The 104,117-nt window shown below is 71.8% G+C and carries 93 protein-coding genes, 1 tRNA gene and 3 pseudogenes; 39 read left to right on the top strand and 58 right to left on the bottom strand.

Annotation, left to right across the window (positions count from 1 at the left end):
- The coding region (locus AB0F18_RS07240) for a hypothetical protein (RefSeq protein ID WP_362055888.1) at positions 1-977 on the bottom strand (977 nt) is incomplete at its 3' end.
- A gap of 457 nt (positions 978-1,434) precedes the next feature.
- Here AB0F18_RS07240 and AB0F18_RS07245 point away from each other — a divergent pair.
- Entirely contained in the window at positions 1,435-2,688 is a 1,254-nt protein-coding gene (locus AB0F18_RS07245) for a helix-turn-helix domain-containing protein (protein ID WP_362055890.1), read from the top strand.
- Positions 2,689-2,769: 81 nt separating this feature from the next.
- On the opposite strand, the gene AB0F18_RS07250 is transcribed toward AB0F18_RS07245, so the two are convergent.
- The 4 genes from AB0F18_RS07250 to AB0F18_RS07265 form a co-directional block, all read right to left on the bottom strand.
- The gene (locus AB0F18_RS07250) at positions 2,770-4,158 is read right to left on the bottom strand and encodes a DUF1996 domain-containing protein (protein ID WP_362055892.1); all 1,389 of its coding nucleotides are present in this window, start codon (positions 4,156-4,158) and stop codon (positions 2,770-2,772) included.
- Positions 4,159-4,167: 9 nt separating this feature from the next.
- Positions 4,168-4,881: a DUF4142 domain-containing protein gene (locus tag AB0F18_RS07255; RefSeq protein ID WP_362055894.1), complete on the bottom strand. Its 714-nt coding sequence runs from the start codon at positions 4,879-4,881 to the stop codon at positions 4,168-4,170.
- Between the two features lie 256 nt (positions 4,882-5,137).
- Positions 5,138-6,496, bottom strand: a complete 1,359-nt coding sequence (locus AB0F18_RS07260) for a radical SAM protein (RefSeq protein WP_362055896.1) — start codon at positions 6,494-6,496, stop codon at positions 5,138-5,140.
- Between the two features lie 88 nt (positions 6,497-6,584).
- Complete coding sequence (locus AB0F18_RS07265; RefSeq protein ID WP_362055898.1) at positions 6,585-7,502, bottom strand: AraC family transcriptional regulator; 918 nt, start codon at positions 7,500-7,502, stop codon at positions 6,585-6,587.
- 104 nt (positions 7,503-7,606) lie between these two features.
- On the opposite strand from AB0F18_RS07265, the gene AB0F18_RS07270 reads away from it, so the two are divergent.
- The 3 genes from AB0F18_RS07270 (at position 7,607) to AB0F18_RS07280 (ending at position 10,699) form a co-directional block, all read left to right on the top strand.
- Positions 7,607-8,515 (top strand): MBL fold metallo-hydrolase, encoded by a 909-nt coding sequence (locus AB0F18_RS07270; RefSeq protein WP_362055900.1) that lies wholly within the window; start codon positions 7,607-7,609, stop codon positions 8,513-8,515.
- Between the two features lie 154 nt (positions 8,516-8,669).
- Complete coding sequence (locus tag AB0F18_RS07275) at positions 8,670-9,584, top strand: methyltransferase domain-containing protein (protein ID WP_362055902.1); 915 nt, start codon at positions 8,670-8,672, stop codon at positions 9,582-9,584.
- Between the two features lie 11 nt (positions 9,585-9,595).
- Entirely contained in the window at positions 9,596-10,699 is a 1,104-nt protein-coding gene (locus AB0F18_RS07280; RefSeq protein WP_362055904.1) for a terpene synthase family protein, read from the top strand.
- Positions 10,700-10,711: 12 nt separating this feature from the next.
- Here AB0F18_RS07280 and AB0F18_RS07285 read toward each other — a convergent pair whose 3' ends face one another.
- Genes AB0F18_RS07285 through AB0F18_RS07305 form a run of 5 tightly spaced genes read right to left on the bottom strand, consistent with a single transcriptional unit; the run spans position 10,712 to position 14,969 of the window.
- Complete coding sequence (locus AB0F18_RS07285) at positions 10,712-12,064, bottom strand: cytochrome P450 (RefSeq protein WP_362055906.1); 1,353 nt, start codon at positions 12,062-12,064, stop codon at positions 10,712-10,714.
- The gene (locus AB0F18_RS07290; protein WP_362055908.1) at positions 12,061-12,681 is read right to left on the bottom strand and encodes an ATP/GTP-binding protein; all 621 of its coding nucleotides are present in this window, start codon (positions 12,679-12,681) and stop codon (positions 12,061-12,063) included. The genes AB0F18_RS07285 and AB0F18_RS07290 overlap by 4 nt, the downstream gene beginning before the upstream one ends.
- A complete protein-coding gene (locus tag AB0F18_RS07295) occupies positions 12,662-13,024 on the bottom strand; it encodes a DUF742 domain-containing protein (protein WP_362055910.1) in 363 nt (120 codons plus the stop codon). The genes AB0F18_RS07290 and AB0F18_RS07295 overlap by 20 nt, the downstream gene beginning before the upstream one ends.
- Positions 13,021-13,407: a roadblock/LC7 domain-containing protein gene (locus AB0F18_RS07300; RefSeq protein ID WP_362056051.1), complete on the bottom strand. Its 387-nt coding sequence runs from the start codon at positions 13,405-13,407 to the stop codon at positions 13,021-13,023. Before AB0F18_RS07300 ends, AB0F18_RS07295 begins: the two co-directional genes overlap by 4 nt.
- Before the next feature lie 17 nt (positions 13,408-13,424).
- Positions 13,425-14,969 carry an ATP-binding protein gene (locus tag AB0F18_RS07305; RefSeq protein WP_362055912.1) on the bottom strand — a complete coding sequence of 515 codons (1,545 nt, stop codon included), beginning with the start codon at positions 14,967-14,969 and terminating at the stop codon, positions 13,425-13,427.
- 212 nt (positions 14,970-15,181) lie between these two features.
- Here AB0F18_RS07305 and AB0F18_RS07310 point away from each other — a divergent pair, with 212 nt between their 5' ends.
- Both AB0F18_RS07310 and AB0F18_RS07315 read left to right on the top strand, forming a co-directional pair.
- Entirely contained in the window at positions 15,182-15,922 is a 741-nt protein-coding gene (locus AB0F18_RS07310) for a PP2C family serine/threonine-protein phosphatase (protein WP_362055914.1), read from the top strand.
- 21 nt (positions 15,923-15,943) lie between these two features.
- Complete coding sequence (locus AB0F18_RS07315; RefSeq protein ID WP_362055916.1) at positions 15,944-16,723, top strand: DUF72 domain-containing protein; 780 nt, start codon at positions 15,944-15,946, stop codon at positions 16,721-16,723.
- A gap of 12 nt (positions 16,724-16,735) precedes the next feature.
- Here the strand turns inward: AB0F18_RS07315 and cutA are convergent, their stop codons facing one another.
- Both cutA and AB0F18_RS07325 read right to left on the bottom strand, forming a co-directional pair.
- Entirely contained in the window at positions 16,736-17,068 is a 333-nt protein-coding gene (gene cutA, locus AB0F18_RS07320; RefSeq protein WP_362055917.1) for a divalent-cation tolerance protein CutA, read from the bottom strand.
- Positions 17,069-17,173: 105 nt separating this feature from the next.
- Positions 17,174-18,097, bottom strand: a complete 924-nt coding sequence (locus AB0F18_RS07325) for a serine hydrolase (RefSeq protein WP_362055919.1) — start codon at positions 18,095-18,097, stop codon at positions 17,174-17,176.
- A gap of 1,030 nt (positions 18,098-19,127) precedes the next feature.
- On the opposite strand from AB0F18_RS07325, the gene AB0F18_RS07330 reads away from it, so the two are divergent.
- Positions 19,128-20,240, top strand: a complete 1,113-nt coding sequence (locus tag AB0F18_RS07330; RefSeq protein ID WP_362055921.1) for a hypothetical protein — start codon at positions 19,128-19,130, stop codon at positions 20,238-20,240.
- A gap of 165 nt (positions 20,241-20,405) precedes the next feature.
- On the opposite strand, the gene AB0F18_RS07335 is transcribed toward AB0F18_RS07330, so the two are convergent.
- The 8 genes from AB0F18_RS07335 to AB0F18_RS07370 all read right to left on the bottom strand — a co-directional run bounded on the left by AB0F18_RS07335 (position 20,406) and on the right by AB0F18_RS07370 (position 27,267).
- Entirely contained in the window at positions 20,406-21,851 is a 1,446-nt protein-coding gene (locus AB0F18_RS07335; protein ID WP_362055923.1) for a cytochrome P450, read from the bottom strand.
- Positions 21,848-22,471, bottom strand: a complete 624-nt coding sequence (locus tag AB0F18_RS07340; protein ID WP_362055925.1) for an ATP/GTP-binding protein — start codon at positions 22,469-22,471, stop codon at positions 21,848-21,850. Before AB0F18_RS07340 ends, AB0F18_RS07335 begins: the two co-directional genes overlap by 4 nt.
- On the bottom strand, positions 22,452-22,766 hold the full coding sequence (locus AB0F18_RS07345) for a DUF742 domain-containing protein (RefSeq protein ID WP_362055927.1): 315 nt from the start codon (positions 22,764-22,766) through the stop codon (positions 22,452-22,454). The genes AB0F18_RS07340 and AB0F18_RS07345 overlap by 20 nt, the downstream gene beginning before the upstream one ends.
- Positions 22,767-22,804: 38 nt before the next feature.
- Complete coding sequence (locus AB0F18_RS07350; protein WP_053788756.1) at positions 22,805-23,194, bottom strand: roadblock/LC7 domain-containing protein; 390 nt, start codon at positions 23,192-23,194, stop codon at positions 22,805-22,807.
- Between the two features lie 20 nt (positions 23,195-23,214).
- The gene (locus AB0F18_RS07355; protein ID WP_362055929.1) at positions 23,215-24,618 is read right to left on the bottom strand and encodes an ATP-binding protein; all 1,404 of its coding nucleotides are present in this window, start codon (positions 24,616-24,618) and stop codon (positions 23,215-23,217) included.
- 518 nt (positions 24,619-25,136) lie between these two features.
- The gene (locus tag AB0F18_RS07360) at positions 25,137-25,523 is read right to left on the bottom strand and encodes a hypothetical protein (RefSeq protein ID WP_362056059.1); all 387 of its coding nucleotides are present in this window, start codon (positions 25,521-25,523) and stop codon (positions 25,137-25,139) included.
- A gap of 188 nt (positions 25,524-25,711) precedes the next feature.
- Positions 25,712-25,894: a hypothetical protein gene (locus AB0F18_RS07365; protein WP_362056061.1), complete on the bottom strand. Its 183-nt coding sequence runs from the start codon at positions 25,892-25,894 to the stop codon at positions 25,712-25,714.
- A 92-nt stretch (positions 25,895-25,986) separates the two neighbouring features.
- Positions 25,987-27,267, bottom strand: a complete 1,281-nt coding sequence (locus AB0F18_RS07370) for a nucleotide sugar dehydrogenase (RefSeq protein ID WP_362055931.1) — start codon at positions 27,265-27,267, stop codon at positions 25,987-25,989.
- Positions 27,268-27,421: 154 nt separating this feature from the next.
- Here AB0F18_RS07370 and AB0F18_RS07375 point away from each other — a divergent pair, with 154 nt between their 5' ends.
- The 8 genes from AB0F18_RS07375 to AB0F18_RS07410 all read left to right on the top strand — a co-directional run bounded on the left by AB0F18_RS07375 (position 27,422) and on the right by AB0F18_RS07410 (position 35,750).
- On the top strand, positions 27,422-28,393 hold the full coding sequence (locus tag AB0F18_RS07375) for an NAD-dependent epimerase/dehydratase family protein (RefSeq protein ID WP_362055933.1): 972 nt from the start codon (positions 27,422-27,424) through the stop codon (positions 28,391-28,393).
- Positions 28,394-28,416: 23 nt separating this feature from the next.
- Positions 28,417-29,520: an MraY family glycosyltransferase gene (locus tag AB0F18_RS07380; RefSeq protein WP_362055935.1), complete on the top strand. Its 1,104-nt coding sequence runs from the start codon at positions 28,417-28,419 to the stop codon at positions 29,518-29,520.
- A 41-nt stretch (positions 29,521-29,561) separates the two neighbouring features.
- A complete protein-coding gene (locus AB0F18_RS07385) occupies positions 29,562-30,320 on the top strand; it encodes a WecB/TagA/CpsF family glycosyltransferase (RefSeq protein ID WP_362055937.1) in 759 nt (252 codons plus the stop codon).
- Positions 30,317-31,093 (top strand): FkbM family methyltransferase, encoded by a 777-nt coding sequence (locus AB0F18_RS07390; protein WP_362055939.1) that lies wholly within the window; start codon positions 30,317-30,319, stop codon positions 31,091-31,093. Before AB0F18_RS07385 ends, AB0F18_RS07390 begins: the two co-directional genes overlap by 4 nt.
- The gene (locus tag AB0F18_RS07395; protein WP_362055941.1) at positions 31,090-32,214 is read left to right on the top strand and encodes a glycosyltransferase family 4 protein; all 1,125 of its coding nucleotides are present in this window, start codon (positions 31,090-31,092) and stop codon (positions 32,212-32,214) included. Before AB0F18_RS07390 ends, AB0F18_RS07395 begins: the two co-directional genes overlap by 4 nt.
- Positions 32,201-33,250, top strand: a complete 1,050-nt coding sequence (locus AB0F18_RS07400) for an LCP family protein (RefSeq protein WP_362055943.1) — start codon at positions 32,201-32,203, stop codon at positions 33,248-33,250. Before AB0F18_RS07395 ends, AB0F18_RS07400 begins: the two co-directional genes overlap by 14 nt.
- Positions 33,251-33,525: 275 nt before the next feature.
- Positions 33,526-34,137: a hypothetical protein gene (locus AB0F18_RS07405; RefSeq protein WP_362055945.1), complete on the top strand. Its 612-nt coding sequence runs from the start codon at positions 33,526-33,528 to the stop codon at positions 34,135-34,137.
- Positions 34,116-35,750, top strand: coding sequence for a family 20 glycosylhydrolase (locus AB0F18_RS07410; RefSeq protein ID WP_362055947.1), 1,635 nt, complete (start codon positions 34,116-34,118; stop codon positions 35,748-35,750). The genes AB0F18_RS07405 and AB0F18_RS07410 overlap by 22 nt, the downstream gene beginning before the upstream one ends.
- A gap of 41 nt (positions 35,751-35,791) precedes the next feature.
- Here AB0F18_RS07410 and AB0F18_RS07415 read toward each other — a convergent pair whose 3' ends face one another.
- The 7 genes from AB0F18_RS07415 to AB0F18_RS07445 are packed head-to-tail and all read right to left on the bottom strand — an operon-like array spanning position 35,792 to position 43,749.
- A complete protein-coding gene (locus AB0F18_RS07415; RefSeq protein WP_362055948.1) occupies positions 35,792-36,817 on the bottom strand; it encodes a hypothetical protein in 1,026 nt (341 codons plus the stop codon).
- Positions 36,814-37,971 carry a glycosyltransferase family 4 protein gene (locus tag AB0F18_RS07420; RefSeq protein WP_362055950.1) on the bottom strand — a complete coding sequence of 386 codons (1,158 nt, stop codon included), beginning with the start codon at positions 37,969-37,971 and terminating at the stop codon, positions 36,814-36,816. The genes AB0F18_RS07415 and AB0F18_RS07420 overlap by 4 nt, the downstream gene beginning before the upstream one ends.
- Positions 37,938-39,521, bottom strand: a complete 1,584-nt coding sequence (locus tag AB0F18_RS07425) for an oligosaccharide flippase family protein (RefSeq protein ID WP_362055952.1) — start codon at positions 39,519-39,521, stop codon at positions 37,938-37,940. The genes AB0F18_RS07420 and AB0F18_RS07425 overlap by 34 nt, the downstream gene beginning before the upstream one ends.
- Positions 39,518-40,597 carry a hypothetical protein gene (locus AB0F18_RS07430; protein WP_362055953.1) on the bottom strand — a complete coding sequence of 360 codons (1,080 nt, stop codon included), beginning with the start codon at positions 40,595-40,597 and terminating at the stop codon, positions 39,518-39,520. The genes AB0F18_RS07425 and AB0F18_RS07430 overlap by 4 nt, the downstream gene beginning before the upstream one ends.
- Positions 40,594-41,595: a GDP-mannose 4,6-dehydratase gene (gene gmd / locus AB0F18_RS07435; protein WP_362055955.1), complete on the bottom strand. Its 1,002-nt coding sequence runs from the start codon at positions 41,593-41,595 to the stop codon at positions 40,594-40,596. Before gmd ends, AB0F18_RS07430 begins: the two co-directional genes overlap by 4 nt.
- On the bottom strand, positions 41,585-42,886 hold the full coding sequence (locus tag AB0F18_RS07440; RefSeq protein ID WP_362055957.1) for an O-antigen ligase family protein: 1,302 nt from the start codon (positions 42,884-42,886) through the stop codon (positions 41,585-41,587). The genes gmd and AB0F18_RS07440 overlap by 11 nt, the downstream gene beginning before the upstream one ends.
- Entirely contained in the window at positions 42,883-43,749 is an 867-nt protein-coding gene (locus AB0F18_RS07445; protein ID WP_362055959.1) for a glycosyltransferase, read from the bottom strand. The genes AB0F18_RS07440 and AB0F18_RS07445 overlap by 4 nt, the downstream gene beginning before the upstream one ends.
- A 103-nt stretch (positions 43,750-43,852) precedes the next feature.
- Here AB0F18_RS07445 and AB0F18_RS07450 point away from each other — a divergent pair, with 103 nt between their 5' ends.
- Together AB0F18_RS07450 and AB0F18_RS07455 are read left to right on the top strand one after the other, a co-directional pair.
- Positions 43,853-45,292 (top strand): polysaccharide biosynthesis tyrosine autokinase, encoded by a 1,440-nt coding sequence (locus AB0F18_RS07450; protein WP_362055961.1) that lies wholly within the window; start codon positions 43,853-43,855, stop codon positions 45,290-45,292.
- Positions 45,293-45,333: 41 nt separating this feature from the next.
- Positions 45,334-45,882, top strand: coding sequence for a low molecular weight phosphatase family protein (locus AB0F18_RS07455; RefSeq protein ID WP_362055963.1), 549 nt, complete (start codon positions 45,334-45,336; stop codon positions 45,880-45,882).
- Positions 45,883-46,184: 302 nt separating this feature from the next.
- On the opposite strand, the gene AB0F18_RS07460 is transcribed toward AB0F18_RS07455, so the two are convergent.
- Complete coding sequence (locus tag AB0F18_RS07460) at positions 46,185-47,162, bottom strand: LysR substrate-binding domain-containing protein (RefSeq protein ID WP_362055965.1); 978 nt, start codon at positions 47,160-47,162, stop codon at positions 46,185-46,187.
- Between the two features lie 181 nt (positions 47,163-47,343).
- Between AB0F18_RS07460 and AB0F18_RS07465 the strand changes: the two genes are divergently transcribed.
- Positions 47,344-47,604, top strand: a complete 261-nt coding sequence (locus AB0F18_RS07465) for a hypothetical protein (protein WP_362055967.1) — start codon at positions 47,344-47,346, stop codon at positions 47,602-47,604.
- Positions 47,605-47,776: 172 nt separating this feature from the next.
- Positions 47,777-48,187: a hypothetical protein gene (locus AB0F18_RS07470; protein ID WP_362055969.1), complete on the top strand. Its 411-nt coding sequence runs from the start codon at positions 47,777-47,779 to the stop codon at positions 48,185-48,187.
- 111 nt (positions 48,188-48,298) lie between these two features.
- Here the strand turns inward: AB0F18_RS07470 and AB0F18_RS07475 are convergent.
- Positions 48,299-48,403 (bottom strand): annotated as a pseudogene (locus tag AB0F18_RS07475) (IS5/IS1182 family transposase); the annotation flags it as partial.
- A 239-nt stretch (positions 48,404-48,642) separates the two neighbouring features.
- Between AB0F18_RS07475 and panD the strand changes: the two are divergent.
- The 4 genes from panD (at position 48,643) to AB0F18_RS07495 (ending at position 51,697) form a co-directional block, all read left to right on the top strand.
- Positions 48,643-49,062, top strand: coding sequence for an aspartate 1-decarboxylase (gene panD, locus AB0F18_RS07480; RefSeq protein ID WP_362055971.1), 420 nt, complete (start codon positions 48,643-48,645; stop codon positions 49,060-49,062).
- A gap of 15 nt (positions 49,063-49,077) precedes the next feature.
- The gene (locus tag AB0F18_RS07485) at positions 49,078-49,419 is read left to right on the top strand and encodes a GNAT family N-acetyltransferase (RefSeq protein WP_362055972.1); all 342 of its coding nucleotides are present in this window, start codon (positions 49,078-49,080) and stop codon (positions 49,417-49,419) included.
- Positions 49,413-50,042, top strand: coding sequence for an aspartate/glutamate racemase family protein (locus AB0F18_RS07490; RefSeq protein ID WP_362055974.1), 630 nt, complete (start codon positions 49,413-49,415; stop codon positions 50,040-50,042). The genes AB0F18_RS07485 and AB0F18_RS07490 overlap by 7 nt, the downstream gene beginning before the upstream one ends.
- A 314-nt stretch (positions 50,043-50,356) precedes the next feature.
- A complete protein-coding gene (locus AB0F18_RS07495) occupies positions 50,357-51,697 on the top strand; it encodes a transglycosylase family protein (protein WP_362055976.1) in 1,341 nt (446 codons plus the stop codon).
- A gap of 24 nt (positions 51,698-51,721) precedes the next feature.
- Here AB0F18_RS07495 and AB0F18_RS07500 read toward each other — a convergent pair.
- Positions 51,722-52,546: pseudogene (locus AB0F18_RS07500) on the bottom strand (DMT family transporter); the annotation flags it as partial.
- Between the two features lie 280 nt (positions 52,547-52,826).
- On the opposite strand from AB0F18_RS07500, the gene AB0F18_RS07505 reads away from it, so the two are divergent.
- On the top strand, positions 52,827-54,308 hold the full coding sequence (locus AB0F18_RS07505; RefSeq protein ID WP_362055978.1) for an SDR family NAD(P)-dependent oxidoreductase: 1,482 nt from the start codon (positions 52,827-52,829) through the stop codon (positions 54,306-54,308).
- Between the two features lie 78 nt (positions 54,309-54,386).
- Positions 54,387-54,770: pseudogene (locus AB0F18_RS07510) on the top strand (LytR C-terminal domain-containing protein); the annotation flags it as partial.
- 4 nt (positions 54,771-54,774) lie between these two features.
- On the opposite strand, the gene AB0F18_RS07515 reads toward AB0F18_RS07510, so the two are convergent.
- The 3 genes from AB0F18_RS07515 to AB0F18_RS07525 all read right to left on the bottom strand — a co-directional run bounded on the left by AB0F18_RS07515 (position 54,775) and on the right by AB0F18_RS07525 (position 58,164).
- Entirely contained in the window at positions 54,775-56,301 is a 1,527-nt protein-coding gene (locus AB0F18_RS07515; protein ID WP_362055980.1) for a glycosyltransferase family 39 protein, read from the bottom strand.
- Positions 56,298-57,509, bottom strand: coding sequence for an acyltransferase (locus tag AB0F18_RS07520; RefSeq protein WP_362055982.1), 1,212 nt, complete (start codon positions 57,507-57,509; stop codon positions 56,298-56,300). Before AB0F18_RS07520 ends, AB0F18_RS07515 begins: the two co-directional genes overlap by 4 nt.
- 115 nt (positions 57,510-57,624) lie before the next feature.
- On the bottom strand, positions 57,625-58,164 hold the full coding sequence (locus tag AB0F18_RS07525; protein ID WP_362055984.1) for an acyl-CoA thioesterase: 540 nt from the start codon (positions 58,162-58,164) through the stop codon (positions 57,625-57,627).
- Between the two features lie 106 nt (positions 58,165-58,270).
- On the opposite strand from AB0F18_RS07525, the gene AB0F18_RS07530 reads away from it, so the two are divergent.
- Both AB0F18_RS07530 and AB0F18_RS07535 read left to right on the top strand, forming a co-directional pair.
- On the top strand, positions 58,271-59,653 hold the full coding sequence (locus AB0F18_RS07530) for an LCP family protein (RefSeq protein ID WP_362055986.1): 1,383 nt from the start codon (positions 58,271-58,273) through the stop codon (positions 59,651-59,653).
- A gap of 176 nt (positions 59,654-59,829) precedes the next feature.
- A complete protein-coding gene (locus AB0F18_RS07535) occupies positions 59,830-60,978 on the top strand; it encodes an acyltransferase (protein ID WP_362055987.1) in 1,149 nt (382 codons plus the stop codon).
- 78 nt (positions 60,979-61,056) lie between these two features.
- Here the strand turns inward: AB0F18_RS07535 and AB0F18_RS07540 are convergent, their stop codons facing one another.
- The 3 genes from AB0F18_RS07540 to AB0F18_RS07550 form a co-directional block, all read right to left on the bottom strand.
- A complete protein-coding gene (locus AB0F18_RS07540; protein ID WP_362055989.1) occupies positions 61,057-61,866 on the bottom strand; it encodes a polyprenol monophosphomannose synthase in 810 nt (269 codons plus the stop codon).
- Positions 61,867-61,890: 24 nt separating this feature from the next.
- Entirely contained in the window at positions 61,891-62,973 is a 1,083-nt protein-coding gene (locus tag AB0F18_RS07545; protein WP_362055991.1) for an NDP-sugar synthase, read from the bottom strand.
- A gap of 467 nt (positions 62,974-63,440) precedes the next feature.
- Complete coding sequence (locus AB0F18_RS07550; RefSeq protein WP_362055993.1) at positions 63,441-64,613, bottom strand: acyl-CoA dehydrogenase family protein; 1,173 nt, start codon at positions 64,611-64,613, stop codon at positions 63,441-63,443.
- A 241-nt stretch (positions 64,614-64,854) separates the two neighbouring features.
- Here AB0F18_RS07550 and AB0F18_RS07555 point away from each other — a divergent pair, with 241 nt between their 5' ends.
- Together AB0F18_RS07555 and AB0F18_RS07560 are read left to right on the top strand one after the other, a co-directional pair.
- Positions 64,855-66,198 carry a UDP-glucose/GDP-mannose dehydrogenase family protein gene (locus AB0F18_RS07555; protein WP_362055995.1) on the top strand — a complete coding sequence of 448 codons (1,344 nt, stop codon included), beginning with the start codon at positions 64,855-64,857 and terminating at the stop codon, positions 66,196-66,198.
- A gap of 104 nt (positions 66,199-66,302) precedes the next feature.
- Positions 66,303-67,634: a glycosyltransferase family 87 protein gene (locus AB0F18_RS07560; protein WP_362055997.1), complete on the top strand. Its 1,332-nt coding sequence runs from the start codon at positions 66,303-66,305 to the stop codon at positions 67,632-67,634.
- Here the strand turns inward: AB0F18_RS07560 and AB0F18_RS07565 are convergent.
- The 4 genes from AB0F18_RS07565 to AB0F18_RS07580 form a co-directional block, all read right to left on the bottom strand.
- Positions 67,631-68,704: a membrane dipeptidase gene (locus tag AB0F18_RS07565; RefSeq protein ID WP_362055999.1), complete on the bottom strand. Its 1,074-nt coding sequence runs from the start codon at positions 68,702-68,704 to the stop codon at positions 67,631-67,633. The two genes, AB0F18_RS07560 and AB0F18_RS07565, sit on opposite strands and share 4 nt — an antisense overlap.
- A gap of 198 nt (positions 68,705-68,902) precedes the next feature.
- Complete coding sequence (locus tag AB0F18_RS07570) at positions 68,903-70,081, bottom strand: dipeptidase (protein WP_362056001.1); 1,179 nt, start codon at positions 70,079-70,081, stop codon at positions 68,903-68,905.
- Positions 70,078-70,605: a 5-(carboxyamino)imidazole ribonucleotide mutase gene (gene purE / locus AB0F18_RS07575; RefSeq protein WP_362056003.1), complete on the bottom strand. Its 528-nt coding sequence runs from the start codon at positions 70,603-70,605 to the stop codon at positions 70,078-70,080. The genes AB0F18_RS07570 and purE overlap by 4 nt, the downstream gene beginning before the upstream one ends.
- Positions 70,602-71,741, bottom strand: a complete 1,140-nt coding sequence (locus AB0F18_RS07580; protein WP_362056006.1) for a 5-(carboxyamino)imidazole ribonucleotide synthase — start codon at positions 71,739-71,741, stop codon at positions 70,602-70,604. The genes purE and AB0F18_RS07580 overlap by 4 nt, the downstream gene beginning before the upstream one ends.
- Before the next feature lie 242 nt (positions 71,742-71,983).
- Here AB0F18_RS07580 and AB0F18_RS07585 point away from each other — a divergent pair, with 242 nt between their 5' ends.
- Complete coding sequence (locus AB0F18_RS07585) at positions 71,984-72,517, top strand: GtrA family protein (protein WP_362056008.1); 534 nt, start codon at positions 71,984-71,986, stop codon at positions 72,515-72,517.
- Between the two features lie 3 nt (positions 72,518-72,520).
- On the opposite strand, the gene AB0F18_RS07590 is transcribed toward AB0F18_RS07585, so the two are convergent.
- On the bottom strand, positions 72,521-73,786 hold the full coding sequence (locus AB0F18_RS07590; protein ID WP_362056009.1) for an ATP-binding protein: 1,266 nt from the start codon (positions 73,784-73,786) through the stop codon (positions 72,521-72,523).
- A 42-nt stretch (positions 73,787-73,828) separates the two neighbouring features.
- Complete coding sequence (locus AB0F18_RS07595; protein ID WP_042812873.1) at positions 73,829-74,506, bottom strand: response regulator transcription factor; 678 nt, start codon at positions 74,504-74,506, stop codon at positions 73,829-73,831.
- A gap of 471 nt (positions 74,507-74,977) precedes the next feature.
- Between AB0F18_RS07595 and AB0F18_RS07600 the strand changes: the two genes are divergently transcribed.
- The gene (locus tag AB0F18_RS07600) at positions 74,978-76,498 is read left to right on the top strand and encodes an oligopeptide:H+ symporter (protein ID WP_362056011.1); all 1,521 of its coding nucleotides are present in this window, start codon (positions 74,978-74,980) and stop codon (positions 76,496-76,498) included.
- Positions 76,499-76,560: 62 nt separating this feature from the next.
- Here AB0F18_RS07600 and AB0F18_RS07605 read toward each other — a convergent pair whose 3' ends face one another.
- The 8 genes from AB0F18_RS07605 to hutU form a co-directional block, all read right to left on the bottom strand.
- Positions 76,561-77,922 carry a hypothetical protein gene (locus AB0F18_RS07605; protein ID WP_362056013.1) on the bottom strand — a complete coding sequence of 454 codons (1,362 nt, stop codon included), beginning with the start codon at positions 77,920-77,922 and terminating at the stop codon, positions 76,561-76,563.
- Entirely contained in the window at positions 77,919-79,070 is a 1,152-nt protein-coding gene (locus AB0F18_RS07610) for a hypothetical protein (RefSeq protein WP_362056015.1), read from the bottom strand. The genes AB0F18_RS07605 and AB0F18_RS07610 overlap by 4 nt, the downstream gene beginning before the upstream one ends.
- The gene (locus AB0F18_RS07615; RefSeq protein ID WP_362056017.1) at positions 79,067-80,056 is read right to left on the bottom strand and encodes a hypothetical protein; all 990 of its coding nucleotides are present in this window, start codon (positions 80,054-80,056) and stop codon (positions 79,067-79,069) included. Before AB0F18_RS07615 ends, AB0F18_RS07610 begins: the two co-directional genes overlap by 4 nt.
- A 15-nt stretch (positions 80,057-80,071) precedes the next feature.
- On the bottom strand, positions 80,072-80,758 hold the full coding sequence (locus tag AB0F18_RS07620) for an LPXTG cell wall anchor domain-containing protein (protein WP_362056019.1): 687 nt from the start codon (positions 80,756-80,758) through the stop codon (positions 80,072-80,074).
- A gap of 174 nt (positions 80,759-80,932) precedes the next feature.
- Positions 80,933-82,111 (bottom strand): imidazolonepropionase, encoded by a 1,179-nt coding sequence (gene hutI / locus AB0F18_RS07625; protein ID WP_362056021.1) that lies wholly within the window; start codon positions 82,109-82,111, stop codon positions 80,933-80,935.
- A gap of 249 nt (positions 82,112-82,360) precedes the next feature.
- Positions 82,361-83,725: a formimidoylglutamate deiminase gene (locus AB0F18_RS07630; protein ID WP_362056023.1), complete on the bottom strand. Its 1,365-nt coding sequence runs from the start codon at positions 83,723-83,725 to the stop codon at positions 82,361-82,363.
- Entirely contained in the window at positions 83,716-84,906 is a 1,191-nt protein-coding gene (locus AB0F18_RS07635; protein ID WP_362056053.1) for an allantoate amidohydrolase, read from the bottom strand. The genes AB0F18_RS07630 and AB0F18_RS07635 overlap by 10 nt, the downstream gene beginning before the upstream one ends.
- An 86-nt stretch (positions 84,907-84,992) precedes the next feature.
- Entirely contained in the window at positions 84,993-86,678 is a 1,686-nt protein-coding gene (gene hutU / locus AB0F18_RS07640) for a urocanate hydratase (RefSeq protein ID WP_362056025.1), read from the bottom strand.
- A gap of 106 nt (positions 86,679-86,784) precedes the next feature.
- On the opposite strand from hutU, the gene AB0F18_RS07645 reads away from it, so the two are divergent.
- Positions 86,785-88,149 carry a diaminopimelate decarboxylase gene (locus AB0F18_RS07645; protein ID WP_362056027.1) on the top strand — a complete coding sequence of 455 codons (1,365 nt, stop codon included), beginning with the start codon at positions 86,785-86,787 and terminating at the stop codon, positions 88,147-88,149.
- 16 nt (positions 88,150-88,165) lie between these two features.
- On the opposite strand, the gene AB0F18_RS07650 is transcribed toward AB0F18_RS07645, so the two are convergent.
- Entirely contained in the window at positions 88,166-88,726 is a 561-nt protein-coding gene (locus tag AB0F18_RS07650) for a TetR family transcriptional regulator (RefSeq protein WP_362056029.1), read from the bottom strand.
- Positions 88,727-88,845: 119 nt separating this feature from the next.
- Here AB0F18_RS07650 and AB0F18_RS07655 point away from each other — a divergent pair, with 119 nt between their 5' ends.
- Positions 88,846-90,009, top strand: a complete 1,164-nt coding sequence (locus AB0F18_RS07655) for an FAD-dependent oxidoreductase (protein WP_362056031.1) — start codon at positions 88,846-88,848, stop codon at positions 90,007-90,009.
- Between the two features lie 24 nt (positions 90,010-90,033).
- Here the strand turns inward: AB0F18_RS07655 and AB0F18_RS07660 are convergent, their stop codons facing one another.
- Entirely contained in the window at positions 90,034-90,876 is an 843-nt protein-coding gene (locus AB0F18_RS07660) for a MurR/RpiR family transcriptional regulator (RefSeq protein ID WP_362056033.1), read from the bottom strand.
- A 452-nt stretch (positions 90,877-91,328) separates the two neighbouring features.
- Positions 91,329-92,714, bottom strand: a complete 1,386-nt coding sequence (locus tag AB0F18_RS07665) for a cystathionine beta-synthase (protein WP_362056055.1) — start codon at positions 92,712-92,714, stop codon at positions 91,329-91,331.
- Between the two features lie 125 nt (positions 92,715-92,839).
- Here AB0F18_RS07665 and AB0F18_RS07670 point away from each other — a divergent pair, with 125 nt between their 5' ends.
- Complete coding sequence (locus AB0F18_RS07670; protein ID WP_362056035.1) at positions 92,840-93,847, top strand: SGNH/GDSL hydrolase family protein; 1,008 nt, start codon at positions 92,840-92,842, stop codon at positions 93,845-93,847.
- 129 nt (positions 93,848-93,976) lie between these two features.
- Here the strand turns inward: AB0F18_RS07670 and AB0F18_RS07675 are convergent, their stop codons facing one another.
- Entirely contained in the window at positions 93,977-94,561 is a 585-nt protein-coding gene (locus tag AB0F18_RS07675; RefSeq protein WP_362056037.1) for a hypothetical protein, read from the bottom strand.
- A 400-nt stretch (positions 94,562-94,961) separates the two neighbouring features.
- Here AB0F18_RS07675 and AB0F18_RS07680 point away from each other — a divergent pair, with 400 nt between their 5' ends.
- The gene (locus AB0F18_RS07680) at positions 94,962-96,182 is read left to right on the top strand and encodes an acetyl-CoA C-acetyltransferase (protein ID WP_362056039.1); all 1,221 of its coding nucleotides are present in this window, start codon (positions 94,962-94,964) and stop codon (positions 96,180-96,182) included.
- Between the two features lie 328 nt (positions 96,183-96,510).
- A complete protein-coding gene (locus AB0F18_RS07685; protein WP_362056057.1) occupies positions 96,511-97,314 on the top strand; it encodes a hypothetical protein in 804 nt (267 codons plus the stop codon).
- Here AB0F18_RS07685 and AB0F18_RS07690 read toward each other — a convergent pair.
- Positions 97,298-97,654, bottom strand: coding sequence for a hypothetical protein (locus tag AB0F18_RS07690; RefSeq protein ID WP_362056041.1), 357 nt, complete (start codon positions 97,652-97,654; stop codon positions 97,298-97,300). The two genes, AB0F18_RS07685 and AB0F18_RS07690, sit on opposite strands and share 17 nt — an antisense overlap.
- A 101-nt stretch (positions 97,655-97,755) precedes the next feature.
- On the opposite strand from AB0F18_RS07690, the gene AB0F18_RS07695 reads away from it, so the two are divergent.
- Entirely contained in the window at positions 97,756-97,986 is a 231-nt protein-coding gene (locus tag AB0F18_RS07695) for a DUF4287 domain-containing protein (RefSeq protein ID WP_362056043.1), read from the top strand.
- A 101-nt stretch (positions 97,987-98,087) separates the two neighbouring features.
- On the opposite strand, the gene AB0F18_RS07700 is transcribed toward AB0F18_RS07695, so the two are convergent.
- A complete protein-coding gene (locus AB0F18_RS07700) occupies positions 98,088-98,942 on the bottom strand; it encodes a Bax inhibitor-1/YccA family protein (RefSeq protein ID WP_362056045.1) in 855 nt (284 codons plus the stop codon).
- Between the two features lie 179 nt (positions 98,943-99,121).
- A tRNA-Leu gene (locus tag AB0F18_RS07705) sits at positions 99,122-99,203 on the bottom strand.
- Between the two features lie 418 nt (positions 99,204-99,621).
- Between AB0F18_RS07705 and AB0F18_RS07710 the strand changes: the two genes are divergently transcribed.
- Both AB0F18_RS07710 and AB0F18_RS07715 read left to right on the top strand, forming a co-directional pair.
- Entirely contained in the window at positions 99,622-100,389 is a 768-nt protein-coding gene (locus AB0F18_RS07710; protein WP_042809101.1) for an ABC transporter ATP-binding protein, read from the top strand.
- A 56-nt stretch (positions 100,390-100,445) separates the two neighbouring features.
- On the top strand, positions 100,446-102,995 hold the full coding sequence (locus tag AB0F18_RS07715; RefSeq protein WP_362056047.1) for an ABC transporter permease: 2,550 nt from the start codon (positions 100,446-100,448) through the stop codon (positions 102,993-102,995).
- An 86-nt stretch (positions 102,996-103,081) separates the two neighbouring features.
- On the opposite strand, the gene AB0F18_RS07720 is transcribed toward AB0F18_RS07715, so the two are convergent.
- Positions 103,082-104,117 (bottom strand): cyclopropane-fatty-acyl-phospholipid synthase family protein (locus tag AB0F18_RS07720; RefSeq protein WP_362056049.1); only part of this gene is annotated, 1,036 nt, incomplete at its 5' end.

Genomic DNA, 104,117 nt, shown 5'->3' on the forward strand with positions numbered 1-104,117 from the left:
ATGAGACTGACGGGAAAGCCCCAACCCTTCTCTGAGGCCGCCCCACCGGAACCCGGAGCGGCCCCGGGCCGGGGCGGCGGCGGGGCCGGGCGGGCGGAGGCGGCCGGGCTCCTGGCGGGCCGCTGCGCGGGGGAGGCGAGGACGTCGGTGAGGGGTACGTCCTGGACGAAGTACGTACGCCCGCGCGCCCCCTGCCCGGCCGGCGGCTCGGCGGCGGCCTGCGGGGCGGCCGGACGCGGCGCCGCGGCGAGCCTCCTGGCGCGCAGGCGCAGCACGATGACGCCGGCGACCCCGGCCAGGCACAGGGCGTACGAGGCCGTCACCCAGGCATCGGCGGCGCGGCCGGCCTTCAGCCCGTGCACCAGCGAGGCCCCCCACGCCGGGTAGGCGCCGATGTGCAGCGCCCGCCACCACGCGGAGCGGTTCTTGACGGCGAACACACTACGCACGGCCCCGGAGACCGCGACGGAGACGAAGAGATATCCGGCCAGGGTGCCGAGGCCGATCAGGACGGGCCGGTCCGCGTCGGCGAACGGCAGGAACGCGCCCGCCGCGGTGGTGTGCCCCTGGGCCACCTTGACCCAGATGTGCAGGGCGAGGAAGCCCAGCCCGGCCACGGCCAGGCCGCGGTGCACCCCTTGGGCCAGCAGCCGGTGGCCGGAGCCGAGGACCGCCCGGTCGGTGGCCGCCAGGCCCCACAGGACGGTGGCGGTGAGGCTGACGAGCGAGAGCACGCCCACCCCGAAGTCGAGGAACTCCCACAGGTGGGACAGGGCCCCCGCGCGGACCGCCGCGAGGAGCGAGACGAGGGCGGCGCCGGCGGCGGCGCAGAGCGCGCCGGGGCGCAGCCTGCCGGAGGCGGGCAGGAGCGAGGGCCGCCGGACGGCCCGCCGTCCCGCGGCCGGGGCCGCCGCCGCATGGCGGCTCCGGCGGCGCGACCGGTGGGAACGGGGTATGTGCGGCTGGGGCAGGGGCATCCAGTTCTCCTGTGCACCTGGGCTCCGAGCACAGTCCACCTGGCGCTCGGCACCCGGGGGTCGTGGTGATGACGGCCGGCAGCGCTGTGGAATTCCCGCGCCGGCCGAAGGGGCTCGGGGTCGGAGTGCAGCAGCATCGTGGAGCTGCGCAGCATCTCCACAGGATTTATCGAAACGTGATAATTTCTCGCCGCCCGTCTCCGGCGCATCGAACAACGCCGGAAGATTCCCCTCCAGTGGAGGTCGTGACAGGCCGCCGCACCGCGCGCCATCCATGCGTCCCCGGGGGCAAAATCAAGGCAAACCCGAGGGGAGCAAAAGTGGCCGGATCCCTCCAGAAGGGCGCGTGGGGGCTGCAACTCTCTTGACAGGAAGGGTTGTTGGCGAGGCAGACAACCCTGACGGGCTTGTCGCTCCTCCACCGGACAGGCCTCATCCCGGCAAGAACGAGGAAACGATGTGCGAACTTCTGAACCGCATCTGGTCCCGCCCGCGAGGAGAGTGGACGCGTGTCGTGCGCAGGGAACTCCCCGCGCTGGCCGCGGAGATAGTGGAGGAGCTTGTGCAGGGAATTCCCGGATTTTCCACACTTGTCGACGGTCTTGACGCCATCGACGACGATCTGATCCGGCAGCGGGTGGAAGAGGCCCTCCTCACCGCCCTCGGCTACCGCGACGAAACCCACCGCGACGAGGGCGCGGACGAGGGCGCGGACGAGGAGGCGGACGTCCTCGACGTCCGGCACGACGGCCGCCAGGAGGACCCCCGGGACGGCGCCCGCGAGGCGGTGCGCGGCCACGGCCACGGACACGGACACGGCCACGGCCCCGGCCACGGCCCCGGACACGACCAGCCGAGCGCCCACGCCCCCGCCCACCCCCACGCGATCCGCCCCGAGGCCGCCGCCACCGCGCCCGACCGGGTCCGCCAGGAACTGTTCAGGGCCCTCACCGACGACCGGGCCGCCTCCCAGAACTCCCTCGACGACCTCGCCCGCGCCGCCGGCTGGCCGCTCCCCGCCGCCGTCCGGGCCATCGCGCTCGCCACCCCCGGCGAGGCCCAGCAACTGGCGGCCGTCCTCGACGACTCCCTCGCCGGCATGTTCGCCGGCCGCCCCTGCCTGCTGCTCCCGAGCTCCGACCCGGACGCCCGCGCGGCCCTGGAACCCCCGCTGCGCGGCCGCGTCGCCGCCGTCGGCCACGCCGTCCCCCTCCGCGACACCGCCTCCTCCCTCCGCTGGGCCCTGCGGCTGCTCACCCTCGCCCCCGCCCGCGGCGGCATCGACGCCCGGGCCGTCTTCGTGGACGACCACCTCTCCACCCTCCTGCTGCTCCAGGACGAGCCCCTGGCCCACGCCCTGGCCGCCCGCTGGCTGCGCCCCCTCGCCGATCTGACCCCCCGCCAGAGCGAGCGGCTGGAGGTGACCCTGCTCGCCTGGCTGGAGGGCGGCGGCGCCCCCGAGGCGGCCAAGGCCCTCAACGTGCACCCGCAGACCGTCCGTTACCGGATGCGCCAGCTGGAGAAGCTCTTCGGGCCCGGGCTGCGCGACCCCCGCACCCGCTTCGAACTGGAGATGGCCCTGCGCAGCCGCCGGCTGATGGCCCAGGTGCGCCGCCAGCACTCCCGGGTGGGCCGCAGGGCCGCCCGGGTGGTCACCGCCGACTTCACCCCCCTGGTCGTCGGACGCATGGCCCGCGTCAACGGCCTGTGACCCGGGGCCGAACGGCCCGCACCACGCGGCCGGCCCGGAGCCGAGGGGCTCCGGGCCGGCCGTACGTGCACTCCGCGGGGGTCAGCGGCAGGACCGCCCGCCGTTGACGCAGCCCACCGCCCTGGCCATCAGCCCGTCCGACATCACGTTGATGAAGTCGCCGTGGTCGGTCACCGGCTTGTGCAACTGCTCGGGGAAGCTGTCCACCGCGAACCGCGCCCCGGGCGCGACCCCGTACGTGATCCGCTCGATCAGCTGCGGAATGGCCGTGAAACCCTTCTTGCAGCGGCCGGACTTGTCGGGGAAGGCCACGTGCGTGCGGTGGTTGGCGCTGTCGGTGTTGCGGCCGTCCCAGCAGCTCTGGAACGTGAAGGTGCGCACCACGTCACTGCCCTTGGGGCAGACCGGGTACTTGTCCTTCAGCTGCCGGTCCTCGAACCCGGTGCAGCTCCAGGAGGCGTTGGCGTTGGCGGTGCCGTTGCTGAAGGCCTTCGCGTCGCCCGTGATGATCCGCAGGAAGCGGGGCATCGCCTTCACCGGGCCCACCGGGCTGCCCTTGAAGGTGAGGGAGACCTGCTTGGGCTTCAGGATCGTGCCCACGTTCGCGTCCTGCCCGCCGCCCGGGGCCTTCGCGTCGCGCTCCGCCCTGCCGTCGCGCAGCCGCAGCACCGGCCAGTAGTAGGTGGACTGGTCGCCGTTGGCGCAGGTGGTACCGGAGGCGGCGAGGCTGTTGTTGGTGGAGAAGGCGTCGGTGGTCTTGTTCCCCACGTAGTCGTGCATGTGGTGCGCGCCGTTGGAGACGCCCGGCGCGACGATCACGTTGTCCGGGTTGAAGTGCCCGTTCTCGTTGCGCCCGCACTCCGAGGTGAAGGAGCCCTTCGACGCCGCCGCCGAGGGCGCGGGGGCCTTCACGTTGGGCCGTACCTTCGTGATGTCGACGAAGTCGCTCTTCGCCGGCCCGCCCTTCTGCCCGATGCTCCGGGCGCCGTCGGCGGCGGACGCGGGCTGGGCACCGGCGGCCGGGTCGTCCTGCGCGGGCGCCTCCTTCATCGAGCATCCGCTCAGCGCCTCCAGCCCCTGCGGCCGCCCCGCCGAGCGGCCTATCGCGTCGGACACCCGCGAGATGGTCGTTCCGCGCTGGTCGCGCAGCCGGCCCAGCAGGGCGTCCTGCTGCGTCCGGCCCTTGACCTGCCCCGCGGCGAGCTGCCGGTAGGCGTCCGCCACCTGGACGTCCAGCTGGGCGAGGTTCTCGTCCACCTCCGCCCTGGCCTGGTCGGGGACGGCCGTGAGCTTGTCGCCCACGTCCGGGCAGTCGATGGTGGCCGCCACCTGCCCGGTGCGGGAGGCGTCCTGGCCGGCGTTCGCGTTCCCGGCGACGATCGCCACCCCGCCGCCGCCCAGCACCAGGGTGCTGACCACGACCAGGAGCTTCTTCGACAACCGGGGGCGCCTGTGGCCCTGCTGACTCATACGATCACTTCACTTCGTCGGTCGGACATCGGTGGGGGCGAGGCCCCCTTGGGGACGGGCCGGGGCGGGGGAGGCGGGCGCGGGGCCCGCGTCGGAGAGGGAGTCGAAGTCGACGAGGCCGCTCTCCTCCAGGACCGTGATGTGGTCCAGGACGGTCGTGTTGGCCGAGGTCGCCAGGGAGCGGACCATGGAGTTGCGGGTCTGCGCCCGTACCTGTGCCAGCAGGGCGAACACCTTGCCGTGCGCCCGGCGCAGCAGCTGGACGAACAGCCGCTCGTACTCGGGACCCTGAGCCGCCGCCAGCTGGTCGAGCCAGGCCTGCTGCTGCGCGGACGGCCGGTCGGGCAGGTCCATGCCGAGGGCCTGGCCGACCTGGAGCACCTGCCGGTCGAGCTCGGTGTGGCCCTCCACCAGGTGCTGCCCGGCGGTGCGCACCGCCGGGCGGGTCCCGCGCTGCTGGGCCTGCCGCCCGGCGGGCAGCTCCCACAGCCCGGCGAGCCGCACCTTGCGGACGAAGTCCCGGTCCACGGCGGACAGCGGCCCGTACGCCGTGCTCATGGTCCCGGCGCCGTCGTCCTCGACCCCGGCGGGCAGGGCCGCGGGCCCCGCGGCCGCCGCCGAGGCCCGGTCGCCGAACTTCGACACCGGGATCAGCAGCGCGGCCAGCGTGACCACCAGCGCGGTGAGGACCAGGCCGCTCCCGATCGTGTATCTCGTGGCCACGGACAAGCCGCCGGTGGAACGCCGCCGCAATGACAGCACGCTGCCTCCTCGCTCGGTGGGCTGGGGTGGCACGGGACGCTAGTGCCCGGCGCGCCGCCGTCGCGGAAGGACCATCACCATCGGATAAACATCCGCGCAACTCCCCGAAAGGCTGCTACCTTGCCGCGTTCCGGGGACAACGCAACCGCCCCGGGGCCCGGTCCGTGCGGACCGGGCCCCCGGGGCGGTGGTGGACGAGGAAGAGCCGAAGAGGAGGTCAGGACACGACGGGCGCGTCCTCCCCGGGCGCCTCCAGCCCCTCCAGGCTGTCCATGAACGAGCTGACGGAGAACACCGCGCGGCCGGGGCCGGCCGGCCCGTAGCCGGGCGGGGAGCTCAGCCCGAACTCCTCCAGCGTCGCCCGGTAGGTCTCCAGCAGCCGGATGTGGTACTCCAGCGGGGCGCCCATCGGGTTTGCCTTGCCCAGCGGGGTCGTGGGCTCCGGGCACCAGGTCGTGAAGCGCGGCACGACGCCGTGCGACATGAAGAAGCGCAGCCCCTCGGCGGTCGAGTCGATGGCCTCGCCCACCTTCGTGAACCCGAAGGGCTCGGCCATCTCGATGCCCGCCACGAAGTTGGGGATCACCTGGCGCGGGCCGAACACCTCGGCGGAGTCGAGGATCCTGCGGTGCCACTCGTCACGGCCCACGTACCGCTCCTTGCCCGGGCAGTGGAGCTGGAACAGCCGACGGTCCCACACCTCGAAGTTGGGGTGGTAGATGCGGATGCCGTGGTCGTGGAAGCGCTGCACCGCCTCGCGCGGCAGCGCCTGGGCGACGACCTTGCCGATCCAGCGGCCGGGGAAGCGCTCCTCGATGGCCTGCGCGTACTGCCCGTAGAAATCGGCCTCGTCGCGGCCGCCGACCTGCGAGGTGATGGACCCGCCGGTGAGGGTGTACGCGCGCGAGGTGCCCGCCGTGTCGTACCGGTCGATGATCTCCAGCGCCTCCAGCACCTCCTCGACCGGCTTCACGCCGGTGTAGGGGCGGCCCGCCGCCTTGTGCTGGCGCCAGTTGTGGTTGATGTCGCAGAACTGGCACTCCTCCTTGGCGCCGAAGTACTGGCACACCCGGAAGACGGTCAGGTAGATCAGGTAGCCCCACTGGATGGTCGGCGCGACCTCCATCACCGACTTGCCGTTCGACAGCTTGTGCCGGTAGTACTCCGGCATCGGCGGCAGCCCGACGTCGGAGATCCGTACGCCGTCCAGGTACAGGCCCAGCGTGCCGTCCTCGCCGCCGCGCACCACGTACGGGGAGTCGGGGTTGACCCGAACCGACACCACCGTGCGGCGCAGCCCGTAGGGGCCGCCGGTGAGCACGATCTCCTCGGGCGGCCGGTTGAGGGCGGCGGCGCCCAGCTCCGGCAGGGTGCGGTGGTCGAAGGAGAAGATGAAGTAGGACTTCGGCTTGACGTCGCCGCCGCCCGGCCCGTCGGCGCCGCCGCCGCTGAGCGCGGACTCGTCGAAGGCCATGCCGCCCCGCAGCAGGTCCTCCTTGATCACGGCCTCCCGCGGTACGTGGGGGAACCGCTCCATCAGGCCCTCGACCAGCGCGGTACGGGTCTGGCTTGCCATGTGATCTCCTCGGGCAGACGGATGCCCGTGCGGCCTGTGCGCGCCGGGCACATCCATGGGTCCACGGTATCCGTTCGTTTGAACGGGTTCAGCTCGGGGTGGCGGCCATCTGCGCCCGGTACCGGCCGGGGGTGGTGCCGAACTCCCGCACGAAGGCGTGGGAGAGGGCGTATGGGCTGCCGTAGCCGACCCGGGTGGCGATGGCGGCCAGGGAGTCCGGCGTGTCGCGCAGCCGGGTCGCGGCGAGGGTCAGGCGCCACCAGGTCAGGTACGCCATCGGGGGCCGCCCGACCAGAGGGGTGAACCGGCGCACCAGGGTCGGACGGGAGACGCCCGCCTCGGCGGCCAGGCGGTCGACGCTCCAGGGGGCCGCCGGATCCCCGTGCATCGCCTGGAGGGCGGCCGCCGTCACCGGATCGCCCAGGGCGGCGGACCAGGACCCCGCCGCAGCCCCGGCCACCGACGCGCGGACCATGTAGACGAGGAGGAGGTCGAGCAGGCTGGGCAGGGCGATGGAGGAGCCCGGCCGGCGCGCGTCCACCTCCCCGCTCAACAGGGTGATGGCCGACCGCAGTTCGCCGTGCGCCCCGGCCGGCAGGTGGACCACGCCGGGCAGTTCCGCCAGCAGCGGGTGCACCCGGCTGCGGTCGAGCCGGTACTTGCCGCACAGCAGCTCCACCGCGCCGCGCTCCGGCGGCGCGATGCGGCCCGCCCGCCCCTCGCGGATCCGGTCCAGCGGTACGGCCCGTGCGGCGGCCGCCGCGTCGACGGGGGAGTCGGCGAGCACGTGGCCCGCACCGTGCGGCAGCAGCACCGCGTCCCCCGGTGCGAGGAAGACCGGTTCGCCGCCGTCGGCCAGCAGCCAGCAGCCGCCCGCCAGTACGACGTGGAAACCGGCCCCCTCGTACGGGTCGAGCCGTACGCACCAGGTCCCGCCGACCCGTACCCGGTCCGACGAGGGGCGCCCCAGGCGCACGGCGGAGATCGCGTCGCTCACCACGTCCATGCGCGCAGGGTACCGCCGACACGGAACGCGGGTGAGCCGGACGCGTATTCGCTTGAGCAGAACGAGCATTGGGCCGCTCATCCTGTCTGCCTAGGGTGGTGCACATGACCAACGAGAACACGCAGACCCTCGTCCTGGGGGACGTCGAGATCACCCGCGTCGTCGAGGCCCGGGGCCCCTTCGCCCCCGCCCGCGACCTCGTCCCGCAGTCCGGCGCCGGCCTGTGGAAGGAGAACGAGGACTGGCTGGCGCCGGACCACTGGGAGCCCGACACCGACCGGGCCGTGCTCGTCCTGCAGACCTGGGTCCTGCGCGGCGGCGGCCGTACCGTCCTCGTCGACACCGGCGTGGGCAACGGGCGTGAGCGCCCCGGCTCCCCGCTCTTCCACCGGCGGCAGGGCGACTTCATGGAGAGCCTGGCCGCGGCCGGCGTCCGCCCCGAGGACGTGGACGTCGTCGTCAACACCCACCTCCACGCCGACCACGTCGGCTGGAACACCGTGGACGCCGGCGGGGAGTGGGTCCCGGCGTTCCCCAACGCCCGGTACCTCATCCCGGCCGCCGACGACGCGTACTTCGGGCCGCGCGGCGGCTACGGCGGGGGCGCGCGGGAGATCGACCGCCTGGTCTACGAGGACAGCGTCGCGCCCGTCCACCGCACGGGGCAGGCGGTCCTCTGGGAGGACACCCACCGCATCGACGGCCGGCTCACCCTGGAGGCCGCCCCCGGCCACACCCCCGGCTCCTCGGTGCTCCGACTGGAGTCCGGGACCGACCGGGCGGTCTTCGTCGGAGACCTGCTGCACAGCCCCGTCCAGGTCTTGCAGCCCTCCTGCAACAGCTGCTTCTGCACGGACGCGGCCCAGGCGGCGGACACCCGGCGCCGGATCCTGGGCCGCGCGGCGGACCGTCGGGAATTGGTCATTCCCGCGCACTTCGGCGGAACGGGGGCTTTCGAAGTCCGGGAGGAAGCAGGAGGGTTCGCTATCGGTGGGTGGGCGTCCGGCATCTGACCACCCCGGCCCATTGGTTCAACTCTGTTCCGAATATGCCTGTTTCTGGTGTGGCTATGCTCAAGTCTTGTGTGATCAAACCCCCCTGTCGATCACTCAAGGCACCGTGGGGCGGCCGACAACACCCCCACGCCAGAGCAGGACCGGAGAATCGATGGACAGCAACCTCGTCATGCGTACCCCCGCCGGAAGACGCCGGGCATTCGACGAGACCCAAATCCCGCTTTACTACAGCCGAAAGACGGCCGACATCCTGCACAAATACGGACCCGGCCCCCGGGTCCACTTCCACATGGGGATCTTCGACCCGGGCGCGGCACCGAACACCACGGTCCCCCAGCGGGTCCTCAAGAGCCGCATCGTGGAATCCCAGGAGGCGATAGTCGACCACGCCGCCCGGACCTGGGGCGCCTACGCCAACCCGCCCGCCAGCGTGCTCGACATCGGCTGCGGAGTGGGTGGCGGCTCCCTCTACTGGGCGCAGCAGCACGGGGCGGCGGTCACCGGACTCACGGTGGCCGCCGAACACGTGCCGATCATCGAGGAGTTCGCCCGTCAGGGCGGGGTGGCCGACCGGGTCACCCCGCTCCTCGCGGACGTCCACGACTTCACGCCGAGGCGACGGTACGACGCCGCCTACGCCAACGAGAGCTCCGGCTACATGGACCGCGAGCGGCTCTTCCAGGTCGTGGCCGGAGCGCTGAAGCCGGGAGGCTGGTTCGGCATCCAGGAGCACTTCATCTGCCGGCCGGAGTGGACCGATTTCATCGACGGCTACTACAAGACCCGCCTGGGCACGCTCACCGAGTACATCACCGCCGCCGCGGCCGCCGGCTTCGAACTGGAGCAGTGCGAGGACGTGACCGACCGGGTCGCGGAGTTCTGGGTGCAGTCCATGGCCTGGAACACCTGCGAACTCGACCGGATAGAGAGCGCGGGCCGGCCGTTCGCCTGGACGCGTGAACGGCTCCTGGAGTCCACGATCACCCACGGCAAGCTCTTCCGGATCTGGCGCGACCACGCGATGGAGACCCGGCTGCTGCTGTTCCGTCTGGGCGGGGGCCACTGACCGTGGCACCCGTGCACACCGAGCAGGACCTGCCCTCCCGCATCGGGTGGGAACTCCCGCCGTTCTACTGCCCCTTCGAGCGTGAACTGGTCCACCCGAAGGCAGCCGAGATCGAGGAGCGCTGCGTCGAGTGGATCGACGCCTTCGGCATCTACGCCGACGCCACCGAGCGCGCCTGGGGCCTGGCCACCCGTGCCGCTGACCTCACCAGCCGCACGATTCCGTTCGGCGAGGTGGAGCCGATGGTGCTGTTCGCCGAATGGAACTACTGGGCCTTCGCCGCGGACGACTGGCAGGACGACTCGGGGCCGACCGCGGCCCGCGCGGTGGCGGTGGCCGAACACGGTGCCCGGCTGGCCCGTACCGTCGAGGCGCCGGGGCCGAGCCTGCTGCCTCCAGGTCCGCACACAGCGGCCCTGGAGGACCTGGCGGCCCGTACCCGGGCCATGCTCCGGCCCGGGCAGCTGCGCCGCTTCACCGAAGGCATCCGCGAGTGGGTCCTCGGTGCGACCTGGCAGAACGCCAACGCCGAGCGGGGCCTCATGCCGTCCTTGGAGGGTCTCGCCGCCGCGAGGATCTGCAGCAGCGGCACTCGGTTCCTGCTCACCTGGTGCGACGTGGCGAACGGCATCTACCTGCCGAGTGACGTCATGTATTCGGCACCCGTACAGGCCCTGACCGACGCGGCCGGCTTCATCGTCAGCTGCGACAACGACGTGTTCTCGTACAACAAGGAAGACCACCACGTGCCGTGGGAGCAGAACGTGGTCAACGTCCTGGCCCACCAGCACGGTTGTACGCCCGCCGAGGCGCTGCCCATGGCGTTCGCGCTGCGGGACCGCACCATGAGCCTGTTCGTGCGGCTGCGCGACCGGCTGGCCGGGGACGGAGACGAACAGCTCCGGCGGTACCTACTCTCCGTGGAACAGTGGATCGCGGGCAACATCGGGTACCACAACACGGCACCGCGCTACACCAGCCCGCGCAACCGCAACACCCTCCCCGTGGAGGGTGCGTCGTACGACATCACGTACGCGGACGTCCCCAGCGATCCGGGCGCCGAGCCGCTGCCGGTACCGGCCCTCGCCTGGTGGTGGCAGCAGCTCGACGGCTGAACGGCTCCCTGGTCAGGCGCGTCCCAGGAGGCGCCGCCAGAAGGGCCGGCGGGTCGCGGCCCGGGCCGGGGCGACCGGCCCGGCCACGGGCGGCTGCGGCCGGGAAGGCACGGGCGTGGTACCGGTGACGGAGGTGCCCCGGGGAGTGAACCGCACTGGCAGAGCCACCAGATGGCGGGTCATGAGCGAGGACGTCCACTCCAGATCGGCCTCGGCCACCGCCAGCTCCAGATCGGGCAGCCGCGCCATCAGCGTGTCGACACCCGTGTCCGCGATGGCCCGGCCGATGTCCTGGCCCGGGCATTCGTGGGGCCCGCTGCTGAACGCCAGGTGGGAGCGGTTGCCGTGGATGGGCTCGGCCGGATCCGGGCGGACCTCCGGGTCCTGGTTCCCCGCGCCGAGCCCGAGTAGCAGCATGTCACCGGCCTTGATCTGCTTCCCGCCGATCTCCGTGTCCCCGGTGGCCCAGCGGCCGAGGATGGTCATGAACGGCGGCTCGTCCCAGAGGACTTGCTCCAGGGCGTCGGGCAGCGTCATGTGGCCGCCCGAGAGGTTGGCCCGGAAACGGGGGTCGGTGAGGACCAGGCGCAGGGTGTTCGCGATCAGGTTCGCGGTGGTCTCGAACGCCGCGATCAGTACCAGGCGCAGGTGCTCGACGACCTCGTCGTCCGTGAGCTCGGTGTGGTGCTCCAGCATCCAGCTGGTGAAGTCGCGGCCGGGTGCCTGCCGCTTGCGGGCCACGAGCTCCCCGAGGGCGTCCGTGACGAACTCGAAGCTGGTGAGCGCGGTCTCGGTACCACGGATCAGATCGCGGGCGGCTTCGACCAGACGCGGCCCGTAGGACTCGGGGGCGCCGACGAGCTGGGTCATCACCAGCATCGGCAGCGGCTCGGCGTAGTCCGCCACGAGGTCGCCCCGCCCGGTCTGGACGAACGCGTCGATCAGCTGGTCGGCGAAGCGCTTGACGTACCGCCTTATGCCCCGGCGGTCGAACCGTGCGAGGGATTCGGTAATCGCCCCGCGCAGCCGTTCGTGGTCGGTGCCGTCCACGAGGTGGCACACCGGCTGCCACGCGGTCATCGGCGTCAGGGGATGGTCCGCCGGGACCCTCCCCTCCTGCTGGTCCCGCCACCGGCGCGGGTCCCGCGAGAAGCGCGACGGCGTGCGCGCCACGTCCAGGTTCTCGCGGTGGCCCAGCACGAGCCAGGCCGGCAGGTCCCCGTGGACCAGGACGGGGGCCACGGCCCCGTGCTCGGCCCGCAGCTTCTCGTACAGGCCCATCGGGTCGGCCTCGGCCTCCGGCCCGTAGAGCCGGTGCGCGGGGCAGCCCGGGGGCGGGACGGGAGAGGGCGGGGGGGTGGTCACGAGGCCTCCGGGGTCACGGCGAGGGTGTGCAGGTAGTGCATCAGCGTCATCAGGACGTCACGGCTGGAGTCGCGCCGCCGGGCGTCGCAGGCGACGAGGGGGACGGACTGCGGCAGGTCGAGGGCGGCCCGCAGCTCGTCGAGGGCGTGGACGGGCGCGTCGGGGAAGGAGTTCACGGCGACGACGAACGGCACGCCGCGCTCCTCCAGCCGGCCGATCACGTCGAAGCTGACCTCCAGCCGGCGGGTGTCGACGAGGACCACCGCGCCCAGCGCGCCTTCGAACAGGCCGTTCCACAGGAACCAGAACCGCTGCTGGCCCGGGGTCCCGAACAGGTACAGCACCAGCTCGTCGTTGATGCTGATCCGGCCGAAGTCCATGGCCACGGTGGTCGAGTTCTTGCGCTCCACGCCCGCCGTGTCGTCGACCCCGATCCCGGCCTGGGTCATGGTCTCCTCGGTGGTCAATGGCCGGATCTCGCTCACGGAGCCGACCAGGGTCGTCTTGCCGACCCCGAATCCCCCCACGATCACCACCTTGACCGCGGCCGCCGCCGTCGCCGGCAGGGCGTCCTCGCGCCGCGGCCCCGCGGGGTGCTCAGAGCTTTCGAAGTCCATCGATCACTGCCTCAATCAATGCCGGGTCGGGGAGTTGGGCTGGGGCCACGGGTGCACGCGAGAGCACCCGCTTCGCCGTGAGGAGGTCGCCGAGGAGCACGGTGACCACGCTCACCGGCAGCCCCAGGTAGGCCGAGATCTCGGCGACGGAGAGCGGCGACTGGCACAGTCGCACGATGGCCGCGTGTTCCGGCTGCATGCCGGGCCGGGGCCCCGACGTGGCGACGATCAGCGTCACCAGGTCGAGGCCGGTGGGGCCCAGCGGTTCGCTGCGGCCGCCCGTGATCACGTAGAGACGCTCCGGGCTGCCGTCTTCCCAGCTTTTGTTGCCGGGCTCGCTCACGCGGTCTGCCTGTCGCTGCGCGGCGGGCTGCTGAGGTGCTCTCCGATCCGCGCCACCAGGTCCCGCATCCGCTGGCCCATCAGGCCGGCGTCCACGCCCTCGTCCGCCAGCACCGCGAGGTAGGCCCCGGCGCCGGCCGCCATCAGGTAGAAGAACCCGCCGTCCATCTCGATCACGACCAGCCTCATCCGGCCGTCGCTGTGCGGCAGTTCGGCGGCGACCGCACCCGCCAGGCTCTGCAGGCCGGCGCAGGCGGCCGCGAGCCGGTCGGCGGTGTCGGTCTCCGCGCCGTACTGGGCCATTTTCAGGCCGTCGGCGGACAGGACGATGACATGGCGGGTCTGCGGGACGCTCTCGGCCAGGTCCTTGAGCATCCAGTCCATGTTGGTCTGAAGCTGACTCACGGCTGTTCCCCCTTGCTCGCCGAGGCCGGCGAGGTGTACGTGTTCTGGTTCTGCGCCGAGGGGCCCTCGGCGGGCCGGGTCTCCCCGGACAGGCCGCTCTGGAAGGCGGCGAGCCACATGCCGGGCTGGGCCTCGGCCCGCTCCGGTGCGGCGGTGGTGGTCTTCTGCTCCGCGGCGGCGGGTCCGGCCGACGCGGTGACACGGGTCCGGCGCCGGCGCTGCGGCAGACCGTTCGGGGTCCGCTCGGTCACGACGGGCCTCTCGTCCTCCTGCGCCGCAGGGGCCTGCGGTCCCGTGACCCGGCGCGGCTGCTCCGGCCGGGACTCCGCTCCGGCCCCCGCCGGCAGGGCCGCGCGGGGCCCCGAGGCCGTACCGATGCCGTGCGCGAGGCCGGTCGCCGTCGAGACGGTGGTGATCAGGTCCTGCGGGACGACGAGGACCGCGCGCACGCCCCCGTACGCCGAGGAACGCAGCGAGACGCGGAAGCCGTACGCCTGCGAGAGCCGGCCGACCACGGCGAGGCCCAGTCGCGGGGTCTCGCCCAGGTCGGTGAGGTCGATGCCCTCCTGCGCCTGGCGCAGCATGCGCTCGGCCCGCTTGCGGGCCTCCTCGCTCATGCTCAGGCCGCCGTCCTCGATCTCGATGGCGATGCCCGAGTTCACCTCGACCGCGGTCAGATGGACCCGGGTCTGCGGCGGGGAGTAGCGGGTGGCGTTGTCCAGCAGCTCGGCCAGTGCGTGGATGAGCGGCTCGACGGCGGGGCCGACGACGGCCACCTGGGTCACCGAGTGCAGCTCCACGCGCTGGTAGTCGATGATCCGGGACATGGCGCCGCGCAGCACGCTGTACAGCGGGACGGCCTTGCTCCACTGGCGGCCGGGCCGTGCGCCGCCGAGCACGGCGATGGAGTCGGCGAGCCGGCCGATGAGCGCGGTGCCGTGGTCCAGTCGCAGCAGATCGCCGAAGACGGCCGGGGCCTGCCCGTGCCGGTCCTCCATCTCCCGCAGTTCCTGGGCCTGTTGGTGCACGATCGCCTGGACGCGGCGGGCGATGTTCACGAAGGAGCGCTGCGCGGAGTCACGCAGGTCCTCCTCGGCGACGACGGCGTCCAGCACCGAGCGCAGCACCGCCTGATGGGCCGCCCTGAACTCGGGGGTCAGGCCGGGCCGGTGGACGTCGTCGTCCTCCAGGGAGGTCAGCACGTCCTCGGGGAACTCGCCCTTGCGCAACCGCCCCACGATGTCGGGCAGCAGCACCTCGGCCAGCCACACGGTCTCCGCCTGCTGGAGCGCCAGCGCCTCCTCCCGCGCGGCCACGGCGGCCCGCATCACGGCCACCGCCCTGCCGCGCCGGGCGGCCTCGGCGCAGGCCAGCGCGACGGCCACGCAGGCGGCGGCGCCGATCCAGGCGACGGAGGCGCGGGCGGACGCCGGCACCAGCGCCGCGGCCGCCGCGGATATCGCGGCGGTCACCAGGGCGGGCAGCGCCCACGCGACGGGGGAGGCGGGCCCTGGACTGCCGGGCGATCCCTCTCGAACCATCAGAACCCTCAAACGATCGGATACGGAAGATCTTGGATAACAGCCCGGGATCCTAGCCGCTCCGTGCATGCGTATTGACAGGAGGTCATGATGTGGACTCGCCATGGGAGTTGGCTTGGCCGAAAGTCGATGGATCGCACCCTTTCGCTCCCGCCGCCCGGACCGTCCGGCGCGGTGATGCCGCGTACCGTTCGCCGCGCGACAATGGTGGCGTGCCATACGTAGCGGTGACCGCCCTCAGCCACGCCGGTCTGGTCCGCGACCACAACGAGGACAGCCTCGTCGCCGGACCGTGGACGCTGTGCGCCACCGTGACCGACACCCCCCAGACCCTCGTGTTCCCCCTCGGCCGGCCCCTCGTCGTCGCCGTCGCGGACGGCCTGGGCGGGCAGCCGGCCGGAGAGGTCGCCAGCGCGCTCGTCGTCCGCCGGCTCTCCTCCCTCGGCCCCACCCTGAACGGCCCGGACACCCTCCGTGACGCCCTGGACGTCTGCGACTACGAGGTGAACGCGGCCGCCGAGGGCCACCCCGAGCTGTTCACCATGGCCACCACGGTCGCCGGCGTCCTCGTCCTCGGGGAGTCACTGCTCGTGTTCAACGTGGGCGACAGCCGGGTGTACGCCGCCGGGCCGGACGGCCTGCGCCGGGTCAGCGTCGACGACAGCCCGCCCCTGCAGCCCGGACAGCGCACCACCTCGGCCGTCACCCAGACCCTCGGCGGCAGCCGCGCCTCCGGCACCCCCGTACCCCATGTGACGGCCTTCGGACTGGCCGGGGGCGACCGCTACCTCGTGTGCAGCGACGGACTCACCGACCCGCTGCCCGACGAGGAGATCGACGCCGTCCTCGGGGTCCACGACGACGGCCGGGCCGCCTTCGAGCTGTGGAAGGCCGCCATCGAGGCCGGCGGCCCCGACAACATCACCCTCGCCCTGGTGCGCGTCGGGGACTAGGACCGCGAGGGGAGCCCGGGCATGCCCGTACACGTCGGAACCTCCGGATGGCAGTACCGGGACTGGCGCGGCCCCCTCTACCCGGAGGACCTGCCGCAGCGGCTCTGGCTGGAGGAGTACGCCCGCCGCTTCGCCACCGTGGAGAACAACAACGCCTTCTACCGGCTCCCGGAGACCCGGATCTTCGCCTCCTGGCGCGAGCGCACCCCCGAGGACTTCGTCATGGCCGTCAAGGCCAGCCGTTACCTCACCCACATCAAGCGCCTGCACGACCCCGAGGAGCCGGTCCACCGGCTGCTGGAGCACGCCGCCGGCCTCGGCCCCCGCCTCGGCCCCGTCCTGCTGCAACTGCCGCCGAACCTCCGGGCGGACCCCGCCGCCCTCGACGCCTGCCTTGACTGCTTCCCGGACACCGTCCGCGTGGCCGTCGAACCGCGCCACCCCTCGTGGTGGGAGGAGGAACACGTACTCCGGGCCCTGCTGGAACGCCACGGCAGCGCCCTGTGCTGGGCCGACCGCTGGTCACGGCCGGTGACCCCGCTGTGGCGGACCGCACCCTGGGGATACGTACGCCTCCACGCCGGCGCCGCGAGCCCACCGCCCCGCTACGGCCGGCAGGCCCTCGCCTCCTGGGCCCGGCGGATCGCCGACGGCTGGCCGGACCGGGACGACGTCTACGTGTACTTCAACAACGACACGGGCGGCGCCGCCGTCGCAGACGCCGCCCACTTCGCCCGCGCCGCCGCCGCGCACGGCCGCACGGTGACCCGTACGCCCCCGCCCCCTCAGGGCTCCAGGTAGCGGGTGCCCCGGCTACTCCTCGGCCGCCGACTCCGCGGCCACCCACCGCAGGTACGCCTGCGACCCGCCCGTCACCGGCAGGGTGATCCACTCCGGCACCTCGTAGCCGTGCTCCCGCTGCACCCACGCGGCCAGCTCCGGCAGCCGCCGCTCGGTCGTCTTGTACGAGATCCGCCACTCCCGGGCCGTCTCGACGCTCCCCTCCCACCGGTAGAAGGCGGTGAAGGGCGGGTCGACGTGCGCGCACGCGGCCAGCCGGGCCTCCACCGCACCCCGGGCCAGGGCCTGCGCCCGCCCCTCGTCGTCGACGGTCGTCTGCGCGATCACGATCCCGGTGGTCTCCATGGGCCCGACCCTACCCAGGCCCCACGTACACCTTCCCTACCCACCTGCGCCGCATCGGCGGAGCGATCGAGGAATGACCCCCGACCGCCCCGCCCCCTGCCGAGGTCAGTCGAGGACGTCCGGGACCGGGTCGGTGTTGCTGCGCTGCAGTGCCGTCTTGGAGCCGGTGGCCGGGCCGAGGGCCCAGTCGGAGAGGGCCATGGAGTCCGCGTAGCGCTCCTCGTCGTTGAGCAGGACGCCGATGACCGTCTTGCCGTTCCGGGTCACCGAGAAGACCAGGCACTTGCCCGCGGCCGTGGTGGTGCCGGTCTTGACGCCGACGGCGCCGGGGTATCCGTAGCCGGTGGGCCGCGGCTGGACCAGCAGGTTGCTGTTCGACCACGTGGCGAGGGCCGAGGTGCCGCCGGTGCTGTACGCGGCGGTCTTCACGACGGCCTGGAACAGCGCGTCGCCCATCGCGTACCGGGTGAGCCTGGCGAGGTCGCGCGGGGTGGTGACGTTGTTGCCGGTCGGCGAGATGCCGTCGAAGCTGTCGTAGACGGTGTTGGTCATGCCCAGGGCCCTGGCCTTGGCGTTCATCTTCGCGATGAAGTCGGCGGTGCGCGCGGCGGTGGTCGAACCGGTCCCGAAGGCGTCGGCGAGCGCGTACGCGGCGTCGCAGCCCGAAGGCAGCATCATCGCGTACAGGAGCTGACGGACCGTCGGGGTCGCCCCCGCCTTCAGCTGCGCGGAGCTCGCGCCCTTCAGGTAGACGTAGTCCAGGTACGCCTGCTTGACGGTGACCTTCCTCGAAAGGTCCAGGCCCGGCTGCGAACCGACCACGACGGCCGTCATGATCTTGGTAGTGCTCGCCATCTGCCGCTTGGTGTCAGGGTCCTTGGAGGTGAGCGTGCTCCCGGTGGCGCCGTCGATCAGGACCGCGCCGGCCGCGGTGAGGGCGGGCGCGGCAGCGGCCTGGGCGGGCACCGCGGCGGTGAACAGGGCGCCGGTGACGATGGTGACGGCGAGCGCGCCTCTGGCGCGCCGCATCAGGTTGGCAATCAAGTCAGTCCTCGAATGTGTGGAGGGAGCCCGGAGGAGAGAGCAGGACCTCCAGGTCATTCCCTCCCCTCCGGCGCACGACGCGGCCGGCTGCCGACAGGGGCACCCGGCCGCACGGCCGAACCGGCGCATCCACCCGGAGGTTTCGCGCGACCGTCGACAACGCTCCCGAAATCAGCCGAACGCCGCGACCCGCACCCCTCCGCGGACCACGTCACCTCCGGGACGGCATCCCCGGGCACGCCGTCCGCCCGAGGTCCCGAAGTACGGGAGGGAGGGCTGCCGGTACGCACGGAGCGCCCGTAGGCTCCGGGCATCACCCTTGACCCTTCGCACGTTTTCGAGGACCCGGCCGGCATCGCCGAACGCTTCGGCCGCGCGGTGGCGGCCGCGGCCTTGACCGCTCTTGTCAGAGGGAGTCGATTTTCCATCTTGCGCAGCCACTTTGGGTCGATGTAGCTCGCCACGAACGGACGAGCGGCGGGCCCCATATCGCGCGGAGCCATATCGGGACCGCAAGCTCGCGCATCCCGACTGACGATCATTGGTTGATCATGGCTAGCTTCGGGATCGAATTTGAGCCAAGTTGACCCAGAAGGATCGTTTCATTCCCCGCAAACCGGCCTTAATCACGGGCCGAGGACGGCCACGCGGGGTTGCGGATTGGCCGGGTTGGGCGCACGTTTTGGAGCACCAAAGGGTGGGAACGCTCGGCGTTCGTCGCCGTAGCAGCAGTGGATCGTCAGCCTATGGGCCGTCTCGGAGGGGGAAACCGTGTCCCAGGAACTGACATTCGCGATCCTCGTCCAGTCCCCGATCAAGGGGCATGACCCGGACGCGCCGGAGACCCGCCACGGGAGGATCTCGAGCTCGTGACGGGACGCCACCGGTTCGTATCGCTGCGGTGCCGGGACTCCGGCGGTCTGCTCGTCGTGCTCGCGCGGCATCCGCATGTCCTGGTCACGCAGACGCCGCCGCGTGACCAGGACATGTGTGCCGGAAGGGAAGCAGGGATCTCATGACAGTGCAGGCCATCAAGCTGCCCATACTGCGGATGCCGTACCCGGTGCGGGTGAATCCGTACCTGCTGGCCCTGCGTGGGGAGACCGAGACGTGGGCGCGAGAGATGGGCATGCTGGACAGCGGCGAAGCACCGTCGGCCCGCCGGGCGATCTGGACCCTGTCCCAGTTCCACGCCATGGCCGTTGACCAGCTGACCGCCTGGGCTCTTCCTGACGCCTCACTCACCGACCTCCGGCTCAATCACCGGCTCAACCTCTGGGCTCTGGCCTGGGACGACTACTTCGCCTCCGCCTTCAAACGGACGGGCGACCTCACAGGCGCACAAGCCTTCACCACCCGCCTCCATGCCTTCATACCGCCGGAGCCGGGCGCCCGGTTGCCGGAGCCGACCAATGCCGTCGAAAGGGGCATGGCCTACCTCCAGCAACGGCTGTTCCCCCCGAGAATGGCGCACTGGCAGCAGGGGCTCAACCGTGCCCTGGCAAGGTACATCGACGCGGGAGTTCAGGAACTGGCCAACAGCCGCGCCGGCCGTGTCCCGGACCTCATCGAGTATGCCCAGTTCCGCCGTGAAAGCTTTGCCGCCTATACCGCCCCCTACTCCGTCGAACTCTCCACTGGCGCACGGATCCCTGAGCAGATCCGGCACAGCCGAGCCGTCTGCGCATTGCTCGACGCCTTCATGGACTACATGGGAATGGCGAACGACATTGCCTCCTATCAGCGGGAAGTCCATGACGAACACGACGTCAACAACCTCGTCATAGTCCTCCAAACATCCCTGCGCATCACCGTCCAGGAGGCGATGCGTAAGGCCGCCGATCTGGTGACCGCCCGACTGCGCCACTTCGAGCACCTCATACGGAGCGAACTGCCCCCGGTCGTCCAGCGAGCCGGGTTGAACCACGGCGAACGGACCGAGCTGGAGGCGTGGCTCCGGGGAGCCCGCAGTTTCCTGTCCGGCCTCCATGCGTGGTACAGCGGGGCGCCCCGCTACGCTCCGGCAGACGGGCCGCTCCAAGAGCAACGGACTTCCACCGCCGCTGCGCCCACCGGCGAGCGGTATGTCTCAGCGTCATCAGGCCTCACAACCTCGACGCACGCGTGAAGGGCGCCGTACGACGAGCGCGACGTGGGCGCCGAATGGTTCATCGTCGCGCCCGACAGTACGAGCACCCGGTTGGTGCCCGCCCAGCTGTGGGGAGGCTGCCGAACCACGCCGTCCGGCAGTCTCCTCGGCTGTGGTGCTCGGCTCTGATGCGAGCTGCGAGGCCTACAGCCTCCGCAGGAACCGCCTCAGCCGCGCCCCCCACGAGGTGCGGGGTTCGATTGGGCGCGACAACTCGGGCTCGGGTACCGGCCATTGGGACGCCGTCGGAATACTGCTGCTCGGCGGGGGCGCGGCCGGCAGCGGTGTCAGTACATCATCGGCTTCCCGACTGCGGGACGCGAACTTCACGGGCAGCGCCGTCAGATGCCGGGACCAGGTGGAGGAGCGCCAGGTGAGCTCTTCCTCGGGCACCGCCAGGCTGATGTCGGGAAGCCGGGTGAGCAGGATGTCGATGCCGGTGTCGGCGATGACCCGGCTGATGTCCTGGCCCGGGCACTCATGGGCGCCGGCGCTGAAGGACAGGTGCGCGCGGTTGTGGTGCACGCGGGTCGAGGGGTCCGGGCGGACCACCTGATCGACGTTCCCGGCGGCCAGGCCCAGCAGGAGCATGTCTCCCGCCTTGATCTCCTGTCCTCCGAGGGTGGTGTCACCGGTGGCCCAGCGGCCCGGGCACACCATCAGCGGTGGCTCGTCCCAGAGCACTTGCTCCACTGCTTCGGGCAAGGTCATCTGGCCGCCGGCCAACGACCCGCGGAACCGCGGGTCGGTGACCACCATTCGCAGTACGTTGGACATGAGATTGGCGGTCGTCTCATAGCCCGCGAGCAGGATGAGGCGCAGGTGGTGCTGCACCTCCTCGTCCGTGAGGCCGGCCGGGTGGGCCATCAGCACGGATGCGATGTCCTGCCCGGGCAGGGCGCGCTTGGCGACGACGAGCTGCTCGAGGGTCTCCAGCACATAGGCGTTGCTCGCGAGCGACGTTTCGGTGCCCTTGAAGAGGTCCCGGGCGGCGTGCACGAGCTTGGGACCGTACTCGTCCGGCATTCCGAGCAGGTGGGTGAGGACGAGCATGGGCAGGTGCTCGGTGAACTGACCGACCAGCTCCGCCTTGCCCGTTTCGCAGAAATCATCGACCAGCTGGTGCGCGAAGCGGGTGATGTGGCGGCGGATTCCGCGTTGGTCGAACTGGTTGAGGCCGGCCGTGACCGCGCCCCGCAGGCGCTGGTGCTCTTCGCCGTCCGCACATACGCAGTCGGGTCGCCAGCCGATCATCGGCACCAGCGGCGAGGTGGTGGCGTCGATCTCGCCACTCTTCCAGCCGTGCCAGGTGCGGGGGTCGCGGGAGAACTGGGTGGAGCGGCTGGCCACATCACGGTTCTCGAGGTATCCCAGGACGAGCCAGGCCCGTACGTCCCCGTCGAGCAGGACGGGCGCCACCGGACCGTGGGCGGCACGCAACTTTTCGTACAGGCCCATGGGGTCGGTCTCGGCCGCGGCGCCCCAGAGCGGGGTCGCTGCGTCGAGTCCCGTGGCGGTGTGTGCCGGGCAACCAGGGGGCGGGGTGAGCCCTGGTTCCGTGGTGGTGTGGTCAGTGGGTGGGACGGTCATACGGACTCCTGAGCGGCGGCGAGGGTGCACAGGTAGCCCATCAGCGAGAGCAGGGCGTCGCGGCTGGACGACCGGTCGCGTGCGTCACAGGTGATGATGGGCACCGATTCGTTGAGCGCCAGAGCAGTACGCAGGGCTGGTACCGGGTGCTGCGGCGCCTCGGGGAAGGTGTTGACGGCCACGACGAAGGGGACGCGGCGGTCTTCCAGACGGGTGATGATCTCGAAACAGACTTCGATCCTCCGGGTGTCGACGAGGACCACGGCACCGAGCGCGCCTTCGAAGATGCCGTTCCACAGGAACCAGAAGCGCTCCTGTCCCGGCGTCCCGAAGAGATAGAGGATCAGCTCCTCGTTGATGCTGATGCGGCCGAAGTCCAGAGCAACGGTCGTGGTGTTCTTGCGTTCCGCACCGGGATTGTGGTCGATCCCGACGCCGGCCTGAGTCATGGTTTCTTCGGTGGTCAGGGGCGGGATCTCGCTCACCGCCCCGACCATGGTCGTCTTGCCCACCCCGAAGCCGCCGACGATCACGACCTTGACTCCCCTGGCGCCGTGCGGCAGCAGCACGTCCGAGCGGCGGGGGCCGGCGGCGGGAGCGTCAGAGCCTACGTAGTCCATGGATCACCGCCTCCAGAAGGCCAAGTTCGGGGACCGCCGCGACAGGAACGGGAGCAGTGGCCTGGACTCGCTCGTTGTCCACGAGCTTGGAGAGCAGCACCGTGATGACGCTGAACGGCAGGCTGAGGTACGCGGAAATCTCGGCCACGGACAACGGGTATTGGCACATGGTGAGGATGGCCGCCTGCTCGGGCTGCATACCGGGTTCGGGTGCGGACCTCGATGAGATGAGGGTGACCAGGTTGAAGGCTTTGGCGGAGGAACCTGGGCCACCGGAGATGACATAAAGCGGCACGGGACTGCCTTCGTCCCATGCTTCCTGGTTCTGTGACGTCACATCGCCTGCCCGACGTCCTCACGAGGCGGGCTGGTCATGTGTTGGCCGATCCGGACCACCAGCGTACGCATGCGGTCGCCCAGCAAGCCCGCGTCCACCTCCGCGTCGGCCAGCACCGCGAGATAGGCCCCGGGACCGGCCGCCATGAGGGAGAAGTACCCGCCGTCGACTTCGATTCCCACCATGTGGGTCGAGCCGTCTCCGTGCGGGAACTTCTGCGCGATGGCCTTCGCCAGGCTTTGGATTCCCGAGCAGGCAGCGGCGATCGCGTCAGCGGTGTCGGGCTCCGTGTTCGCTTGACCGATGCACAGACCGTCCGATGACAACACGACCACGTGTCGCACGTACGGGACGCTGGCTGCCAGCTCCTTGAGCATCCAGTCCATGTTGGGCAGTGGCGGCACGGTTACTCACCCTCGTCTGATGGCTCGTTGGTTCGAATGGAAGGGCCCGTACTCGGCCTCTTCTCGCCGCTGAACGCCTCCCACATCAGGCCCGGCTGCCGGGGTGCGTCGGCCGTTCCCGGGGTGGCGGCCGGAGCGGCCGGCGGATGGGGGGTCGTGCGGACGACCGGTGTGGGGACGGGCGACTCGCGTCGCCGTTGAGGCAGTCCGTTCACCGTCTTTTCGGCCTCGACGGAATCTGCTGCGGCATCGCGCGTCATCGTCGGCCTCGGCACGGCCGGTGCGCCCGTGGGCCTCGGCGTGAACTGTTGGACCTTCGAGGCAGGCTGCTGAACTGTGGTGATCAGGCGCCGCGGAACGAGCACGACGGCCCGCACGCCTCCGTACGCGGAGGTGCGCAAGTCGACGTCGAGGCCGTGCTCGCGGGCCAGCCTGCTGACGACGGGCAGGCCGAGCTGCGTTGCCTCGCCCAGGTCGGCCAGATCCATGCCGGATGATGGCTGAGCCATGACGCGGTCGATGCGCTGGCGGGCCTCTTCGGTGAGCCCGACACCACGGTCCTCGATCTCGATCGCGACACCAGAGGGCACCTCGCTCGCGGTCACCTCGACCGGGGCGTGCGGCGGTGAGAAGGTAGTGGCGTTGTCGAGCAACTCGGCGAGCAGGTGGATCAGCGGCTCGGCTCCCTGACCGATCACAGCCACCTCTGTCACCGACTGCAGCTTCACGCGGGGATAGTCCACGATGCGTGACATGGCCCCTCGCACGATGTCGTAGAGAGGGATCGCTTTCGACCACTGACGCCCGGGCCGGGCGTCACCCAGTACCGCGATGCTGGCCGCAAGGCGCCCGATCAGGGCATTGCGATGGTCGATGTCCTGCAGGCCATGGGAGACCACTATGTCCGTACCATGCAGGATCTGCATGTCGCGCAGGTCCTTGGCGAGTTGATGCACGATCGCCTGGACCCGCCGGGCGATCGCCACCAGTGCCCGCTGCGACGAGTCCCGTGTGCGTTCCTCGGCATCCACGGCTTCCAGGAGCGTCCGCAGAGCTGCTCGGAGCGCTTCGGCGAACTCGCTGTCGAGATGTTCCCCGAACGGGACGGACTGCAGGATCTCCGAAGGGGGCTCACCCTTCTGCAGGCGGGCGACAGCCGCGGGGAGGAGCTCTTCGGCGAGCCATACAGTGGTGGCCCGCTGATCGGACAGGCGCGCGAGCAGCACGGTCTCGCGTTGCGCGTAGTACCGCTGCACCTCGGCATTCGCCCGTGCGTAGCGGGCCGCCTCCGCCAAGCGCGTCCGGCGCGCCGTCTCAGCCGAAGTGATGGCCGTCAGGACGACCGCGACGAGGCCGCACCAGGCAACCGGCGTGCGTATCTGCGCGGAAACATAGATCAGCGCCACGACGCAGGCCCCAGCCAGAACACCAGGGGGGATTAGCCATGCTGGAGCCACTGCACGTGGCAGCGCTCTAGGGGTTGAACCTGCACGAACCATCGAAGGGTCCCTAAACAGTCTGGAATTAGTGGACTGGGCGTGATGCGGTGCGCCGACAAGAACGGTCGGGACTTCGCTCGACCGGGCAAAGATGTTCCAATGGGTGGGCCCGAAGGGCCGGTTCGAGATCGCATCGGTGGTCACGCCTCCCGCGGCCAGGCTCCGTCTGCGCGCAATGCGACGTTCGACTCGCGGTGAGTGCAGTGCAACACGCGAGGCGAGCATAGTCAGTTCGGGTACGCCAGGTGGCCATGACTGGAACGGAAATCTCCGTTGATCGATCTGGGCCCATAGTTGATCGATCATCGCCATGACACACACTGCAAATGCATGGGATCGACCGTAGCCAGCAGCTTGCTGTTCTTGGCTCCCAGCTTCGGCCTCCGGCGCCTCCAGGCCCGTGCGTGCCATGGAGCAAGGACGCCTCAGGAGGCACGGCATTGGCGTCGTCGTACGTCACCTGTCGAGTCGGTCCTGCCACGTACAGGCAATTCACATTTCGCCACGCCACGGAGCCTTGCAGCTGCGGTCCTGGTGGCACGTCCACGGGCACGGGGATCGCGGACAGGCCCGCCGAGGCGGCGGCCGAGGCCCTTCGCGTAGCCGGAGTGGATCACGATCCGTTCCGGATCCGCGGCGGCGGCGCGCACCCGCCGCAGATATCCGACCACGACATTGCGCGGTACGGCGCTGCCGCCCGGGTCGCCGTAGTCGAGCGCTGCCGTCGGCATGGTGCGTGCCGCCTCGAGCGCGGCGGAGCGGCCCAGGGTCAGGACGGAGACGAGCGCGAAGGGGGCGATCGGTGTGCCCATTGCGCGCCGGTCAGGCCGACCGCCGCTGCCAGTGCGGCGGCTGCGGCGATCAGGCCGGCGAGTGCGGCGGCCGCTGTGATCGCGACCCCCGCCCCCACCGATCCGGCATCCCGCCAGCGGCCCGGTCCAGGTTGGCGCGCACGATTGCCGCCCGGGCGCCGACGAGGACATGTCCAGGAGGCTGCCGATCAGGGCGGCGCGGCGGTCCTCGGCGGGCAGGACCCGGCCGGAGAGGTCAGGGCCATATTGTCGCCGACGGGCAGGTCGACGTCCGCGTCTTCGGGGCGGCGAGGCGGGGTGGCGCCTACGGATGCCGCCGTGGTCCAGGAGTCGACCACGCTGCTGCGTTCCAGGAGTGCCACGGAGTCCATGGCGAACAGGGATGGGTGGTCATGCCCGCTCTGGAAGCCCGGTGCGCGCGGTGATCTGTGTCGTGGGCGGCCCTGACCGTGGCACCGTGCGGCTACAGGCGGTCGATCCGGTCTCCGCGGCAGCGGTTGCGGGCGTCGAAGACGTACGTCGCATGGCGTTCCACCAGGCCGTAGTCGAGGCAGTCGTGGTCGGTCAGGACAACGACTGCGTCTGTAGTCGCGATCTCCGCCTCGGTCAGTTCGACGCACAGCACCCCGGGCGGCAGCAACCGGGCATCGGCGTACGGCTCCACGGCCCGGACGCGCGCGCCGCGCGCCATCAGCAGCTCGGCGACGGTGGCGGCGGGGGACTCCCGTACATCCCCGGTGTTCTTCTTGTACGCGAGCCCGAGCACCAGCACCCGTGCGCCGGCCAGCGGTCGGCCAAGCCCGGCGAGACCGCCCTCGATGCGCCCCACCACGTACTCGGGCATGTGTTCGTTGATCTCGTGGGCGAGCGAGACGAAGCGCACGTCGTGCTGGAGCTTCTGCCGTACCTGCCAGGAGAGATACGAGGGGTCGACCGGCAGGCAGTGACCGCCCACCCCGGGGCCGGGCGTGAAGGGCATGAACCCGAACGGCTTGGTGGCGGCCGCGTCCACCGCTTCCCAGATGTCGACGCCGAGGGGGCCGGCGCACATCGCGAGTTCGTTGACGAGCGCGATGTTCACCTGCCGGAAGGTGTTCTCCAGCAGCTTGGTCAGTTCGGCGGTGCGCGGGGAGGAGACCGGCACGGTCCGGGTCACGATCCGGTCGTAGAACTCCGTGACGGCTTCGAGGGAGGCGTCGTCGATGCCGGAGACGACCTTGGGAGTGTTCTCCAGCTGCCAACGGGCGTTGCCCGGGTCGATGCGTTCCGGGCTGTACCCGAGCCGGAATCCGTCGCCGGCCCGGAGCCCGCTGCCCGCCTCCAGGATCGGCAGGAGGATCTCCTCGGTGGTGCCGGGGTACGTCGTCGACTCCAGCACCACGACCGCACCCGGACGCAGGAGCAGGGCGACCGACCGCCCCGCGCTTTTGACGCACCGCAGGTCCGGGGCGCCGTCGCGCAGGGGAGTGGGCACGGCGATCACGCAGACGTCGAAGGTGCCCGCGTCGGCGTAGTCGGTGCTGACCCTCAGCCGCCCGGAATCGAGCAGCGGCAGTAGTCGTTCATCCGGGATGTCCTCGATGTACGAGTCGGCGGCCTCCAGCCGCTTGACGCGCTGCTCGTCGGTGTCCAGTCCGGTGACCCGGAAGCCCGCCTCCGCAGCACGCACCGCCAGCGGCAGCCCCACATATCCCAGTCCGACTACCAGAACTTTCCGTCGTGCTGAGGTCTCTGTTGATCCCATCTGACGTTTCTCCGATCTGCGTGTGATGCAACCCGTGTTGGTCGTTACAGATTGTGACAAAACGGGCTAATGTGTCAGCGGCATATAACAGATGCCGTTCCGCATCACTCGGATACCGCAACCGAACAGGCGGCGTATGAATCCCTCGACGTACTTGATCACTGGCGGTGCCGGCTTTATCGGCTCACATCTCACCGACGCCCTGCTCGCCCAGGGCCATGCGGTCGTCGTGCTCGACAACCTCGCCACCGGAAGCGAGAAGAACCTGGACGAGGCCCGACGGAATCCACACTTCCGATTCGTCCATGGCTCGGTACTCGACCAGCTGCTCGTGGACGAATGGGTCCGCCGGTGCGACACGGTGATCCATCTGGCCGCCGCCGTCGGCGTCCGGCTGATCGTGGAACGGCCTCTCCAGTCCTTCACCACCAACCTCCGCGGTACCGAGACCGTCATCGAGGCGGCCCACCGGTACCGCCGCAAAGTGCTCGTCGCCTCCACCTCGGAGATCTACGGCAAGAACTCCTCGGGACCACTCGCCGAGGGCTCCGACCGGATCCTCGGCAGCACGAGCGTGGCGCGCTGGTCGTACTCCACCGCCAAGGCCGTCGACGAGATCCTCGCCTTCGCCTACCACCGTGAACTGGGCCTGCCCACCATCGTGGTACGGCTGTTCAACACGGTCGGACCGCGGCAGAGCCCCGCGTACGGGATGGTCGTGCCCCGGCTGGTGCGCCAGGCCGTCGAGGGGGAACCGCTCACCGTGCACGGCGACGGCACGCAGCAGCGCTGTTTCGCGCACGTCGCCGACGTCGTCGACGCGCTGCTGCGACTGCTCGCCCACCCGGACGCGGTCGGCAAGGTCTTCAACATCGGTACGAACGAAGAGACCACCATCGCCGGGCTGGCCGCCCGCGTCATCGCACGCAGCGCCAGCAACTCGGACATCCGGCTGGTCCCCTACCACCAGGCGTACGGCGAGGGTTTCGAGGACATGGAGCGCCGGCTGCCCGACACCGCACGCATCCGCACCCTCACCGGTTGGCGGCCGCAGCGCACCCTCGACGACATCCTCGACGCGACCATCGCCGAGGCGCGCGCCGAGCGCGTGCCGGTGCCGGCCTGACCTGGTCTGAGAGGACCTTCACCGTGTCCTACGCGCTCGCGGCCGCAGCGGCTGCCCTGCTGCTCACCGCCGTACTGACCGAACTCCTACGTGCCCTCGCACTGCGGTGGCGACACGCCTGTGCCGGTCTCCTGGACCGGCCCGGCGCGCACAAGGCGCACACTCTCCCCACCCCCCATCTGGGCGGGGTCGCGGTGGCCGCGGGAACCCTCGCCGTGACCACCTCGGGACAGTGGACCGGGCAGGCGCCGCCGGACCCCGAGGTCGGCACGCTGCTCGCGGTCGCAGCCGCCGTCGCCGTGCTCGGACTGCTCGACGACCTGCGGCCGCTGGGGCCCGGGGCGCGACTCATCGTCGAGACGGGTGCCGCGGGTGCCGTGGCGTACGGCAGCGGACTGGGGCTGCTGACAGGGGCCCTCGCCGTGCTGTGGATCGTCTTCGTCACCAACGCCTTCAACCTGCTGGACAACTCCGACGGAGCAATGGGGACGGTCGCTGCCGTCACCGCACTGGGGCTCGCCATCTGCGCGATCACCGAGGGCCGTACCGGTCTCGCCCTGCTGCTCTGCGTACTGGCCGCCGCCCTCACCGGCTTCCTGCTGCGCAACTGGCATCCCGCCCGGATCTTCCTCGGCGACTGCGGCTCGCTGTTCACCGGTTTCGTGCTGTCCTCCGCCGCCGTACTGCTGCACACCGGCGATACCCCGGCCCGCACCATGGGCGTGTTGCTCGCCTTCACCCTCGTCGTCACCGCCGACACCGCGCTCGTCCTCGTCTCCCGGCGCCGGGCCGGCCGCCGGCTGCTGCTCGGCGGCACCGACCACATCGCGCACCGGCTCCAGCAGCTCGGCCTGACGGTGCGGGGAACGGCCGCGGTACTGGGCGTCACCGCGTTCGTCGGGACGGTCATCGGGCTGCTGATCCACCACGCCTGGCTGCCGCCCCTTGTAGTACTGCCGATGGCGGTCGCCACGCTTCTGGCCCTCGGCGGACTGCTCAGGGTGCCGGTGTACGGGGTCGGCGGGGTTGGCCGGCCTCGCCGACCAACTGGCCCGCGCCGGGGCCGAGGCCGCTGGACCGTTGGCAGACCCCGTGCTGCCAGGACGATCGATGCGGCAAGCAGGTGACGGGCAGGGACGTGCGCCTGCCGGCCACAACGCGCACGGACGTGTCCACCGGCCTGACCACCGTCCTGTGCGCCGGGGTTCCTGTGGCCGCTGCGACTCCGGCCGCCGCGGCCGCCGCGGTCGTCCGGCTCGCAACCGAGGGCGTGGCGGCCGACGTCCACCTCTGCAACGCGTACACACTCGCCCTAGCCGACCGGGACCCGCGACTGGGCCAGGTGCTGCGGACCGCGACGCTCAACCTCCCCGACGGACAAGGGGTGGTGTGGGCCAACCGGATCGTCCACCGGAGCCGCTCCTTGCCGCCGATGCGGGTGTACGGCCCCGACCTCTTCCTGGACGTCTTCCGAACCGGACAGGACGTGGGCCTGCGCCACTACCTCCTCGGCTCCACCCCGGCGGTACTGGAACAGCTGGGCGCCGAGCTGCTCGCCCGTTTCCCACGCGCCCTGATCGTCGCCGTCGAGTCGCCGCCGTTCCGCGAACCGACCGACGGGGAACGGCAGTCGCAGCTCGACCGGATCCGCGCGAGCGGCGCCCAGATCGTCTGGCTCGGCCTCGGCACCCCCAAACAGGACTACGAAGCCGCCCGGCTCGCCGCCGCGCACCCCGCGGTGTTCGCCGCCGTCGGCGCCGCCTTCGACTTCGTCTCCGGCAACAAGCCGCAGGCCCCGCTGTGGATGCAGCGACACGGCCTGGAATGGCTCTTCCGCCTCTGCAGTGAACCGCGCCGGCTGTGGCGCCGGGTGCTGTGGGGGCATCCCCGTTTCCTCTGGGCAGCATACAAAGGAGCACGACAGTGACCCTCCTTCACCGTGCGCGCAGCACCATGCAGCGCCTCGGCATCGATATCGCCCGCTATCCGGCAAGCTGGAGCGGTCGGCAACTCGTGCAGTTGCTCCGAAAGTTCGATGTCGGCCTCGTCATTGACGCGGGTGCACACGCCGGCGGCTACGGCACGATGCTCCGCCGCTCCGGCTACCGCGGCCGTATCGTCTCCTTCGAGCCGCTCACCGGCCCACGCACGGAGCTCCACCGCAGGGCGGCGTCCGACCCGGCCTGGACGGTCCTGCCGTACGCGCTCGGCGACCACTCCGGCACCATTGTCATGAACGTCGCGGGCAACGCGGGCGCGAGCAGCTCCGTCCTTCCCATGCTCGAACGCCACCGCGCGGCCGCCCCGCACGCCGCCTACCTGAGCCGGCAGACCGCCGAGATCCGCCGCCTCGACGAACTGTGGGAGCAGATCGTCGCCCCGGGCGAGCGGGTGTTCCTCAAGATGGACGTCCAGGGGTACGAGGCGCATGTGCTGCGCGGCGCCGGCAGGTACGCGAGCGAGTGCGTCGGCATCCAGACCGAGACGTCCTTCGTGCCCCTGTACCGGGACGGCCTGCTCTTCGACGACGCCCTCGCCCTCACCCAGGGCGAGTTGGGCCTCACCCTGATGTCCGTCGTGCCCGGGTTCACCGACCCGCGCACCGGCCAGATGCTCCAGTGCGACCTGGTGCTCTTCCGCGCGGACACCGCCCCCAAGACCGGGCGCATGCCGGCCCAGGCGGCGCGGGCGGCCCGGTGAGAAGAGCCGTCGTCGTCCAGCAGTACGTGCCGGGCTACCGCCTCGCGTTCTACGAACGCCTGACCCGCGAACTCGCCGGACGGGACATCGAGCTGACCATCGCCCACGGCCGACCCTGGGGCAAGGACGTCCGGCGCGCCGACGCCTGCGCCCTTCCCGGAACGGTCCTGCTGCCGCAGCGCACCTTCCGCCTCGCCGACCGCCATCTCGTCTGGAGGGGCCTGGGCCCCCTCGCCCGCGACTGCGACGCCCTGGTACTCGGGCAGTCCCTGCACAGCCTGGAGAACTACCGCGCACTGCTGAGCCGTGGCGGCCCACCTGTCGGGCTGTGGGGCCACGGCGGGACCTACACGCGCAGCCACCCGGCCCCGCTGCGCGCAGCCAAGCGCGCTCTGACCCAGCGGGCCCGCTGGTTCTTCGCCTATACGGAGAAGGGCGCCCGGCACGTCATCGGCGAGGGCTTCCCCGAACAGCGGGTCACGACGGTCCGCAACACCGTGGACACCAGGTCCCTGGTCGCAGCCCGTTCCCGTATCCCCGGCACCGAACTCTCGGCCCTGCGGCAGTCGTACGGGCTGCGCCCCGGTCGTACCGCGCTGTACGTCGGCGGCCTCGACGCCGCCAAACGCATCCCGTTCCTGCTGGCGGCGGCCGACCGGGTTGCGCAACTGCTGCCCGGCTTCAGGCTGCTCGTCGCGGGCGACGGGGCGCAGCGACACCTGGTGGAGGAAGTCCAGCGTGCGGGCGGTCCCGTCGTGTACGTGGGGACGGCCACCGCTGAGGAGAAGGCCCGGCTCGGCGCTGTCGCCGACGTCCTGCTGGTGCCCGGCGCGGTGGGGCTCGCCGCGGTCGACTCGTTCGCGCTGGACACGCCCCTGGTCACCACCACCCACGCCGCGCACGGGCCCGAGTTCGAGTATCTGCAGCACGGCCGCAACGCACTCGTCGTGGATGGTGGCCTGGACGCGTACAGCGCGGCCGTCACGGATCTGCTCACCCGGCCCGCACTCTACGACAGGCTGCTTTCCGCCTGTCGGACGGATGCCGAGCTGTACACGGTCGAGTCGATGGCACAGCGATTTGCCGACGGAGTGGAGGGCCTGATCGATGCCGGTACCTGAGAGCTGGTGGCGCAGTCGCAAGGTCCTGAGACGGCTCGCCATCGGCGCCGTCCTACTGTTCGCGGTGACGGCAGGTGCCGGCTGGCTGCTGTACCAGCGGATCGACGGCAACATCCGCACCGACGAGGCCGCCGCCCGGGCCCTCGCAGCAGACCACGGCAAGCGGCCCCGCCCCGCGCCCGGCAAGGCCCAGAACATCCTGGTGCTCGGCTCGGACAAGGAAGCGAACTGGGGCAGCGAACGCTCCGACACCGCCATGCTGATCCACCTCTCCGCGGACCGAAGCCGGGCCGCCGTGGTCAGCGTGCCGCGGGACCTGGTGGTGGACATCCCCAGCTGCCTGCAGCCGGACGGATCCCGCAGCACGGCCCAGCACGCCCCGTTCAACTGGGCCTTCCAGTTCGGCAGGGCCGCCTGTGCGGTCCGTACCTTCGAGGACCTCTCCGGTATCCCGGTCGACCACCATCTCGTCGTCGACTTCTCCGGCTTCAGAAGGGTCGTCGACGCTGTCGGGGGCGTGGAGGTGAACGTGTCCGAGAAGGTGCGTGAGCCTGAGTACGACATCACGCTCCAGCCCGGCAGGCAGCTGCTGCGCGGACAACGGGCACTCGTGTTCGTACGTACGAGGGTGGGCGTCGGCGACGGCAGCGACCTCCAACGGGTGGAGCGGCAGAAGCAGTTCACTCGGGAGTTGTTGAAGAAGGTGCAGAGCGACGGAGTGCTGACCAACCCCACCAAGCTGTACCCGCTGCTGGACGCGGCGACGTCCTCGCTGGTGGCAGACCCCGGCCTCGACTCGCTGGACGAGCTCTACCGGCTGGTGAACAGCGCGCGGGCGATCCCCGCGAGCGGCACGCAGATCCTGACCGTTCCGAGCGTGGAGCACCCCGATCAGCGGGGCCGGTACACGATGGTCGAGGATCAAGCCGAGGCCTTGTTCCGGGCGATCCGCGACGACCGGCCGCTGCCGAAGGTCTACAACGCGTACGAGAAGGACCCGTCCGGCCGGTCCTTTCTGGACGGCTCCGACTCCTAGTGAGGTTGTGATCAATTGCTGCTGGCGGCCCTCGACGAGCGTGGGTCGTTGACGGGTTTGGTGAGGGCGTGATGTGTACACGCCCTGGTGGCCAGGAGCGGGCAGCCACAGAGGGGTGCGGAATCCATGAGTCGAGTGGCGCCGTAGGCCGTCCGAGGGCCCGCCGCCCGCATGGCGCGTCTCTCCGCCACAGAAGGTGCGATGTATGACGTAAAGCGATTAGATGGACACGCGATGTCATCGCTTCAGTCGCGCGCACATACCTGGAGCCCGCCATGGCCCGGATCACCATCAACGGTGTGACCAGCGATCCGCTGAGGCAGTCCCACGCGCTGGCCGGCGCCTCGCTGGTCTCGGAGGACGCGTCCGCCTCCAACTATCTCCTCGTCCAGACCACCCGTATTCCCTCGGTGCAGGAGAGGGAGCAGCTCGCGGAGTTGGGCGTAGTGATCCATGAGTACGTTGCGGAGAGCACCTATCTGTGCGGGTACCGGCCTGCCGACCTCGGTGCCGTCCGGGCCTTGCCCTTCGTGGCCTGGGCGGATGTCTGTCTGGAGGGCTTCAAGATCACCCCTCCGTTTCGGCCAGGCGGGTTGCAATCCGATCTGGCCGCCCTGGCCGCACCCACGGCGGCAGTGGATTCACAGGAGCATGCGGTCGATGTGGTGCTTCATGGCGATGCCGATCCGGAAGTGGACGGTGTCAGACAGCGGATCGCCGATGCGGCCGGTGTCAGTGCCGATGACGTCCAGCTCACGAGGAACAAGATGCGTCTCACGCTTTCAGGAGACCACCTCGGCGCGCTGCGCTGCACTGGTGCACCCCACATGCTCCGCTCGGCCATACCCGGCGGCTGGAGGCAGCCATGCGTCTGCTCAGATTGCTGATCGTCACCGCGTACGCGGTGTTCGCACCGGCGATACCCGGCGCCGGCCCCGCCCAGGCGGAAGCCGGGCCGCCGCAGGCCGTACCGGCCCTGCGTCAATGGACGGCCGGCACCGGTACCTACACCTTCACCGACGCCACCCGGATCGTCGTCGACCCCGCCTCCACCGCCCAACTAGCGGACGAGGCCGCCACGTTCGCGCAGGACCTGGGCGCGCTGGCCGGGCGCGGCGTGGCCGTCGTCACCGGGAGCCCGGCCGCCGGTGACATCCGCCTCACCCTCGGCGACTCCACCCTGCCCGCCGAGGGATACCGGATGACCGTCGCCGGAATCCTCACCCTCCAGGCCGGGACCGACGCCGGAGCGTTCAACGGCACCCGCACCGTCCTCCAGCTGCTGCGCCAGTCCGCCTCGGTGCCGGCCGGTACGGCGGTGGACTGGCCGACCAAGGCGGAGCGCGGACTCATGGTCGACCAGGGCCGCAAGTTCTTCACCGTGGACTGGCTGAGGCAGCACATCAAGGAGCTCGCCTACCTCAAGCTCAACTACTTCCACTTCCACCTGTCGGACACCTACGGGTTCCGGCTGGAGAGCTCCACCCACCCGGAGATCGTCTCCACCGACCACTACTCCAAGCAGGACATCGCCGACCTCGTCGAGCTCGGCCGCAAGTACCACGTCACCATCGTCCCGGAGATGGACACCCCCGGGCACATGAACGCGGTCCTGGCCGCGCACCCCGAGCTCAAGCTCAAGAGCAGCTCGGGCGCGGTCAGCAACGACTTCATCGACCTCTCGCTGCCCGGTTCGTACACACTGATCAAGGACCTGGTGAGCGAGTACCTGCCGCTGTTCCCGGCACCGTACTGGCACATCGGCGCGGACGAATACGTCACCGACTACAGCAAGTACCCGCAGCTGCTCAGCTATGCCCGCGCCCACTACGGCGCGGACGCGACCGCCAAGGACACCTACTACGGGTTCGTCAACTGGGCGGACGACCTGGTGCGTGCGGGCGGCAAGACGACGCGCATGTGGAACGACGGCATCAAGTCCGGGGACGGGATGCTCCGCCCCCACTCGGGCATCCTCGTGGAGTACTGGTACACCTACGGCCTCACCCCCCAGCAGCTGGCCGACGCGGGCCACGTCGTGGCCAACGAGTCCTGGACCCCCACCTATTACGTGCTCGGGGGCCCGAAGCCCGACACCAAGTGGATGTACGAGACCTGGACCCCGGACCGCTTCGAGGGCGGCAACACCCTGTCCGACCCTGCGAAGAACCCCGGGTCGGTGATCCACGTGTGGTGCGACACCCCCACCGCCGAGACCGAGGGGCAGATAGCCGCCGGCATCATGTACCCGCTGCGCGCACTTGCCCAGCAGACCTGGGGATCGCCGAAGCCCGCGGCGACGTACGCCGCCTTCACCCCCATCGTCGCGAGCATCGGCCACAACCCGGCCTGGCCCGGTCTCGCCCAGCCGGGCAACCTGGCCCTGGGCCGTCCGACCACCGCCTCCAGCACGGAGAAGGCGAACTTCCCGGCGGCCAGATCCAGCTCTCCGACGCCACCAGCGACAAGCCCGTTCTTCGGCTCGATGAACTTCCACTGAGCATCTGTGACCCAGCAACTGATCACGACATCACACAGGCCCTAGCAGTCCAGGGCGACGAGCCCGGCCCACGGGTCGGCGGGCGGGGCGGGCAGCGGGATGTACGGAGAGAGCATGTGGAGCAGGGCTTGGCGCTCGGTCAGCCGGGCACGGGCCCACTCGCTCATCCACTGTCCCTGCGCGAGAAGTTCCTCGGGGTCGCGGCGAAGCAGATCGCGGACCCGCCCGGCCGCGGCGCGCGGGGTGTCCATCAGGTGCAGGCCGCGGTCGGGACCCGGTAGCCAGTCGAGTCCCGGCTGGCGGGAGGTGACATGGACCCGGCCCGCGCACATCGCGATCGGCAGCCGGTCGGAGAAGTAGCCTGTGTGCTTGCGATAGCGGTCCCAGCCGGCGCTGATCAACGCCCCTTCCATGACGGTCAGCTGATCGGGAAAGGGGACGGGGCCGCGTGCGCAGGGGCCTCGCCATCCCCTGCCGTACACCGAGAGCCGTGCTCCCGCGACCTTGCGCAACTCCTTGACGAGCAGAGCCCGTTCGCGATCATCGGGGATCAGTTCGATTCCTAGGTATGTGAGGCGCTTGCCGACCAGCGTCACTCCGACCGCGGTCGGCTCCGGGCCTGGCGGTGCGGCGAGCAGATGCAGCGGCGCGACGTGCGGCACGTACCGCACCGGCCGGCCGCAGGCCCGACGCAGCATCGCGGCCTGCCCACCCGCGGCGACGCTGAAGACTTCTTCCGCGGCCCGCATCCACGCCAGGTTCCGCTCGCGCAACGGCTTGGTGAGCCCTCCCCACGCGTCGCCCTCCCACACCACGACCGGCGGCCCCCCGGCGGTCCGCACCCACTCCTGGACATGCCGGTTCGTCCACGGGTACGACTGGGGGGACTGGACGAAGACCAGGTCGGGACGGGAGGGGGGCAGCTGGTCCCCGGCGGCGGGGACGGCGCACGCGTACCGCAGCAGGCCCGCATCGGCGAGGTCCTCGAAGGCACGCGCGAAGCGGGTGTGCGGGCCGAAGGGCTCAGGTTCATTGCTGATCTGCAGGACGAGGGGCGTGGTGGTCACGGGCGGCTGCCTTCCGTGGTGAACCAGCATGTGTATGCGGCGGCCACGTCCCGCAGCTCGAAGCGGCCCGCCGTCCGGTGGCGCCCCGCCGTCGCGAGCCGGGCCCGCAACTGCGGGTCGCGGGCGAGACGGCTCATGGCGTCGGCCAGCGTCCGGGGCGAGTCGATGTCCACGGCGAGGCCGCCGTCCCCGGCGACCCAGGGCACGGCCCCACTGCGTTCGCCCACGATGACCGGGAGCCCCATGCCCATCGCCTCGGCTGTGATCATCGAGAACGACTCGATACGGGACGGGTGGACCAGGACGTGGGCCTCGGCGGCGATCCGGCGCAGCAAGGTGCCGTGCGCCAGCGGGCCGGCGAATTCGACCCCGGCCGTGAGTCCGTGTGCGGCGGCCCACTGCCGGGCCGGTCCCCGCGCGTCGTGTCCATCGCCGCACAGCAACAGCCGGGCGCACGGGAGTTCGACCCGCAGGAGAGCGAAGGCGCGCAGCAGCGTTGCCGTGTTCTTGAGCGGCCCCCAGCCCTGGACGGCGGTGGCGAACACCGGGGCGGCGTCGGGCGGCGCAGTGGCGCTGGGCAGATGCTCCATGCGCACCCCGTTGGGGATGACCTCGATGGGCCGTCGGACACCCAGCACCCGGCGCAGATGCCGCGCGGTGTAAGGGCTGTTGGCGCTGAGCGCAGTGGCGCGGTGGACGGCCGGGAGAGCCATGGAGTGGCGCAGCCAGCGGTAGGCGCTGCGCATCTCCCAGGCGTAGCGCAATGGGGTGTCGTGGGCGGTGACGAAGGAGGGCAGGCCGCTGGCGATCGCGGCCAGCGCGAACTCGTACGTCCAGTGGGCGCTGACCAGGTCGGCGGGGTGAGCCCGCATCGCGGCCGCGAGCCCTCGTCGTTCGGCGCGGAACAAGTCCTTCAGCCGGTGTCTGGCCCGCGCGCGCTGCGGTACGACGACGAGGTCGATGCCCTGGCCGCTGTACACCTGCCGCCCGGTGACGGCGCCGCTCAGGGCGTACACCGTCAGTCGGTGCCCCTGCTCCAGCCAGGTCCTGGCGAGCCAGCCGGTGCACGGTCCGCTGTAGACGGCGGGCAGCCGCGCGGGCAGCAGGTGCTGGAGGGGGGTCAGGTCGACGGGGCCTGCGAGGCCGATGTGCATGGGTGGCTCCTCGGATGGGATCTGACGAGACCGTGGCGGCGGGCCGTGGCATAGACGGGCAGACGGGTGCGGAGCACGGCGCAGGCGAGGGCCACCGGGAGCATGGCGCCGAGGCCCAGCAGCAGCCCGTAGTGCGGGGGATGGGAGCGCAGGCCGAGCGCGGCCGAGAGACCGAGTGCGGTGCCGACCGCCGCGTGCACGGCGTGCGCGAAGAGCAGCGGACGTACCCCGAGGACCTTGGCGGTATGCCAGTGGGCGAGCTGGACGAGATGACCGGCCAGCGGGGCGACCACGGTGGCGCAGGCGGCGAGGAACAGGCTGTGGTACGCCCGGGCGAAGCAGAGCATCAGCGCGGTCGCCCCGATGGCGGCGAGCTGGGCGCGCAGCAGGGCTCTGGTGTCCATGCGGACGGTGTCGACGGAGCTCGCGGTGGAGCAGAGCATCCACAGCGCGGCCCCGGCCGCGAGCACCGGAACCAGGCCCGCGGCCGTCTCCCAGGTCGGCCCCAGCAGCAGGAGCAGCGCGGCCGGCCCGAGACCGGCGAGCGCGCCCAGGCCCATCAGTCCCACGGCGGATGCCGAGCACAACACGTCATGCACCGCCTGCGGAGGAATCCTCCCGGCCGCGCGGGCGTCGGCCAGCGCCGGGGTGACGGCCCGGTGGAGGCCCTGCGCGAGGACGGTCAGCGGGATACCGGTCAGGAGAGCGGCCCGCGAGTAGTGACCGGCCGCGGCGGCGCCGAGGGTGGCGCCCGCCAGCCACAGCGGGGCGTTGTTGGTCGCGGACTGTACAAGGCCGTACCCGGTGAAGAAGCCGGAGGAGCGGAGAAGTTCGCGGGCTGGAACGGGAGGGCCGACGGGCAGCCGTGCGGGCGTAGCGGGCACCGACGGCGCGCCGTGCTCCGTCGGCGCCTGTGCCGCGGACGCCGGGCGGGGACGGCGGCGCCACGGCCGTGCGGCGGCCGGGGAGCGGCGCCGTTCGGGTAGCAGGGCGCAGGCGGCCAGGACCAGGGTGCAGGCCGCGGACAGCGGGAACGCGGTGGCCAGGGCGTAGGGGTTCCAGCCCGCCAGTAGGAGCGTCAGCGCCAGGGCCGATCCCGTGATCTGGCCGGCCAGTTCGGCGCGTACCGCCGTACGAGGACGCTCCAGCCTGCGCAGTGCAGCGACCGCCGCCAGCGCAGCCGGCTGGACCAGGAACTGCGCCGCCAGCACGCGGAGCATCCCGGCCGTCTGCGGGTCTTCACAGACCGCCGTGAGCAGCGGGGCGGCGAACAGCGCGGCGCAGAAGCAGACGAGGCCGAAGACGGCGGCGAGTGTGAAGACGGTACGCAACAGGCACCTGGTGAGCCGCTCGGCGCGCAGCACACAGGTGGCCAGGCCGGAGTTGGCGACGTAGCCGAGCAGGACGGTGACACTGCACGCGGTGGCGTACGCGCCGAAGTGGTCGGGGGACACCAGGCGCGCGGCGATCGCCGTGTAGCCGAGCTGGAACAGCATTCCGAGCAAGGAGCCGCCGTAGTTCCAGCCGAGGCTGCGCGTGACTGCGCTCATACGCCGATGGCGTCCATCGCGGCGATCTCCTGCCAGGGGTCGGCGCGCGGTGCGGGCACGGTAGCCAGGTGGCGGGTGAGCATGTGCCGCAGCGCGTTGGTTTCGGTGAGCCGGGTACGGACCCACGTGTGCCCGGCGAGTCCGGCGGCATGCAGCTGTGCGGGGTCGGCGCGCAGCAGTTCGGTGACCCGGTCGACCGCTTCGGCGGGGGAGTCCACCAGGTGCAGGCCGCACTCCGGGCCCGGCAGCCAGCCGGTGTTCAGGGGCCTGGTCGTGACGTGCGGACGTCCCGCGAACAGACTGATCGGCAGCCGGTTGGAGAAATAGCCGTCGCGGCCGGGGAAGTGGTCCCAGTTGGCGCTGATCCGGGCGGTGCGCAGGGCGTCCACCTGATCGTCGAACGGGACGGGTCCGAGTGCGCCCCGGCCTCGCCAGCCGTGGCCGTGCACGGCGAACCGGCAGCCGGGCAGCCGCTGGAGGGACCGTACGAACCGCCGACGCTCCCGAGCGCCGTCGATCCGTTCGAACACCCCGAAGCGGACGAAGCAGCTGCCGATGTGCATCACGTCGTGTGCCGTGGCGTCGACGCCCGGGACGGGCCCGTCGTCCCAGAGGCGATGGGGCACGGTCTGCGGGATGTATTGAACGGGCCGCCGGGTGTACCTGCCCAGGAGACGGGCCTGGATGCCGAGGCCCGGGGTGAAGACGGTGTCCGCGTACCGCAACCAGGGCTCCATGGAGGGCAGGACGGGTTTGCGTCCGCCCCACGGGTCGCCCTCCCACATCACGACGGTCGGTGAGCCGAGGCGCCGCAGGAGGTCCGCCACATCCGCGTCGGTCCAGGGGAAGTTGCCCGGTGTCTGGACGAACAGGACTTCAGGGCGGGCCCGTTCGGCGGTCCGGAGGATTTCGGCCAGCGCGGCCGCGCGGCCTGCCGACAGCAGCGCCGCGGGGGCGAGTGGCACGTGGGTGAGTGCGCCGTCGATGGCCAGGGCACGGAACGCGCTGCCGAAGCTCAGCCGCGGACCGGGCGGTTCGCGGTCGTTGGTGAGGTGGAGGACGGCCGGCGGGGTCACCGGGCCACCTGCCCCTCGGGCAGCTGTGCGCCCAGCTCGGCGTCGGTCATGAGGCGGGCCAGGTCGGGGGTCAGCACGGTCGGCCGCCAGCCCAGCTCGCGTTCAGCCTTCGACGCGTCGCCGACCAGGTCCGGCACCTCGGAGGGCCTCAAGTAACGCTCGTCGAACCGTACGTGGCGCTCCCAGTCAAGGCCCGCGCGCTCGAAGCAGAAGGTGAGGAAGTCCCGGACGCTGTAGCTGGTGCCCGTGGCCACCACGTAGTCGTCCGGCCGGTCGCACTGGAGCATCCGCCACATCGCGTCCACGTATTCGGGCGCGTAACCCCAGTCGCGGCGGGCCTCCAGATTGCCGAGGTGCAGGAACTCCTGCTCGCCGCGGGCGATCCGGGCCGCGGCCCGGGCGATCTTGCGGGTCACGAAGGTCTCGCCGCGCCGGGGTGACTCATGGTTGAAGAGGATGCCGTTGACCGCGTGAATTCCGTACGCCTCACGGTAGTTGCGGGTGATCCAGTACGCGTACACCTTGGCGACGGCGTACGGGGAGCGCGGGTGGAAGGGCGTCGTCTCGGACTGCGGGGGCGCCGTGATCCCGAACATCTCCGAACTGGAGGCCTGGTAGAAACGGCACGGCAGCCCGGTCATCCGGATGGCCTCCAGCAGCCGGGTGGTGCCGAGACCCGTGGTGGTGCCGGTGAACTCGGGCTCGTCGAAGGAGACGCGGACGTGCGACTGGGCAGCCAGGTGGTAGACCTCGTCGGGCTGGATGTGCTCCAGGAGGGCGGCGATCCGGGAGCCGTCGGCCAGGTCCCCGTAGTGCAGGCGGAGCCGGGCATCCGGCTCGTGCGGGTCCTGGTAGAGGTGGTCGATCCGCTGGGTGGTGAAGGTGGACGAGCGGCGGATCAGGCCGTGCACCAGATAGTCCTTGGAGAGCAGGAGTTCGGCGAGATACGAGCCGTCCTGTCCGGTGATGCCGGTGATCAGCGCGGTTCTACGGGACATCTGACGGCTCCTGGGTTGCGGAGGTGGGGAAGGGGGTTCCGTGGAGCAGAACGCACCACACCACGGTGAGCAGCAGTACGGCGGCGGACAGTCCGCCGAGAGCGCGCAACGGAGCCTCGGTGGTGCACGCCACGATCAGCAGTGTCACCAGCGCGGTCGAGAGGCCACTGGTGTGCGCGGAGGCCCGCCGGGCCTGTACGACCAGGGAGCTCACCAGCAGACACAGCCCGGCGAACCCGATCAGACCGGACCCTCCGAGCGTTTGCATGACCTGGCTGTGCGCCTGGCCGATCCAGTGGTCCGTGGTGCCGAAGAGCTCCAGTCGGTGGGCCGGGCTGAACAGAGTGGGCCCGTAACCGAACAGCGGATTGCGCTCGAACTCGTCGTAGGCGAGCCGCCAGGCAAGGGTGCGGCCGTTGAAGTCCCCGTACATCGGATCGGCGGCGAGCCGGGCGAGCGCGGCCTGTACGGGGGCCGCCATCAGCACCATCAGGGCGGCGGCGCCCCCGAAGACGGTGAGCAGCTGCCTGCGGAGCACGGTCCGGCCCCATGCGCCGTGAACGAAGAACACCGAGGCGGCGCAGATCCAGCCCGTTCTGGACTGGGTGAGCGTCAGGGCGAGGAGCGCGGCGGCCGCATGGATCGCACGGCCGCGCCACCGCCCCACCGGGGTGACTTCGAGGAGCAGAGCCGCAGCCATCAGGGGCGCCAGATGGTTCGGGTTGGGGGCAAGGCCCATGAACTGGCCCCAGCCGAGGCCGAGGAAGTCCCGCCCCCCGTCGCCGTGGGCGGGCAACAGGAAGGCCCAGCCCGGTGCGACCAGGATGCTGAGCAAGCTGCCCCAGACGTAACAGCGCAAGATGATGCGGAGTTGGCTCAGCACCTCGGGGAAAGGGCGGCGGGGGCACAGGTAGAGGGCGGCGAACAGCAGCGGCGCGAACACCACCGTCGCGTCCAGAGCGCCGTGCTCGCCGAACACGGCCGACAGGACGGGGCCCGCGGCGAACGCGACGGCGGCCCAGGCGAGCCCCTGGCCGGTCCTGGGCGGGCGCGCACCGGCCCCCGCGCCCTGGAACACAGCGCGGGTCACCAGGGCTGCCGCCAGGACGGACACCAGCAGGATCACGCTCTGGGAGAAGAGCAGTTGCAAGCCGGAGAGGGGTTCGCCGGCTGCCGTGCCGAGTCCGTGGTAGAGATGGGGGACCAGGGGGGCCACCGCAATGGTGCCGAGCCCGGTGATCCACAGCAGCAGGGCGCCGCCCCCGGCGACCGGCGCGATCGGCCCGGTCACCGCGGGTACTCCCCGCCCCCCACGCGCCGCCCGGCCAGAGCCCGCGCCACCGTCTTCAGGTACGGCGAGACCATCAGCAACGGTGCCCATGGCCATGCGTGCCGTCGGCAGTACACCCACCACTGGCGGGGCGGCAGTTCGCGCTGCGAGGTGACGCGGCGCAGCGCCTCGCGCACCCCGATGCCCGGTTCGCGGGAGCCGGTGTCCGGCGGGTTGCGGTCGCAGCTGCCCACGTGGCGTGGGCTCACATAGGCGGGGATGCCGGCCCGACGGGCGCGGAAGCCGTGGTCGTAGTCACCCATGCCGTGCCGGAAGACCTTGTCGATGTCACCGATCCGTTCATGTACGGCGCGGGGCAGGAGCACCACATTGCCGTTGTACGTGTCACAGGGCTCGGGCCGTCCTGTGGGCTCGACCAGGGTGAGTGCGCGGCCGCTCCGTCCGGAGTACGTCGTATGCGCGCCGTTTCGTGCGCGCACCGCGCCGACGACGACGGCGCCGGGCCCGACGGCCCGTACGGTGTCGAGCAGGACGGCGAGGGCGTCCCGGTCCAGTACCACGTCATCGTTGAGCCAGAGCTGGTACTCCCAGGGCGGCAGGCCCGCGGCGTGGCTGTTGCGGCTCGCGATGCGCATGCCCTGGCCCCAGTAGACGTCGTCGCCGACCGTCACGACCTCGACCCGCGGGTGCGCCGCCCGGACCGCCTCGGGTGTGCCGTCGGTACTGCCCGCATCCACGAGGTGGATCCGCACCTCCGTGTCCTCGGGCAGTCCGCGCTGCACGCGGAGGGCAGAGAGGGCGGACAGGGTCTTCTCGCGACGGTTGTGACTGGTGATCAGCACGGCGATATGGGCTGGCAGCACGAAGGACTCCTCCGGTCAGGCCCCCATGGTTGCCAGACAAACCAGACAAATTAGTCTAACCTGGCCGGGCGCGCTGCCCGAACGACCCGATGAGGTGCACATCTTGGAACTTCGCAGCATCCTGAGAGCACTGGCCAGGAGCTGGCCCGTCGTGATCGTCTGCACGCTGCTCGGGGTCTCTGCCGGCTGGGCGGCCACTGCGCTCTCGACCCCCGTCTACCAGGCGCACGCCCAGCTGTTCGTCTCCGCCCGGTCCGGCGGCGAAACCAGCGAGCTCCAGCAGGGCAACAGCTTCTCGCTGGCCCGGGTCCAGTCGTACGCATCGATCGTGACCAGTCGTCAGGTCACCCGGCACGTCGTCTCCTCCCTAGGCCTCGACACCACGCCGGACGAACTCGCCGGCCGGATCACCGCGGAAGCGCCGATCGGCACCGTGCTGGTCAACATCACGGTCAGGGACACCGAGCCGCGTCGCGCGGCGGCCGTCGCGGATGCGGTTGCCTACCGCTTCAGCGATGTCGTCGAGCGCCTGGAGACCCTCGACGCCCCGTCCCCCAACGGGGTGGCCAAGTCCCCGGTGAAACTGGGCGTCACCCGGACCGCCTCGGTCCCCTCGGTCCCGGTCAGCCCGCGTCCTGCTCTCAACCTTGCCGCGGGCCTGATCGCCGGTCTTCTGCTGGGCGCGGGGGCCGCCCTGCTCCGGGAGACGCTCGACGTCACCGTCAAGTCTGCGGACGCCTTGGCTGCCCTCACCAGCCTGCCCGTACTCAGCTCGATTCCCTTCGACAAGGACAGCCCGCAGCAGCCGCTCGCCGCCGGTGCCGCAGGGCACTCGGCGCGGGCCGAGGCATTCCGTCATCTGCGGACGAACCTGCAGTTCGCCCAGATCGGCGACCGGCCTCGGGTCATCGTCGTCACCAGTTCGCTGCCCGGCGAAGGCAAGACCAGCACCGCGGTCAACCTCGCCTTCTCGCTCACCGAGGCCGGCACCTCCACCTGCCTCGTCGACGCCGATCTGCGCCGCCCCTGCGTGGCCCACACCCTCGGGCTCGTCCAGGACGCCGGCCTCACCAGTGTGCTGATCGGCCAGGCGCGGATCGGGGATGTGATGCAGACGGCGGGCGGGCTCTCCGTCCTGACCAGCGGCCCCGTCCCGCCCAACCCCACCGAGCTGCTCGCCTCCGACCGGATGGCGGAGTTGCTGCGCGAACTCGCCGCCGGCTACGAGGCCGTGATCGTCGACACCGCCCCGCTGTTGCCCGTGGCCGACACGGTGGCACTCGCCACTCTCGCCCACGGTGCGCTCCTGGTCGTACGGGCCGGAAAGACCCCGCGCGACCGGGTCGCGGCGGCCACCGAAGCCCTGCGTACGGTGGGGGTGCGGACCCTCGGCACGGTCTTCAGCATGAGCCCGAAGCCGAGGCAGGGGGGATACGGATACGGATACGGCGACCCGTCGGCCGCACTGACCCCGCCGCCGCGTTCATGTGCCGAGGATGAGCTGTCCCAAGGAGCAGCGCTGCTGCGGGGTGGGGTCAAGTGACGCGCCCCGGCGGCATCCCGCGGTATCGAGGAGACCTACCCGTGGATGACGGCGACGCGGCTCGGCTGACCATCCTCTTCGTCTGCACCGGCAATGTGCACCGCTCCCCCCTGGCCGAACGGCTGCTGGCGGCCAGGCTCCCGGAAGCGCGGGTGGGCAGTGCGGGCACCAGGGCCCAGCACATCGCGGGCATGCATCCGGCGACCGGTTCCGTGCTGAAACAACTGGGCGGGAACAGTGCGAGGTTCACGTCACGGCTATTGAGGCCGGAGCTGGTTGCGGAGGCCGATCTCGTCCTGGGTCTTGAGCGGGAGCACCGGGAGACGGCCGTACGCCTGTGGCCGGCGGCCATGCGCAAGTGCTTCACGGTCAGGGAGTTCTTGCGGCTGGCCCAGGGGGAGGCGGTCCCGCCCCGGGAAAGGATCGCCCGGGCCGCGGCCGCCCGCGGCAGTCGGGCGCCGGTGGAGCGGGCCGCAGACGGGATCGCAGATCCCTGGGGTGCCTCGTACGACGTATTGCTGACGTGCGGGCGGGAGATCGACGAGGCGGCCGCGGAGTTGGCCGGGCTGCTGGCGGAGGGCCGCCCGTGAGGCCAGCGGCCTGCTCCTGGCGGACAGGGGTGATCTTGGTCGAGGACCCGTCTACCAGGGGCTTCTTCGTTCCGTACAGCCGTTGACCCCCCAACAGCCGGGCATCGCGGGCAGGTTGGAAAAGGCTCAGTGCGGCATAGGCGCTGACATCCATAGCGAAGATGCCGTTCCTTCCCTCTTCTCCTTCCGCCTGAGGAGGTCCGCTTCGTCCTACGCGAATTGCAGCATGGTCCCGGTGTATCGAACCGTTCGGCGACGGCCGCGAGGCGTGCGTGCGCCTGCAGTGTGATAGCCCGTGGCTGTTACCGGCGCGGGGCGGACTGGTCCGGTGTGTCCCACCACCGGGAGCCCAGCCGGGCCACCGCGGCGGTCGCGCATACCTCGCGCACCACGCCCCGTATCGCGGCCAGGCCGGGCTCGTCCCGCCGGGACGCGGCCCAGGTGAGGAGCGCGCTGGATGGGGGCAGGTCGACGACCTCCAGGTAGCGGATGCCCGGGCGTGGGAAGAGCTCGCCCGCGGCACCCGCCACGAAGGCGATCCCCTGGCCGAGGCCGACGGCGGAGACGATGCCCTCCATGGTGGTCGCGCCGTGATCGGTGTAGCGGACGGTGGAGCCGTCCGGGCGCGGGTCCGCGGCCCAGTAGTCGCGCCACGCCTGCGGGAGACGGTCTGCGAGGCCGATGACCGGCAGGCCGGCGAGATCGGCCAGCGTCACCCGGTCTCGGGCGGCGAGTGGATGGGTGTCAGGAAGACAGACGAGCCGGGGCTCCGGGGCCACCTCCATGGCCTGGATGCCCGGCGGCACGGGCCCGAAGCACAAGACGGCGTCGGCCCGCCCTTCCAGGAGGGCCTGCGCCTGATCGACGAACCCGATATCGCTGAGCTCCACCTCCAGGCCGGGGTGGCGCTCACGCGCGTGCTCGACGATGGTCCTGATCACGGGCAGCGCGGTGACGTAGGCGCCGAGGATCAGCCGCCCCGACAGCGCTCCCACCCGCCCCGCCGACTCGGCGGCCTGCCGCAACTCGTCGGCGGCGTCCACCACGGCGCGCGCGTGGGGCAGGAGGACCTCGCCCGCTGCCGTGAGCTCCACACGTCGTGTGGACCGCTTCACGAGCGTCAGACCGAGGGTCTCCTCCAGGGCCCGGATCTGGCGGCTGAACACCGGCTGACTGATAAACAGCCGTTGGGCCGCGCGTCCGAAGTGCAGTTCCTCGGACAGGACGATCAGCAGCCTCAGCTGGCGGGGACTGGGATCGGACGCCCTGCCTCTGGTCATGCCGGAAAGGCTATCAATCCCGCCGATCACCGCATCATTGATCGCTTCCACCCGGGGTGCGGAGCCGCCAGACTCGGTTCCGGGCCCAACGAGGGGCCACATGGCGCCCAGTCGGTGCGAGCACTCCCGCTCGGCTCACCGGTCCAGGGCCAGTCTTTCGTCGAACTTCCGGGAGGACCTCATGTCACGAGGCAAACGCTACTGCCTGGCGTTGGGGACGGCCGCCGTGCTGCTGTCCGGAGCTGGTGTCGCCGCGGCGGCCCCGGCCGGCGTGGAACCCCGTCCGGCGGCAGGCTCCGTGGGCACCCCGTCGGACTGGTACTACGCCGGCACCTACCGCACGCTCGACAACTGTGTCACGGCCGGCCGGTCTTCCGGGCAGCAGTGGCGGTGCGAAAGGGTCACGGCGTCCACGAAGTACGCGCTGTGGCTCAACGGCTAGTCCCGGGCCGAACCCGGCCTGTGTCGGCCGGAGTTCTGTCGCGGCAGGGGGAGCGCCACCGCCGTACGGCGTCGAAACCGCGGCGAACGTGCGGGGGCGATCACGAAGAGCGCGCGCAGGCAATCACGGCCGTGCCACGCACACGGACCATCAACACAATGGAGGAAGCGATATGAACGGAATGGGCAAGTGGAGGACGAAGGCGGTCATGGCGGCGGCCCTCGCGGCCGGGAGCCTGGCCGTCACGACGGGATCGGTTTCGGCGACCCCGCTCGGGGAGGACATCACGGTGGTGACCTCGGACGTGAACCGCGGCGGACGTGCGACGTGGCACCACAACCGCGACTGGCTGCGGGTCTGTGACGACGCCGCGGACGGACGGCGCGTCGCGGCGCGCATCGACGGCAAGGAGTGGATGTACGAGGTGCGGGGCAAGGGCAAGTGCTCCGACTTCGATCAGTGGGACTTACCGGAGGGCAAGAAGGTCAAGGTCACCGTGTGCCTCCAGGACGGTGCGACCGGCAACAAGTACGCCTGCACCACCGGGTACGGCGAGGCCATCGCAGAGCCGTCCCGACGCTGACGCACCCACCGCACAGCACGGGATCCCGCTCCACCATGGCTGCCCTGTCCGCCTCCGCGGACGGGGCAGCCCCCCATCCAGCGGAGGTCCTGGGGCGGCAGCCGTCGCGCCGCGGAGGATCTTCCAGTTGTTCATCTGGGCGAAGGTGCGCTCGACGAGGGCCCGGACCCTGCGGGGTTCTGCGTTGTCCTCCTCCTTACCGCGCAGGAGGGGCTGGCTGAAATTCACTCTGATCGAACCCTGGCCGGCTGCGCCGGACCCAGGGGCTCACGCAGTGCGGTGGTCGGACCAACCCGCGTCAACCTGATGAAGTATTAGAAAAGTCAGCAATCGGTCAGCCCGAGTCCTGGAAGACCCGGGGAAAGCTGACCGAACTCGCGAACGGTTGTAGGCTGCCGGGACCGCCCTTGACCTGTGTGAAGCGGGCAGGGAGCAGACATTTTGGGAGCTTCTTCATGTTTCGGACAATGTTCAAGTCCAAGATCCACCGGGCCACCGTCACCCAGGCCGACCTGCACTACGTCGGGTCCGTGACCATCGACGCCGATCTGCTCGACGCCGCCGACCTGCTGCCGGGTGAGCTCGTCCACATCGTGGACATCACCAACGGTGCTCGGCTGGAGACGTACGTCATCGAGGGTGAGCGGGGGTCCGGGGTCATCGGGATCAACGGGGCCGCCGCGCATCTGGTGCACCCCGGGGACCTGGTCATCCTGATCAGCTACGCACAGGTCGAGGACGCCGAGGCGCGGGCGCTGACGCCGCGCGTCGTGCACGTGGACGGCGAGAACAAGATCATCGAGCTGGGGGCGGACCCGTCCGCCCCCGTGCCGGGTACGGACCAGGAGCGCAGCCCCCACGCGGTGGCTGTCTGAGGGGAGTCGGGGACCATGGCGATCGAGCTGCTGGACGAGCGCAAGGCGGGGCGGCTGCTGGCCGTCGAGGACGGCGCGGTGGTGGGCTTCATCGCCTACTTCGTGCTGGAGCGGGAGCCCCACGCGCTGGTGGCCGTCCACACGGTCGTGGAGCCGGGGCACGAGGGGCGGGGGATCGCCGGGGACCTGGTGGGGGCCTTCTACGCGATCGCCGAGGGGGAGGGGGTGCCGGTCGTGCCGCTGTGTCCTTACGCCGCTCGCTGGGCCGCCAAGCACCCCGAGCGGGCGCCCGTGCCGCCGGCCGAGGTCGTCGACGCCGCCGTCGGGCAGCTGGACCGGGACTCGGCTCTGTGGTGACGGAGCTGACCCTGCTCCACACCTCGCCCGCGCACGTCCCCGTCTTCGACGCGCTGCGCGACGCACGGCACGCGGGGGCCGCGCTGCGGCACCTGGTGGTCCCGGAGCTGCTCGACCGGGCCCGTGAACTGGGGCCGGAAGCCGTGCGGGCCGAGGTGTCCGGGGTGCTGGCGGGGGTACGCGGGCCGGTGCTCGTCACCTGTTCGACGGTGGGCGCGGTCGCGGAGTCCCTCGCACCCGCCCTGGGGGTGCCCGTGCTGCGCGTGGACCGGCCGATGGCGGCCGAGGCCGTGCGCACCGGGCCGCGGATCGTCGTACTGGCCACGGTGGAGTCGACGCTCGCGCCGACCGGGGAGCTGATCGCCGAGGAGGCCGCCGGGCGTGCGGTGAGCGTGCGGACCCAGGTCGTCGAGGGGGCCTGGGAGCGGTTCGAGGCCGGTGATACGGACGGGTACCTCCGGGCGGTGGCCGACGCCGCGGACGCCGTCTCCGATGCCGACGTCATCGTGCTGGCCCAGGCCTCCATGGCCGGGGCCGCCGCGCTCGCCCGCACCGGCGTTCCCGTGCTCTCCAGCCCCGGGCCGGGGCTGGCGGCCGCCCTGCTCGGGGGGCGTACCGGCTGAGATCGGGGGAAGGTGAGGTTTATGGTGCGAAAACTTGAGCAGACACAGCCGCCGGTCCCCGAGCCCGACCCCGTCCCCTCGCCGAACCCGCCGCTGCCGGACCCCGGACCGGTGCCGCGGCCGGTGCCGCCCGTACCGCCGCCGTTCCCCGAGCCCGACCCCGTACCGCCGCCGCCCGGGCCCGCGCCCATCCCGCAGCCGGGACCGTTGAGCTGAGGTCAACTGCCGGTGGGGAACGGCTGGTTGTGGTCCTTGTCAGGACATCGGGGCGCCGTTAGGTTGTGCGGTTCCTGATGTCTTCCAGGGGGGCTCCCATGGGTGTACGGGGCCGGCACCGCCGGTACCAGCCGAGCAGCATCAACCGGGCCTCGCTCGTCGTCACCGCAGGTGGCGCGGGCATCGCCCTCCCCCTCATCGGCGCCGGGGACGCCCAGGCGGCCTCCGTGGACACCTGGAACAAGGTCGCCTCCTGCGAATCGACCAACAACTGGCAGACCAACACGGGGAACGGCTACTACGGCGGCCTCCAGTTCAGCCAGAGCACCTGGCGCGAATTCGGCGGCACCGCCTACGCCCCGCGCGCCGACCTGGCCACCAAGGACCAGCAGATCGCCGTCGCCGAGAAGGTGCTCAAGGGGCAGGGGCCCAAGGCCTGGCCCGCCTGCGGACCCCAGGCCGGGCTCAGCCGCAGCGCGACCGCCCCCAAGACGGAGGCCGCGCCCGCCGCCAAGCCCTCCGCGCCCGCCGCGAAGCCGCCGCAGGCGCAGGCACCCATGGACCGGATCCAGCCGACCAAGGCCACCACCGGGACCCCCGTCAGCATGCCCCGGCCCACGGGCACCTCCGTCCTGCCCAACCCGTACACCGTCGCGCCCGGGGACTCGCTCTCCTCCATCGCCGGCCGGCAGCACGTCGAGGGCGGCTGGCAGGCCCTGTACGAGACCAACCGCAGCACTGTCGGCGCCAACCCGAACCTGATCTTCCCGGGCCAGCGGCTCACCCTCCGGATCACCGCCGCGCCCCCCGCGCAGAACCCGGAGAAGCCGCCGCGCACCGCCGAGCCGGTCCCGGCCACGCCGGAGGACGGCAAGGCCGAGCAGAGCAAGCCCAAGCAGCCCGAGCAGGCCAAACCCGAGCAGCCCAAGCAGCCCGAGCAGGCCAAGCCCGCCGAGAAGCCCAAGCCCGAGCAGGCCGCCAAGCCCGCCAAGCCGGCCGAGAAGCCCGCCTCAGCGGAGCAGAAGCCCGCCTCGGGCGGGTTCACCGCCCCCGTCGACGCCGAGCTCGGCACCGCCTACCACGTCGCGGGCTCCTCCTGGTCGAGCGGCTACCACACGGGCGTCGACTTCCCGGTGCCCACCGGTACCAGCATCAAGGCCGTCGGCCCCGGCACGGTCGAGTCGGCCGGCTGGGCCGGGGCCTACGGCTACCAGGTCGTCATCAAGCACGCCGACGGCCGCTACTCCCAGTACGCCCACCTCTCCGCGCTCGGCGTCAAGGCCGGACAGCAGGTCTCCGGCGGCCAGCGCATCGGCCGCTCCGGCTCGACCGGCAATACCAGCGGCCCCCACCTGCACTTCGAGATGCGCACCGGCCCCGGATACGGCTCCGACATCGACCCGCTGAAGTACCTCCGCGGCAAGGGGGTCGGCATCTGACCCCCGCACGTGCGGCGGCACGGCCGTGAGCAGGACCAGGCCGGCCGCCGCCAGCGCGCCGCTCGCCAGAGCCGCCACGGCCCCGGTCGTCCCGTACCGGAAGCCCTCGTCGAACAGGGTGACCCCCACGGCGGCCGCGACCACCGGGTTGACCACCGTCACCGTCGCCAGCGGTGCCGTCAGCCCCGCACCCCGGTAGGCGGCCTGGGACAGCAGCAGCCCGAACGCCGCCAGTACGGCGATCGCCGCCAGGTCCGGCCACAGCCCGACCGGCCCGCCCGTCGCGTCCGGGGCCACGCCCTCGGCCACCGACTTCGTGAACACCGAGGCCATCCCGAAGGCCGTACCGGCCGCCGCGGCCAGCAGCACGCTGCGCAGCACCGCCCGCCGCATCCGCCCCGCCGCCAGGACCAGCACCGCCACCGCCACCGCCGTCACGGTCAGCAGCAGGCTCCGCTCCCCGCCCGCCAGGGCCTGGTGGCCCCGCCCCTCCCCGCCCGTCAGGGCCAGCAGCCCGGCCAGGCCCACCGTCGCCAGCATCGCCCCGCGCCAGGCCGCCGCGCCCGCCCGGCGCCCCACGAGCACGGCCGCCATCGGGAGCGCGAACACGATGGTCAGCGCCCCGAGCGGCTGGACCAGGCTCAGCGGTCCGTACGCCAGCGCCACCACGTGCAGCAGCGCGCCCAGGCAGTTCAGCGCGACCGCCGCCCACCAGCCCGCGCGGCGCAAGGGGGCCAGCGCGCGGCCGTCCGGGGAACTCGTCGCGACGCGTTCCTGGACGATCGCACCGCCCGCGTACGCGACGGCCGACACCAGACAGAGCAGAACCGACAGGGCCAGGGCACTCATGGGATCCACCATGCCCCACCCGGGCCCGCAGTTCATCCGTCCGAAGGCCCCTTGATCACAGGTCGAGTCATCCTCCTGGCATACACCAGAGGGAGTACGCGCAAGCCGCACCTCGGGGACGAAGGGGCTCGATCCCCTCCATAACGTGACAGCCCGCTCGCGGTCGGTGAGGGCGCGGGGATCGGGTTTGGTCCCGGGCGTGTCGGCTCCGTACAGTTTCCGTTTTGGGGACTTCCGCAGCAGGCGGACGCGGACGAGCGAGCAAGGAACGGCAGCGGCCATGACGGTGACCGATACCGAAGACAACCAGGCATACGGTCCGGGCATCGACCCCGAGCGCCTCGCCGTCTGTCTCAGCGTGCTCGACGAGCTCGACAAGATCGACGTCGACCACCCGGACGCCATCGCCGTACGCCGCGCGACCGCCGGCATCTACCGGACGGTCAAGCAGCGCCGCCGCCAGGAGCGCCGCGCCGCCAAGACCGCCAACGACAAGGCCGTCACCGAGGCGACCGCGACCGGCTCCGCCGAGCGCATCGACGACGAGACCGAGGGCATCCTGCCCACCTCCGTCACCGAGGCCGGCCGGATCGCCGGGATACTCCAGCGCCCGCGCTCCTGCTACGTCTGCAAGACCCGGTACGTCGAGGTCGACTACTTCTACCACCAGCTCTGCCCGGACTGCGCCGCGACGAACCGGGCCAAGCGCGAGGCCCGCGCCGACCTGTCCGGCAAGCGCGCGCTGCTCACCGGCGGCCGCGCCAAGATCGGCATGTACATCGCGCTGCGGCTGCTGCGCGACGGCGCCCACACCACGATCACCACCCGCTTCCCCAAGGACGCCATCCGCCGCTTCAAGGCGATGGAGGACTCGGCGGACTGGATGCACCGCCTGGAGGTCGTCGGCATCGACCTGCGCGACCCGGCGCAGTCCGTGGCGCTCGCCGAGCAGGTGGCCGGGGCCGGCCCGCTGGACATCCTGATCAACAACGCGACGCAGACCGTGCGCCGCCTGCCCACCGCCTACGCCGCCCTGGTCGAGGGCGAGAGCGCCCCGCTGCCGGCCGGCGAGCTCCCCGCCCACCACGTCATCGGCGCCTTCAACTCCGGCGCGGTCGACGGCCTGGCGGCGCTGCCCGTCGGCGTGAGCGGGCTGGAGGCGCAGAAGGTCGCCGACCTCGCCCTCGTCGCGGGCAACGCCAGCCTGGAGCGGCACCTCGCCGGTACCGCCATCGACGCGGGCGGGCTGCTGCCCGACGTCGTCGAGACCAACACCTGGGTGCAGACCATCGACCAGATCTCCCCGGTGGAGCTGCTCGAAACCCAGCTGTGCAACTACACCTCGCCGTTCATCCTGATCAGCGCGCTGCGGGCGTCGATGGCCGAGGCCGCCCGCAAGGCGTCCAGCGGACGTGCGTACGTGGTCAACGTCTCGGCGATGGAGGGCGTCTTCAGCCGCGGCTACAAGGGCGCGGGCCACCCGAACACCAACGCCGCCAAGGCCGCGATGAACATGGTGACGCGGACCAGCGGCCAGGAGATGTTCCAGTCCGACCGCATCCTCATGACCTCGGTCGACACCGGCTGGATCACCGACGAGCGCCCGCACTTCGACAAGCTGCGCCTGGCCGAGGAGGGCTTCCACGCGCCCCTCGACCTGGTCGACGGCGCGGCCCGGGTCTACGACCCAGTCGTCCGCGGCGAAGCCGGCGAGGACCTCTACGGCATCTTCCTGAAGGACTACTCGCCCGCCAACTGGTAGGCGGCAGTACCACCACGGGCCGGCCCCGTCCCCGCGTTCCAGCGGGGGCGGGGCCGGCCCGCGGCCCCGGCGGCGGCGCCGGCGGCGGTCGCGGTGGACGTGCCCCCGCAGCAGGTACGGGTCCAGGTGGAGAACGGAACCCGGATCGACGGGCTCGGCGGACGGGTGGACGCGGCCCTGCGCGCCACCGGCTTCGACACCACGGGCGCCCCGGGCAACGGCGCCGGCCGCGCGGTCCGGCGCACGGTGATCTCCTACGACCCGCGCTGGGACCGCTCCGCCCGCACGGTGGCCACGGCCCTGCCCGGCAGCGAACTGCGCGCCGTCCCGGGACAGGGCCGCACGGTGCTGGTGATCGCCGGCTCCGACTTCGCCAAGGTCGTACCGGTGCGGCCCGAGGACCCCTACCAGGACACGGAGACGCAGGCGGTCACCGGCGACCAGGTGGTGTGCGGCCCGTAGTCGGCTACTTCACGCGTTCCAGGAGGGAGACCTCCAGGCCGCGGACCGTCTGGCTCTGGGCCACCCGGTAGTGGCCCGCCAGCGCCTCGGCCTGTTCCTTCGGGAGCTTGTGGTACGGGTTCTTCGTGCCGCTCCAGGTCACCACCCACACCCGCCGGGTGGTGCCGAGGCACCGCTCGGGCTGCGCGCACTCCTGCGGGAACAGGTCGTCGCTCGCCACCGCCGAGCGCTCCGCGAAGACGTCCCTGAGCCGGACGCGGTCCGGCAGGAAGTACTCCACCTGGAAGTCGATCATGAACACCCGGTCCGCGCCCCGTACGGGCACGAACCCGTCCCCGGGCCGGTAGCCCTGGGCGATGACGCGCGCCGCGGCCTCGCCGTCGAGGCCGACCCTGGCCCACTCGGTGCGCTGGTGGCGCTGGTCGGGCAGGCCGAGGAGGATCAGCGCGGCCAGGGCGAGCGCCCCGGCCCGCCGCGGCCGCAGCGCGGCCAGGGCGGCGGCCGCGAGCACCACCCAGGCGGGCAGGGTGAAGAGCACGTAGCGGTCGATGAAGTACGAGGTGCTGCCCTGCGAGACCACCCAGGCCGCCGCGATCGGGGTCGCCCCCGTCAGGAGGAGCTCCAGCGCGGGCCGCCGGCCCCGGCTCCAGGCGAGCGGGAGCAGCACCACCGCGGCGAGGGCCAGACCGATGGTCGGCGAGCCGAAGAGGTTGTTCCACAGGTCGGCGATGCTCCGCAGGTGCGGGGTCTTGATCCAGCCGATCTGGCGGCCCGCCTGGCGCTGCCCCAGCAGCACCAGCGGCACCACTGGCACCAGGCCCACCGCCACGGTCACCGCGAAGGCGACGACGGTGCGCCCCCTGCGGTCCTGGCGCCAACGCAGGAGCACGATCAGGGCGTGCGGCAGCAGGAAGAGCAGCGACACGACGTGGAACAGCCCGGCCGCCGCCACGGCGAGGGCGTACGGGGCCCAGCGCCGCGGGGCCGGCCGGTCCAGCGCCCGCAGCAGCAGCCAGGTCGCGGCGCTGACGGCCAGCACGACGAAGGCGTACGACCGCGCCTCCTGGCCGTACCGGGAGACGGCCGGCACGAAGGCGAAGAGCAGACCGGTGAAGACGGCCGTCCGGCGGTCGAAGAGCCGGCGGGCAGTCAGCACGGCGAAGGCCGCGGCGCCGGCCATGGCCAGCGCCGACGGGAGCCGGAGCATGGCGGTGGAGTCCCCGAAGACGGAGACCCAGCCGTGCAGCAGCAGGTAGTACAGGCCGGACACGGCGTCGACGTGACCCAGCATGGCGACCAGCTCGCCGGTACTGCGCGTGGCGGCGTTCCAGCTCGCCAGCTCGTCCCGCCAGGGCTGCGCCCGCCCGATGCCGAACGCCGCGACGGCGAGGGTCAGCAGGGCGGCCCACAGCCAGTCGGGCACCGGCAGCCGGCGGGCCGCCGCGGGCCCCTCGTCCGGCCCGGCGCCGCGGTGGCCTGCCGGGTCGGCCGGCCCGGCCGGGGGGACGGGCAACGTGCGTGCGGAGGTCATCGGGTGGCGGCGCCTTCTGCGAGGACGGCAGGCCGCTCGTCGAGCGCGGCGCGGCTGCGTACGGGCGGATCGGACTTGGGCAGCGCCAGGCCGGGAGCGTCCAGCATCCGCCGCATCAGGGCCGACAGGGGCCGCTCGGCGTACCGGTGCACGATCCAGGAGAGCAGGAGCACGGCCGCGAGCACGGCGCCGAGGGTCGGCCAGACGCCCACGCCCTGGTCGCGGGCCCAGCGGATCAGGGCGAACCCGATCTCCTGGTGCAGCAGGTACACGGGGTAGGTGAGCGCGCCGGCGGTGGTGAGCCACTTCCACTGGACGCGGTCGAACGCACCCATCGCCGCCGCCAGCACGACCCCGAAGGCGGCCAGGCAGAACAGCGTCATGACCTCCCAGCTGAGCGGGTGCATCACGCCGTACTTGAAGCTGGCGCCCGTGCCCAGCAGCTGGTGCTGGGCCACCAGGAACGAGAACCCGACCGAGCCGAGGAGCAGCCAGTTCGCACCGAACCGGTAGATCAGATACATGACCACGCCGGCGATGAAGTACGGCGCGTACTCGGACATGACGAAGAGTTCGAGCAGCTTGTTGTCCGAGCCCCGGGCCACGACCGACAGGATCATCCAGATCCCGCAGAAGCTCAGCACCCGGCGGTAGGTCAGCCCGAGGGCCACCACGACGGCGAAGATCAGGTAGAAGCGCAGCTCGACCCAGAGGGTCCAGTAGACGGGGTCCACCTCGGACACGCCGAGCGGCTGCTGAAGCATCGTCATGTTGGACAGGAAGTCGGTCATGCTCAGGTGCGACCGCTGCGGCCTGGTCGTCGCGGCGTAGTTGACCACCAGGCCGGTGAGCAGGATCGCGACCCAGTACGCGGGGAAGAGGCGCACCACCCGCGAGGTGAAGTACTGCCGGGGCGTGCGGCCCCAGCAGGACATGCAGATCACGAAGCCGCTGATCAGGAAGAACAGCTGGACGCCGAGGAAGCCGTATTGGCTGAACCGCTGCAGCCCCGGCATCAGCTTCTCGGGGGTACCGCCCCATACGGTGGGGTAGCGGTTGACCCCGGTCCAGTGGAAGGCGACCACCATCAGGGCGGCCACCAGCCGCATGCCGTCCAGGGCGCGGAGCCGTGGCCGACGGGGCCCGGCCGGGCCCTGGCGCTGCGACTCCGCTCCTGATGACCGCGGGGGCGGTATGGACTTCGGCATGGTGAGTGCATCTCCGCAGCAGGAACCGGTGGGGGGACCACGCCACCGCCCGGATACCGGGCGTTCGGACGTTAGCCGAGGAGTCTACGGGTGGCCGCAGCCTCGACCGAATGGATCATTCCTCATCGAGACCCTCGGCGGCGCGGCGCTCGCGGAGTTCCTTGATCGCCTGGCGGCGGGCCAGGCGGTGGGTGCGGCGGATCTGGGCCTCCTGGTAGCGGCGCTCGTCCCGCTCGGTCTCCGGGATCACCGGGGGGACCTGGCGGGGCTTGCCGTCGGAGTCGACCGCCGTGAAGACGAGGTAGGCGCTGCCGACCTGGGTGGCGGGGGTGGACTCGTTCCACCGCTCCGCGAGGACCCGTACGCCGATCTCCATCGAGGAGCGGCCGGTCCAGTTGACCTGCGCACGGACGTGCACCAGGTCGCCGACGCGGACGGGCGCGAGGAAGGCCATCTCGTCCATGGAGGCGGTGACGGCGGGCCCGCCGGAGTGCCGCCCGGCCACGGCGCCGGCCGCGTCGTCCACCAGCTTCATGATCACACCGCCGTGCACGGTGCCGAGGAGGTTGGTGTCGCTGGCCGTCATGATGTGGCTGAGGGTGGTCCGGGACGCCGAGATCGGCTTGCCCTCCGGTGCCTCCGGTATCTGTGTCATGCAACCACCTTAAGTGCGTCCCGGAGGCATCAGGTGTGCAACAGCACCGGTACGAACACCCCACCGGGGTGTCCCGGGGGGCTCCCGGCCGGGCATTCTTGTGCGCATGAGTGACTGGGACGGCTTCGGTGGCGAGCGCGACGGGCGCGGCCGCCGCGATGACGGGTACGGGCGCGGCAGCGGGCAGCCGCAGCCGGAGGGGGCGCAGCGGATGCGTCACGTCCAGCGGCAGCCGCAGGCACCCCGGCCCCCGCAGTCCCAGCCCCAGCCCCGGCCCGCGCAGCGCCCGGCCCGGCCGCAGGTCCCGCCGCAGTCCCCGCCGGGCGCCCGGCCCGGCTCCGGCTACGGGGTGCCTCCGCAGCAGGGTCAGGGCCCCGACTCCTCGTACGACAGCGGGTACAACACCGGCCAGGTCTACGGCCGCCCCTCCGGCCCCGGTGGTCCCGGCGGCCCCGGGCACCCCGGCGGCACCGGCGGCCCTGGCGGCCCCCGCCGTCCCGCCGGTCCCGCGCCGGACTGGCGCAGGCGGATCAAGATCGGCTCCATCGTGCTGGTCTCCGCGCTGCTGGTGACCACGATCGGCACCTACTTCTGGGCCGACTCCAAGGTCCGCCGCGAGGTCGACCTGTCGAAGGTGATCGAGCGGCCCAAGGAAGGCGACTGCACGACCTACCTGATCGTGGGCTCCGACAGCCGCGAGGGCATGTCCGACGAGGAGAAGAAGAAGCTCCACACGGGCTCCGCCGAGGGCAAGCGCACCGACTCGATGATGATCCTCGCCAAGTGCTCCAGCGGGAACACCATGATCTCGCTGCCGCGCGACTCGGACGTGGAGATCCCCTCCTTCGTCGGCTCCCAGTCGGGCAAGAAGTTCGCCGGCACCGGCAAGCGGACCAAGCTCAACGCGGCGTACGCGGAGGACGGGCCGGAGCTGCTGGTGCGCACGGTCGAGTTCAACACCGGTCTGCGCATCGACCACTACGCCGAGATCGGCTTCGCCGGCTTCGCGAACATCGTGGACGCCCTGGGCGGCGTCGAGCTGGACATCGAGCAGGGGTTCAAGGACGAGAAGTCCGGCGCCGACTTCAAGGCCGGCCGGCAGACCCTCAACGGCGAGCAGTCCCTGGCGTTCGTCCGCACCCGGTACGCGTTCGCGGAGTCGGACCTGCAGCGGACGAAGAACCAGCAGAAGTTCCTGTCCGCCCTCGCCAGCCAGGCGGCCACGCCGGGCACCGTCCTCAACCCCTTCTCCCTCTACCCGGTGATGGGCGCCGGCCTGGACACGCTCATCGTCGACAAGGACATGGGGCTGTGGGACATGGGCCAGATGTTCTTCGCGATGAAGGGCATCAGCGGCGGTGACGGCGTGTCGATGAACATGCCCATTTCCGGCCAGCGGGGCGGAAACCTCGTCTGGGACAAGGCGAAAGTGCAGCAGCTGGTCAAGGAGATCCAGAACGACCAGAAGGTCACCGTCAGGGGTCAGTGACCCGCCCCTGAACGGGTGAGGGTGTGGTGTATCCCCAACCGGGCGTTGTGGACAGTGCGATGGTTTTCTCGTAAGACTGTTGCGGCCCATGCGCCGGGGGATAGCGCGGATGGGCCCGTGTTCCGGCGCGGCCGTCGACATTTCGGGCATGCGTCCGTCCTGCCCGTGGAGTGTTCATGTCCCTGCACCCGTCCCCGCGCGTCCTCGAAGAGCGACGGGAAGACGGCGACAGACCCCTTGTCCTGCCCGCCCTGCCGGAGCAGGCACAGCCGTCCCCGCACGCGGCGGGGCGCCGGCTGCGCGTCCTGGACGGGCTGCGGATCCTCGCGGCGCTGCTGGTGCTCGTCCACCACTACACCCGTCAGGAGCTGTGGGGCCGCGACGCGTTCGGCTGGCTGACGGTCGTCGGCCGGTACAGCTGGATGGGCGTGGAGCTGTTCTTCATGATCAGCGGCTTCGTCATCTGCATGTCGGCGTGGGGGCGGCCGCTCGGCAGCTACCTGCGCAGCCGGGTGATCCGTCTCGGGCCCGCGTACTGGTTCTGCGTCCTGGTCACCATGGGCGTACTGCTGTCCTTCGGCAAGCCCTTCGGCGGCGCCGGGCCGGGGCTGAGCCAGATCCTGACGAACCTGACGATGGTGCAGACCCCGCTGGGGGCCGCGCCGCTGGACGCGTCGTACTGGACGCTGTGGTCCGAGGTCCGCTTCTACCTGATCTTCGCGGTGGTCGCCTGGACCGGGCTGACGTACCGCAAGGTGCTGAACTTCTGCTGGATCTGGACCGTCGCCTCGCTGCTCGCCCCGGGCTCGGGCCTGCCGGTGCTGGGCGTCCTGGCCAACCCGGACTACTCCCCGCTGTTCATCTCCGGGATCTGCTTCTACCTGATCCGGCGCGAGGGGCCGCGGGCGGGTGAGCCGTGGGCGCTGCTGGTGTTCTCCTGGCTGCTGATGCAGCGCTGGCTGAACGACATCGTGCACTGGAACACCGTCAAGGGCGACCGGCTGTCCTGGGAGATGTGCCTGCTCGTCATCACCCTGTGCTACGTGGTCATGGCCGCCGTGGCCCTCGGCTGGCTGGACCGGATCAACTGGCGCTGGCTGCCGGTCGCGGGCGCCATGTCGTACCCGCTGTACCTGCTGCACCAGCAGGCCGGGCTGACGATGCTGAGGCAGTGGCACCGCGACGTGGAGCCGTGGACGCTGATGCTGTCGGCGATGGCCGTGATGCTGCTGGCCTCCTGGCTGATCCAGCGCTTCGTGGAGCGCCCGGCGGCCCGCTGGCTGAAACGCTTCCTGGAGCGCCGGCCCACGGCCACCAGGACCTGACGGCGGCCGGACAACGGCAGAAGGGGCGCCCCCGGCCGGGGGCGCCCCTTCTGCTCGTCCTGCTCGCCTACTTCTTGCCTACTTCTTGCCTGCGGCGGCGCGGAGCTTCCACGGCATCGCGATGGACTCCAGCTGCACGGCCAGGTTCATCTTCGACTCGCCGACGGTGCGGTCCTCGAAGTGGATCGGGACCTCCATCACCTGGAAGTTGCGGCGCAGGGCCTTGAACTTCATCTCCACCTGGAAGCTGTAGCCGGCGCTGCCGATCGACGCGAGGTCGATCGCCTTCAGCGCGGCCGCGCTCCACAGGTTGAAGCCGCCCGTGATGTCGCGGACGCGGGTGCCCAGGATGGTGCTCGCGTACGCGTTGGCCCAGCGGGACAGCAGCTTGCGGTGCGCGCCCCAGGCGTCGGACAGGGTGCCGCCCGGCACGTAGCGGGAGCCCACGACGAGGCCCGCGCCGGTGGAGCGGGCCACGCCCAGCATCTCGGCGATCTTGCCGGCCGGGTGGGAGCCGTCCGCGTCCATCTGGAGCACGTATTCGGCGCCGTCCTCCACGGCCTTGGCCATGCCGGCCGCGTAGGCGCGGCCGAGGCCGTCCTTCGCGGTGCGGTGCAGGACCGACATGCGCGGCTTGCCGTCCTCGGTGAGGAAGCCCTCCGCGAGCTCGTCGGCGATCTTGCCGGTGCCGTCGGGCGAGGAGTCGTCGACGATCAGCAGGCGCAGGCCCGGCTGGTCGAGACCCATGAGCAGCTCCACCATGCCCGGGAGGTTGCCCGCCTCGTTGTAGGTCGGCATGACCACGGTGAGGGGGGTGTGCGCCCAGGTGTCGGGGAGCTTGGTGGTGGCGACGTCGGTCTTGCGGGGAGTCTGCTGCTCGCCTATCACAGGGTTATGCCTCACTGAAGTTGGTCACCGGTCGGAGGAGAAGCGGACGGCTGCGTCGGGCAGTTCGGCCTCGCACCACACCCGCACCCCTGCGCGAAGTTCGTTGTCAGCCCCTACGACGGCACCGTCACCGATGACGGCACCGGTCACGACGGTGCGCGAACCCACCGAGGCGCCGGCGCCGATGAGGCTGGCGTTCACCACCGTGTCAGCGCCGAGGACCGCGCCGTCCAGCACGATGGACCCCTGGACGACCGCGCCCGATTCGATCCGGGCGCCGGCACCCACCACGGTACCGCCCGACAGCTTGGCGCCTTCCGCCACCTGGGCACCGGGGAGGACGAGGGCCTCACCGCGGGGGCCGGGGACGGCCGGGGAGGCGACGATGCCGCGCACGAGGTCGGCGGAGGCCTGGACGAAGGACTCGGGCTTGCCGAGGTCCAGCCAGTAGGTGTCCTCGGTGACACCGTGCAGCTTGGCGCCGGAGGCGAGGAGGCCGGGGAAGGTCTCGCGCTCGACGGATACCGGCCGGCCGGCCGGAATGGAGTCGATCACGCTGCGGCGGAAGACGTAGCAGCCGGCGTTGATCTGGTCGGTGATGATCTCCTCGGGCGTCTGCGGCTTCTCGGTGAAGGCCAGCACCCGCCCGTCGGAGTCGGTGGGGACCAGGCCGAAGGCGCGCGGGTCCTCCACGCGCACGAGGTGCAGGGAGACGTCGGCGTCGGCCGTCCGGTGGGACTCGACCAGGCCGGCGATGTCGAGGCCGGTGAGGATGTCGCCGTTGAAGACGAGGACGGGGGAGTCCGGGCCGCCGGTCAGGCGCTCGGCGGCGTTGCGGATGGCACCGCCGGTGCCGAGCGGCTCGTCCTCGACGACGTATTCGAGGGTGATGCCGAAGTCGGATCCGTCGCCGAAGTAGGGCTCGAAGACCTCGGCGAGGTAGCAGGTGGCCATCACGATGTGCGTGACACCGGCGGCTGCGGCCCTGGCTATCTGGTGGGCGAGGAACGGGACGCCCGCTGCCGGAACCATCGGCTTGGGGGTGTTCACCGTCACGGGGCGCAGACGCGTCCCCTGCCCGCCGACCAGCAGGATCGCTTCCGTCATTTTGTTCTCTCCCCAACCGGTTCAGGCGTACGAAGCTTCAAAGTTAGCCCATCCCACACAGTGCGAAGCCCGGCGGCGCCCCGGCCGGGCCGCCTCCGGCAACGTTCCGGTTACGGCGGGTTCCGTACGATGCGGGCACACGGGCCCCCGCCTGTCCCCTCTATACGCGCACGGTCCGGCGCCCGGGACGGAAGAGCCCCTGCTCAACCCCGGAACCCCGCCCCCCGCATCCGCCGGTGCCGCGGGCCGGGCCGGCCCGGCCGGTCGCGGCCCGCCCGGACGGCAGCACGCCGGCTCCCGGGGGCGCACGGCGTCGGCGGTCCCGCCCGCTGGATCGGAATCGTTACAAAGGAGCCCTTCGCATTCACCGCGCGGGCGCCCGCGGTACGCCCGGCGGCGCAAGCACGACAAGGCCCGCGGCGGCTGCCGGGGGCCTTGTCGTGGTGCTGCGGGCGGGGCGGGGCGCGTTACGGCAGGTTGCGGGCCATGACGATCCGCTGGACCTGGTTCGTGCCCTCGTAGATCTGGGTGATCTTGGCGTCGCGCATCATGCGCTCGACCGGGTAGTCGCGGGTGTAGCCGTAGCCGCCGAGGAGCTGGACGGCGTCGGTGGTGACCTCCATCGCGACGTCCGAGGCGAAGCACTTGGCCGCGGCGCCGAAGAAGGTGAGGTCCTCCTTCTCACCTCCGGCGGCAACGCGCTCGGACTTGGCGGCGGCCGCGTAGGTCAGCTGGCGGGCGGCCTCGATCTTCATGGCCATGTCCGCGAGCATGAACTGGACGCCCTGGAAGTCGCCGATCGGCTTGCCGAACTGCTTGCGCTCCTGGACGTAGCCCTTCGCGTAGTCCAGGGCGCCCTGGGCGATGCCGAGGGCCTGGGCGGCGATGGTGATGCGGGTGTGGTCGAGGGTCTTCATCGCGGTGGCGAAGCCGGTGCCCTCGGCGCCGATCATGCGGTCGGCGGGGATGCGGACGTTGTCGAGGTAGACCTCGCGCGTCGGGGAGCCCTTGATGCCGAGCTTCTTCTCCGGGGCGCCGAAGGAGACGCCCTCGTCGGACTTCTCGACGACGAACGCCGAGATGCCCTTGGAGCGCTTCTCCGGGTCGGTGACGGCCATGACCGTGTAGTAGTCGGAGACGCCCGCGTTGGTGATCCAGCGCTTGACGCCGTTGAGGACCCAGAAGTCGCCGTCGCGGACCGCGCGGGTCTTCATGCCGGCCGCGTCGGAGCCCGCGTCGGGCTCGGAGAGGCAGTACGAGAACATCGCGTCGCCCTTGGCCAGCGGGCCCAGGTACTTGGCCTTGAGCTCCTCCGAGCCGGAGAGGATCACCGGGAGGGAGCCGAGCTTGTTCACGGCCGGGATCAGGGAGGAGGAGGCGCAGACGCGGGCCACCTCCTCGATCACGATGACCGTGGCGAGGGCGTCGGCGCCGGCGCCGCCGTAGGTCTCGGGCACGTGGACGGCGTGCAGGTCGTTGGCGACCAGGGCGTCGAGGGCCTCCTGCGGGAAGCGGGCCTCCTCGTCGACCGCGGCCGCGAACGGGAGGATCTTCGCCTCGCAGAGCGCGCGGACGGAATCGCGGAGCATGTCGTGCTCCTCGGCCGGGCGGTACAGGTCGAAGTCGGCAGAACCCGCCAAGATCTTTCACTCCCCAGGTGCGGCGCCGAGTGGCGCTCCGGCGACCGTGTGTCGCCGGCACGCGCTCGGCGCGGGATGCTAACTACCGTTAAGTAACCCAAATTCTAGTTCCCGGCGCCGGTGCAGCGATATGTGGCGCGTACGTGAGCTGCGTGACAGCCGGACACTCCTGGGAACGTCCCCCCGGACCGGCCCGACTATGCTCGGGGGCCGCAAACGGCCCCGCACCTCTGGAGCATCCATGGCCCCCCTCAAGATCACCGTGATCGGCACCGGCTACTTGGGCGCCACGCACGCCGCGGCCATGGCGGAGCTCGGCTTCGAGGTGCTGGGGCTGGACGTGGTGCCGGAGAAGATCGAGATGCTGGCCGCCGGCCGGGTCCCGATGTACGAGCCGGGGCTGGAGGAGCTCCTCGCCAAGCACGTCGCCGGGCTGCCGGGGGCGACCGGGCGGCTGCGGTTCACGCAGTCGTGGGAGGAGGTCGGGGAGTTCGGCGACGTGCACTTCGTGTGCGTGAACACCCCCCAGAAGCACGGCGAGTACGCCTGTGACATGTCGTACGTGGACTCGGCCGTGGAATCCCTGGCCCCCCATCTGACGCGGCCCGCGCTCGTGGTGGGGAAGTCCACGGTGCCGGTGGGCTCGGCCGAGCGGCTCGCGGCGAAGCTCGCCGCGCTGGCGCCGGCGGGCGAGGACGTGGAGCTGGCCTGGAACCCGGAGTTCCTGCGCGAGGGCTTCGCCGTGCAGGACACCCTGCACCCCGACCGGATCGTCATCGGAGTGCGGGGCGAGCGCGGGGAGAAGCTGCTGCGGGAGGTGTACGCGACGCCGATGGCGGAGGGGACGCCGCTGGTGGTGACCGACTTCCCGACCGCCGAGCTGGTGAAGACCGCCGCCAACTCCTTCCTGGCGACCAAGATCTCCTTCATCAACGCGATGGCCGAGGTGTGCGAGGCCGCCGGCGGTGACGTCGTCAAGCTCGCCGAGGCCATCGGCTACGACGAGCGGATCGGCGCCAAGTTCCTGCGCGCCGGGATCGGTTTCGGCGGCGGCTGCCTGCCCAAGGACATCCGCGCCTTCATGGCCCGGGCCGGCGAGCTGGGCGCCGACCAGGCGCTGACCTTCCTGAGGGAGGTCGACTCCATCAACATGCGCCGCCGCGGCCACATGGTCGAGCTGGCGCGCGAGGCGGTGGGCGGCTCCTTCCTCGGCAAGCGGGTCGCCGTGCTCGGCGCCACCTTCAAGCCCGACTCGGACGACGTGCGCGACTCCCCCGCGCTGAACGTCGCCGGTCAGATCCACCTCCAGGGCGGCCAGGTCACCGTCTACGACCCCAAGGGCATGGACAACGCCCGCCGCGTCTTCCCCACCCTCGGCTACGCCGGCTCCGCGCTCGCCGCCGCCCGCGGAGCCGAGGTCGTCCTGCACCTCACCGAGTGGCGGGAGTTCCGCGAGCTCGACCCGGCCGAGCTGGGGGAGGTCGTCACGGACCGCCTGATCCTCGACGGGCGGAACGCGCTGGACCCGCTGCGCTGGCGGGCCGCCGGGTGGACGTACCGGGCCATGGGGCGCCCGCAGGCGTAAGGGATTTGGGGTGTGCGAGGGCTGACCAGGGCGTATACCGATACCCACTTTTGAAGGGTCTCAGTCAAGGAAGTGGAATAAATGACTGGGTAGACTTCGGGCCGATGACCACGACCAGCAGCCCCCCAGCCCACCCCACCGCATCCGCGACGGCGGCGCCCGCCACGCGTGACCGGCGGGCATCCTTCGAAGCGGCCATGCGAGGACGCGGCGCCCTGGTGGGCATCGCGGGCTTCTGGCTGGCCAGCCGGGCAGCGATGCTCTGGATGCTCGTCAACGACTTCTTCAGCTCGAACGTCGTCCGGGTGGAGGTCACCGCGACCTACCACAACTGGTACAACGTCCTCGTCCACTGGACCCTGCCGCAGCACGACATCATGTGGCAGTACCCGCCGGCGGCCGCGGCCATCTTCCTCTCCCCGGACCTGCTGCCGTTCCTCACCTACTTCCAGGCGTTCGTCGCCCTCACGGTGCTGTGCGACGGCGTGGTCCTGCTCGGACTCCTGCGGGCGGCCCGGCGCAGCGACGGCAGCATGGCCGGCGCGCTGGTGTGGCTGGTGACGCTGCCGATGATGATGGCGACCCCGTTCGCCCGCTACGACATCCAGGTCACCCTGCTCGCCGTCTTCGCGCTGCTCGCCATGCGCCACCGCCCCCGGGTCGGCGGGGTCATCGCCGGCATCGGCGCGATGGTCAAGGTGTGGCCGCTGCTCACCCTGCTCGGCACCCCGCGCGGCAAGTCCACGCGGGAGGCGTTCGTCGCGGCCGCGCTCTCCGGCGCGGCGCTGCTGGCCGTCTTCGCGGCGCTGTTCAAGGACACCCTCGGCTTCCTGGGCAACCAGGGCGACCGCGGTGTGCAGGTCGAGTCCCTCGGCGGTTCCGCGCTGATGGCGGCCCGGCTGGTGCACCTGTGGCCCGGCAAGATCAACTTCCAGTACGGGGCCTTCGAGTACGTCGGCCCGTACGTGTCGAGCATCGCGCGGGCCTCGCTCGGCCTGACCGTGATCGGCTTCCTGCTGCTCCTGCTGTGGCGCGTCAGGGCCAACCGCTGGTCGAGCGCGACGCCCTTCGACGCCGCGCTCTGCGCGATCATGGTCTTCACGGTCACCAGCCGCGTCATCAGCCCGCAGTACATGATCTGGCTGCTCGGCCTCGCGGCCGTCTGCCTGACCTCGAAGAACACCACCCAGCGCCCGGTCGCCTGGCTGCTGGTCACCGCCAACGCCCTGACCACGCTGATCTTCCCGGTCTGCTACGGCTCGGACATCCTCACCAACAGCACGCTCGGCACGATCCTGCTCTGCGCGCGCAACGGCCTGCTGCTCTACGCGACGATCTGGTCCGGCGTCCGGCTGTGGAAGGCCACCGTGCTGCCGAAGTCGGCGCTGCCGCAGCAGGCCCGGGAGCCGAAGGTGCCCGCGCCGCAGGCCGCCTAGGGGGCGCAGCCCTTGTGCTGTGCGGCGCGGGCGGTGAACTCCGCCTCGCGCAGCACCCGCTGGGCGTTGCCCCAGGTCAGCAGGGCCAGGTCGGTTTCCGACCAGCCCCGCTCCAGCAGTTCCGCGATCAGCCGCGGGTAGCCCGAGGGGTCGGTCAGTCCGGCCGGCCTCGGGCTTCCGTGTTCGGCGCCGAAGCCGGCGCCGAGGCCGACGCCCTCCGGGCCCGCGAGGGCCCGTACGTGTTCCAGGTGGTCGGCGACGGCGTGCAGGGAGTCGCCGGTCCGGTCGGTGTCGAAGGTGACCATCGCCAGGCCGCCCGCCGCGCGCAGCGCGAGCAGGACCTCGTCGGTGACGTTGTCCGGGTGCGGGTTGAGCGAGGCCGCCCCGGTGTTCGAGATGATCACCGGCGCCTTGGAGGCGGCCGCGAGCTGGCAGGCGGCGGCGGGCGGGCAGCCCGTCAGGTCGAGCAGCATCGCGAGCCGGTTCACCTCCTTGACCACCTCGTGGCCGAAGGCCGTCAGCCCCTCCTCGGCCCAGGGGGCACCGGCCGGCGCGAGCAGGCGTACGCCGAGGGCGTGGAAGGCGCGCAGCGCACCGAGGGAGCCGGTGAGGGTGCTGCCGGGGACGGGGCCGAGGAACGAGGCGATCCGGCCGCGGTTGCGGGCGTCGGCCATGTCGTCGGCGGTCAGCGCCAGACACAGGCTGTCGGAGTAGCGGCGCATCAGCGCACGCGCACCGTCGATCTGTTCGAGGGTCTCGCACACCGCCTGGGCGCAGGAGTCCGCGCGCGGCGGGCCCGGGGGCACGAGCAGGGTCCAGAACTGGGCGCCCACTCCCCCGGCGCGCAGCCGGGGGATGTCGGTGTCGACGCCGACGTCCTGGGTGTCGATGTCGTGGTACGGGCTCTGGCGCAGGGTCCAGATCAGGGTGTTGCAGCCGTCGGCGACGGGGTGGACGGCGAGCAGTGCGGCCGCGCGGTCCAGGTACCCGCCCACCGCGAGGGGGGCTGTGACGGGGGCGTCTTCGGCTCCGACGCCCACGGAGAGGGGTTCATCCTGCAGGTCGGCCATGGCAATCGCTCCGGTCTCGGCGGCAGCAGGGAGATATGGGGCCACCGTGACATGCGGGGTGGCGGTGCCGCCCGGCGAATGTGGCGTTCGGGTGGACGCCCGTACGGGAAGGGGGCGGGACCGGGGTGTCCCCCCGGTCCCGCCCCCTTGGTGCGCCCCCTTGGTGCGCGGCCTGGTGCGCGGCCTGGTGCGGAGCGGCTAGAGCACCGCGTTCGACGGGCCGCGGGTGGCCGAGAGGTCCCGGGCGACGGCTTCCGCGTCGCGCAGCGCCCGTACCGCGTTGGACCAGGTCAGCTTGGCCAGGTCGGCGCGGGACCAGCCGCGGTGCAGGAGCTCCGCGATCAGGTTCGGGTAGCCCGACACGTCGTCCAGGCCGGCCGGGGTGAAGGCCGTGCCGTCGAAGTCGCCGCCGATGCCGATGTGGTCGACCCCGGCCACCTCGCGCATGTGGTCGAGGTGGTCGGCGACGGTGGCGGCGGTGGCCACCGGGCGCGGGCGCCCGGCTTCGAAGGCCCGGTGCAGGGCCATCGCCTCGGGGGTGGTGTCGAGGTGGTGGAAGCCGTGGGCGCGCAGGTTCTCGTCTGCGGCCAGGGTCCATTCGACGGCGGCCGGGAGGATGAACTTCGGCACGAAGGTGGCCATCGCAACGCCGCCGTTGGCCGGCAGCTGCGCCAGCACCTCGTCGGGGACGTTGCGCGGGTGGTCGCAGACCGCCCGGGCCGAGGAGTGCGAGAAGACGACCGGCGCGGCCGACTCCGCGAGGGCGTCGCGCATGGTGGTCTCGGCGACGTGCGAGAGGTCCACCAGCATGCCGATGCGGTTCATCTCGCGCACCACCTCGCGGCCGAAGTCCGTGAGGCCGCCGTGGCGGGGCTCGTCGGTCGCCGAGTCCGCCCAGTCGATGGTGTCGTTGTGGGTGAGCGTCATGTACCGCACGCCCAGCCGGTGCAGGGCGCGCAGGGTGGCGAGCGAGTTGTTGATGGAGTGGCCGCCCTCGGCCCCCATCAGGGAGGCGATCCGGCCGTCGGCGCGGGCCGCCTCCATGTCGTCCGCCGTCAGCGCCCGCACCAGCGCCCGCGGGTAACGGGCGATCAGCTGCTCGACGGCGTCGATCTGCTCCAGGGTGGCGCTGACCGCCTCGTCGCCCGCGAAGTCGGAGCGGACGTAGACGGACCAGAACTGCGCGCCGACCCCGCCGGCGCGCAGCCGGGGGAGGTCGGTGTGCAGGTGGGCCGACTGGTCGCCGGCGATGTCGCGCCGGGCGAGGTCGTAGCGCACCTGCTCGCGCAGGGCCCAGGGCAGGTCGTTGTGCCCGTCGACCACGGGGTGCTCGGCGAGCAGCTCGCGGGCCTGTGCGAGCAGGTCCGCCGCGCTCACTTGCCGAACCCGAAGGACTCGGCGCCCGCGACCTTCGCGCGCAGCCGCTTGCCCTTCTCCGTGGCCTGGTCGTTGAGCTCCTGCTGGAAGTCGCGCATCCGGCCGAGGAGCTCGGCGTCGTGCGCGGCGAGCATGCGTACGGCCAGCAGGCCGGCGTTGCGCGCGCCGGCGACGGAGACCGTGGCGACGGGAACTCCGGCGGGCATCTGGACGATCGACAGGAGCGAGTCCATGCCGTCGAGGTACTTCAGCGGGACCGGCACGCCGATGACGGGCAGCGGGGTGACCGAGGCGAGCATGCCGGGCAGGTGGGCGGCCCCGCCCGCACCCGCGATGATCGCCTTCAGGCCGCGCTCGGCGGCCTGCTCCCCGTACGCCACCATCTCGCGCGGCATCCGGTGGGCGGAGACGACGTCGACCTCGTAGGGGATCTCGAACTCGTCCAGCGCCTGGGCCGCGGCCTCCATGACCGGCCAGTCGGAGTCCGAGCCCATGACGATGCCCACGACGGGGGAAGTGCTCATTCGGTGATCGTCCCTCTGAGGTAGCCGGCTGCGTGACGTGCGCGCTCCAGCACATCGTCAAGGTCGTCGCCGTAGGTGTTGACGTGGCCGACCTTGCGGCCGTGCTTCACGTCCTTGCCGTACATGTGGATCTTCACCTGCGGGTCGTGGGCCATGCAGTGCAGGTACGCCGCGTACATGTCGGGGTAGTCCCCGCCGAGGACGTTCGCCATCACGGTCCAGCGGGCCCGGGGGCGCGGGTCGCCCAGGGGGAGGTCCAGGACCGCTCGGACGTGGTTGGCGAACTGGGAGGTGACCGCGCCGTCCTGGGTCCAGTGGCCGCTGTTGTGCGGGCGCATGGCCAGTTCGTTGACGAGGATGCGGCCGTCGGTGGTCTCGAACAGCTCCACGGCCAGGTGGCCGGTCACGTCGAGCTCCTTGGCGATGCGCAGGGCCAGGGCCTGGGCCTCGCCCGCGAGGGCTTCGGAGAGGTTGGGGGCGGGTGCGATCACCGTGTCGCAGACGCCGTCCACCTGGATGGACTCGACGACGGGGTACGCCACGGCCTGGCCGTGCGGGGAGCGGACGATGTTGGCCGCGAGCTCGCGGACGTAGTCCACCTTCTCCTCGGCCAGGACGGGCACGCCCGCCCTGAACGGGGCCTCCGCGTCCTCGGGGGTGCGGACGAACCACACGCCCTTGCCGTCGTACCCGCCGCGCACCGTCTTGAGGATGACGGGGAAGCCGCCCACCTCTTCCGCGAAGGCCGCCACGTCCGCCGGATCGCTCACGATCCGGTGGCGGGGGCTGGGCGCGCCGATCTCGTCGAGCTTGGCGCGCATCACCCCCTTGTCCTGGGCGTGCACCAACGCGTCGGGCCCCGGCCGGACGGGGATGCCGTCCGACTCCAGGGCCCGGAGGTGCTCGGTGGGTACGTGCTCGTGATCGAAGGTGATCACGTCGCAGCCGCGCGCGAAGGCGCGCAACGTCTCCAGATCGCGATAGTCGCCGATGACGACGTCGTTCACGACCAGGGCCGCCGAGTCCTGGGGGGTGTCACTGAGGATCTTGAATCTGATGCCGAGGGGGATGCCCGCCTCGTGGGTCATGCGGGCGAGCTGACCGCCGCCGACCATGCCGACTACCGGGAACGTCACCTCTCCAGGGTATCCGCCGGTATTCCGCCATCCGGACGCAGGCCTGGCGCGGACCCGCCCGTGGGGCCCGGATGCCTTGTGTGGCTTGCGTCGCAGGGGGTGGCGAGGCGCGGACGGGCCGCCGGGGCGACACTTAACATGGTGGGGTTGACGAGATCGGGTGACACGCCTCGGGGCGCTGACGGCTCACCCCGCGACGCGCCCGTGGCGCACACGACGACTGACAGGGACTGAACCATCACATGAGCACGCCGAACGCAGTACCGCTGTCCGAGCGCTTCCGAGGCATCGCCCGGGAGGTCGTCAAGTTCGGCGCGGTCGGCGGCGCGGGCGTCCTGGTCAACTTCGGTGTCTTCAACCTGCTGCGCAGTACGACGGACCTGCAGACGGTCCGCGCGAACGTGATAGCCATCGTGGTCGCCATCATCACGAACTACGTGGGGTTCCGCTACTTCACCTACCGTGACCGCGACCTGGGCAGCCGGCGCCGCGAGATGATCCTGTTCGTGCTGTTCAGCGTGATCGGCATGGTCATCGAGAGCGGTGTGCTCTACGTCGCCACGTACGGCTTCGGCCTGGACAGCTCGCTGCAGAACAACATCTTCAAGTTCTTCGGCATGGCGGTGGCGACGGTCTTCCGCTTCTGGTCGTACCGGACGTGGGTCTTCAAGGCCCTGCCCACCGATGCCGCGCCCTCGCTGGTCGTGGAGCAGCGCGACGGGCACGAGGCGCCCGTCGCCCCCCGTACCCCGGAGCCTGCGGGCAACCAGGGCTGACGGCTACCTGACCGTCCGCTCCGGCTCCGCGCGTTCCGGGGCGGTACGGCTGAGGAAGAGCGCGAACACCGGCGGCTGACTCTGGAGGAGCTCCAGGCGGCCGCCGTCCGCTTCCGCGAGGTCCCGGGCGACGGCCAGGCCGATGCCGGTGGAGTTGCGGCCGCTGATGGCCCGCTCGAAGATCCGGTTGCCGAGGTCGCTCGGGACGCCGGGGCCCTCGTCCGTGACCTCGATGACGGCCTGGTTGCCGGTCACGCGGGTGCGCAGGGCGACGGTGCCGCCGCCGTGCATGAGCGCGTTCTCCACGAGGGTGGCCAGGACCTGGGAGACCGCCCCGGGGGTGGCGACGGCCCGCATGCCGGTCTTCCCGGAGCGGACGATGGCCCGGCCGGCGCTGCGGTAGGCCGGCCGCCACTCCTCCACCTGCTGTTTGACGACCTCGTCGAGGTCGAAGGGGACCGCGGAGCCGGTGCGGGGGTCGCGGGAGTTCGTCAGCAGCCGCTGGACGACGTCCGTGAGCCGCTCCACCTGGGTGAGGGCGATGGTCGCCTCCTCCCGCACGGTCTCCAGGTCGTCGGTGACCGTGATCTCCTCCAGCCGCATCGACAGGGCGGTGAGGGGGGTGCGCAGCTGGTGGGAGGCGTCGGCGGCGAGCCGCCGCTCGGCCGTGAGCATGCGTCCGATCCGCTCCGCGCTGGAGTCGAGGACGTCGGCGACCCGGTCCAGCTCGGGAACCCCGTAGCGCTTGTGCCGGGGCCGGGGGTCGCCCGAGCCGAGCCGTTCGGCGGTCTCGGCGAGATCGGTCAGCGGGGAGGCCAGCCGGTTGGCCTGCCGTACGGCGAGCAGTACGGCCGCCACGACGGCCAGCAGCGCCACCGCGCCGACGACGGCGAGGGTGCGCCCGACCTCCCGGGTGACGGTGGAGCGGGACTCCTCGACGACCACAACCTCGCCCTGCTCGCCGCGCGCCGTGCCCCGGATGACGTTGTCCTCGATGCGGTCGCCGACCTCGATCGGCGGCCGCCCGGGGAGGCTGATGCGGGCGTACGTGCCGACGTCCAGCTGCTCGGAGAGCGCGCCGGGGTCGACCGGCCGGTGCTCCAGGGCGTCGGCCTCGACGGTGCCCAGCAGGCGCAGCGCCTCGGAGCCGATGCGGTCCTGGGCACTGCTGGTGATGGTCCGGGTCTCCACGATGACGAGGGAGACCCCGAACACGGCGATCACGACGAGGACCACGGCGAGCGTGGAGTTGATCAGACGGCGGCGCATGTCCTGGAAGCTCTTCTGTCAGCTCTTCTGCCGGCTCTTCCGTCAGCTCTTCTCGAAGCGGAAGCCGACGCCGCGGACGGTGGCGATGTAGCGGGGGTTCGCGGCGTCGTCGCCCAGCTTCTTGCGCAGCCAGGAGATGTGCATGTCGAGGGTCTTGGTGGAGGACCACCAGGTGGTGTCCCAGACCTCGCGCATCAGCTGGTCGCGGGTGACGACGCGGCCGGCGTCGCGGACCAGGACGCGCAGCAGGTCGAACTCCTTGGCGGTGAGCTGCAGCTCCTCCTCGCCCATCCAGGCCCGGTGGGACTCGACGTCGATGCGCACGCCGTGGGTGGCGGGCGCCTGGGCGGCGTCGTTGGCGCCGCGCCGCAGCAGGGCCCGTACGCGGGCCAGCAGCTCGGCGAGGCGGAAGGGCTTGGTCACGTAGTCGTCGGCGCCGGCGTCCAGGCCGACCACGGTGTCGACCTCGTCGGCCCGGGCGGTCAGGACCAGGATCGGGAAGCCGTGGCCTTCGGCGCGCAGTCGCCGGGCCACCTCCAGGCCGTCCATTCCGGGCAGTCCCAGGTCCAGGACGACGAGGTCGACGCCGCCCTGCAGTCCGGCCTCCAGGGCGGTGGGGCCGTCCTCCCGGACCTCGACCTCGTAGCCCTCCCGGCGCAGGGCGCGGGCCAGGGGTTCCGAGATGGATGCGTCGTCCTCGGCGAGCAGTACACGCGTCATGTGGGTGATGGTAGTCCGCGGCGGCTGAAAGGAGGTGCCTGCCTGCTTACCCCTCTCGAACTGGGGTTATTTACTACTACCGGCCTTCGAACTTGACGAATCGGTTCCCGCGTCGCCTGTGATCCATATCTCAATCCCTTCCATATGCATCGGTGCCCTGTCGTATGGTGGCGGAACGCCCGATGCACTATCGAGGGGACATTTGCGCTCAAATCCGAGCCAAGAACCTCAAATTCTGCTCTGGCCGGTCTGATCCGGCCCAGATGACAGTGAATGACCTATGGGCCGGGCCCGGCGCGCGAGGAGGCGTGCAGGGCGTGGATCCCGGTTACGGCTGCCCCGTCACCCCGTCACTACGGGGAACGAGACCCCAGGGCGTGGGGTGGGACTTCCGTCGCCGGTGCCGGCCGCCCCCCACCGGGCGCTGAACAGCTCACGAAGCCAAGCGTCCCGATAAAGCAAGGATCGACCATGGCTTCCAGCCTGACGAAGGACTCGGCGAGCGCAGCTCACGAGAAGACCTTCCTCGGCCACCCCGTTGGCCTGGCCACGCTGTTCATGACCGAGATGTGGGAGCGATTCTCCTACTACGGCATGCGTGCGCTTCTCGTTCTCTACTTGGTCTCCGGCGGCGCTGACGCCGCTACCGGCAGCCAGGGCGGGGGCCTCGCCTTCACTGCCGCGACGGCCACGGCGATCTACTCCGTGTACGTGGCGATGGTCTACCTCATGGCCATGCCCGGCGGCTGGTTCGGCGACCGCGTCTGGGGCGCCCGCAAGACGGTCGCCGTCGCCGGCGTCGTGATCATGGCGGGCCACGTCTCGCTGGCTCTCCCCGGCCAGATCGCGTTCTTCGTCGGCCTGCTGCTCGTCGCGGTCGGCTCCGGCCTGCTGAAGGCCAACATCTCCACGATGGTCGGCCACCTGTACAAGGGCCTGGACGACTCGCGCCGCGACAGTGGCTTCACGATCTTCTACATCGGCATCAACGTGGGCGCCTTCGCGGCCCCGCTGGTGATCGGCACCATCGGCGAGACCGTCAACTGGCACCTCGGCTTCCTGCTCGCCGCCATCGGCATGGGCGTGGGCCTGGTGATCTACCTGTTCGCCGGTCGCACCCTGAACCCCGAGAGCAGCGTCGTCCCCAACCCGCTGTCCCCGGCCGAGCGCAAGGCCGTGATCGTCAAGGCCCTCGCCGTTCTGGCCGTCATCGCCGTCTTCTACGGTGCGGTGGCCGCGGCCGGCATGTTCACCATCAAGTGGGCGCTGTACCCGATCACCATCGCCGGTCTGCTCATCCCGGTCGCCGTCCTGGTGCGCATCAAGCGCGACAAGGACCTGTCCACCGGCGAGCAGTCGCGGATGAGCGCCTACATCTGGTTCTTCGTGGCCGCCGCCGTGTTCTGGATGATCTACGACCAGGGCGGTTCGACCCTCTCGCTGTTCGGTGACAAGAACTCCGAGCGCAGCCTGTTCGGCTGGGAAGTCCCCACGGTCATCTTCCAGGCGCTGAACCCGCTCTTCGTGGTGGCGCTCGCCCCGGTCTTCGCCGCCCTGTGGGTGGTCCTGGCCCGCCGCAACCGCGAGCCCAGCACCATCGTGAAGTTCTCGGGTGCCCTGGTCCTGGTCGGCGCCTCGTTCTTCATCTTCGCGCTGCCGCTGAACCAGACCGCCGGCAACGACACCAAGGTCACCATGTGGTGGCTGGTGCTGATCTTCCTGGTGCAGACCGTCGCCGAGCTGTGCCTGTCCCCGGTCGGCCTGTCGGTCACCACGAAGATGGCGCCGCAGAAGTACGCCTCCCAGATGATGGGTGTCTGGTTCCTGGCGGTCACCGCCGGTGACTGCATCACCGGTCTGCTGGGTCTGGCGGACGTGAAGCTGGACGGCGTCGGCATCATCCTCTTCCAGGCGGCCGCAGCCGTGATCGCGGGCCTCGCGATCTACATGTACCGCAAGAAGGTCAACGCCCTCATGGGCGACATGCGCTGACGCACCCCGCGCGAGCGCTGAACGGCCCGGCACACCGGAAGGTGTGCCGGGCCGTTCGTGTGTCAGCGCGCGCCTCCGCGCAGGCGGCGCCAGGGGGTGAAGGTGAAGACCGCGGCGCCGAGCAGGATCACCGTGCCGGCCACCAGGGTCAGGGCCCTGATCCCGCCGTCGTCCTGGGCGCCGGTCTCGGCGAGGCCGCCCGCGGCGGCGGCGGCGGACGAGCCGGAGGCGGCGGCGCCCGAGGTGGTGGAGCCGGAGCCGCCCGGCTGGGCGGTGGTGTCCAGTTCCAGGGAGACCCCGCTGCCGGTGGCCTTGCAGGGCACGTTGATCGGGGTGGAGCCCGGGGCCATCGTGACGTCGATCGTCAGCTGGTCGGGGCTGAGCGTGACCTTGCCCGACGCGCCGGGCTTGTAGGTGCCGGTCATGTCACTGAGGCTGACCGGGGCCTTCTCGGGGATCGGCTCGGCGTTGGCCGGGCCCGTGACCTTGACGGTGCCGCTGTCGGCGCCGCCGAGCTTGATGTCCATCGAGGGCTTGAGGGCACCGGCCGGGAGGGTCATCGGGGAGGCCATGGCTCCCTTGGCGGTCTTGACGGTGAGGTCGTAGCCGCCGCCGTTCTTCTTGGCGTTGACGGTGACCGGGGTCTTGATGCCGCCGGGGACCACCGGGCCGCAGTCGTAGGCGACCTCGACGGCCTTGCCGGGGAAGTCGGTCTGGCCGCCGGTGCCGCCGGTGGTGGAGCCGGTGGAGCCGCCGGTGGTGCTGCCGCCCGTCGTCGAGCCGCCGGTGGTGCTGCCGCCCGTCGTCGAGCCCGTGGTGCCGCCGGTGGTCGTCGAGCCGGTGGTGCCGCCCGTCGTACCGCCGGTCGTGCCGCCGGTGCCGCCGCCCGACACGTCGATGACGGCCCCGCCCTTCACCTCGCCCACCGGGGCGCACTTGGTGACGAAGGTGCCGAAGGAGAAGGTCACCGCCACCTCGTACTTGCCGGGGGTCACGGTGATCTTGCCGGCCTTGGTCAGCTTCAGCTTGCCCTTCATGACGGACATGACCATGGGGGCCTTCTTGGGGATCTCCGGGTTCTTCTTCTCCCCGACGACCTTGACCTCGCCTCCCCCGTCACTCGCGGTGAGCCAGCCGGTCGGCTGGACCGAGTCCTTCGGGATCACCATCAGGTCGGTGTTGTTCGACGCCGGCTTCACCGTCTCCCACGAGACGTCGACCTCGTCGCCGACCTTGGCCGTGGCCGGTGCGGTGATCCGTGCGGTGGTCTCGCCCTCGACCGGGTCGCCCCCGCCGGCCGGCGGTACGCACCTGACCTTGAACGTGGTTTCGGCGGCCTGGGCGGGGGATGCCGCCACTGCGATACCCGCGCCGCTGAGCAGCAGCGCGACCAGGGCCGCGCTCGCCCTCCGTTGGGTCTTCACTGGGGTCCCTTCGTCGTCGGACTGTGATCGGACGGTGCGGAAGGCTGTGGGGGCCCCTGATCCTGGGGCTGCCGGGGCTCCGGGGTGAACCACGGGAGGACCGGGGCCGAAGCCGGGGCCGGAGCCGGGGCCTGGGTCCCGGCGGCCGGGGCGGCGGGGATCTTCGGGAGGCGGGCGGTCACCGCCGGGGCCCCTTCCGGGGCCGGCCCGCTCCCCCGGTGACGGCCCGAGGCACCGGGGCGGGGACGGACCCGGTCGACGACGGCCATGCCCAGCCGGAAGAGCGCCGTCGGGATCACCACCAGCAGCAGGCCCCAGAACAGCAGCACCCCGTACGGCCGGTCCACGCCCCACGGCTGGGTGGCCAGGAGCGTCTCCCCGTACCTGAGGGAGACCGCGTAGTCGCCGTGGGCGCCCGCCGGGAGCTCCACGTCCAGGCCGATCTCCGCCTTGCCGCCGGGCGGGATGGTGCCCTTCCAGCGGGCCTCCTCCCACGTCGGGGCGAACACCCCGTGCGCGGTGCCCAGCCGGAAGACCGGGTCCTTGACGGGGGCCGAGCCGAGGTTGCCGACGGTGGCGGTGAACCTGCGCGACGGCGGGGCCCCGAACCAGGTCAGCACCCCGTCCTCGCCCTTGAGCCGGACCCCCGTGAGCAGGGCCAGGCGGGCGGTCCCGGACTCGGCGGGCAGGTCGGCCACCGGATGGTCGGTGATCTTCAGCGGGACGGCGACGGTGGACTGGTCGCCGTTGACCGAGGTCACGTTCACCACGCACGGGCAGGGCTTGGGCGGGGCCACGACCGGCAGCCGGGCGGTGAAGCGGCCGTCGTCGGCGACCGCGACGGCCACCCCGTCGGCGTTGGCGCAGCTGTTGGTGCCGCCGATCATGTTCTGGCCGCAGACCAGCAGCATGACCAGGGTCTTCGCCCGCCAGCCGGTGCCGGTGGCGGTCAGCTCGGTGCCCTTTGCCGCCTCCTGGAGGGAGAGCGCGACGGTGGGCTTCCCGTCGGCGGCCGGGGCGGCGGGAGCCGCCGGGGCCGGGGCGGCGGGAGCCGCCGGGGCCGGGGCGGCGGGCAGGAGGGCCAGCGCGAGCGCCGCCAGCGCTGCCCCGAGGCGGGATACGGCCCTCGGGCCGGGCGTGCGGCTCACCTGGAGGCTCCCGTCAGCTCGGGTTCGGATCGCGGCGCCGGTGCCTGCGGCCGCGCGGGTTCCCCGGACGGCTCCCCGGGCGGTCCGCGCCGCCGGGCCCGTACGAGGAGCAGTGCGGCCGCGCCGAGGGCGACGAGCCCCGCTCCGGCCCCCACGGCCGCCCCCCGGGGCACGCGCCAGGCGGTGGCGGTGGCGGTGGCCGGGGCGGCGCCGGGGGCGGTGGCGGTGAGCCGGAGGGAGACCCGGTCGAAGGCGGGCGCGCCGGGCCAGGGCTCGGTCAGGGCCACGCGCCGGCCGGGCAGCAGCTCGACCGGCAGGGCGCGGGCGGTGCGCGGGTCGGCGGCCCCACTGAGGCGGCCCTCGGCGTGCAGGGCGAGCTCGGGGGTGAGGGCCACGTTGCCCCGGTTGACCAGGGTGTACGCGACGACGGCGGCCGCGCCGTGGCCGCGTACGGAGACGTCCTCGACGGTGAGGGCGGCCAGGGCCGGGCCGCCGACCCGCAGGTCCACCCGTACGCCCACCTCGCGGCCGCCCTCGGCGGCGACGACGGCGGCGGGGTGGTCGCCGGGTGGGGAGGCGGGCGGCACGGTGACGGTGAAGGGGACCACCGCGCGGGTGCGGGGCGGGAGCGTGACGGTGGCGGCGGCGCCGAAGCTGATCCAGGTTCCGGCTCCCGTGGACCCGGCGGCGGGGCGTACGGCGAAGGCGCCGTCGGCGGTGTTGTGGGCGTCGGCGCCGCGCAGGGTGACGACGCGCTCCCGGTCGCCGGTGTTGGCGAGGGCGAGGCGGTCCTCCAGCACGGTGCCGGCCGGGCCCGAGAGGTAGAAGGAGGGGCGGTGGGAGGTGGCGGCGCCGCCGGCGGCCGGTTCGGCGGTCCAGCCGGGGTCGTCGGCGGCAGCGGCCGGGCTCCCCTGGAGGCCTGCGGCGGCCAGCAGGAGCAGGGCGGCGAGGCGCCGGAGGGTGCGGGGCTTGAGGGCGTGGAGCACGGGCGGGTGCTCCGTTCAGGACGGGGTGCGCTCGGCCCGCCGGCCGCGCCGGGTCAGCCAGAGCATCCCGGCGGCGCCGGACAGCGCCACGGTGGCGCCGAGGGTGCCGAGGGCGAGGGCGGAGTCGGCGGGGCCGGTCTGCGGGAGGGTGGCGTCGTCGGTGCCGCCGGGCTGCTGTGCGCCGCCGCCGGCGGCCGCCGTCACGTCCAGCTCCAGGGAGGGCTTGGGGCTGTTGCCGGGGGTGCAGGTGGTGGTGGTCCCCATGGCCTTGATGGTGAGGACCCCGGCCGTGAAGGTGACCTTGCCGCTCTTCTTCGGGGTGTAGGTGCCCGACAGGTCGGAGATCTTGATGGGGGTGTTGGCGGGCGCGGCCTCCGCGTTCGGGGGGCCGGAGACCGGGACCGAGGCCTTCTCGGCGCCGTCGGCCATGATGACGGCGCTGGGGTTCATCGCGCCCTTGCCGAGCTCGATGGGGCTGGAGGAGACGCCCTTCTGGAAGGACATCGTCAGCTTGTAGCCGTCGCCCTCCTTGACGGCCTTGATGTCGATGGGCGACACGGCCGACTTGTCCCCGATGGGGGTCTGGCACTTGTACTCGACGTCGACCACGTCGGCGTGGGCCGCGGGGGCGGCGAGCAGTACGGCGGATCCGGCCAGCGCGGAGGCCAGCGCGAGCGCGGTGGAGCGTTTCCGGTCGGACACCTTCGTCTTCCCCTCGGGCCACGGAACGGGTTACTGACGCCATGTCAGATTGGTGGCTCAAGGTACGCCCGGGACCTTACGGAGGGAAGACAAAGGACGGTCCGGCGTGAAAGGCCTGGCGGGCGGCCCGCCGGGCGGCGGCGCGGGCCGGGCTCAGGCACCGCGGGCCGGGTTTCAGGCGGCGCGCACCCCGCGGTTCCAGACGGCGGACACGAGCGGGACGCCCGGCCGGTAGGCGAGGTGGACGTGGCTGGGGGCCTCCAGGAGCGCCAGGTCGGCGCGGGCGCCGGGCACCAGGCGGCCGATGTCCTCGCGGCGCAGCGCGCGGGCCCCGCCGGCGGTGGCCGACCACAGGGCCTCGTCGGGGGTCATGCGCATGTCGCGGACGGCGAGCGCGATGCAGAACGGCATGGAACTCGTGTACGAGGAGCCGGGGTTGCAGTCCGTGGACAGGGCGACGGTGGCGCCCGCGTCAATGAGGCGGCGCGCGTCGGGCCACTGGGCGCGGGTGGAGAACTCGGCGCCGGGCAGGAGGGTCGCGACGGTGGTGCCGGAGGCCTGGGCGAGGGCGTCCACGTCGGCGTCGGTGAGGTGGGTGCAGTGGTCGGCGGAGGCGGCCTCCAGCTCGACCGCCAGCTGCACGCCGGGGCCGTAGGAGAGCTGGTTGGCGTGCACGCGCGGGATCAGGCCCGCGGCGGCGCCGGCGGTGAGGATCGCGCGGGCCTGGTCGCCGTCGAAGGCGCCCTTCTCGCAGAAGACGTCCACCCAGCGGGCGTACGGGGCGCAGGCCGCGAGCATCTCGCCGGTGACGAGGTCGACGTAGCCGGCCGGGTCCTCGGCGTAGTCCGGGGAGACGATGTGCGCGCCGAGGTAGGTGACCTCGTCGGTGTGCGCGGAGGCGATGCGCAGGGCGCGGGCCTCGTCGGCGACGGTGAGGCCGTATCCGGACTTGGTCTCGAAGGTGGTGGTGCCCTGGCGGAGGGCCTCGTCGAGGTGGCGGACCAGGTTGGCCTCCAGCTCGGCGTCGGTGGCGGCGCGGGTGGCGGCGACGGTGGTGCGGATGCCTCCGGCGGAGTAGGCGCGGCCGGACATGCGGGCGTTGAACTCGGCGGTGCGGTCGCCGGCGAAGACGAGGTGGGAGTGGGAGTCGACGAAGCCGGGGATGACGGCGCGGCCCTTCGCGTCGAAGGCGGCGTCGGCCGACGGGGCCGCGGCCGCTTCGCCCACCCAGGCGACCTCGTCCCCGTCGATGACGAGGGCGGCGTTCTCGATGAGGCCGAGGGGGCTGCCGTCGCCGAGGGCGGGGTCGTTGGTGACGAGGCTGCCGATGTTGGTGATGACGGTGGTGGTCATGGGTTCCTCTCGGGAGGTTCGTTTCCCCCACCCCGCCCCCTTCCCGAAACCGGGGCTCCGCCCCGGACCCCGAGACCGCGCGCTCCGCGCCCGGTGCGCTCGAACTCCCCCAGCTACCGCTGGGAGGTGCCCCCAGCGCGGGCTGGAATTTCGCTGCGCGAAATCCAGCCCCGCCGGCGTTTGAGGCGCGGGGTCTGGGGCGGAGCCCCGGTTTCGGGAAAAAGGGCGGGGTCGGGGAGGTTCCAGGCTTCAGCCGCGGACGGCGGCGATGGCTTCGGACAGGGCCCCCGCCACGTCCCCGACCAGGGTGTGGGCGCCGTCGCGGACCACGTGGCGGCCGCCCACCACCGTGTGGCGGACGTCGGCGGCCGAGGCCGCGAAGACGGCCGTCTCCGCGCCGAGGCGGGGCAGCGGACCGGCGGTGCGGACGGTGTCCAGGGCGATGGTCGTGAAGTCCGCGAGGGCCCCGACCTCCAGGCGGCCCGCGTCCGGGCGGCCCAGGGACGCGTGACCGTCGGCGGTGGCGGCCGTCAGCAGGGCGTTCGCCGTCCAGTGGCCCCGCGCGTGGCTGCGCAGCCGCTCGTTCAGCTCCATCGCCCGCGCCTCCTCCAGCAGGTCGATCACCGCGTGGCTGTCGCTGCCCAGGGACAGCGGGCTGCCCGCGCGCTGGAGCCGGCCGGCCGGGCCGATGCCGTCCGCGAGGTCGCGTTCGGTGGTCGGGCACATGCAGGTGCCGGTCGTGGTGCCGCCGAGCAGGGCGATGTCCTCGTCCGTCAGGTGCGTGTTGTGGACGCCGGTGGTGCGCGGCCCCAGCACGCCGTGGTCGGCGAGCAGCTGCGTCGGGGTGCGGCCGTGCGCCGCCCGGCAGGCGTCGTTCTCCGCCGTCTGCTCGGACAGGTGGACGTGCAGCGGGGCCTGCCGCTCCTGCGCCCACGCGGCGACGGTGGCCAGCTGGCCGGCCGGGACGGCCCGTACGGAGTGGATCGCCGCGCCGATCAGCGCGTGCTCGCGGGGCTTGAGAGCGGAGACCCGCTCGGCCCAGGCCTCGGCGGTGCCGTCGGAGAAGCGCAGCTGGTGCGGGTTGGGCGCCTCGCCGAAGCCGGCGGCCAGGTACGCGGTGTCGAGGAGGGTGATCCGGATGCCGGCCGCCGCAGCCGCCTCGATCAGGGCCTCGCCCATCGCATTGGGGTCGGCGTACGCGGTGCCGCCGGGCGCGTGGTGGACGTAGTGGAACTCGCCGACGTTGGTGATGCCGGCCAGCGCCATCTCCGCGTACACGGCGCGGGCGAGGGCGAAGTAGCTCTCGGGGGTGAGGTTCTGGGCGACGCCGTACATGACCTCGCGCCAGGTCCAGAAGGTGCCCGAGCCGACCTGGACGGTGGAGCGCAGCGCCCGGTGGAAGGCGTGGGAGTGCGCGTTGGCCAGGCCGGGGACGGTGAGGCCGCGCAGCACCTCCGCCCCGGGGGGCGGGGCGTCGGCCCCGGTGCTCAGGGCGGCGATGCGGCCGTCGGCCGTGACCCCGAGGGCCACGCCCGGCTCGACCCGGTCGCCGAGCCAGGCGTGCTCCAGCCAGTACGTCTTCTGCGCGATCGGCACGGGCCCCTTCAACTGCATGCGAGACCTTCCAGTACGTCGGCGAGGGCGAGGACTCCGGCCACGCAGTCGTCCTCGGCGGCGAACTCCCGCGGGGAGTGGGAGACGCCGGTGGGGTTGCGTACGAACAGCATCGCGGTCGGGACGGACGCGGAGAGGATTCCGGCGTCGTGTCCCGCCCCGGTGCCGAGGACGGGGACGGCCCCGCCCAGGATCCGGTTCAGCTCGTCGCGCAGGGCGTGTTCGAACTCGACGACCGGGGTGAAGGACTCCCGGACGACGTCGAGGTCGATGCCGTCCCGGTCGGCGTGCTCGCGGGCGGCCTTCTCGACGGCGGTGACGACCGTGTCGAGGGTGGCCTGGTCGGCGGCCCGGGAGTCGAGCCAGCCGCGCACGAGGGAGGGGATGGCGTTGACCCCGTTGGGTTCGACGGCGATCTTCCCGAAGGTGGCGACGGCCCCGGCGAGGGCTGCCTCCTGACGGGCGGCCAGGACGGTCGCCGCGTAGGTGAGCATCGGGTCGCGGCGGTCGGCCAGGCGGGTGGTGCCGGCGTGGTTGGCCTCGCCGTGGAAGTCGAAGCGCCAGCGGCCGTGCGGCCAGATGGCGGAGGCGATGCCGACCCGGTCGCCGGACAGGTCCAGGGCGCGGCCCTGTTCCACGTGCAGCTCGACGAAGGCGCCGATGCGGGCGAGGCGCTCGGGGTCGGCGCCGATGGCCTCCGGGTCGTAGCCGGCCCGCTCCATCGCCTGCGGGAGGGTGGTCCCGTCGGCGTCGCGGAGCTCGTACGCCTTCTCCTTCGTCAGCTGCCCGGCGGAGAGGCGGGAGCCGACGCAGGCGAGGCCGAAGCGGGCGCCTTCCTCGTCGCCGAAGTTGGTCAGGGCGAGGGGGCGGGTGAGGGCCGCGCCGCGGGCGCGGAGCTCGTCCAGGGCGGCGAAGGAGGACACCACGCCGAGGGGGCCGTCGAAGGCGCCGCCGTCGGGGACGGAGTCCAGGTGGGAGCCGGTGACGACGGCGTCGCCGGCCTCGGGGTCGCCGAGCCAGGCCCACTGGTTGCCGTTGCGGTCGACCTCGTACGCGAGGCCGCGGGACTCGGCCTGCGCCCGGAACCAGGCCCGGCAGTCGGCGTCGGCCGCGGTCCAGGCGAAGCGGCGGTAGCCGCCGCTGTCGGCGTGCCGGCCGATGGGGCGCAGCTCGTCCCACATGGCGTGGAACGAGCCGCCCCCGGCGGGGCGGGCGCCCGGGGCAGAGCCCCGGGGCGCCTCGCCCGCGCCGGTGTCGCTGGACGGGGTCACGCCGGGTCACCCTCGCGCATGGGGACGCGGACGCCGCGCTCGTCCGCGACGGACTCGGCGATGTCGTAGCCGGCGTCGACGTGGCGGATGACGCCCATGCCCGGGTCGTTCGTCAGGACGCGGCGGATCTTCTCGCCGGCCAGCGGGGTGCCGTCGGCGACCGTGACCTGGCCCGCGTGGATCGAGCGGCCCATGCCGACGCCGCCGCCGTGGTGCAGGGAGACCCAGGAGGCGCCGGAGGCGACGTTCACCATGGCGTTGAGCAGCGGCCAGTCGGCGATCGCGTCCGAGCCGTCGAGCATGGCCTCGGTCTCGCGGTACGGGGAGGCCACCGAGCCGCAGTCGAGGTGGTCGCGGCCGATGGCCAGCGGGGCGGCCAGCTCGCCGCTCGCGACCATGTCGTTGAAGCGCTCGCCGGCCTTGTCGCGCTCGCCGTAGCCGAGCCAGCAGATACGGGCGGGCAGGCCCTGGAAGTGGACGCGCTCGCCGGCCATCTTGATCCAGCGGTGCAGGGACTCGTTCTCCGGGAAGAGCTCCAGCATCGCCTTGTCGGTCTTGGCGATGTCCGAGGCCTCGCCGGACAGGGCCGCCCAGCGGAAGGGGCCCTTGCCCTCGCAGAACAGCGGGCGGATGTAGGCGGGGACGAAGCCGGGGAAGGCGAAGGCGCGGTCGTAGCCGGCCAGCTGGGCCTCGCCGCGGATGGAGTTGCCGTAGTCGAAGACCTCGGCGCCGGCGTCCATGAAGCCGACCATCGCCTCGACGTGCCGGGCCATGGACTCGCGGGCGCGGGTGGTGAAGCCGGCCGGGTCCTTGGCGGCGGCGTCGGCCATGTCCTCGAAGGCGATGCCGACGGGCAGGTAGGAGAGCGGGTCGTGGGCGGAGGTCTGGTCCGTCACGATGTCGATCGGGGCGCCCTCGGCCAGCATCTGCGGGAGCAGCTCGGCGGCGTTGCCGAGGAGGCCGATGGAGAGCGGCTTGCGGGCGTCGCGGGCCTCGACGGCCAGCTGGAGGGCGTGGCGGAGGTTGTCGGCCTTGACGTCCAGGTAGCGGTGCTCGATGCGGCGCTCGATGGCGCGCGGGTCGACGTCGATGCAGATGGCGACGCCGTCGTTCATCGTCACGGCCAGCGGCTGGGCGCCGCCCATGCCGCCGAGGCCGGCGGTGAGGGTGATGGTGCCCGCGAGGGTGCCGCCGACCCCTCCCTTACCAATTGAATGCAGCTTCGCGGCGACTGCGGCGAAGGTCTCGTAGGTGCCCTGGAGGATGCCCTGGGTGCCGATGTAGATCCAGGAACCGGCCGTCATCTGGCCGTACATGGTCAGGCCCAGCTGCTCCAGGCGGCGGAACTCCTCCCAGTTGGCCCAGTCGCCGACCAGGTTGGAGTTGGCGAGCAGGACGCGCGGCGCCCACTCGTGGGTCTGCATCACGCCGACCGGGCGGCCGGACTGGACGAGCATCGTCTCGTCCTGCTTGAGGGTCCGCAGGGTGCGGACCATCGCGTCGAAGGAGCGCCAGTCGCGGGCGGCCTTGCCGGTGCCGCCGTAGACCACGAGCTTGTCGGGGTGCTCGGCGACCTCGGGGTCGAGGTTGTTCTGCAGCATGCGGAGGGCGGCCTCCTGCTGCCATCCCAGGGTGCTGAGCTCGGTGCCTCGCGCGGCCCGTACGGGGCGGGGTCCTGACATGGCGGGTGCCTCCTCCGGATGTTGGTCAATCTATTCACATCCTGTCGTCTTGAATAGATCCAGTCAACAGCTGCGCGCGAGTCCGCGGGGTGATGGGATGGCGGGCATGGACGCCTTGGGGGATCCGGCCGGGCAGCGGAACGGGAGCGCCGGGGGCGCGGCCGCGCGCCGTGACCTGGCCGTACGGGCCGCCGTGGAGCAGGGACTGCTGGACTCCGAGCCGCTGGTCTGCCTGCTGGACACCGTCGGGATCCGGGCCTCCGCCGCCGCCCTGACCGGCGCCTTCGCCGCCGTGACGGCCCCCGGGACGCCCGTCCTGCACGCCTTCGCGGTCAAGGCCGCCCCGCTGGTCCCCGTCCTGCGGCTGCTCGCGGAGTGCGGCCTGGGCTGCGAGGTGGCCAGCCCCGGCGAGCTGGCGCTGGCCCGGGCGGCCGGGGTGCCGGCCGGGAGGACCGTGCTGGACTCCCCCGCCAAGACGGCCGGGGAACTGCGCGAGGCCCTGGCCCTCGGGATCGCCGTCAACGCCGACAACCACCAGGAGCTGGAGCGGCTCGACGCCCTGGTGGCGGCGGCGCCGACCGCCTCGCCGGTCGGCGTACGGGTCAACCCGCAGACCGGCGCCGGCGCCATCGACGCCCTCTCCACCGCGACCGCCACCTCGAAGTTCGGCATCGGGCTGCGCGACCCCGGCGCGCGCGAACGGCTCGTACGGGCCTGCCTGGACCGGCCCTGGGTGACCCGGCTGCACACCCACTCGGGCTCGCAGGGCCTGCCGCTGCCCCTGATCGCGCGGGGCGTACGGGAGCTGCACGCCCTGGCCGAGGAGGTCAACGCGGCCGCCGGGCGCCGGCAGATCGACACCCTCGACATCGGCGGCGGCCTGCCGGTGAACTTCACTTCGGAGGAGCAGGCGCCGACGTACGCCGAGTACGCCGCCGCCCTGCGCGAGGCCGTCCCGGCGCTGTTCGACGGCTCGTACGGGCTGGTCACGGAGTTCGGCCGGTCGCTGCTGGCCAAGCACGGCACGGTGCTCGCGCGCGTCGAGTACACCAAGGCCACCGGCGGCCGCCCGATCGCCGTCACGCACGCCGGGGTCCAGGTGGCCACCCGCACGGTCTACGCCCCCGCGGCCTGGCCGCTGCGGATCCTCCCGTACGACGCCAAGGGCACCCCCAGGACCGGCCCGCCGGTGGCCCAGGACATCGCCGGCCCCGCCTGCTTCGCCGGCGACCTCCTCGCCACCGCCCGGGAGCTGCCCGCGCTGGCCCCGGGCGACCTGATCGCCGTACCGGACACGGGGGCGTACTTCTTCACCGCCCACTACGGCTACAACAGCCTGCCCCGCCCGGCCGTCCACGGCTTCACCGCCGACCCGGCGGGGAGCGTCCGCTTCACCCTGGCCCGCCCGGCACAGACCGCGGCGGAACTGGTGGCGGAGGCGGGCGGGGGGTACGGGGACGCGCTGCTGTAGCGGGGGCGGGCCCGGCCTACGGCCTCGCCAGGGTGGCCGCCAGGGCCGGGGCGAGGCCCGCCACGACCTCGGACGGGGTCAGCGCGGCCACGCCCGGCAGGCGCAGCAGGTAGCGGCTCAGCCCGAGCCCCAGCAGCTGGGCGGCGACCAGCCCGGCGGCCCGCGCGGCCCGTTCCGGGCCCAGGGCGGCCGCCAGCGCCGGGGCCACCTGCGCCGCGAACACCTCCCGCATCCGGGCCGCCGCCCGCTCGTTCGTCACCGCCGAGCGCAGCAGCACCAGCAGCGCGTCGTCCGCCGGATCTCCCTCCCACCGCTCGACGAAGTGGCGCACCAGGGCCGCGGGGAGTTCGCCGGCGGGCACGGCGGTCAGGTCCGGCAGCCGCAGGTCGACCGCGAGGGCCGCGTCGAAGAGCCGCTCCTTGCTGCCGAAGTACCGCATGACCATCGAGGGGTCGATCGCCGCGTCCGCCGCGACGGCCCGGATGGTGGTGCGCTCGTAGCCCTGCGCGGCGAAACGCTCGCGGGCCGCCCGCAGGATCGCCGTCTTGGTCAGGTCGGCATTACGTCGTCCGGTCACACCGGCCACCGTAGGCCAACAAGCGTGGGCCAACAACTGTTGACTTCCCGGACGGCAGGGCGCACATTGAAGTCAACAGCCGTTGGCCAACAAACGTTGGCACGCCGGAGGAGGCCCGCATGACCAGCACCGCCGCACTCCCGCTCCCCGCCACCACCGAGGTGGCCGTCGTCGGCGCCGGACCCACCGGCCTCGCCCTGGCCGTGACCCTCGCCGAGGCCGGCGTCGACTTCGTCCTCCTCGACCGACAGCCGGAAGGCGCCAATACTTCCCGCGCCGCCGTCGTCCACGCCCGCACGCTGGAGGTCCTCGACGAGCTCGACCCCTCCGGCGCCCTCTCCGCCGAGCTGATCGCCCGGGGCATCCCCGTCGGCCGGTTCCAGGTGCGCGACGGCGCCCGCCCCCTCGCCCGGATCCCCTTCGGCGGCCTGCCCACCGCCCACCCGTACGCGCTGATGGTCCCCCAGTACGAGACGGAGGCCGTGCTGCTGGAGCGCCTGCGCGCCCTCGGCGGCGAGGTCCACCGCCCGTACGAGGTCACCTCCGTCACCCAGGACGCGGACGGGGTCACCCTCACCACCGCCACCGGCGAAACCCTGCGCGCGGCCCGCGCCGTCGGCGCCGACGGCATGCACAGCACGGTCCGCGAGGCCGCCGGGATCGGCTTCACCGGCTCCGCCTACGGGGAGTCCTTCGTACTGGCCGACGTGGTCATGGACTGGGCGCCCGGCCCCCGCGAGGTCTCCCTCGCCTTCGGCACGAGCGGGCTCACCGTGGTCGCACCGCTGCCCGGCGGGCACTACCGGATCGTCGCCACCGTCGCCGAGGCCCCCGCCGAACCGGACCTCGACTACGTCAGGGCCCTGCTGGAGGAGCGCGTCCCCGGCCAGGCCCGGATCCACGGCCTGGCCTGGTCCTCCCGGTTCCGCATCCACCACCGGGTCGCCGACCGCTACCGGGCCGGCCGCCTGCTGCTCGCCGGCGACGCCGCCCACGTGCACAGCCCCGCCGGCGGCCAGGGCATGAACACCGGCATCCAGGACGCGTACGCCCTCGGCCGCGCCCTCACCTCGAAGGACCCCGCCGCACTGGACGGGTACGAGGCCCGCCGCCGCCCCGTCGCCCGGCGGGTCGTGGCCCTCACCGACCGGATGACCCGCATCGCGACCACCCGCAACCCGGCCCTGCGCACCGTACGCAACGCCCTGCTGCCCGCCCTGTTCCGGATCCCCGCACTGCGCGGCCGGCTGGCGCGGGAGCTGGCCGAGCTCGACTACCGCTGAGGGCCCGCCCGCCGGAGCGCCGGGCTACTCCACGAACAGGCCCCGGGCGGCGGCCCGGGCGTCGAAGGACTCCAGCCGCGCCTGCGCGTCCGGCAGGGCGTCCGCCATGGCCTCCAGCAGCACCCGGCCCAGCAGCATCGGCGCGCACGCCGTGTCGAAGGCCAGCCCGGTGCCGACCGGCGCCGGGATCAGCAGGTCCGAGTACCGGGCGACGGGCGCGAACGCCGAGTCGGCCACCGTCACCGTCGTCAGCCCGGCCGCCCGCGCGTGCTCCAGGGCCTCCACCACCTCGCGCGGGTGGCGCGGCAGCGCGAAGCACAGCAGCGCCGAGGCGCCGGCGGCGGCCGCCGCGTCGATCCGGTCGGCGAGCATCGAGCCGCCCTCGTCCAGCAGCCGCACGTCGGGGTGCACCTTGGCGGCGAAGTACGCGAACCCGCGCGCCTGCGAGGACGCCGCCCGCAGCCCGAGCACCGGCAGCGGGGACGACCCGGCCAGCAGCCGGCCCGCCTCCTCCACCGGCGCCGGGTCCGCGAGCATCACCGCCAGCCGCCGCAGGTTCTCGATCTCCCCCTCGACGGCCTGCTGGTACTCGTTGTACGACTCCGAGCGCGCCGGCCGCGGCGGCTCGGCCGGGGCCACCTCGCGCAGGTGCCGCCGCAGCGCGGGGTACCCGTCGAAGCCGAGGGCCACCGCGAACCGGGTCACCGACGGCTGGCTCACCCCGGCCAGCTCGGCGAGCTCCACACTCGACAGGAAGGGCACCTCCGCCGCACCGCGCACCATGCAGTGCGCGATCCGCCGCTGGGTCGGCGTCAGCCGGTGCCCCTCGAAGAGCTTCTGCAGCCGTGCGGCCGGGCTGTCGCTCATCGCCGTCCCCTCCGTCCCAGTGAGATATTCAGTCACGGTGCACTCTGCATGTGGTTATGCAGCACGGCAAGCCGTGCCCGTGATGTGGGAGGGGGAGGACGCCGTTTCCCGGGGGCGCCCCCCGGACTCACCCGGCTCACCGGGCGCGCAGAAGGGCGGGGCCGCCGCTCCCCGGGCGGGCCCGGGGGCGGGACGTCGGCGGCCCCGCCGGGGACACGGGCCGGGTCAGGGCCGTCCGCGTCCTGAGGCGCCGGCACCCCCCGGGAGCCGCTCCGGGGACACGCAGACGCCGCACATGACACCGACCGGGCCCCGGTCTCCCGGGCCGCCCCGCCGGCAACACCACTGTGCCGTCGCCGTGTTAAGCCGGTGCTGCCGCCACGTGTCGGGACCGTACCGTTTGCGCCAAGGGCCGGGAACGCATCCCGGCCCCGCCCCGGCGCGCCGGAGAACTACTTCGCCGTCTTCGCCAGGAAGGCCAGCAGGTCCTGACGGCTCACCACACCGGTCGGCTTGCCCTCGACCAGCACGATGGCCGCGTCGGCCTCACCGAGCACGGACATCAGTTCGGACACCGGCTCACCGGAACCGACCTGCGGCAGCGGCGCGCTCATGTGCTTCTCCAGCGGGTCGCCCAGCGAAGCGCGCTGCGCGAACAGGGCGGCCAGCAGCTCCTTCTCCACGACCGAGCCGATGACCTCGGCGGCCATCACGTCCGGGTGACCGGCACCCGGCTTGACGATCGGCATCTGCGAGACGCCGTACTCCCGCAGCACCTCGATGGCCTGACCGACCGTCTCCTCGGGGTGCATGTGGACGAGCGACGGGATGCCGCCCTCCTTGTCCGCGAGGACGTCCCCGATGCGCGCGGCCGGACCGGCCTCCTCCAGGAAGCCGTGACCGGCCATCCACTCGTCCGAGAAGATCTTGCTGAGGTAGCCGCGGCCGCTGTCCGGCAGCAGCACGACGACCACGTCGTCCGGCCCGAGCCCCTCGGCGGCGCGCAGCGCGGCGACGACCGCCATGCCGCAGGAACCGCCGACCAGCAGGCCCTCCTCCTTGGCGAGGCGACGGGTCATCTGGAAGGAGTCCTTGTCGGACACCGCGATGATCTCGTCGGTCACGTTCGGGTCGTAGGCGGTGGGCCAGAAGTCCTCGCCGACACCCTCGACGAGGTACGGGCGGCCGCTGCCGCCGGAGTAGACGGAGCCCTCGGGGTCGGCGCCGATGACCTTGACCTTCCCACCGGACACCTCCTTGAGGTAGTTGCCGGTGCCGGAGATCGTGCCGCCGGTGCCGACGCCCGCCACGAAGTGCGTGATCTTCCCGTCCGTCTGCTCCCACAGCTCGGGACCGGTGGTCTCGTAGTGCGAACGGGGGTTGTTCGGGTTGCTGTACTGGTCCGGCTTCCAGGCGCCCGGGGTCTCCCGGACGAGGCGGTCGGAGACGTTGTAGTACGAGTCCGGGTGCTCGGGGTCGACGGCGGTCGGGCAGACCACGACCTCGGCGCCGTACGCGCGCAGCACGTTGATCTTGTCGAGGGACACCTTGTCAGGGCAGACGAAGATGCACTTGTAGCCCTTCTGCTGGGCCACGATCGCGAGTCCGACGCCCGTGTTGCCGCTGGTCGGCTCCACGATGGTGCCACCCGGCTTGAGGGCACCGCTCTGCTCGGCGGCCTCGATCATCCGAACGGCGATCCGGTCCTTCACGGATCCGCCGGGGTTGAAGTACTCGACCTTGGCAAGCACGGTGGCCTGCAGGCCTTCGGTCACGCGGTTGAGCTTCACCAGCGGGGTGTTGCCGACGAGGCTGATCATCGAGTCGTGGAATTGCACCATGTTCTCCAAGAAGGGGACTCCACGGGTTCTCCGGGAGGTCCGGCCAGAGTATGCGGAAAGGGATTGGCCGACCGGCAGTACGGGGCAGGAAGGTCAACACGACCGAGGAGGTGGCCTGAGAGGTGTCCAGAGCGAGAACGGCCCGCCGGATCGCGGCGGGGGCAGCGTACGGCGGGGGCGGGCTCGGGCTGGTCGGGGTGGCCGCGGTGGGGCTGGTGCTGGCGGAGGTGCAGTTCGCCAAGCGGACGGTGGGCACGGGCCTGCCGGACCCGCCGCGCGCGGACGGTCTCTACGGGAGCGAGTTCAGCGGGCCGGAACTGAGCCCGGGGCCGCTGCGGATGGCGATGCTGGGCGACTCGACAGCGGCCGGGCTGGGCGTACGGCGCGCCCGCCAGACGCCGGGGGCACTGCTGGCGTCGGGGCTGGCGGCGGTGGCGGAGCGGCCGGTGGAACTGCGGAACGTGGCGCTGTCGGGGGCGATGTCGGACGACCTGGACCGTCAGGTGTCGCTGCTGCTGGACGGGGACCGGCCGGCGCCGGACGTGTCCGTGATCATCATCGGGGCGAACGACGTGACCCGGCGGATGCCGCTGACCCAGTCGGTGCGGCTGCTGACGACCGCCGTACGGCGGCTGCGGCTGGCGGGCTCCGAGGTGGTGGTCGGGACCTGCCCCGACCTGGGCACGATCGAGCCGGTGTACCAGCCGCTGCGGTGGATGGCGCGGCGGGTGTCGCGGCAGCTGGCGGCCGCGCAGACGATCGGGGTGGTCGCGCTGGGGGCGCGGACGGTCTCGATGGGGGACATGCTGGGCCCGGAGTTCGCGGCGAACCCCCGGGAGATGTTCGGCCCGGACTCCTACCACCCCTCGGCGGAGGGCTACGCGACGGCGGCGATGGCCGTCCTGCCGACGCTGTGCGCGGCGCTGGGCGTGTGGCCGGAGTCGGACCGCCTGGACGTCTCGCGCAACGAGGACATGCTCCCGGTGGCCAAGGCCGCCTCGGCGGCGGCGGGCGAACCGGGCACGGAGGTCACGGCGGCCCGCGGCCCCTGGGCCCTCCTGAAACACCGCCGCCGCCGGCGGCTGCCGGAGGCGGACGCGGCTTCTCCGGTCACGCAGGTGGTTACCTGAGGCGGGGTCGGGGGCGGGCCGGGCCCGCCAGACCGGGCATCCGGCCCCTCCGGATCCGGATTCGGGACCGCCCCACGCCCCAGATCGCTACGCGCTGCCCGTATCTCAGCGTCCGACGGCCGTCCTCGGCTACTTGGGGCAGTAGAAGTCGATCGCCTTGTCGAACGCGTCCTTGTACGCGTTCTTGTAGGCCTCTTCCGCCTTCTTCTGGCCCTCGGCATCGGGAGCCAGGCCGTGGAGGTTCCGCGTCGGCGGCTCCGGCTCGGCGTCACAGGCGCCGGACTTGGCCAGCCTCTTTCCCTGGGCCCAGCCCTCATTGGTGCCCCGGGTCTGCTCGGAGAGGATCAGCTTCTGGTTGACGACGTCCTGGGCTACCTGGCCGCCCACGCAGTTCACGCGCGGACCGCCCTGCTGGAATGCGACGTACTTACCGGCCGGGACGTCACCGGACGCGAACGCGCCGTCGTCGCCCACGGTGGCGGTGCCCCCGCCGCCGCCGTCCGTCTGATCCAGGAAAACCTTGCCCTTGGCCTTCACGAATCCGCCGCCGGTGACCGTCGCCTTCGCCTCGTCGCCCGCTTTGGCTTCGACGAAGCACTCTGCGGCCGGTACGCGCGCCGGGGCATGGGCTGCCCATGCGGCGGTGACCGGCCCGACAGCGAGCGAACAGGCCATGAGGGGGGTGCACAAGGTCATACGGGTCCGCTGGTTCATGGTCATACCTCACCTGCGATGGGAGGAGGGTGCGACAAGGACGAGGGCCACGATGCTCCGGCGCTGGGATACCCCCGCCCGCGCCCGCCGATCGACCCCGTCACGTCCATGGTCGCCCGCCCATCCGGGCATGTCGACCGGGAGCGTCATCGCCAACCGATCACCGTCCGAAGGGAGCGCCCTTGACAGGCCGGCCCGCCGCGGAAGGACGATGAGACTGACGGGAAGCCCCCAACCCCTCCCTGAGACCGCCCCCCGAAACTCGGACCACCCCCGACCCCGCCCCGCCAAGCCCCCCGGAGCGACGGGCATCACACCACCACCCCGGTGACCTCGACCGTACGGGGCGGTAACTTCGCTTGCGGTCCCGCAACGACGCACGCACCCCCTTGGAGTCCCGATGCCCGAAGCAGTCATCGTTTCCACCGCCCGCTCCCCCATCGGGCGCGCCGGCAAGGGGTCGCTCAAGGACGTCCGCCCGGACGACCTGACCGCCACGATCATCCAGGCCGCCCTCGCCAAGGTCCCCGAGCTGGACCCGCGCCAGATCGACGACCTGATGCTCGGCTGCGGCCTCCCCGGCGGGGAGCAGGGCCACAACCTCGCCCGTATCGTCGCCGTGCAGATGGGCATGGACTACCTGCCCGGCACCACGATCACCCGCTACTGCTCCTCCTCCCTCCAGACCTCCCGCATGGCGCTGCACGCCATCAAGGCCGGCGAGGGCGACGTCTTCATCTCCGCCGGTGTCGAGACCGTGTCGCGGTTCGTCAACGGCTCCTCCGACGGCATGCCCGGCACCCACAACCCGCTCTTCGCCGACGCCGAGGCCCGTACGGCCGCCGTCGCCCAGAGCGAGGGCAGCGACTGGCACGACCCGCGCGAGGACGGCCTGGTCCCCGACGCCTACATCGCGATGGGGCAGACCGCCGAGAACCTGGCCCGCCTCAAGGGCGTGACCCGCCGGGACATGGACGAGTTCGGCGTGCGCTCGCAGAACCTCGCCGAGGAAGCCATCAAGAACGGCTTCTGGGCCCGCGAGATCACCCCGGTCACCACCCCGGACGGCACGGTCGTCAGCAAGGACGACGGTCCGCGCGCCGGCGTCACCCTGGAGGGCGTCGAGGGCCTCAAGCCGGTCTTCCGCCCCGACGGCCTGGTCACCGCAGCCAACTGCTGCCCGCTGAACGACGGCGCCGCCGCGCTCGTCATCATGAGCGACACCAAGGCGCGGGAGCTGGGCCTGACCCCGCTGGCCCGGATCGTGTCCACCGGCGTGACCGCGCTCTCCCCCGAGATCATGGGCCTGGGTCCGGTCGAGGCGTCCAAGCAGGCGCTGAAGCGGGCCGGGCTGACGGTCGGCGACATCGACCTGTTCGAGATCAACGAGGCCTTCGCCGCCCAGGTCATCCCGTCCTACCGGGACCTGGAGATCCCCCTCGACAAGCTGAACGTCAATGGCGGCGCCATCGCTGTCGGTCACCCGTTCGGGATGACCGGTGCCCGGATCACCGGCACCCTGATCAACAGCCTCCAGTTCCACGACAAGCAGTTCGGTCTGGAGACCATGTGCGTCGGCGGCGGCCAGGGCATGGCCATGGTCATCGAGCGCCTCAGCTGAGACGCGGAACACAGCGCGCAGAGTGAGGGGTTCGGCACCGCTCCAGCCGGGCCCCCAGCTCCCGCAAGGGATCCTCTAGATCCATCCGGTGTACTGACATCAGGTCTAATCCCGTCGCGGCCGACCTGTGACCGAATCTCCCCCAGGATGTGACCTTTGTCCTGGGGGATCGGTATTTGCCCAGGTCAGACGTCATCCCCCTGCGGCCCCAAGGACGAAAGACCTGTCCAATTCATGACGTAATGCACTGCACGCCATTCCCAGCACAGGACAAGCTGATGTAGGAAGTCGGGGGATCGAATCAATCAGGAGTTAGTCAGTGAGCGCCATGTCTCTTGCCCTGCTGCTGACCACGGCCGCTGCCACGGCCGTGGGCGCTGCTGCGCTGCACGCCGTACACGGACTGCGCAAGCAGGTGACGGCCCTGCGCGATGAGCTCGCCGTGCCCGCCCACGTGCGCGGTGCGAGCGTTCCGCACGCCCGCAGCGCCGTCGAGTCCCCCGCCGCCGAGATACGAGCCGCCGTGGCCGCCGCCCTCGCCGAGGAGCGCGAGCGCGAGCTGGCCGAGGCGCGGGCCTTCTGGGCCGCGCAGGAGGCCCGTGACGCCGCCGACGCGCCGTCCCTGCTGGGCGGGCTGCCCGGGCTGGGTGAGGACGGGCCCGTCTTCCTGCCCCGCCAGGCGGACCTGGTCGGTCTGGAGCCGGTCCTGGGCGACGACCTCGCCGACGAGTACCCGGAGGACTCGGCCGAGCTGGCCGCGGCCCGCCGGCGCCATCCCTCGCACCCCGAATTCGTCCCGGTCCAGCCGCACCCCGGCGCCGACCACGAGCGGACCGTCAGCCGCCTGGAGGAGCTCGCGGAGGCCCGTACGGCCCTCGCGGATGTCCGCCCCGGCCCGCTGGGCACGCTCGACGTGTACGTCTTCACGGACGGCACCACGCTGTGCATGACCCCGGGCCACCGGGAGACGGCGGAGCGCCTCGCCGAGGCGCTCCGCTCGGGCACGGCCCCGGTCCTGCTGGGCGGCTCGGGCATCTCCGGCGCCTACGCGCTGACCTTCTCCTGCGGCGACGCCGGGGACCCCGACAGCAACGTCTACATCCTCGCGGACCGCGTCATCGCATCGCTCTGACTTCCGCCCGCTCCACCAGCGCCACGGCCTCGTCCAGCATCTCGGACGGGGCCTTCGCGCTGTCGGCGCCCTCGCCCTGGGCCGCCGCGCGCAGCGCCTCGGCCAGGTCCGCTCCGGCCACCGCCAGCTGGTCCCCGACGACGAAGACGCCCTCGTCGGGCATCACGCGCTCCGGAGCCGCCCCCGAGGGGTCCTCCAGCCGCTGGGCCCGTACGGCCAGCTCTCGGGCCAGCTCCAGGGCCTCTGCGGCGGCTCCGCGCTGGAGCCGGCTCTGCGGCGCGGCCCGCAGCCGGTCGGCGAAACGTTCCACGGCGGCGGTCAGGGGCGAGGTATCGAGCACCCGGCCGACCTTACGCGCCGCCACGGCACCATTGCCAACGGGCGAACTCTCCGGCACGGTGCAGTGAAGAGAACAGCACGGCGATACCCCCGGAGGCGCCCATGTCCGTTGAGTTCTCCGAACAGACCCACCGCAACATGATCGACAGAATCCCCGAGACCACCGGTCGTGAGATCTCCGACTGGCTCCGTACCGTCGACGAGGGCCCCTCCCTCCTCCGGTTCGAGGAGAAGGTCAGCTGGCTGCTCGGCGCGCACGACCTGTCGCACGGCCAGGCGAAGGCGATCGTCCACGAGTACGGGCTGCGCAGAGCGGCCCGCCGGTTCGGCTGAACCCCGGCCCCCTGACCCCTGAACGCTCCCGAGACGCGGGAAGGCCCCGCGAGCGTCGCTCGCGGGGCCTTCCCCGTGCCTTGTGGCGGCTACCGGTACGACTAGTCGTCGCCGGAGAGGATCTGGAACAGGCGCAGCAGCTCCAGGTAGATCCACACCAGGGTCATGGTGAGGCCGAAGGCCGCCAGCCAGGACTCCTCGCGCGGGGCGCCGTAGGTCACGCCGTCCTCGACCTGCTTGAAGTCCATGGCGAGGAAGCAGGCGCCCAGGACCACGCCGACGATGCCGAAGACGATGCCGAGCGGGCCGCTGCGGAAGCCGAGGCCGTCGCCGCCGCCGAAGAGCATGAACAGCGAGTTCGCCACCATCAGCAGGACGAAGCCGAGCGCCGCGGCCATCACGAAGCCGGTGAAGCGGCGGGTGACGCGGATCCAGCGCATCTTGTACGCCACCAGCACGGCGGCGAAGACGCACATCGTGCCGAGCACGGCCTGGATGACCACGCCGGGGCTGAGGTAGTAGCTGGTCGCCGCGGAGATGACACCGAGGAAGAAGCCCTCGAACGCCGCGTAGGCCAGGATCAGCGCCGGGGACGGCTTGCGCTTGAAGCTCTGGACCATCGCGAGGACGAAGGCGACGAGCGCCGCGCCCGCGCCGATGGCGTACGACTTGCCGAGGTTCGCCGGGTCGACGGGGAGGGCCAGCCAGGCGAGGGTCGCCGTGACGATGAGGGTGCCGAGCGTCATGGCCGTACGGCTCACGACGTCGTCGATGGTCATCGTGGTGCCGCGGGCCGGCGCGGCCGGCATGCCCGTGTTCGGGTCGATGGCGTAAGGATTCGTCGCGTACGGGTTGGTCGCGGTCCCGGCCTGCGCGTACTGCGCGTCGAAGCCCGCGTATCCGCCGTTGTCGCGGCTGAACCCCCGTCGCGAGAAGACCGGGTTACTGCTCCTCATCTCACTCCTCCATGGCCACGTGCATGGCCACCGTGCGCGGCCTTGCGTCAAGGGTAATGCGCTCGCAAAGAAAGCACCCTACTGCTGGAGGAGGATCTTAAGAGAAGGGACGGCGGACCGCCGGGGATAAACGCCGGGCCGGCGGAGAGCCGCGCGGGCCGGCGGGAGGAGCGCGGGAGTGCCCGGAGCCGGACTTGAACCGGCACGGCCCGAGGGCCAGCGAGGTTTAAGCTCGCCGTGTCTGCATTCCACCATCCGGGCAGGGCGCAGCGGGCCCCGTGGTAAAAGCCTTGAACGCTGCGATGAGCCTATCCGGAACACCCCGCCCGTCACGGGCCCCTCTATCCGATGTTGTCTGATTTTATTGGCGATTGAGTGGGCGTCAGGACCGATAAGACACGGTCGGCAGCGCTGAGGAGGAGGCTCCGCCCCGCCCCGGGAATGACGTGATTTCGCTGCACCGCGCCACCCCTCCCGCCACCCCGGGCCACCCCCCGCGCCGCCCCTCCGTCAGGGCTCCTGTCATACCAGAGGAGGAGACGGCCGCCGCCCTGGTCAGACTCCAGTGGGCCGTCGAACGGGCACCTCGGCTGATCCCCCGCGGGTAGGGCCGCGGTGAGGATGGAAGGGTTCCGCCACCGCGCAGCAGATCCGTTCGACAGGAGTCCCCGTGACCGCCATGAACTACGCCCCGCAGCACACCGCCCAGGCCGTGGCCGCCCGCGCCACGCAGCTCTCCAAGGTGTACGGCCAGGGCGAGACGCAGGTGGTCGCGCTGGACAACGTCTCCGTGGACTTCGGCCGGGGCCAGTTCACCGCGATCATGGGCCCCTCCGGTTCCGGCAAGTCCACCCTGATGCACTGCGTCGCCGGCCTGGACACCTTCTCCGGCGGCTCGGTCCGCATCGGCGACACCGAGCTCGGCAGCCTCAAGGACAAGCAGCTGACCCAGCTGCGCCGCGACAAGATCGGCTTCATCTTCCAGGCGTTCAACCTGCTGCCGACCCTGACCGCGCTGGAGAACATCACCCTCCCCATGGACATCGCCGGCCGCAAGGCGGACAAGCAGTGGCTGGACACCGTGGTGGACATGGTCGGCCTCTCCGGCCGCCTCTCCCACCGCCCCACGCAGCTCTCCGGCGGACAGCAGCAGCGCGTGGCCGTGGCCCGCGCCCTGGCCGCCCGCCCCGAGATCATCTTCGGTGACGAGCCCACCGGAAACCTGGACTCCCGCTCCGGCGCCGAGGTCCTCGGCTTCCTGCGCAACTCGGTGCGCGAGCTCGGCCAGACCGTCGTGATGGTCACCCACGACGCCGTCGCCGCTTCCTACGCGGACCGCGTCATCTTCCTCGCCGACGGCCGCATCGTCGACGAGATGTACGCGCCCACCGCCGACGGCGTGCTCGACCGGATGAAGGCCTTCGACGCCAAGGGCCGCACCAGCTGATCAGTCACTGATCACCGAAGCCACGAACAGACTTCCAGCCCAGGACTGATATCCCCATGTTCCGTACCGCCCTGCGCAACGTCCTCGCGCACAAGGCCAGGCTGCTGATGACGGTGCTCGCCGTCACCCTCGGCGTCGCCTTCGTCTCCGGCACCCTCGTCTTCACCGACACCCTCGGCAAGGCCCTCTCGGGCCAGTCCGCCAAGAGCTACGACGGCGTAGCCGTCTCCGTCACCTCGTGGGGCCCCTCCCGCGACGAGGACGGGCAGAAGCAGGGCGAGCCCGGCATCAGCCAGCAGACCCTGGAGAAGGTCAAGGCCGTCCAGGGCGTCGACAGCGTCTCCGGCCGCGTCTCCGGCTTCGCCGGGGTCGGCGACGAGAACGGCAAGCTGATCGGCTCCGGCTGGGCCAACAAGGGCTCCAACTTCGTCCCCGTCAAGGACGGCAAGGACCCCCGCTACACCTTCACCGAGGGCACCGGCCCCGCCAAGGACGACCAGATCGCCCTCGACAGGGACTCCGCGGCCACGGGCGGCTACAAGACCGGCGACAAGGTCCGCGTCGCCACCAACGGCCCGGTCAAGGAGTTCACCCTCACCGGCGTCTTCACCACCGAGGACGGCGCCGTCAACGCCGGCGGCAGCCTGGTCCTCTTCGACACCAAGGTCGCCCAGGAGCTCTACCTCCAGCCCGGCTTCTACGACGAGCTCGCCGTCGCCGCGAAGGCCGGCACCTCCGCCGACCGGCTGCTCGCCGACATCAAGCCCCTGATCGACGGCAAGCACACCAAGGCCCAGACCGGCAAGGAACTCGCCGCCCAGCAGGCCAAGGACATCGAGAAGGGGATGAGCAGCATGAGCAACATGCTGCTCGCCTTCGCCGGCATCTCCCTCTTCGTCGGCGTCTTCCTGATCTACAACACCTTCACCATGCTGGTCGCCCAGCGCACCAAGGAGCTGGCCCTGCTGCGCGCCGTCGGCGCCAAGCGCAGCCAGGTCATGCGCTCGGTCCTCACCGAGGCCCTGGTCATCGGCGCCACCTCCGCCGCGATCGGCCTGGCCGCCGGCATCGGCCTGGCGGTCGGCATGCGTTCCCTGATGGGCACCATCGGCGCCAAGATCCCCGACGGGGACCTCGTCATCGCCCCGGGCACCGTCGTCGCCGCCCTGGTCATCGGCGTCGTCGTCACCACCCTCGCCGCCCTGCTGCCGGCCTGGCGCACCGGACGGATCGCCCCCGTCGCCGCCATGGGCAGCGCCCACCTCCCGGCCACCGCGAAGTCCCTGGTGGTGCGTAACGTCCTCGGTTCGCTCATCAGCCTCGCGGGCATCGGCATCGTCTTCCTCGGCGTGTCCATGGGCGGCGACGGCCGCATGGTCATCGGCGGCGGCGCGGGCCTGATGCTCATCGGCCTGATCGTGCTGCTGCCGCTGCTCTCCCGGCCGGTCATCGGCGCCGTCCGCCCGCTGCTGCACAAGGTGTTCGGCGTCCCCGGCAAGCTGGCCGCGCAGAACGCCGTGCGCAACCCGCGCCGTACCGCCGTGACCGCCGCCTCCCTGGCCATCGGCCTCACCCTGGTCACCACCCTGTCGGTCCTCGGCATCACCATGGGCAAGGCCGTCGACCGGATGAGCACCGACAAGCTGAAGGCCGACTACAAGGTCTCCATGGCCGGCGGCATCGGCGGCCTGGACAAGTCCGTGGCCGAGACCCTGGCCAAGGCCCCCGGCATCAAGGAGGTCTCCCCGCAGGCCGACGGCTACTTCAAGGTCGGCGAGAGCTTCCGCTCGGCCTCCGGCGTCAACCCGGCCACCATCGGCCACCTGCTGAACATCGAGGTGGTCAGCGGGCAGCTGAGCAGCCTCGGCAAGGGCGAGGTCGCCGTCGCCGAGAGCACCGCGAAGAAGCAGAACCTCACCGTCGGCTCCACCTTCCAGGCGCAGTTCGAGGACGGCCAGAAGACCACCCTGCGGATCGGCGCCGTCTACAAGGACCTCGAAGGCCTGCTGTCCCCGTACGTCCTCGACAACAAGGTCCTCGGCGAGCACACGGACCAGCAGTACGTCCGCGAGGTCTACGTCAACGCCACCGCGGGCGACTCCAAGGCCGGCCAGCAGGCCGTCATCGACGCCCTCGGCAAGAACCCGGCGATGACCGTCGCCACGCAGCAGGACATGCGCAACGAGATGGGCGGCATCATCAACACGATGCTGAACATCATGTACGGCCTGCTCGGCATGGCGCTGATCATCTCGGTGCTCGGCGTGGTCAACACCCTGGCGATGTCCGTCTTCGAGCGGACCCAGGAGATCGGCATGCTGCGGGCCATCGGCCTCGACCGGAGCCGGGTCAAGAACATGATCCGCCTGGAGTCCGTGGTGATCTCGCTCTTCGGCGCGGTCCTCGGCATGGGCATCGGCCTCTTCCTGGCCTGGGCGGTGGGCACCACCCTCGCCAAGGCGGTGCCGAACTACGAGCTGGTCCTGCCGTACGGCCGGCTCGGGATCTTCCTCCTGCTGGCCGCCGTCGTCGGTGTCCTGGCCGCCATGTGGCCGGCCCGCAGCGCCGCCCGGCTGAACATGCTGACCGCCATCAAGACCGAGTAGCGCCGGCCCCGCCGGGGGCGCGCACGGACGAGGAAGGGCCCCGGGGCACACGCCCCGGGGCCCTTCCGCGCTGAGGGCGTACGGGGCTACGCGCCGCCCCAGACCCGGGCGCGCAGCGGCATCCCCGAGTCCCCGCGGCCGCCCGGCTTCACGGCCAGGATCTGGTTGACGCCGAGGCGGGCGTGCTCGAAGCCGAGGGCGGAGGCCGCCATGTAGAGCAGCCAGACCCGGGCCCGGCCGGGCGAGGTGAGCCGTACGGCCTCGTCCCAGTGGTCCTCCAGCCGCGCCACCCAGGCCCGCAGGGTCAGCGCGTAGTGCTCGCGCAGCGCCTCCACGTCGCGGACCTCGAAGCCGGCCTTCTCCAGTTCGCCGACGGTGGAGCCGACCGGGGAGAGCTCCCCGTCGGGGAAGACGTAGGCGTCTATGAACTCGTCGACCTGGTACGCCGCTTCGTCGTGCTCCGGCGGGCGGCCGATCTGGTGGTTGAGCAGGCGGCCGCCGGGGGCCAGCAGGGCGTGCAGGATCCCGGCGTACTCGCGGTAGCGCTCGGAGCCGACGTGTTCGGCCATGCCGATGGAGGAAATCGCGTCGTAGGGGCCGTCCTTGACGTCCCGGTAGTCCTGGACGCGGATTTCGATCCGGTCGGTCAGGCCCTCCTCGGCGATCCGCTTGCGGGCGTAGGCGGCCTGCTCGCGGGAGAGGGTGATGCCGGTGACCTGGACCCCGTACTCGCGGGCGGCGTGCAGGGCCATGGAGCCCCAGCCGCAGCCGACGTCCAGGAGCCGCTGGCCGGGCGTGAGGGCCAGCTTGCGGCAGACCAGGTCGAGCTTGTCGCGCTGGGCGTCCTCCAGGGTGCCGTCCTCCGTCCAGTAGGCGCAGGAGTACACCATCGAGGGGCCGAGGACGTGCTCGTAGAACTCGTTGCCCACGTCGTAGTGGTGGCTGATGGCGTGGCGGTCGCGGCTCTTGGTGTGGCGGATGCCGCCGTGGCGGACGGCCTCCTCCGGCGGGAGCGCGGGCCGGGTCCACGGGCGCGACAGGGCCACGAGCTCCCGTACGGCGGCGCGGGTCGCGGGGTCGCGCAGCAGGGCGGCCGTGGGGGGGGGGGGCGCGGGGGGGGGC

Source organism: Streptomyces sp. NPDC029216 (assembly GCF_040648015.1).
Taxonomy (GTDB): domain Bacteria; phylum Actinomycetota; class Actinomycetes; order Streptomycetales; family Streptomycetaceae; genus Streptomyces.

What these genes read in the sequence shown, in the direction of transcription:
- AB0F18_RS07245 (WP_362055890.1), top strand. Translation starts at nt 1,435, where the DNA reads ATGTGCGAACTTCTGAACCGCATCTGGTCCCGCCCGCGAGGAGAGTGG.
- AB0F18_RS07250 (WP_362055892.1), bottom strand. Translation starts at nt 4,158, where the DNA reads ATGAGTCAGCAGGGCCACAGGCGCCCCCGGTTGTCGAAGAAGCTCCTG.
- AB0F18_RS07260 (WP_362055896.1), bottom strand. Translation starts at nt 6,496, where the DNA reads ATGGCAAGCCAGACCCGTACCGCGCTGGTCGAGGGCCTGATGGAGCGG.
- AB0F18_RS07265 (WP_362055898.1), bottom strand. Translation starts at nt 7,502, where the DNA reads ATGGACGTGGTGAGCGACGCGATCTCCGCCGTGCGCCTGGGGCGCCCC.
- AB0F18_RS07270 (WP_362055900.1), top strand. Translation starts at nt 7,607, where the DNA reads ATGACCAACGAGAACACGCAGACCCTCGTCCTGGGGGACGTCGAGATC.
- AB0F18_RS07275 (WP_362055902.1), top strand. Translation starts at nt 8,670, where the DNA reads ATGGACAGCAACCTCGTCATGCGTACCCCCGCCGGAAGACGCCGGGCA.
- AB0F18_RS07290 (WP_362055908.1), bottom strand. Translation starts at nt 12,681, where the DNA reads ATGGACTTCGAAAGCTCTGAGCACCCCGCGGGGCCGCGGCGCGAGGAC.
- AB0F18_RS07300 (WP_362056051.1), bottom strand. Translation starts at nt 13,407, where the DNA reads ATGGACTGGATGCTCAAGGACCTGGCCGAGAGCGTCCCGCAGACCCGC.
- AB0F18_RS07305 (WP_362055912.1), bottom strand. Translation starts at nt 14,969, where the DNA reads ATGGTTCGAGAGGGATCGCCCGGCAGTCCAGGGCCCGCCTCCCCCGTC.
- AB0F18_RS07315 (WP_362055916.1), top strand. Translation starts at nt 15,944, where the DNA reads ATGCCCGTACACGTCGGAACCTCCGGATGGCAGTACCGGGACTGGCGC.
- cutA (WP_362055917.1), bottom strand. Translation starts at nt 17,068, where the DNA reads ATGGAGACCACCGGGATCGTGATCGCGCAGACGACCGTCGACGACGAG.
- AB0F18_RS07325 (WP_362055919.1), bottom strand. Translation starts at nt 18,097, where the DNA reads ATGCGGCGCGCCAGAGGCGCGCTCGCCGTCACCATCGTCACCGGCGCC.
- AB0F18_RS07330 (WP_362055921.1), top strand. Translation starts at nt 19,128, where the DNA reads ATGACAGTGCAGGCCATCAAGCTGCCCATACTGCGGATGCCGTACCCG.
- AB0F18_RS07335 (WP_362055923.1), bottom strand. Translation starts at nt 21,851, where the DNA reads ATGACCGTCCCACCCACTGACCACACCACCACGGAACCAGGGCTCACC.
- AB0F18_RS07340 (WP_362055925.1), bottom strand. Translation starts at nt 22,471, where the DNA reads ATGGACTACGTAGGCTCTGACGCTCCCGCCGCCGGCCCCCGCCGCTCG.
- AB0F18_RS07350 (WP_053788756.1), bottom strand. Translation starts at nt 23,194, where the DNA reads ATGGACTGGATGCTCAAGGAGCTGGCAGCCAGCGTCCCGTACGTGCGA.
- AB0F18_RS07360 (WP_362056059.1), bottom strand. Translation starts at nt 25,523, where the DNA reads ATGGGCACACCGATCGCCCCCTTCGCGCTCGTCTCCGTCCTGACCCTG.
- AB0F18_RS07365 (WP_362056061.1), bottom strand. Translation starts at nt 25,894, where the DNA reads ATGGACTCCGTGGCACTCCTGGAACGCAGCAGCGTGGTCGACTCCTGG.
- AB0F18_RS07370 (WP_362055931.1), bottom strand. Translation starts at nt 27,267, where the DNA reads ATGGGATCAACAGAGACCTCAGCACGACGGAAAGTTCTGGTAGTCGGA.
- AB0F18_RS07400 (WP_362055943.1), top strand. Translation starts at nt 32,201, where the DNA reads ATGCCGGTACCTGAGAGCTGGTGGCGCAGTCGCAAGGTCCTGAGACGG.
- AB0F18_RS07405 (WP_362055945.1), top strand. Translation starts at nt 33,526, where the DNA reads ATGGCCCGGATCACCATCAACGGTGTGACCAGCGATCCGCTGAGGCAG.
- AB0F18_RS07410 (WP_362055947.1), top strand. Translation starts at nt 34,116, where the DNA reads ATGCGTCTGCTCAGATTGCTGATCGTCACCGCGTACGCGGTGTTCGCA.
- AB0F18_RS07420 (WP_362055950.1), bottom strand. Translation starts at nt 37,971, where the DNA reads ATGCACATCGGCCTCGCAGGCCCCGTCGACCTGACCCCCCTCCAGCAC.
- AB0F18_RS07425 (WP_362055952.1), bottom strand. Translation starts at nt 39,521, where the DNA reads ATGAGCGCAGTCACGCGCAGCCTCGGCTGGAACTACGGCGGCTCCTTG.
- gmd (WP_362055955.1), bottom strand. Translation starts at nt 41,595, where the DNA reads ATGTCCCGTAGAACCGCGCTGATCACCGGCATCACCGGACAGGACGGC.
- AB0F18_RS07460 (WP_362055965.1), bottom strand. Translation starts at nt 47,162, where the DNA reads ATGACCAGAGGCAGGGCGTCCGATCCCAGTCCCCGCCAGCTGAGGCTG.
- AB0F18_RS07465 (WP_362055967.1), top strand. Translation starts at nt 47,344, where the DNA reads ATGTCACGAGGCAAACGCTACTGCCTGGCGTTGGGGACGGCCGCCGTG.
- AB0F18_RS07470 (WP_362055969.1), top strand. Translation starts at nt 47,777, where the DNA reads ATGAACGGAATGGGCAAGTGGAGGACGAAGGCGGTCATGGCGGCGGCC.
- panD (WP_362055971.1), top strand. Translation starts at nt 48,643, where the DNA reads ATGTTTCGGACAATGTTCAAGTCCAAGATCCACCGGGCCACCGTCACC.
- AB0F18_RS07485 (WP_362055972.1), top strand. Translation starts at nt 49,078, where the DNA reads ATGGCGATCGAGCTGCTGGACGAGCGCAAGGCGGGGCGGCTGCTGGCC.
- AB0F18_RS07495 (WP_362055976.1), top strand. Translation starts at nt 50,357, where the DNA reads ATGGGTGTACGGGGCCGGCACCGCCGGTACCAGCCGAGCAGCATCAAC.
- AB0F18_RS07505 (WP_362055978.1), top strand. Translation starts at nt 52,827, where the DNA reads ATGACGGTGACCGATACCGAAGACAACCAGGCATACGGTCCGGGCATC.
- AB0F18_RS07515 (WP_362055980.1), bottom strand. Translation starts at nt 56,301, where the DNA reads ATGACCTCCGCACGCACGTTGCCCGTCCCCCCGGCCGGGCCGGCCGAC.
- AB0F18_RS07520 (WP_362055982.1), bottom strand. Translation starts at nt 57,509, where the DNA reads ATGCCGAAGTCCATACCGCCCCCGCGGTCATCAGGAGCGGAGTCGCAG.
- AB0F18_RS07525 (WP_362055984.1), bottom strand. Translation starts at nt 58,164, where the DNA reads ATGACACAGATACCGGAGGCACCGGAGGGCAAGCCGATCTCGGCGTCC.
- AB0F18_RS07530 (WP_362055986.1), top strand. Translation starts at nt 58,271, where the DNA reads ATGAGTGACTGGGACGGCTTCGGTGGCGAGCGCGACGGGCGCGGCCGC.
- AB0F18_RS07535 (WP_362055987.1), top strand. Translation starts at nt 59,830, where the DNA reads ATGTCCCTGCACCCGTCCCCGCGCGTCCTCGAAGAGCGACGGGAAGAC.
- AB0F18_RS07545 (WP_362055991.1), bottom strand. Translation starts at nt 62,973, where the DNA reads ATGACGGAAGCGATCCTGCTGGTCGGCGGGCAGGGGACGCGTCTGCGC.
- AB0F18_RS07555 (WP_362055995.1), top strand. Translation starts at nt 64,855, where the DNA reads ATGGCCCCCCTCAAGATCACCGTGATCGGCACCGGCTACTTGGGCGCC.
- AB0F18_RS07560 (WP_362055997.1), top strand. Translation starts at nt 66,303, where the DNA reads ATGACCACGACCAGCAGCCCCCCAGCCCACCCCACCGCATCCGCGACG.
- AB0F18_RS07565 (WP_362055999.1), bottom strand. Translation starts at nt 68,704, where the DNA reads ATGGCCGACCTGCAGGATGAACCCCTCTCCGTGGGCGTCGGAGCCGAA.
- purE (WP_362056003.1), bottom strand. Translation starts at nt 70,605, where the DNA reads ATGAGCACTTCCCCCGTCGTGGGCATCGTCATGGGCTCGGACTCCGAC.
- AB0F18_RS07585 (WP_362056008.1), top strand. Translation starts at nt 71,984, where the DNA reads ATGAGCACGCCGAACGCAGTACCGCTGTCCGAGCGCTTCCGAGGCATC.
- AB0F18_RS07590 (WP_362056009.1), bottom strand. Translation starts at nt 73,786, where the DNA reads ATGCGCCGCCGTCTGATCAACTCCACGCTCGCCGTGGTCCTCGTCGTG.
- AB0F18_RS07595 (WP_042812873.1), bottom strand. Translation starts at nt 74,506, where the DNA reads ATGACGCGTGTACTGCTCGCCGAGGACGACGCATCCATCTCGGAACCC.
- AB0F18_RS07600 (WP_362056011.1), top strand. Translation starts at nt 74,978, where the DNA reads ATGGCTTCCAGCCTGACGAAGGACTCGGCGAGCGCAGCTCACGAGAAG.
- hutI (WP_362056021.1), bottom strand. Translation starts at nt 82,111, where the DNA reads ATGACCACCACCGTCATCACCAACATCGGCAGCCTCGTCACCAACGAC.
- AB0F18_RS07630 (WP_362056023.1), bottom strand. Translation starts at nt 83,725, where the DNA reads ATGCAGTTGAAGGGGCCCGTGCCGATCGCGCAGAAGACGTACTGGCTG.
- AB0F18_RS07635 (WP_362056053.1), bottom strand. Translation starts at nt 84,906, where the DNA reads ATGTGGGACGAGCTGCGCCCCATCGGCCGGCACGCCGACAGCGGCGGC.
- hutU (WP_362056025.1), bottom strand. Translation starts at nt 86,678, where the DNA reads ATGTCAGGACCCCGCCCCGTACGGGCCGCGCGAGGCACCGAGCTCAGC.
- AB0F18_RS07645 (WP_362056027.1), top strand. Translation starts at nt 86,785, where the DNA reads ATGGACGCCTTGGGGGATCCGGCCGGGCAGCGGAACGGGAGCGCCGGG.
- AB0F18_RS07655 (WP_362056031.1), top strand. Translation starts at nt 88,846, where the DNA reads ATGACCAGCACCGCCGCACTCCCGCTCCCCGCCACCACCGAGGTGGCC.
- AB0F18_RS07660 (WP_362056033.1), bottom strand. Translation starts at nt 90,876, where the DNA reads ATGAGCGACAGCCCGGCCGCACGGCTGCAGAAGCTCTTCGAGGGGCAC.
- AB0F18_RS07675 (WP_362056037.1), bottom strand. Translation starts at nt 94,561, where the DNA reads ATGAACCAGCGGACCCGTATGACCTTGTGCACCCCCCTCATGGCCTGT.
- AB0F18_RS07680 (WP_362056039.1), top strand. Translation starts at nt 94,962, where the DNA reads ATGCCCGAAGCAGTCATCGTTTCCACCGCCCGCTCCCCCATCGGGCGC.
- AB0F18_RS07685 (WP_362056057.1), top strand. Translation starts at nt 96,511, where the DNA reads ATGTCTCTTGCCCTGCTGCTGACCACGGCCGCTGCCACGGCCGTGGGC.
- AB0F18_RS07695 (WP_362056043.1), top strand. Translation starts at nt 97,756, where the DNA reads ATGTCCGTTGAGTTCTCCGAACAGACCCACCGCAACATGATCGACAGA.
- AB0F18_RS07700 (WP_362056045.1), bottom strand. Translation starts at nt 98,942, where the DNA reads ATGAGGAGCAGTAACCCGGTCTTCTCGCGACGGGGGTTCAGCCGCGAC.
- AB0F18_RS07710 (WP_042809101.1), top strand. Translation starts at nt 99,622, where the DNA reads ATGAACTACGCCCCGCAGCACACCGCCCAGGCCGTGGCCGCCCGCGCC.
- AB0F18_RS07715 (WP_362056047.1), top strand. Translation starts at nt 100,446, where the DNA reads ATGTTCCGTACCGCCCTGCGCAACGTCCTCGCGCACAAGGCCAGGCTG.